Source organism: Deinococcus rubellus (assembly GCF_025244745.1).
Classification (GTDB): Bacteria; Deinococcota; Deinococci; order Deinococcales; family Deinococcaceae; genus Deinococcus; species Deinococcus rubellus.
In genome coordinates this window covers 1,147,796-1,257,855 of record NZ_CP104213.1, presented here as the reverse complement: position 1 = coordinate 1,257,855, position 110,060 = coordinate 1,147,796, and the positions used below count along the sequence as shown (strand labels likewise).

General features: G+C 64.6%; 118 protein-coding genes, 1 tRNA gene and 2 pseudogenes (2 of these 121 running past the window's edge). 73 read left to right on the top strand and 48 right to left on the bottom strand.

Going from position 1 to position 110,060, the window contains the following annotated elements; translation table 11 throughout:
• The 4 genes from trmD to rpsP all read right to left on the bottom strand — a co-directional run.
• Window positions 1-155 carry the start of a tRNA (guanosine(37)-N1)-methyltransferase TrmD gene (trmD, locus tag N0D28_RS06635; RefSeq protein ID WP_260561578.1) on the bottom strand. The gene continues 658 nt to the left of window position 1, outside the view, so only the first 155 of its 813 coding nucleotides appear in the window; it begins with the start codon at window positions 153-155; its stop codon lies off the left edge, out of view.
• The gene (rimM, locus tag N0D28_RS06630; RefSeq protein WP_260561577.1) at window positions 139-738 is read right to left on the bottom strand and encodes a ribosome maturation factor RimM; all 600 of its coding nucleotides are present in this window, start codon (window positions 736-738) and stop codon (window positions 139-141) included. The genes trmD and rimM overlap by 17 nt, the downstream gene beginning before the upstream one ends.
• Window positions 735-971 carry a KH domain-containing protein gene (locus N0D28_RS06625; RefSeq protein ID WP_161880342.1) on the bottom strand — a complete coding sequence of 79 codons (237 nt, stop codon included), beginning with the start codon at window positions 969-971 and terminating at the stop codon, window positions 735-737. Before N0D28_RS06625 ends, rimM begins: the two co-directional genes overlap by 4 nt.
• Before the next feature lie 122 nt (window positions 972-1,093).
• Window positions 1,094-1,339: a 30S ribosomal protein S16 gene (gene rpsP / locus N0D28_RS06620; RefSeq protein ID WP_260561576.1), complete on the bottom strand. Its 246-nt coding sequence runs from the start codon at window positions 1,337-1,339 to the stop codon at window positions 1,094-1,096.
• 212 nt (window positions 1,340-1,551) lie between these two features.
• Here rpsP and N0D28_RS06615 point away from each other — a divergent pair, with 212 nt between their 5' ends.
• From N0D28_RS06615 to N0D28_RS06575, 9 genes are all read left to right on the top strand, one after another.
• The gene (locus N0D28_RS06615) at window positions 1,552-2,052 is read left to right on the top strand and encodes a DUF456 domain-containing protein (RefSeq protein ID WP_260561575.1); all 501 of its coding nucleotides are present in this window, start codon (window positions 1,552-1,554) and stop codon (window positions 2,050-2,052) included.
• A gap of 13 nt (window positions 2,053-2,065) precedes the next feature.
• The gene (locus tag N0D28_RS06610) at window positions 2,066-2,302 is read left to right on the top strand and encodes a glutaredoxin family protein (protein WP_260561574.1); all 237 of its coding nucleotides are present in this window, start codon (window positions 2,066-2,068) and stop codon (window positions 2,300-2,302) included.
• Between the two features lie 47 nt (window positions 2,303-2,349).
• Window positions 2,350-3,294: a prolipoprotein diacylglyceryl transferase gene (locus N0D28_RS06605; protein WP_260561573.1), complete on the top strand. Its 945-nt coding sequence runs from the start codon at window positions 2,350-2,352 to the stop codon at window positions 3,292-3,294.
• Between the two features lie 136 nt (window positions 3,295-3,430).
• Window positions 3,431-4,930 (top strand): bifunctional UDP-N-acetylglucosamine diphosphorylase/glucosamine-1-phosphate N-acetyltransferase GlmU, encoded by a 1,500-nt coding sequence (gene glmU / locus N0D28_RS06600; RefSeq protein ID WP_260561572.1) that lies wholly within the window; start codon window positions 3,431-3,433, stop codon window positions 4,928-4,930.
• A 185-nt stretch (window positions 4,931-5,115) separates the two neighbouring features.
• Complete coding sequence (gene tatA / locus N0D28_RS06595) at window positions 5,116-5,280, top strand: twin-arginine translocase TatA/TatE family subunit (protein WP_344983705.1); 165 nt, start codon at window positions 5,116-5,118, stop codon at window positions 5,278-5,280.
• Between the two features lie 14 nt (window positions 5,281-5,294).
• Window positions 5,295-6,068, top strand: coding sequence for a twin-arginine translocase subunit TatC (tatC, locus tag N0D28_RS06590; protein ID WP_260561570.1), 774 nt, complete (start codon window positions 5,295-5,297; stop codon window positions 6,066-6,068).
• A gap of 95 nt (window positions 6,069-6,163) precedes the next feature.
• Entirely contained in the window at window positions 6,164-7,297 is a 1,134-nt protein-coding gene (locus tag N0D28_RS06585; protein WP_260561569.1) for a bifunctional 3-deoxy-7-phosphoheptulonate synthase/chorismate mutase, read from the top strand.
• A gap of 102 nt (window positions 7,298-7,399) precedes the next feature.
• Window positions 7,400-7,747 (top strand): PadR family transcriptional regulator, encoded by a 348-nt coding sequence (locus tag N0D28_RS06580; protein WP_260561568.1) that lies wholly within the window; start codon window positions 7,400-7,402, stop codon window positions 7,745-7,747.
• Between the two features lie 5 nt (window positions 7,748-7,752).
• The gene (locus tag N0D28_RS06575; protein WP_260561567.1) at window positions 7,753-8,385 is read left to right on the top strand and encodes a permease prefix domain 1-containing protein; all 633 of its coding nucleotides are present in this window, start codon (window positions 7,753-7,755) and stop codon (window positions 8,383-8,385) included.
• A gap of 545 nt (window positions 8,386-8,930) precedes the next feature.
• Here the strand turns inward: N0D28_RS06575 and N0D28_RS06570 are convergent.
• The 4 genes from N0D28_RS06570 to N0D28_RS06555 form a co-directional block, all read right to left on the bottom strand.
• Window positions 8,931-10,022, bottom strand: coding sequence for a 3-deoxy-7-phosphoheptulonate synthase (locus N0D28_RS06570; RefSeq protein ID WP_260561566.1), 1,092 nt, complete (start codon window positions 10,020-10,022; stop codon window positions 8,931-8,933).
• 187 nt (window positions 10,023-10,209) lie between these two features.
• Window positions 10,210-10,884, bottom strand: coding sequence for an HAD family hydrolase (locus N0D28_RS06565; protein ID WP_260561565.1), 675 nt, complete (start codon window positions 10,882-10,884; stop codon window positions 10,210-10,212).
• Between the two features lie 269 nt (window positions 10,885-11,153).
• Window positions 11,154-11,345, bottom strand: a complete 192-nt coding sequence (locus N0D28_RS06560) for a hypothetical protein (RefSeq protein ID WP_260561564.1) — start codon at window positions 11,343-11,345, stop codon at window positions 11,154-11,156.
• A gap of 17 nt (window positions 11,346-11,362) precedes the next feature.
• The gene (locus N0D28_RS06555) at window positions 11,363-11,569 is read right to left on the bottom strand and encodes a hypothetical protein (RefSeq protein ID WP_260561563.1); all 207 of its coding nucleotides are present in this window, start codon (window positions 11,567-11,569) and stop codon (window positions 11,363-11,365) included.
• 687 nt (window positions 11,570-12,256) lie between these two features.
• On the opposite strand from N0D28_RS06555, the gene N0D28_RS06550 reads away from it, so the two are divergent.
• The 4 genes from N0D28_RS06550 to ribF all read left to right on the top strand — a co-directional run bounded on the left by N0D28_RS06550 (window position 12,257) and on the right by ribF (window position 15,696).
• The gene (locus N0D28_RS06550; protein WP_260561562.1) at window positions 12,257-12,874 is read left to right on the top strand and encodes a C40 family peptidase; all 618 of its coding nucleotides are present in this window, start codon (window positions 12,257-12,259) and stop codon (window positions 12,872-12,874) included.
• Window positions 12,875-13,059: 185 nt separating this feature from the next.
• Window positions 13,060-14,124 (top strand): cell division protein FtsZ, encoded by a 1,065-nt coding sequence (ftsZ, locus tag N0D28_RS06545; RefSeq protein ID WP_260561561.1) that lies wholly within the window; start codon window positions 13,060-13,062, stop codon window positions 14,122-14,124.
• 89 nt (window positions 14,125-14,213) lie between these two features.
• On the top strand, window positions 14,214-14,789 hold the full coding sequence (locus N0D28_RS06540; RefSeq protein WP_260561560.1) for an NUDIX domain-containing protein: 576 nt from the start codon (window positions 14,214-14,216) through the stop codon (window positions 14,787-14,789).
• A 1-nt stretch (window position 14,790) separates the two neighbouring features.
• Window positions 14,791-15,696, top strand: coding sequence for a riboflavin biosynthesis protein RibF (gene ribF / locus N0D28_RS06535; protein ID WP_260561559.1), 906 nt, complete (start codon window positions 14,791-14,793; stop codon window positions 15,694-15,696).
• Between the two features lie 49 nt (window positions 15,697-15,745).
• Here ribF and hpf read toward each other — a convergent pair whose 3' ends face one another.
• Window positions 15,746-16,300, bottom strand: coding sequence for a ribosome hibernation-promoting factor, HPF/YfiA family (gene hpf / locus N0D28_RS06530; RefSeq protein WP_260561558.1), 555 nt, complete (start codon window positions 16,298-16,300; stop codon window positions 15,746-15,748).
• Window positions 16,301-16,471: 171 nt separating this feature from the next.
• On the opposite strand from hpf, the gene N0D28_RS06525 reads away from it, so the two are divergent.
• Complete coding sequence (locus N0D28_RS06525; protein WP_260561557.1) at window positions 16,472-17,053, top strand: MOSC domain-containing protein; 582 nt, start codon at window positions 16,472-16,474, stop codon at window positions 17,051-17,053.
• 53 nt (window positions 17,054-17,106) lie between these two features.
• On the opposite strand, the gene meaB is transcribed toward N0D28_RS06525, so the two are convergent.
• Window positions 17,107-18,081 carry a methylmalonyl Co-A mutase-associated GTPase MeaB gene (gene meaB, locus N0D28_RS06520; RefSeq protein ID WP_260561556.1) on the bottom strand — a complete coding sequence of 325 codons (975 nt, stop codon included), beginning with the start codon at window positions 18,079-18,081 and terminating at the stop codon, window positions 17,107-17,109.
• 89 nt (window positions 18,082-18,170) lie between these two features.
• Here meaB and N0D28_RS06515 point away from each other — a divergent pair.
• Together N0D28_RS06515 and N0D28_RS06510 are read left to right on the top strand one after the other, a co-directional pair.
• A pseudogene (locus N0D28_RS06515) lies at window positions 18,171-18,392 on the top strand (transposase); the annotation flags it as partial.
• Entirely contained in the window at window positions 18,362-19,051 is a 690-nt protein-coding gene (locus N0D28_RS06510) for an IS5 family transposase (RefSeq protein ID WP_260560479.1), read from the top strand. The pseudogene N0D28_RS06515 and the gene N0D28_RS06510, both read left to right, overlap by 31 nt.
• Before the next feature lie 149 nt (window positions 19,052-19,200).
• Here the strand turns inward: N0D28_RS06510 and N0D28_RS06505 are convergent, their stop codons facing one another.
• Window positions 19,201-20,028, bottom strand: a complete 828-nt coding sequence (locus N0D28_RS06505; RefSeq protein WP_260561555.1) for a hypothetical protein — start codon at window positions 20,026-20,028, stop codon at window positions 19,201-19,203.
• A gap of 112 nt (window positions 20,029-20,140) precedes the next feature.
• Here N0D28_RS06505 and N0D28_RS06500 point away from each other — a divergent pair, with 112 nt between their 5' ends.
• Genes N0D28_RS06500 through N0D28_RS06485 form a run of 4 tightly spaced genes read left to right on the top strand, consistent with a single transcriptional unit; the run spans window position 20,141 to window position 23,478 of the window.
• Window positions 20,141-20,386 (top strand): FeoA family protein, encoded by a 246-nt coding sequence (locus N0D28_RS06500; protein WP_260561554.1) that lies wholly within the window; start codon window positions 20,141-20,143, stop codon window positions 20,384-20,386.
• Complete coding sequence (gene feoB, locus N0D28_RS06495) at window positions 20,383-22,602, top strand: ferrous iron transport protein B (RefSeq protein ID WP_260561553.1); 2,220 nt, start codon at window positions 20,383-20,385, stop codon at window positions 22,600-22,602. The genes N0D28_RS06500 and feoB overlap by 4 nt, the downstream gene beginning before the upstream one ends.
• Window positions 22,599-22,898, top strand: coding sequence for a FeoC-like transcriptional regulator (locus N0D28_RS06490; protein ID WP_260561552.1), 300 nt, complete (start codon window positions 22,599-22,601; stop codon window positions 22,896-22,898). Before feoB ends, N0D28_RS06490 begins: the two co-directional genes overlap by 4 nt.
• A gap of 4 nt (window positions 22,899-22,902) precedes the next feature.
• The gene (locus tag N0D28_RS06485) at window positions 22,903-23,478 is read left to right on the top strand and encodes an NADPH-dependent FMN reductase (protein ID WP_260561551.1); all 576 of its coding nucleotides are present in this window, start codon (window positions 22,903-22,905) and stop codon (window positions 23,476-23,478) included.
• A gap of 9 nt (window positions 23,479-23,487) precedes the next feature.
• On the opposite strand, the gene N0D28_RS06480 is transcribed toward N0D28_RS06485, so the two are convergent.
• From N0D28_RS06480 to N0D28_RS06470, 3 genes are all read right to left on the bottom strand, one after another.
• A complete protein-coding gene (locus tag N0D28_RS06480) occupies window positions 23,488-25,293 on the bottom strand; it encodes an alpha-amylase family glycosyl hydrolase (RefSeq protein WP_312846436.1) in 1,806 nt (601 codons plus the stop codon).
• 165 nt (window positions 25,294-25,458) lie between these two features.
• Window positions 25,459-26,034 (bottom strand): peroxidase-related enzyme, encoded by a 576-nt coding sequence (locus N0D28_RS06475; protein ID WP_260561550.1) that lies wholly within the window; start codon window positions 26,032-26,034, stop codon window positions 25,459-25,461.
• A 192-nt stretch (window positions 26,035-26,226) separates the two neighbouring features.
• Complete coding sequence (locus N0D28_RS06470) at window positions 26,227-26,745, bottom strand: hypothetical protein (protein ID WP_260561549.1); 519 nt, start codon at window positions 26,743-26,745, stop codon at window positions 26,227-26,229.
• Window positions 26,746-26,876: 131 nt separating this feature from the next.
• Between N0D28_RS06470 and ffh the strand changes: the two genes are divergently transcribed.
• Both ffh and N0D28_RS06460 read left to right on the top strand, forming a co-directional pair.
• Window positions 26,877-28,259: a signal recognition particle protein gene (gene ffh, locus N0D28_RS06465; protein ID WP_260561548.1), complete on the top strand. Its 1,383-nt coding sequence runs from the start codon at window positions 26,877-26,879 to the stop codon at window positions 28,257-28,259.
• A 117-nt stretch (window positions 28,260-28,376) separates the two neighbouring features.
• A tRNA-Lys gene (locus tag N0D28_RS06460) sits at window positions 28,377-28,452 on the top strand.
• 59 nt (window positions 28,453-28,511) lie between these two features.
• Here the strand turns inward: N0D28_RS06460 and N0D28_RS06455 are convergent.
• The 3 genes from N0D28_RS06455 to N0D28_RS06445 are packed head-to-tail and all read right to left on the bottom strand — an operon-like array spanning window position 28,512 to window position 31,407.
• Complete coding sequence (locus tag N0D28_RS06455; RefSeq protein ID WP_260561547.1) at window positions 28,512-29,453, bottom strand: LysR family transcriptional regulator; 942 nt, start codon at window positions 29,451-29,453, stop codon at window positions 28,512-28,514.
• Between the two features lie 38 nt (window positions 29,454-29,491).
• Window positions 29,492-30,685 carry a zinc-dependent alcohol dehydrogenase gene (locus tag N0D28_RS06450; protein WP_260561546.1) on the bottom strand — a complete coding sequence of 398 codons (1,194 nt, stop codon included), beginning with the start codon at window positions 30,683-30,685 and terminating at the stop codon, window positions 29,492-29,494.
• Window positions 30,682-31,407, bottom strand: coding sequence for an SRPBCC family protein (locus N0D28_RS06445; RefSeq protein ID WP_260561545.1), 726 nt, complete (start codon window positions 31,405-31,407; stop codon window positions 30,682-30,684). The genes N0D28_RS06450 and N0D28_RS06445 overlap by 4 nt, the downstream gene beginning before the upstream one ends.
• A gap of 174 nt (window positions 31,408-31,581) precedes the next feature.
• Here N0D28_RS06445 and N0D28_RS06440 point away from each other — a divergent pair, with 174 nt between their 5' ends.
• A complete protein-coding gene (locus N0D28_RS06440) occupies window positions 31,582-31,755 on the top strand; it encodes a hypothetical protein (RefSeq protein WP_260561544.1) in 174 nt (57 codons plus the stop codon).
• A gap of 101 nt (window positions 31,756-31,856) precedes the next feature.
• On the opposite strand, the gene N0D28_RS06435 is transcribed toward N0D28_RS06440, so the two are convergent.
• Together N0D28_RS06435 and N0D28_RS06430 are read right to left on the bottom strand one after the other, a co-directional pair.
• Window positions 31,857-32,330: a methylglyoxal synthase gene (locus N0D28_RS06435; RefSeq protein ID WP_260561543.1), complete on the bottom strand. Its 474-nt coding sequence runs from the start codon at window positions 32,328-32,330 to the stop codon at window positions 31,857-31,859.
• Window positions 32,331-32,410: 80 nt separating this feature from the next.
• Window positions 32,411-32,878, bottom strand: a complete 468-nt coding sequence (locus N0D28_RS06430; RefSeq protein ID WP_260561542.1) for a hypothetical protein — start codon at window positions 32,876-32,878, stop codon at window positions 32,411-32,413.
• A 187-nt stretch (window positions 32,879-33,065) separates the two neighbouring features.
• On the opposite strand from N0D28_RS06430, the gene N0D28_RS06425 reads away from it, so the two are divergent.
• The 3 genes from N0D28_RS06425 (at window position 33,066) to N0D28_RS06415 (ending at window position 34,491) form a co-directional block, all read left to right on the top strand.
• The gene (locus N0D28_RS06425) at window positions 33,066-33,572 is read left to right on the top strand and encodes a GNAT family N-acetyltransferase (protein ID WP_260561541.1); all 507 of its coding nucleotides are present in this window, start codon (window positions 33,066-33,068) and stop codon (window positions 33,570-33,572) included.
• 197 nt (window positions 33,573-33,769) lie between these two features.
• Window positions 33,770-34,066 (top strand): hypothetical protein, encoded by a 297-nt coding sequence (locus N0D28_RS06420; protein ID WP_260561540.1) that lies wholly within the window; start codon window positions 33,770-33,772, stop codon window positions 34,064-34,066.
• 86 nt (window positions 34,067-34,152) lie between these two features.
• A complete protein-coding gene (locus tag N0D28_RS06415; RefSeq protein WP_260561539.1) occupies window positions 34,153-34,491 on the top strand; it encodes a YraN family protein in 339 nt (112 codons plus the stop codon).
• Between the two features lie 51 nt (window positions 34,492-34,542).
• Here the strand turns inward: N0D28_RS06415 and N0D28_RS06410 are convergent, their stop codons facing one another.
• Window positions 34,543-34,764 carry a hypothetical protein gene (locus tag N0D28_RS06410; protein ID WP_260561538.1) on the bottom strand — a complete coding sequence of 74 codons (222 nt, stop codon included), beginning with the start codon at window positions 34,762-34,764 and terminating at the stop codon, window positions 34,543-34,545.
• A 64-nt stretch (window positions 34,765-34,828) separates the two neighbouring features.
• The gene (gene dcd / locus N0D28_RS06405) at window positions 34,829-35,389 is read right to left on the bottom strand and encodes a dCTP deaminase (RefSeq protein ID WP_260561537.1); all 561 of its coding nucleotides are present in this window, start codon (window positions 35,387-35,389) and stop codon (window positions 34,829-34,831) included.
• Between the two features lie 76 nt (window positions 35,390-35,465).
• Between dcd and N0D28_RS06400 the strand changes: the two genes are divergently transcribed.
• The 3 genes from N0D28_RS06400 (at window position 35,466) to N0D28_RS06390 (ending at window position 38,448) form a co-directional block, all read left to right on the top strand.
• Window positions 35,466-36,206 (top strand): metallophosphoesterase family protein, encoded by a 741-nt coding sequence (locus N0D28_RS06400; RefSeq protein ID WP_260561849.1) that lies wholly within the window; start codon window positions 35,466-35,468, stop codon window positions 36,204-36,206.
• A 23-nt stretch (window positions 36,207-36,229) separates the two neighbouring features.
• Window positions 36,230-37,408 carry a hypothetical protein gene (locus N0D28_RS06395; RefSeq protein ID WP_260561536.1) on the top strand — a complete coding sequence of 393 codons (1,179 nt, stop codon included), beginning with the start codon at window positions 36,230-36,232 and terminating at the stop codon, window positions 37,406-37,408.
• Window positions 37,409-37,497: 89 nt separating this feature from the next.
• A complete protein-coding gene (locus tag N0D28_RS06390; protein WP_260561535.1) occupies window positions 37,498-38,448 on the top strand; it encodes an aldo/keto reductase in 951 nt (316 codons plus the stop codon).
• Here the strand turns inward: N0D28_RS06390 and N0D28_RS06385 are convergent.
• From N0D28_RS06385 to fba, 4 genes and pseudogenes are all read right to left on the bottom strand, one after another.
• Complete coding sequence (locus tag N0D28_RS06385; RefSeq protein ID WP_260561534.1) at window positions 38,445-40,130, bottom strand: adenine deaminase; 1,686 nt, start codon at window positions 40,128-40,130, stop codon at window positions 38,445-38,447. The genes N0D28_RS06390 and N0D28_RS06385 overlap by 4 nt on opposite strands.
• A 422-nt stretch (window positions 40,131-40,552) precedes the next feature.
• Window positions 40,553-41,722, bottom strand: a complete 1,170-nt coding sequence (locus N0D28_RS06380; RefSeq protein WP_260561533.1) for an MFS transporter — start codon at window positions 41,720-41,722, stop codon at window positions 40,553-40,555.
• A 169-nt stretch (window positions 41,723-41,891) separates the two neighbouring features.
• Window positions 41,892-42,689, bottom strand: a pseudogene (locus tag N0D28_RS06375) (IS5 family transposase).
• Between the two features lie 83 nt (window positions 42,690-42,772).
• A complete protein-coding gene (gene fba, locus N0D28_RS06370; protein WP_260561532.1) occupies window positions 42,773-43,690 on the bottom strand; it encodes a class II fructose-1,6-bisphosphate aldolase in 918 nt (305 codons plus the stop codon).
• Window positions 43,691-43,868: 178 nt separating this feature from the next.
• On the opposite strand from fba, the gene N0D28_RS06365 reads away from it, so the two are divergent.
• Window positions 43,869-45,104 (top strand): aminotransferase-like domain-containing protein, encoded by a 1,236-nt coding sequence (locus tag N0D28_RS06365; protein ID WP_260561531.1) that lies wholly within the window; start codon window positions 43,869-43,871, stop codon window positions 45,102-45,104.
• An 82-nt stretch (window positions 45,105-45,186) separates the two neighbouring features.
• On the opposite strand, the gene N0D28_RS06360 is transcribed toward N0D28_RS06365, so the two are convergent.
• On the bottom strand, window positions 45,187-46,341 hold the full coding sequence (locus N0D28_RS06360) for an N-acetylmuramoyl-L-alanine amidase family protein (RefSeq protein WP_260561530.1): 1,155 nt from the start codon (window positions 46,339-46,341) through the stop codon (window positions 45,187-45,189).
• 149 nt (window positions 46,342-46,490) lie between these two features.
• Between N0D28_RS06360 and N0D28_RS06355 the strand changes: the two genes are divergently transcribed.
• The 8 genes from N0D28_RS06355 (at window position 46,491) to N0D28_RS06320 (ending at window position 51,552) form a co-directional block, all read left to right on the top strand.
• Window positions 46,491-46,997 (top strand): hypothetical protein, encoded by a 507-nt coding sequence (locus tag N0D28_RS06355; protein WP_260561529.1) that lies wholly within the window; start codon window positions 46,491-46,493, stop codon window positions 46,995-46,997.
• A gap of 238 nt (window positions 46,998-47,235) precedes the next feature.
• Complete coding sequence (locus N0D28_RS06350; RefSeq protein WP_260561528.1) at window positions 47,236-47,736, top strand: hypothetical protein; 501 nt, start codon at window positions 47,236-47,238, stop codon at window positions 47,734-47,736.
• Between the two features lie 27 nt (window positions 47,737-47,763).
• Window positions 47,764-48,237 carry an rRNA maturation RNase YbeY gene (gene ybeY / locus N0D28_RS06345; protein ID WP_260561527.1) on the top strand — a complete coding sequence of 158 codons (474 nt, stop codon included), beginning with the start codon at window positions 47,764-47,766 and terminating at the stop codon, window positions 48,235-48,237.
• Window positions 48,234-48,644, top strand: a complete 411-nt coding sequence (locus N0D28_RS06340; RefSeq protein WP_260561526.1) for a diacylglycerol kinase — start codon at window positions 48,234-48,236, stop codon at window positions 48,642-48,644. The genes ybeY and N0D28_RS06340 overlap by 4 nt, the downstream gene beginning before the upstream one ends.
• A gap of 173 nt (window positions 48,645-48,817) precedes the next feature.
• On the top strand, window positions 48,818-50,176 hold the full coding sequence (locus tag N0D28_RS06335; RefSeq protein WP_260561525.1) for a hemolysin family protein: 1,359 nt from the start codon (window positions 48,818-48,820) through the stop codon (window positions 50,174-50,176).
• Entirely contained in the window at window positions 50,136-50,558 is a 423-nt protein-coding gene (gene cdd, locus N0D28_RS06330; RefSeq protein ID WP_260561524.1) for a cytidine deaminase, read from the top strand. Before N0D28_RS06335 ends, cdd begins: the two co-directional genes overlap by 41 nt.
• Window positions 50,559-50,719: 161 nt before the next feature.
• Window positions 50,720-51,295: an Ig-like domain-containing protein gene (locus tag N0D28_RS06325; protein WP_260561523.1), complete on the top strand. Its 576-nt coding sequence runs from the start codon at window positions 50,720-50,722 to the stop codon at window positions 51,293-51,295.
• Window positions 51,283-51,552, top strand: a complete 270-nt coding sequence (locus tag N0D28_RS06320) for a CAP domain-containing protein (RefSeq protein ID WP_260561522.1) — start codon at window positions 51,283-51,285, stop codon at window positions 51,550-51,552. The genes N0D28_RS06325 and N0D28_RS06320 overlap by 13 nt, the downstream gene beginning before the upstream one ends.
• Before the next feature lie 173 nt (window positions 51,553-51,725).
• Here the strand turns inward: N0D28_RS06320 and N0D28_RS06315 are convergent, their stop codons facing one another.
• Complete coding sequence (locus tag N0D28_RS06315; RefSeq protein ID WP_260561521.1) at window positions 51,726-52,799, bottom strand: S1C family serine protease; 1,074 nt, start codon at window positions 52,797-52,799, stop codon at window positions 51,726-51,728.
• Between the two features lie 124 nt (window positions 52,800-52,923).
• Between N0D28_RS06315 and N0D28_RS06310 the strand changes: the two genes are divergently transcribed.
• The 5 genes from N0D28_RS06310 (at window position 52,924) to wecB (ending at window position 58,385) form a co-directional block, all read left to right on the top strand.
• Complete coding sequence (locus tag N0D28_RS06310; protein WP_260561520.1) at window positions 52,924-53,967, top strand: HD domain-containing phosphohydrolase; 1,044 nt, start codon at window positions 52,924-52,926, stop codon at window positions 53,965-53,967.
• A gap of 121 nt (window positions 53,968-54,088) precedes the next feature.
• Window positions 54,089-54,907, top strand: a complete 819-nt coding sequence (locus N0D28_RS06305; protein ID WP_260561519.1) for an aminoglycoside phosphotransferase family protein — start codon at window positions 54,089-54,091, stop codon at window positions 54,905-54,907.
• Window positions 54,908-55,347: 440 nt separating this feature from the next.
• Window positions 55,348-55,998 carry a uracil phosphoribosyltransferase gene (upp, locus tag N0D28_RS06300; RefSeq protein ID WP_260561518.1) on the top strand — a complete coding sequence of 217 codons (651 nt, stop codon included), beginning with the start codon at window positions 55,348-55,350 and terminating at the stop codon, window positions 55,996-55,998.
• Between the two features lie 97 nt (window positions 55,999-56,095).
• Window positions 56,096-57,238, top strand: coding sequence for an MraY family glycosyltransferase (locus tag N0D28_RS06295; RefSeq protein WP_260561517.1), 1,143 nt, complete (start codon window positions 56,096-56,098; stop codon window positions 57,236-57,238).
• A 13-nt stretch (window positions 57,239-57,251) separates the two neighbouring features.
• Complete coding sequence (gene wecB, locus N0D28_RS06290) at window positions 57,252-58,385, top strand: non-hydrolyzing UDP-N-acetylglucosamine 2-epimerase (RefSeq protein WP_260561516.1); 1,134 nt, start codon at window positions 57,252-57,254, stop codon at window positions 58,383-58,385.
• 34 nt (window positions 58,386-58,419) lie between these two features.
• Here the strand turns inward: wecB and N0D28_RS06285 are convergent, their stop codons facing one another.
• The 3 genes from N0D28_RS06285 to N0D28_RS06275 are packed head-to-tail and all read right to left on the bottom strand — an operon-like array spanning window position 58,420 to window position 60,879.
• Window positions 58,420-59,106, bottom strand: coding sequence for a hypothetical protein (locus tag N0D28_RS06285; RefSeq protein WP_260561515.1), 687 nt, complete (start codon window positions 59,104-59,106; stop codon window positions 58,420-58,422).
• A gap of 31 nt (window positions 59,107-59,137) precedes the next feature.
• Complete coding sequence (locus tag N0D28_RS06280; protein WP_260561514.1) at window positions 59,138-60,121, bottom strand: NAD(P)H-dependent glycerol-3-phosphate dehydrogenase; 984 nt, start codon at window positions 60,119-60,121, stop codon at window positions 59,138-59,140.
• On the bottom strand, window positions 60,118-60,879 hold the full coding sequence (locus N0D28_RS06275) for a class I SAM-dependent DNA methyltransferase (RefSeq protein WP_260561513.1): 762 nt from the start codon (window positions 60,877-60,879) through the stop codon (window positions 60,118-60,120). The genes N0D28_RS06280 and N0D28_RS06275 overlap by 4 nt, the downstream gene beginning before the upstream one ends.
• A gap of 70 nt (window positions 60,880-60,949) precedes the next feature.
• Between N0D28_RS06275 and N0D28_RS06270 the strand changes: the two genes are divergently transcribed.
• The 5 genes from N0D28_RS06270 (at window position 60,950) to N0D28_RS06250 (ending at window position 63,953) form a co-directional block, all read left to right on the top strand.
• Entirely contained in the window at window positions 60,950-61,495 is a 546-nt protein-coding gene (locus tag N0D28_RS06270; protein WP_260561512.1) for a hypothetical protein, read from the top strand.
• Between the two features lie 19 nt (window positions 61,496-61,514).
• Window positions 61,515-62,066 carry a GNAT family N-acetyltransferase gene (locus tag N0D28_RS06265; RefSeq protein ID WP_260561511.1) on the top strand — a complete coding sequence of 184 codons (552 nt, stop codon included), beginning with the start codon at window positions 61,515-61,517 and terminating at the stop codon, window positions 62,064-62,066.
• Window positions 62,067-62,124: 58 nt separating this feature from the next.
• Window positions 62,125-63,252 carry an aminofutalosine synthase MqnE gene (gene mqnE / locus N0D28_RS06260; protein WP_260561510.1) on the top strand — a complete coding sequence of 376 codons (1,128 nt, stop codon included), beginning with the start codon at window positions 62,125-62,127 and terminating at the stop codon, window positions 63,250-63,252.
• Window positions 63,253-63,280: 28 nt separating this feature from the next.
• Entirely contained in the window at window positions 63,281-63,676 is a 396-nt protein-coding gene (locus tag N0D28_RS06255; protein ID WP_260561509.1) for a nuclear transport factor 2 family protein, read from the top strand.
• Between the two features lie 73 nt (window positions 63,677-63,749).
• Entirely contained in the window at window positions 63,750-63,953 is a 204-nt protein-coding gene (locus tag N0D28_RS06250) for a hypothetical protein (protein WP_260561508.1), read from the top strand.
• 66 nt (window positions 63,954-64,019) lie between these two features.
• Here N0D28_RS06250 and N0D28_RS06245 read toward each other — a convergent pair whose 3' ends face one another.
• The 7 genes from N0D28_RS06245 to lon form a co-directional block, all read right to left on the bottom strand.
• Window positions 64,020-64,697, bottom strand: coding sequence for a trimeric intracellular cation channel family protein (locus N0D28_RS06245; RefSeq protein ID WP_260561507.1), 678 nt, complete (start codon window positions 64,695-64,697; stop codon window positions 64,020-64,022).
• Between the two features lie 298 nt (window positions 64,698-64,995).
• Window positions 64,996-66,225 carry a toxic anion resistance protein gene (locus N0D28_RS06240; RefSeq protein ID WP_260561506.1) on the bottom strand — a complete coding sequence of 410 codons (1,230 nt, stop codon included), beginning with the start codon at window positions 66,223-66,225 and terminating at the stop codon, window positions 64,996-64,998.
• A gap of 103 nt (window positions 66,226-66,328) precedes the next feature.
• Window positions 66,329-67,000 (bottom strand): hypothetical protein, encoded by a 672-nt coding sequence (locus N0D28_RS06235; RefSeq protein WP_260561505.1) that lies wholly within the window; start codon window positions 66,998-67,000, stop codon window positions 66,329-66,331.
• Between the two features lie 184 nt (window positions 67,001-67,184).
• Window positions 67,185-67,880, bottom strand: coding sequence for a SanA/YdcF family protein (locus N0D28_RS06230; RefSeq protein ID WP_260561504.1), 696 nt, complete (start codon window positions 67,878-67,880; stop codon window positions 67,185-67,187).
• On the bottom strand, window positions 67,865-69,910 hold the full coding sequence (locus N0D28_RS06225; RefSeq protein WP_260561848.1) for a single-stranded-DNA-specific exonuclease RecJ: 2,046 nt from the start codon (window positions 69,908-69,910) through the stop codon (window positions 67,865-67,867). The genes N0D28_RS06230 and N0D28_RS06225 overlap by 16 nt, the downstream gene beginning before the upstream one ends.
• Window positions 69,911-70,005: 95 nt before the next feature.
• On the bottom strand, window positions 70,006-70,374 hold the full coding sequence (locus tag N0D28_RS06220) for a hypothetical protein (RefSeq protein WP_260561503.1): 369 nt from the start codon (window positions 70,372-70,374) through the stop codon (window positions 70,006-70,008).
• 75 nt (window positions 70,375-70,449) lie between these two features.
• Window positions 70,450-72,969, bottom strand: coding sequence for an endopeptidase La (gene lon / locus N0D28_RS06215; protein ID WP_260561502.1), 2,520 nt, complete (start codon window positions 72,967-72,969; stop codon window positions 70,450-70,452).
• Between the two features lie 345 nt (window positions 72,970-73,314).
• On the opposite strand from lon, the gene N0D28_RS06210 reads away from it, so the two are divergent.
• Window positions 73,315-73,752, top strand: coding sequence for an acyl-CoA thioesterase (locus N0D28_RS06210; protein ID WP_260561501.1), 438 nt, complete (start codon window positions 73,315-73,317; stop codon window positions 73,750-73,752).
• Window positions 73,753-73,904: 152 nt separating this feature from the next.
• On the opposite strand, the gene N0D28_RS06205 is transcribed toward N0D28_RS06210, so the two are convergent.
• Window positions 73,905-74,627, bottom strand: a complete 723-nt coding sequence (locus N0D28_RS06205; RefSeq protein ID WP_260561500.1) for an AfsR/SARP family transcriptional regulator — start codon at window positions 74,625-74,627, stop codon at window positions 73,905-73,907.
• Window positions 74,628-74,750: 123 nt separating this feature from the next.
• Between N0D28_RS06205 and hisJ the strand changes: the two genes are divergently transcribed.
• The 6 genes from hisJ to N0D28_RS06175 all read left to right on the top strand — a co-directional run bounded on the left by hisJ (window position 74,751) and on the right by N0D28_RS06175 (window position 81,799).
• Complete coding sequence (gene hisJ / locus N0D28_RS06200) at window positions 74,751-75,554, top strand: histidinol-phosphatase HisJ (protein ID WP_260561499.1); 804 nt, start codon at window positions 74,751-74,753, stop codon at window positions 75,552-75,554.
• A 421-nt stretch (window positions 75,555-75,975) separates the two neighbouring features.
• Window positions 75,976-77,682, top strand: a complete 1,707-nt coding sequence (locus N0D28_RS06195) for a DNA polymerase/3'-5' exonuclease PolX (protein WP_260561498.1) — start codon at window positions 75,976-75,978, stop codon at window positions 77,680-77,682.
• Between the two features lie 101 nt (window positions 77,683-77,783).
• Complete coding sequence (locus N0D28_RS06190; RefSeq protein WP_260561497.1) at window positions 77,784-78,953, top strand: ABC transporter substrate-binding protein; 1,170 nt, start codon at window positions 77,784-77,786, stop codon at window positions 78,951-78,953.
• Window positions 78,954-79,062: 109 nt separating this feature from the next.
• Complete coding sequence (locus N0D28_RS06185) at window positions 79,063-80,037, top strand: branched-chain amino acid ABC transporter permease (RefSeq protein ID WP_260561496.1); 975 nt, start codon at window positions 79,063-79,065, stop codon at window positions 80,035-80,037.
• Window positions 80,038-80,040: 3 nt separating this feature from the next.
• Window positions 80,041-80,988, top strand: a complete 948-nt coding sequence (locus N0D28_RS06180; protein WP_260561495.1) for a branched-chain amino acid ABC transporter permease — start codon at window positions 80,041-80,043, stop codon at window positions 80,986-80,988.
• Between the two features lie 16 nt (window positions 80,989-81,004).
• Entirely contained in the window at window positions 81,005-81,799 is a 795-nt protein-coding gene (locus tag N0D28_RS06175; protein ID WP_260561494.1) for an ABC transporter ATP-binding protein, read from the top strand.
• 177 nt (window positions 81,800-81,976) lie between these two features.
• On the opposite strand, the gene N0D28_RS06170 is transcribed toward N0D28_RS06175, so the two are convergent.
• On the bottom strand, window positions 81,977-82,624 hold the full coding sequence (locus N0D28_RS06170; protein WP_260561493.1) for a GNAT family N-acetyltransferase: 648 nt from the start codon (window positions 82,622-82,624) through the stop codon (window positions 81,977-81,979).
• 243 nt (window positions 82,625-82,867) lie between these two features.
• Between N0D28_RS06170 and N0D28_RS06165 the strand changes: the two genes are divergently transcribed.
• The 11 genes from N0D28_RS06165 (at window position 82,868) to secD (ending at window position 96,064) form a co-directional block, all read left to right on the top strand.
• The gene (locus tag N0D28_RS06165; RefSeq protein WP_260561492.1) at window positions 82,868-83,578 is read left to right on the top strand and encodes an ABC transporter ATP-binding protein; all 711 of its coding nucleotides are present in this window, start codon (window positions 82,868-82,870) and stop codon (window positions 83,576-83,578) included.
• A 943-nt stretch (window positions 83,579-84,521) separates the two neighbouring features.
• Window positions 84,522-85,619, top strand: a complete 1,098-nt coding sequence (truD, locus tag N0D28_RS06160; protein WP_260561491.1) for a tRNA pseudouridine(13) synthase TruD — start codon at window positions 84,522-84,524, stop codon at window positions 85,617-85,619.
• Complete coding sequence (locus N0D28_RS06155) at window positions 85,616-85,993, top strand: hypothetical protein (protein WP_260561490.1); 378 nt, start codon at window positions 85,616-85,618, stop codon at window positions 85,991-85,993. Before truD ends, N0D28_RS06155 begins: the two co-directional genes overlap by 4 nt.
• A gap of 19 nt (window positions 85,994-86,012) precedes the next feature.
• On the top strand, window positions 86,013-86,456 hold the full coding sequence (locus tag N0D28_RS06150; RefSeq protein WP_260561489.1) for a DUF3293 domain-containing protein: 444 nt from the start codon (window positions 86,013-86,015) through the stop codon (window positions 86,454-86,456).
• A gap of 68 nt (window positions 86,457-86,524) precedes the next feature.
• Complete coding sequence (locus N0D28_RS06145; RefSeq protein WP_376777659.1) at window positions 86,525-88,231, top strand: ATP-binding protein; 1,707 nt, start codon at window positions 86,525-86,527, stop codon at window positions 88,229-88,231.
• 316 nt (window positions 88,232-88,547) lie between these two features.
• Window positions 88,548-89,807: an ABC transporter substrate-binding protein gene (locus tag N0D28_RS06140; protein WP_260561488.1), complete on the top strand. Its 1,260-nt coding sequence runs from the start codon at window positions 88,548-88,550 to the stop codon at window positions 89,805-89,807.
• A 201-nt stretch (window positions 89,808-90,008) separates the two neighbouring features.
• Window positions 90,009-90,938 carry a carbohydrate ABC transporter permease gene (locus tag N0D28_RS06135; RefSeq protein WP_260561487.1) on the top strand — a complete coding sequence of 310 codons (930 nt, stop codon included), beginning with the start codon at window positions 90,009-90,011 and terminating at the stop codon, window positions 90,936-90,938.
• Window positions 90,939-90,954: 16 nt separating this feature from the next.
• A complete protein-coding gene (locus N0D28_RS06130; RefSeq protein WP_260561486.1) occupies window positions 90,955-91,806 on the top strand; it encodes a carbohydrate ABC transporter permease in 852 nt (283 codons plus the stop codon).
• Window positions 91,807-91,864: 58 nt separating this feature from the next.
• Complete coding sequence (locus tag N0D28_RS06125; RefSeq protein ID WP_260561485.1) at window positions 91,865-93,205, top strand: IS4 family transposase; 1,341 nt, start codon at window positions 91,865-91,867, stop codon at window positions 93,203-93,205.
• A gap of 166 nt (window positions 93,206-93,371) precedes the next feature.
• The gene (locus N0D28_RS06120) at window positions 93,372-93,716 is read left to right on the top strand and encodes a hypothetical protein (RefSeq protein WP_260561484.1); all 345 of its coding nucleotides are present in this window, start codon (window positions 93,372-93,374) and stop codon (window positions 93,714-93,716) included.
• 62 nt (window positions 93,717-93,778) lie between these two features.
• Window positions 93,779-96,064: a protein translocase subunit SecD gene (gene secD / locus N0D28_RS06115; RefSeq protein ID WP_260561483.1), complete on the top strand. Its 2,286-nt coding sequence runs from the start codon at window positions 93,779-93,781 to the stop codon at window positions 96,062-96,064.
• 156 nt (window positions 96,065-96,220) lie between these two features.
• Here secD and N0D28_RS06110 read toward each other — a convergent pair whose 3' ends face one another.
• Window positions 96,221-97,195, bottom strand: a complete 975-nt coding sequence (locus N0D28_RS06110; RefSeq protein ID WP_260561482.1) for an MBL fold metallo-hydrolase — start codon at window positions 97,193-97,195, stop codon at window positions 96,221-96,223.
• Between the two features lie 138 nt (window positions 97,196-97,333).
• On the opposite strand from N0D28_RS06110, the gene pstS reads away from it, so the two are divergent.
• From pstS to N0D28_RS06085, 5 genes are all read left to right on the top strand, one after another.
• The gene (gene pstS, locus N0D28_RS06105) at window positions 97,334-98,365 is read left to right on the top strand and encodes a phosphate ABC transporter substrate-binding protein PstS (protein ID WP_260561481.1); all 1,032 of its coding nucleotides are present in this window, start codon (window positions 97,334-97,336) and stop codon (window positions 98,363-98,365) included.
• A gap of 159 nt (window positions 98,366-98,524) precedes the next feature.
• Entirely contained in the window at window positions 98,525-99,520 is a 996-nt protein-coding gene (pstC, locus tag N0D28_RS06100) for a phosphate ABC transporter permease subunit PstC (RefSeq protein WP_260561480.1), read from the top strand.
• A 33-nt stretch (window positions 99,521-99,553) separates the two neighbouring features.
• Window positions 99,554-100,423: a phosphate ABC transporter permease PstA gene (pstA, locus tag N0D28_RS06095; protein ID WP_260561479.1), complete on the top strand. Its 870-nt coding sequence runs from the start codon at window positions 99,554-99,556 to the stop codon at window positions 100,421-100,423.
• A 19-nt stretch (window positions 100,424-100,442) separates the two neighbouring features.
• A complete protein-coding gene (gene pstB / locus N0D28_RS06090) occupies window positions 100,443-101,201 on the top strand; it encodes a phosphate ABC transporter ATP-binding protein PstB (RefSeq protein WP_260561478.1) in 759 nt (252 codons plus the stop codon).
• A 102-nt stretch (window positions 101,202-101,303) separates the two neighbouring features.
• Window positions 101,304-101,951, top strand: coding sequence for a phosphate signaling complex PhoU family protein (locus N0D28_RS06085; RefSeq protein WP_260561477.1), 648 nt, complete (start codon window positions 101,304-101,306; stop codon window positions 101,949-101,951).
• Between the two features lie 49 nt (window positions 101,952-102,000).
• Here the strand turns inward: N0D28_RS06085 and fabF are convergent, their stop codons facing one another.
• From fabF to N0D28_RS06055, 6 genes are all read right to left on the bottom strand, one after another.
• Complete coding sequence (gene fabF / locus N0D28_RS06080) at window positions 102,001-103,248, bottom strand: beta-ketoacyl-ACP synthase II (protein ID WP_260561476.1); 1,248 nt, start codon at window positions 103,246-103,248, stop codon at window positions 102,001-102,003.
• A gap of 92 nt (window positions 103,249-103,340) precedes the next feature.
• Complete coding sequence (gene acpP / locus N0D28_RS06075) at window positions 103,341-103,571, bottom strand: acyl carrier protein (RefSeq protein WP_260561475.1); 231 nt, start codon at window positions 103,569-103,571, stop codon at window positions 103,341-103,343.
• A 230-nt stretch (window positions 103,572-103,801) separates the two neighbouring features.
• Window positions 103,802-104,557, bottom strand: coding sequence for a 3-oxoacyl-[acyl-carrier-protein] reductase (fabG, locus tag N0D28_RS06070; protein ID WP_260561474.1), 756 nt, complete (start codon window positions 104,555-104,557; stop codon window positions 103,802-103,804).
• Window positions 104,554-105,009 carry a hypothetical protein gene (locus N0D28_RS06065; RefSeq protein ID WP_260561473.1) on the bottom strand — a complete coding sequence of 152 codons (456 nt, stop codon included), beginning with the start codon at window positions 105,007-105,009 and terminating at the stop codon, window positions 104,554-104,556. Before N0D28_RS06065 ends, fabG begins: the two co-directional genes overlap by 4 nt.
• Window positions 105,010-105,082: 73 nt before the next feature.
• Window positions 105,083-105,940: an ACP S-malonyltransferase gene (gene fabD / locus N0D28_RS06060; RefSeq protein WP_260561472.1), complete on the bottom strand. Its 858-nt coding sequence runs from the start codon at window positions 105,938-105,940 to the stop codon at window positions 105,083-105,085.
• Between the two features lie 44 nt (window positions 105,941-105,984).
• Entirely contained in the window at window positions 105,985-107,034 is a 1,050-nt protein-coding gene (locus tag N0D28_RS06055) for a beta-ketoacyl-ACP synthase III (RefSeq protein WP_260561471.1), read from the bottom strand.
• A gap of 133 nt (window positions 107,035-107,167) precedes the next feature.
• Here N0D28_RS06055 and N0D28_RS06050 point away from each other — a divergent pair, with 133 nt between their 5' ends.
• Window positions 107,168-108,106: a nucleoside hydrolase gene (locus tag N0D28_RS06050; protein ID WP_260561470.1), complete on the top strand. Its 939-nt coding sequence runs from the start codon at window positions 107,168-107,170 to the stop codon at window positions 108,104-108,106.
• Window positions 108,103-108,672 carry an HD domain-containing protein gene (locus tag N0D28_RS06045; RefSeq protein WP_260561469.1) on the top strand — a complete coding sequence of 190 codons (570 nt, stop codon included), beginning with the start codon at window positions 108,103-108,105 and terminating at the stop codon, window positions 108,670-108,672. The genes N0D28_RS06050 and N0D28_RS06045 overlap by 4 nt, the downstream gene beginning before the upstream one ends.
• Window positions 108,673-108,722: 50 nt before the next feature.
• Here N0D28_RS06045 and N0D28_RS06040 read toward each other — a convergent pair whose 3' ends face one another.
• Window positions 108,723-109,388, bottom strand: a complete 666-nt coding sequence (locus N0D28_RS06040) for a V-type ATP synthase subunit D (protein WP_260561846.1) — start codon at window positions 109,386-109,388, stop codon at window positions 108,723-108,725.
• 76 nt (window positions 109,389-109,464) lie between these two features.
• Window positions 109,465-110,060 carry the end of a V-type ATP synthase subunit B gene (locus N0D28_RS06035; RefSeq protein ID WP_260561468.1) on the bottom strand. 814 nt of this gene lie beyond the right edge of the window, so the window shows 596 of its 1,410 coding nt (coding positions 815-1,410); the start codon falls outside the window, past its right edge — the gene reads right to left on this strand; the stop codon is at window positions 109,465-109,467.

The window sequence follows — 110,060 nt, the reverse complement described above, 5'->3', positions numbered from 1 at the left end:
TGCTTGTTGCCCGCGTAGTCGCGCAGATCGATCAGGCGGTAGTCGAGCAGTCCCTTGCCCTGCGCCTTGCCCAGCAGCGCTTCCTGGGTAAAGGGCCGCAGCAGTTCCGGAAAGAGGGTCAGGAGGCTGAAGGTGAGCCTAGCCGCGCGCCTCACCGCCGTCTTCTTCTGCCGGGTGGCCTTCCTCTGCGTTTTCTTCCGGGTCTTCCTCGACCGGGTCGTCGGTCAGCAGACCCTCCGGCGCGTCGCCGGTCAGCACGATGGCCGCGCCGCGCTCGACCAGCACGTAGGGAGCCTGAAGCGGAATCAAACCTCCGCTGGTGTCTGAGCGCACCACCAGCAGGTCCTGATGCCCGGCGTCGGTCACGTCGACGACCTCGCCCAGCAGGGTTCCGGCCGCGTCCCTGACCGGCAGGCCGCGCAGCTCGTGGTAGTAGTACTCGCCTTCCGGCAATCCCGGCAGCTCACTGTCGTGGGCGTAGACTTCCCGCCCACGCAGGCTCTCGGCAGCATTGCGGTCATTCACGCCGACCAGCGTCAGGGCCGGGCCAGCGCCGTGAAGCTCGAACTTCGCCACCCGCGTCCAGCCCAGGCCCTGCACATAAAAGCGCTTGAGTTTGGCGAGCTGCTGCGCCGAGCCGATCACCCGCAGCTTGATGGCCCCGGCCACCCCGTGCGGCCCCAGCAACGTCCCGATCAGGGTGGTCTGATCGGGGGCCGCCCTGTCAGCGGCGCTCACCGCTCGCGGCGCGGCGCATCGAGGTCCACACCCAGCTTGCCCTGCGGATCGGCGGCGCGCACCAGCGTGCGAATGGCGCTGATGACCCGGCCCTGACGCCCGATGACCCGGCCCTCCTCGCCGCCCGCGACCCGCAGCATGATGGTGGGGCCGCGCAGGGTGGCCCGCACAGCGGCAGGCTGATCGACGACGCTCTGCGCCAGAAACAGCGCCATGTTCACGGGATCACTCATATGTCCATTCTAGCGCAGCGGGTCTTGCGGTGAAATGACGGCGGCACGCTGGCTGGCAAGGTAATGCAGGCAACAAAAAACCGCCCCCAACGGAGACGGCTTTCGTCAACAGTACTGAACTGTTAGAACTTCACGCCCTGCGACTTGAGCAGGCGGCGGGCCGTATCGGTGGCCTGGGCACCATTGGCCAGCCAGTGCTGGGTGCGCTCCACGTTCACCTTGAGGTAGTTCTCGGTGGTCTTGCGCGGGTCGTAGTGACCCAGGTTCTCGATGTAGCCGCCGTCGCGGGGGCGGCGGGCATCGGTGACCACGATGCGGTAGTGGGGGTTGTGGGTCGAACCGAAGCGGGAAAGGCGAATCTTGACCATGTTAGTTTGTTCCTTCGGAAGGTTGAGGGTAATGCTTCCGCTTTCCTCGGCGGGCCACGCTCGTGGCGTCGTTTACGCCCGTCAGCAGCCAGCCGGAGCGCACCGCAGGAGTGTATCAGAAGCGGGGGCAACGCGGCAAGGGGCAGCGGCAGTCCACTCCAGTCTGGCAACTCCAACCGGGCCGGGCGCGTACCCTGAAGCGTGATGGACCTGTGACCTGGCCTTTCGTGGTGTTTTTGCTGGCGTGGCTGATCGGGATGGTCGGCACCTTCGTGCCGGTGATTCCTGCCACCCTGATCATTTTCGCCGGGGCGCTGGCCGCCACCTTCCTCGGCGGCTTTCACCCCTGGCCCGATCTGCCGTTTCTGATGACCTTCGGCGTCATCACGCTGCTGATTTCACTGATCGACAACCTGGCCTCGGCCTGGGGCGCGCGGCGCTACGGCGGCAGCAGACAGGCCGCCTGGGGGGCCTTGATCGGCAGTCTGGCGGGCCTGTTCATTCCCTTCGGCCTGATCGTGGGGCCGCTGACGGGCGCACTGCTGGCCGAGTTGCTGGTCGTCAGGAAATCGCCGCTGGCCGCGCTCAAGTCGGCCTACGGTACGGTGCTGGGCGTGCTGGGTGGGGTGGCGGCCAAGTTCGTGCTGCACCTCTTGATCGGCCTGTGGGAACTGTGGCGGCTGTGGGACCCGGCCCGGAGCCTGTGGTTATGAAGAGACTGGAGTCATGAGCGGCCTGGACGCAAAATTAGTCCTCTACTCCCGCACCGGCTGCCATCTCTGCGAGGATGCCGAGGCCAATCTGGAAACGCTGGGTCAGCCGTTCGAGCACATCGATATCAGCGGCGACGCCGAGCTGGAGCGCCTTTACGGCTGGGACGTGCCTGTGCTGACGCGCGGCGGCGTGGTGATCGCCAAGGGGGTGCTGGGCCGGGAACGGCTGCGGCGGGCGCTGGAATTGTGAGAAAATAGGCTGTTCCTCACGCCGGGGGTTTAGAATGGCTCCGACTTATGCATCCAGTCTTCTTACAGATCGGCAACTTCTCGATTGCCTGGTACGGCGTCCTGATGACGCTGGGCATTTTCATCGGGGCCGTCATCGGCACCCGGATGGTGCGGCGGCGCGGCCTCAACGAGCAGCTCTTCTCAGACATGATCCTGTGGCCACTGGTCATCGGCTTCATCGGCGCGCGGCTGACCTTCGTGGCGACGTCCTGGGAACTGTTCAGCGGCAAGTCGGGCCTCGCGCTGCTCTACGACGTCATCAATATCCGTCAGGGCGGCATCAGCATTCACGGCGGCCTGATCGCGGGCGTGGGGATGCTCTATTACATGGCCCGGCGGCACCGCGTCAACTTCTACCAGTACGCCGACATGTTCGTGCCAGGTATCGGCTTCGCCATCGTGGGCGGGCGGCTGGGCAACATCATGAACGGCTCGGACACGGTGGGGCGCGTCACCGACTGGGCGGTGGGCTACCGCTGGCCCGACTGGGCGCGCGGCTTTCACGACGCCATGTGCAACCCCGCCACCGAAGAAAACCTGGTGCAGTACTGCAAGACCATCAACGGCCAGCTGGTCATGACCGCCCCGGTGCATTTCACCCAGCTCTACGGCATCATCATCGGCATCATGCTGATCGTCGCCTCGGCTTTCTGGATGCGCTCGCGCCACCCCGGTTGGGCCTTCTGGCAGTTCTGGCTGTGGTACAGCATCCTGCGGGCCGGTTGGGAAGAGACCTTCCGGCTCAATCCGCTCTCGCCCAACATCTACCTCAACGAGGGCCTGAGCAATCCCGGCATCGGCCTGTTGACGCTGACCCAGGTGCTGAGCATTCCGCTGATCGTGGTGTCCATCTACATGCTCTGGCGGGTGGCCCGGCAGCCGGAAATTCCGTTCGGGAAGCCTGCCCCAGCAGCCGGTCAGCCCGTCAAGTCGGAGACCGGCCAGAGCTGAGCCGAAACTGGGCACCAACCCCGAACACCACCACTCAACACAGCCGCGCCGCCAGGATCAATTCCAGCGGCGCGGCTCTCTCTTGCGCCACACCCGGCGCGCGCCCGGCACCCGGCAGGTAGACTGCCCGTATCCCATGACACAAACCCACATTTTTCATGATCTGCCCATTCCTGATCCGCCCACCACGGCGCGCCCGCTCGACGTGGTCATTCTGGCCGCCGGAGCCGGGACCCGCATGCGCTCTCAGTTGCCCAAGATGCTGCACGAGGTGTGTGGCCGTCCGATGGTCGCCTGGGCCGTCAAGACCGCCCATGACCTCGGTGCCCGCGACATCGTGGTGGTCACCGGCCACGGTGCGGCGCAGGTGGAAGCCGCCCTCGCCCGCAGCGGGGTGCGCTTTGCCCGCCAGGATCAGCAGCTCGGCACTGGACACGCTTTCCTGCTGGGGGCCGCCGAGCTGCGCGGCGACGCCGACGTGCTGGTGCTCTACGGTGACAGCCCGATGCTCAGCGCCGAGACCCTGAACGCCATGCGCCGCCTGCACACCCGCGAGGCCAACGCCCTGACGGTGCTGACCAGCGAACTGCCCGACGCCAGCGGCTACGGGCGGATCGTGCGCGGCGAGGGCGGCCAGGTCGAGCGCATCGTGGAGCAGAAGGCGGCCAGCCCGGCGCAGCTGCGCCTCACCGAGTTCAACTCGGGGGTGTACCTGATGGACGCCCGTGCCCCCGACCTCGCCGCCCACATCGGCAACGACAACGCCGCCGGCGAATACTACCTGACCGATCTGCTGGCCCTCTACCGTGGGCAGGGCAGCCGGGTGGCCGCCTTCAAGATTCCCGATCCCAGCGAGGTCATGGGGGCCAACGACCGGGTGCAACTGGCCGAACTCGCCCGGCTGATGCAGCGGCGCATCAACGAGCGCCACATGCGCGCCGGGGTGACGTTGCGAGACCCGGCCACCAGCTACATCGAGGACACCGTGACCATCGCTCCCGACGTGGTGATCGAACCCGGCGCGGTGCTGCGTGGTCACACCGAGATCGCGTCCGGCACGGTCATCGGCGCGTACAGCCACCTGACCGACAGCCGCCTGGCCGCCAACGTTCAGGTCAAACCCCACAGCGTCCTGGACGGAGCGGTGGTCGGCGAGAACAGCGACGTGGGGCCGTTCGCGCGCCTGCGGCCCGGCACAGTGCTGGAGGAAGGCGTGCACGTGGGTAACTTCGTGGAAGTCAAGAACAGCCACCTCGCCAGCGGCGTCAAAGCCGGACACCTGGCTTACCTGGGCGACGCCAGCATCGGGGCCGAGAGCAATATCGGGGCCGGAACCATCACCGCCAACTTCGACGGCCTGGGCAAGCACCGCACCGAGATCGGGGCCGGGGTCTTCGTGGGCAGCAACGCCACACTGATCGCGCCGCTGAAACTGGGTGACGCGGCTTTCGTGGCTGGTGGCAGCACGGTGAGTGCAGACGTACCGGAGGGCGCAATGGCCCTGGGACGTGGGGTGCAGCGCAACATCGAGGGCTGGAGCCTGCGCTACTGGCGCAAGCTGGCGGCGGCCAAGTCGGAGGGCCAACTGGCCCGCAAGCTGCCCTGGCTCTCCGGCTGGCTCACGCGCCAGGAATAAAGTGCCAGGGTAGAGCGCCGGAGCTGAGCGCGTCTTCAAAGCTTCTTTATGTTGGGAGATTAGATTGTTCCCCTTACATCTAGTTGGAGCCGGGGCGCGTATAACCAGTTGAAGCCTTTCCCCTGCTGTACTTGCCTTCTCTCGCTGCCGCGCTCACGGGCGCTCAAAGGAGTTTTATGGGTCCGATGGAACTGATTTTAATTGTGCTGGTCGTCGTCTTGCTGTTCGGAGCCAAGAAGATTCCTGAGATCGCCAAGGGCCTCGGCCAGGGCATCAAGGAATTCAAGTCCACCAGCAAGGACACTCCTGATACCACCGTCGTCACGCCGCGCCGCGACAGCGACGTCTAAACCGGGCGCGGGCCATGACCAAACTCAACGCCGACGCCAGCGCCCCGATCTTTGACCACCTGGAAGAACTGCGCCGCCGCATCATCTACAGCCTGCTCTTTCTGGTCGTGGGCGCGGGCATTGCCTGGACAAAAGTGCCGCAGATCATCTTGCTGCTCAAAGAGCCGCTGACCTACACCAACCTGTACAAAGCGGACAAGCTGCAACTGGTCGCCACTGGCCTTACCGAGCAACTGATCTTCAGCTTCACCATCGCCCTGTGGGCGGGGCTGGCGCTGGCGCTGCCGTTCATCCTGCATCAGATCTGGCTGTTCATCGCGCCTGGGCTGTATCCCAACGAGCGCAAATACGGCGGTCCCTTCATCGTCGGCGCGGGACTGAGCTTTGTCGCGGGCATCGCTTTTTGCTATTACATGATCCTGCCGCCGATGGTCAAGTTTCTGGTGGACTTCCTGGGCGGCACCGTCGGCGCGATCTTCTCGATCGGTCAGTACATGGGCCAGATCATCACGCTGCTGATCTCGTTCGGCCTGTGCTTCGAGATTCCGATTCTGGCCGTGATCCTGACCCGCATCGGCATCGTCAACCACGTGATGCTCAGAAAGATGTGGAAGTACGCCTTCATGGTCTGCCTGATCCTGGCAGCCATCATCACCCCCACTCCCGACCCGATCAACATGAGTATCGCCGCCGCGCCCTTATACGTTCTTTACGAACTCGGTGTGCTGCTCTCGCGGGTGTTCCGGGTTCGTCCCGAACAGACGCTGGAATCCGGCAACCCCACCTGATCCGGCTCCCCTGTCTCTGAACCTCCATTCAAAAAACCTGTCAATTGACTAGTGCGCCCCGCTTCCTGGCCGGGCGCGCTTTTTAGACTGTGCAGATGAACCACAACGATTTGCCTGTGCCGGACGACGCGGGAATCAGCTCGCCCGCCAGCATCGAAAGCCTGCGCGCCCAGATCGATTTGATCAACGACGACCTGATCCGGCTGATCTCACGCCGCGCCGCTCTGGCCGCCGAGATCGGCCACGTCAAGACCCTGGAAGGCCGCCCGCACCATTACGACCCGGCCCGCGAGGAGCGTCAGCTCAAGTACATCGAGGAGGTCAACCCCGGCCCCTTCTCGGCAGCGGCCCTCAAGAGCATCTTCAAGGAAATCTTCCGGGCCAGCCTGGACCTGGAGGAAGCCAACGACAAAAAGCAGCTGCTGGTCAGCCGCAAGGTGCAGAGCACCGACACCGTGCTGGACATCAAAGGGGTGCGGGTGGGGGGCGACGCGCCGCCGATCATCATCGCCGGGCCGTGCAGCATCGAGGGCGAGGAGATGATGGAGGCGACGGCCTCGTTCCTGGCCGCGAAAGGCGTCCGGATTCTGCGTGGCGGGGCCTACAAGCCGCGCACCAGTCCGTACGGCTTTCAGGGCATGGGGATCGATGGCCTGATTCTGGGTGCGGGCGCGGCGCGCGACCACAATATGCTGTTTGTCACCGAAGTGATGGATACCCGCGACGTGGAGGTGGTGGCCGAGTATGCCGACATCTTGCAGATCGGGGCCAGAAACATGCACAACTTCGCCCTGCTGCGCGAGGTGGGCCGCAGCGGGATGCCGGTGCTGCTCAAGCGCGGGTTTGCCGCCACCATCGAGGAGTGGCTCTACGCCGCCGAGTACATTCTGGCCGAGGGCAACAAGCAGGTGATGCTCTGCGAGCGCGGCATCCGCACCTTCGAGAAGTGGACCCGCAATACGCTCGATCTCTCGGCAGTGGCGCTGGCCAAGCAGGAAACCCACCTGCCAGTGCTGGTGGACGTGACCCACGCGGCGGGGCGGCGCGACCTCCTGATTCCGCTGGCGAAGGCGGCCCTGGCGGTGGGCGCAGACGGCCTGCACGTCGAGGTGCATCCCAACCCGGCCACGGCGCTGAGCGACAACGAGCAGCAGCTCGATTTTGCCGGATACGAGGCCTTCGACGCCGCCGTGAAGCCGATGATGGGAGCACTGAGCGTTAAGCTCTAACCCGTTTCAGCAAGCGGACCGCACTCTGAGTGGGTCGGCCCGCTTGCTGTTGAATGTTGGCACTACTTTGCAGTGCAAGCTACCTTGTTCTACACTCTAGTCATGACCCCGCTCAAATCCGGCACGCTCGATCTGGCGCTGCTCGCCTCACTGGAAAGCCAGTCGCGCTACGGCCTGGAAATCTTGCAGCACGTCAACACCCGCAGCGGCGGCGCGTTTGATCTGCGGGAGGGCAGTCTCTATCCGGCCCTGCACCGGCTGGTTAAATCCGGCTGGGTGGAGAGCGAGTGGCAGGAAAGTGACCGGGGCGGTGCGCCACGCAAGTATTACCGCCTGACCGAAAGTGGACAGGCGGCGCTGGGGGCCAAGAAAGCCGAGTGGCGCAGCCTGCGGGGAGCGCTCGACGCGCTGTTATTCACACGGCTGGGGTGGTCAGGGTGGCTGGGGTGACTGGCATGACCCGCCAGGCTGCTGGCCGATCCGGCAAAATGCTGAGCCTGAATGAGTATATTCAGCGCGCCACACTTGGCCTACCCAAAGCCGAGCGACTGGACGCCGCTGCCGAACTGCGGGCACACCTGCTGGAGCGGGTGGCTGAGCTGGAGCAAAAAGGCTTTGCGCGGGAGGAAGCCGAGTTTCTGGCGGTGCAGGCAATGGGCGACCCGGCTCCAATGAACCGGGGACTGCTGGGCTGGAGCCTCCCCCGAACCCTCGGCTGGGCGGTACTGGGCTTGATGTCGCTGGCAACCGGGAGTTGGTGGGTCTACAACAACCTGATGCCGCCAAAAGAAGGCATCAACGTGACCGGCAGCAATCTCAAGCCGGACGATATGGCGGTGCTCTGGTACAACCCCGATGCGCCGCTCGGAATCGATGCGAACTCTTACAGCGCAGTCCTGACTTACCCGAAAGCCACCCGGACCATCTACTACGCCTACATCACGCCGGACCATGTGATGATCAAGAGCAATGTCCTTTCTACCGTCAATGAGTACGCCGTGTCCAAGCGCTGGCCGGGCAGTTACCGTTATCAGGAACGCTGGCTGGTTGCTGGTCAGGAGGGCTCGAACGCCTGCCCGCAGGACTAGAACCTGTTCTCATCCGTTCTGACCATCCACTCCCCCCTCAGCTACGCTGACGGCTCAGCAGGCGATCCACCAAACCTGAATCTGGAAAAAGCTGGACCTGGAAACTCGGTCTGTAGCGGCATGAAGCACCTGCCTGTCACACCCACATCAAGCTCTGAAATCCGGGTCATCACAGGTGGCATGCTGGTGTCCAGTCAGGACGGCGCTCCCTACAGGCCGCTCTCACTGGGCCGCTGGACTCTTCTCCAGCAACTCCTGATCCCGTCTCAAAAGTCATCGATCACGTCTCGGCCAGTTATGCCTAATCTGCCGCCGAATTTCAAAGACACTGGCCTGTATTTGGCGGTGCTGCCCAGCGATCAGACTGCCCCGCTCAGTGACTCCGGTGCAGTATTCAGGCGCGGCCCAAACGGGAGCGTCACCGCGCTGAGCTACGGTGGCCAGACTCTGCCTGATTTGCCTGCGCTCGACTGGGCGACGTTCATGCGGAATCTGCGGGAGATGCCCCAGCCCTAAAACCTGAAAGCGGGCCAATCTTTGCTCGCTCAGCTCACGACTTCGGACTTCACCACTGCGCCCATTTGCTCGTAGGCCCACTTCAGCAACTCCTCGGTGCTCTCCCAGCCCACGCAGGCGTCGGTCACCGACACGCCGTATTTGAGGTCGGCGTGATCTGCCGGAATGCCCTGCTTGCCCTCATTCAGGTTGCTCTCCAGCATCAGGCCGATCAGGGCATCGTTTCCGGCCACCCGCTGTAAAATCACGTCGTGCCAGGCGTCGAGCTGCTTCTCAAACTGGTAATTGCTGTTGTGGTGCGAGCAGTCCACGACGAGGCCCGCCGTGACCTTGGCGTCGGTCATCAGGCCTAGGGTTTCCTGCACGTGTTCGGCGGCGTAGTTGGGGCCAAAACGCCCGCCGCGCAAAATCACGTGGCCGTCAGGGTTGCCGCGAGTCGAGACGACGGCGGCCTGGCCCTCGTCGGTGATGCCCAGAAAAGTGTGCGGCTTCCCGGCGCTGACAATGGCGTCCACCGCCAGCTTGATGTTGCCACCGGTGCCGTTCTTGAAGCCCACCGGAGCCGAAACGCCGCTGACCATTGCCCGGTGCGTCTGCGACTCAGTGGTGCGCGCGCCGATGGCCCCCCAACTGAGCTGATCGTCGATGTACTGCGGCACGAACGGATCGAGCAGTTCGGTCCCCACTGGCACGCCGAGTTCATTGATCTTCAGCATCAGGCGGCGGGTCATCTTGAGGCCCAGATTAAAGTCGTTCTGGCCGTTCATATGCGGGTCGTTGAGATAACCGCGCCAGCCGACGGTGGTGCGCGGCTTGTCCATGTAAACACGCATCACGATTTCCAGCCGGTCCGCGTACTGGGTGCGGAGTTTGGCGAGCCGGGCCGCGTACTCCAGCGCCTGCGCCTCGTCGTGGATGCTGCACGGTCCCACGATCAGCAGCAGCCGGGGGTCTTCCTTGTGGACGATCCGTTGCACGCTCTGGCGGGCGCGGGTCACGGTCTGCTGGGCCTTCTCGGTCAGCGGCAGTTCGGCCTTGAGGTCGCGCGGCGAGGTCAACGGATCGAAGCGGGAAACGTGGGTGTTGGCGATCACGGGTTCCGAGATGACTTTTTCTGGCATGGCTCTCCTGAATGAAACATCCCCGCGCCGGAGTGGATTCCGGGCGGGGAAGCAAACGCAGCGCGTTCTAGGCCCGGACCCTTCCGAACCAATAAAAGAACGCCGTCTGGCTGAACATGCTGTTTACTGTACGCGCCTGCGGCGGCAGCGCAGGCGGGTCGGGCTAGACTACTGACCCATGCGGAACCTACGCCAGCCAGCCCGGCCAGTTCTGAAAATCGGGGACCACCAGCCGCGCGCCCGCCGCGAGCAGGGCCGCCTCGGTCTGGGTGGTGCTCAGGGCCACCACCACGCAGCCCGCCGCCGCTGCACTCATGACGCCGCTCACCGCGTCCTCGTGGGCCAGACAGTGCCGGGGATCGAGGTTCAGCAGCGCCGCGCCGCGCTCGAACGGCTCGGAATGGGGTTTGCCACGCGTCACGTCCTCGCCCAGAATCCGCTTCGGAAAGTGCCCCGAAAATCCCAGCGCCTCCAGCCCGAACTCGACATTGACCCTGTCAGCACTGGTCACCAGGGCGTAAGGAATCTGCCGCGCCGAGAGGATATCCAGATAAGCGCTCAGCCCCGCCACTTCACGCAGTGCCCCGCGTGCCAGGGTGCGGTAGCGTTCCTCCTTGGCGGTGTGAAAGAGAAGTGCTTCCTCGGGCGTGGGCGGGCGTCCGGTGAGGCGCTGCATGATCTCGGGGTTGCGCCCGCCGTCCACCTTGGTGTCGAGGTCCAGCTCGGTCAGGCTCAGACCCATGTGCGAGAGCGCCACCTCGCGCCAGGCCTGCCGGTGAAAAACGTTGTTGCTCGTCAGCACGCCGTCCATGTCGAACAGCACGCCTGCCGGAGCGAGAGGAAAAGAAATGGGAGAAGCCATCTGCGGATTCTAGGGCCACCAAACACACCCGGTTCAGGACCAGCCAACGCTCAAGAGCATGCCGGTCGATGAGGACTCGGCCCACCATGGCGATGTCGCTGGCCGGGGAACAGCCTGTGCCGCTAGCGGGCCAAGAGCGTCGCCACCAATGTGTTGAGCGACACGCGCCGCAGTTAAACGCCCGGCATGGCGGCCCCGAAGCGCAGGGGCGGCGTACCCCCTGCTGGGCCGCGTGGCTGACCCTAGCCGGGTGGTACGGCTAGGCTGGGTCAGGTCGGTGTTGGCGACGCTTGCCAGCACCGACATGCCTGCACGTCCACTGTGGTGGCCCAGGTCAGCCAGTCCGAGCTGTTGGTGGACACACCCGGCACCAGCACGCTGCACAGATCAGGCGTCACAGTCTGCATCTGGGTAGGCGTCAAGAGCTGCACCGCCTCGGCCACCCACAGCGGCCCTGGCAAGCTGCCGATCCGGCTTCTTAGCGCGCCCAGCCCTCGCGGCCCAGGCTGCCCGGCTGGCCCAGCAGTTCAACCTGCACCGCTGTCTGGAGAGCAGCCACCCGCGTATTGAAACTCAGGATCTGCGCTGCCACGCTGCGGGACGAGGGCGCGAACTCGCAGGCTATCTGCATTCCGGCCAGCATCCGGGGCAGCACTCCTCCAGAAACGACTCTCAAGCGGCGCATGTTCTGAGTCTCGACCCAGCTTGCCGGGAGGACATCTCGATGCTTCGGGGGTAAAGACAGTCTTATACGGGTTCGGTCTGTTCCGTATGCAAACCGGAAAAGCGGGCAGGCGTCCGCTCTGCCTCAGAAAAGCCGATTCGTCTATTCCATGTCTGGAACCTGTTTCTCTCCTTCTCCTACTGTCTTGGGCAGAACGGAGGAAGGAGACCTGTACAGGTGCAGGTGCTGCTCACGACGATACGCCCGGATGGGCGCCTGCCCGCTGGTCAGATGAAACCGGTTTTGCAAATAGATTTCATCCGAGTCCGTACTTACCGTCCGGGGAAAGCCATTTCCGGCCCGAAACAGCCAGCCGAATTGGCCTGCTCTCCCCTCTTCTTGATGGACTCTGCGGGCGTTCGGCAGCGGCAATCCCCCACAAGTCAGATCGAGAGATACGAAAAATGTGAATCGTGAGTCAAATTGTATTCGGGGTCTGCGCGCTGGCTCCATCAGCCCACCCAGGCGGTCAAGTCAGAAATGTCACAAATGAGAAATAAAATGAGAATTATGGCAAACTCTCAGGGCGGCCTAAAGAATGAGGAGAGGCTTTAGTAGCGATTTTTCCTGCACCCAGCAGCAAAAAACCAATCCTAAGATGAGGGTGAATGGGGGAAAGTTAAAGGGCTGATAAACTTCAAGACGTTAATGAATGCCTTCAGAATGTTCCTGACCGTAGTTGCCCTGAGCGGCAGCCTTGGCACTGCTGCCGCCGCCACCTATACCGTCAGAGCTGGAGACACCATTTCGAGTGTGGCGCAGCGCAACAATTTGCAGCCGCAGAAGCTGATGCAGATCAATGGCCTGAACACCACCACCCTGCAAGTCGGCCAGAAACTCAACCTCGGCTCGGGGACCTCCAGCCGCCCGGCGACTGCCGTCTCTGCCCCCAGGTCCGGCGGCAGCAGCACCATCCGCACGGCGGCGCTGCGCTTTCTGGGCATCCGCTATGCATCGGGCGGCAGCAGCAACTGGGGGCTGGATTGCAGCGGCTACACCCAGGCGGTCTACCGCTCAATGGGCGTCTCACTGCCACGTACCGCCGCCTCGCAGTTTCATAGCGGCTCGGCGGTGGGACGCAGCAACCTGCAAGCGGGTGACCTGATGTTCTTCAACACCATGGGCCGGGGCGTGTCGCACGTGGCGATCTACCTGGGCAACGGCGACTTTGCCAACGCCAACAGCTACTACGGGCGCACCATGGTCGATAACCTCTCCAATCCCTACTGGTCGGCCCGCTATATCGGTGCCCGCCGGGTGATGTAACCCCGTATACTGTAAGCCAAAGCCCCCATCCAGTCGCAGGCTCCAGTCAGAACAGACCGGGGCCTGTGCTGTTGTCTATGCGGCGTCGAAGAATGACCCCGGTATGCCCGAGCGCCGCAGGCAGTATCCTGGGCTAAACTAACAAGCGCACGGAAGGCACCTTCCGGTCTTAAGGAGAAGAATTGATGCAAGCGGCTAGAATTCGCGTGATCGGCCTGGGTGGAGCAGGAAACAACGCCGTCAACCGCATGATTGAGTCGGGGCTGGAAGGCGTGGAATTTATCGCCGGAAACACCGACGCACAGGTGCTGGCCAAAAGCCACGCCGAAGTCCGGATTCAGCTCGGAGACCGCCTGACGCGCGGCCTGGGCGCGGGAGCCAACCCTGAGGTGGGCGAGAAAGCGGCGATGGAAGACCGCGAACGCATCAAGGAATACCTCGAAGGCACCGATATGCTCTTTATCACGGCGGGCATGGGCGGCGGCACTGGCACCGGCTCCGCGCCGGTGGTGGCCGAGGTTGCCCGCGAGATGAACATCCTGACGGTGGGCATCGTGACCAAGCCCTTCAAGTTCGAGGGACCGCGCCGCAGCAAGGTGGCCGAGGACGGCATCCTGAAGTTGCAGGAGCGGGTCGACGGCATGATCGTCGTCAACAACGAAAAGCTCCTGACCGCCGTCGACAAGAAAGTCTCGATCCGCGACGCCTTCCTGATCGCCGACCGGGTGCTGTACTACGGCGTCAAGGGCATCAGTGACGTGATCAACGTGGAAGGCATGATCAACGTTGATTTCGCCGACGTTCGCAACCTTCTTTCCAACGCGGGCGCAGTCCTGATGGGCATCGGCTCGGGCCGGGGCGACAAGCTGGCCGACGAGGCCGCTGCCAGCGCCATCAACAGTCCGCTGCTGGAGCGCGGCGTCGAGGGTGCCCGCCGCATTCTGGTCAACGTGACCGGCGGCTACGACCTCTCGATGAACGACGCCCACGAAATTGTCGAGAAGATCCGTGACGCCACCGGCCACGAGGACCCCGACATGCTATTCGGCGTGTCGTTCGACGAGAACGCGGGCGAGGAAGTGCGCGTCACGGTCATCGCCACCGGCTTCAACGAAACCCAGAACCCGCTGGGCGGCGGGCGGCTCGACCCGATTCCCTCCTCCACGGTGCGGACCTCGCGCGGCCAGAGCCACTATGACCCCAAGGACTACGACATCCCGGCCTTCCTGCGCCAGGTGGACCGGGGCTAGACCTCCCGCACCAGCTTTCCCGTCCCTCCCACTCCCCGGCTGCTGAGCAGAGCCGGGGAGTTTTCATGTGGCCTGCTAAACTGCCCCCCATGACCGACACCAAAACCATCTACAGCGGGCGCATCGTGAGCCTGGAAGTACAGGAAGGGAAGTGGGAGATCGTGCGCCACGCCCCGGCGGTCTCGGTCTTGCTGCTCAACGAGGCGGGTGAGCTGCTGTGCGTGCGCCAGTTTCGCCGCGCCGTGAACACCCACACCGTGGAAGTCCCAGCGGGCCTGATTGAAGAGGGCGAGACACCCGAGGCCGCCGCCCGCCGCGAACTCCAGGAGGAGGCAGGCCTGGACGCCGACATGACCCTGCTGACCCGCTTTTACTCCAGCCCCGGTTTCAGCGACGAGGAACTCTATGTCTTCCGGGCCGAGAACCCCCACGAGTCGAGACTGCCGATGGACGACGACGAGGACATCGAGGTGCTGTGGCTGAGGCCCGAAGTGCTGCTGCGCGGCCTGCGTGACGGCTCGCTGAAGGGCAGCGCAGCCACCGTAACAGCGGCGCTGCTGGCCCTCACGGGCGCGCCGCCCGACCCCAACATGGGCCGTAAGGTTGATCAGCAAGGCGGCGATCAACAGGGCGAGCAGACAGGCGGGCCACAGGGTCGGCACTGACTTGAAGACCTACCTCTCGGCCAGCCAGCGGCCCGACACCGCGACGGCAGTGGCCATCGGCTCCTTCGACGGCCTGCACCTGGGGCACCAGGCGCTGCTGGCCCGCCTGCGCGAGCGTGCCCGCTTTCACCACGTGCCGAGCGTGGTCTATACCTTCGACCCGCCCACCCGCGTGTTTACCCAGGGCGTCGAGTTTCTGTCGACCCTGCCGGAGAAGCTGGAACTGCTCTCGCGCTACGGCGTGGACGAGGTGATCGCCGTGCCGTTCACCGCCGAGTTCGCCGCCCGGCCCAAGAGCGAGTTTCTGAACGATCTGCGGAGCCTGCGCCCGCTGGCAGTGGTGGTCGGTGAGGACTTCCATTTCGGCAAGGACCGGGGCGGCAGCGTGGACGACCTGCGTCAGATCAGCCGCGACGTGACGGCGCTGCCGATGCACAGCCTGGGCGGCGAGGACATCAAGAGCACCCGCATCCGCGAATTTCTGCGCACAGGCGACGTGGACGGCGCGCGGCGTTTCCTGGGCCGCCACTACAGCGCCCAGGGCGTGGTGGTGCAGGGCGATCAGCTCGGGCGCACCCTGGGCTTCCCCACCGCCAATGTGCAAGTCGCCAGCGGCAAGGCACTGCCCAGGGGCGTCTTTGCGGTGCGGGTGCAGGTCGAGTCGGGCGGCGTTACCGAGACCCACGGTGGCATGGCCAACATCGGCACCCGGCCCACCGTAAGCGGGCTGGAAATGCGCTTCGAGGTCAACCTGCTGGGCTTCGACGGCGACCTCTACGGCAAGGAATTGCAAGTCAAGTTCTTCTCGTTCATCCGCGCTGAGCAGAGATTCGGCGGCCTGGACGAACTCAAGGCCCAGCTTGTGCGCGACCAGGAAAAAGCACGGACGCTGCTGGACAAATTGTAAAGACCCTGGGACCGAGACCGACTGGTTTCCAGGGTCTTATCTGCCGAGTTCAGCTCGGTTCGATCAGCCCGTAGTGGCCGTCTTTGCGGCGGTACACCACCCCGCACGAGTGGGTGGTCATGTTCATGAACACGTAAAAGTCGTGGCCGAGCGCTTCCATCTGGGTCACGGCGTCCTCGGCGGACATCGGGCGCATGTCGAAGCGCTTCTGACGCACAATCTCGGGTTTGAATTCGCTCACATCGTCGCCACCGTCCGCGTCTGGCATGGACGTCTGGGCGTCAATCGGCGCGTCGAAGCGCTGGCGCATGATGCGGGTCTTGAATTTGCGGAGCTGGCGCTCCAGTACGTCACCGGCCTTGTCGATGGCGGCGTACATGTCGGTGTGGTGTTCCTCGGCGCGAATAATGCCGTTGGGCACGTTGAGCTGAACCTCGACGCGGTTGCGGCGCGCGGCGTCTCTCACATCGCGTACGGTGAGGGTCACGCGGGCGTCGGTGATCTGACCGTTAAACCGGTCGAGCCGCGTCAGCTTGCTCTCCACGTAGTCGCGCAGGGCGTCGGTCACGTCAACGTTGCGTCCGCTCAGCTTGTAGATATGCACAAGGTCACCTCTTTCCCGGTCAGAAGTTGAAATGAACGTGGGTTGTGGGCTCCTGCCGGTACCCCCATGATAAGCCCCAGGTCATGAGAGCGTCAGGCAAAAAAGCATGGTGTCCGCTCAGGGAAAAGGGGATACTGGAGAGCGGCAGCAAGGCGCACAATGGAAGGCGACATGTCCGGCCCAGTCCAGCACACAACCCAGGCGACGGTGCAGGCCGTCAGCCGCGACGGGGCACACCGATTCAGCAAGGTCGCGCAGCCTGTCATCCGCTTACTGGCGGGCCTGGGTGTGGAGAATGATTCGCACCTGGGTGTCACCGTGCAACACCGCTCCAGGGTCGCCGCCGATCCCAGCCAGCCGAACCTGCGCCAGGTCCATCTGATCCACGCCGAACTGTTCGATGAGCTGGCCGCCCAGGGTTTTACTGTCGGGGCCGGGCAGCTCGGCGAGAACGTCACCACGCGGGGCACTGATCTGCTGGCCCTGCCCGTCGGCACCCGGCTACATCTTGGCCCCGATGCTGTGGTCGAGGTCACCGGGCTGCGGAATCCCTGCGCTCAGATCGAGTCATTCGGGCTGAAGCAGCACCGTAGCGGGCTGCTGGCCGCCGTGCTGGACAGGGACGCCGCCGGGCGCTTGATCCGCAGAGCAGGCATCATGGGCGTGGTGCTGATAAGCGGCGAGGTGCGGGCAGGTGACGCTCTGCGGGCCGAGTGGCCGCCCAAACCCTGGCGAGCGCTGGAGCGGGTCTAGCAAAAGCAGTGGAACAAGACGGGCAGGCCCGGGAGAAAGGGAGACTTTCGGCCCTAGGCCCTTCCCACCGCTTCCAGCAGCGCTGAGACGCCTTGCACCGGGGTCAGTCTCGCTGCGTCCACCTCAGCGCGCACGCGGCGCAACTCAGCAGCGTCAAGCCTCGAAGTCAGGGCCTGCCAGGCGGCCTCGCGCAGCAGCTCCTCGAACCAGCTTCCGAGCTGCGACTGCCGCCGCGCCCGCACCCGCGTCTCATCGGCCACGCACGCCTGAACCGCCGCCCAGAGTTCGGGCAAGCCTGCACCCGTGAGCGACGAGGCCGCCAGCACGCGCGGCTGCCAGGAGGCCGAGCGCGGGGTCAGCAGGTGCAGGGCCGAGGTGAGTTCGCTCTGGGCACGCCGGGTTGCCGCCGCGTCGAGGTCGGCCTTGTGGACCACGCAGATGTCGGCCAGTTCCATGATGCCGCGCTTGAGGCCCTGGAGTTCGTCCCCGGCATTGGGCAGGGTCAGCAGCACAAACACGTCGGTCATGGCGGCCACCTGCGTCTCGCTCTGGCCCACGCCCACCGTCTCGATCAGAATAATGTCGTGGCCCGCCGCCTCACACAGCAGCGCCGCCTCGCGGGTACGCCGGGCCACACCGCCGAGCGCGCCGCCACTGGGACTGGGCCGGATAAAGGCCCCCGGATGCACCGTCAGGCCGGGCATGCGGGTCTTGTCGCCCATGATGCTGCCGCCAGTGCGCTGGCTGCTGGGGTCCACTGCCAGCACGGCCACCTTATGGCCCTCACCGGCCAGCCGCAGACCCAGCGCCTCGATGAAGCTGGATTTGCCCACCCCCGGCACCCCGGTCAACCCGACCCGGACGCTGCGCCCGGTGTACGGCAGCAGTTCGGCGAGCAGGCGCTGGGCCTCGCGCACATGTTCAGGCCGCGACGACTCGGCCAGCGTGATGGCGCGGGCCAGGGCGCGGCGGCTGCCCGAGAGCAGCGGCGCGGCGAGTGGATGGGTGGCGGACGGCTGGGAAGTCACGGTCCTGATCCTAGAGGATGGCGGCCAAAGGTGCGCGGGCCACTTCGCCTCAGCTTAGAGTCTATTCGGAAAGTATGTAGACTAAGGGCATGACGACGACACAGCCTCACCAAGCGCAGATTGATGAGCAAGAAACCATCTGGGAAGTGCCAGATGCCCTCTGGACACGTCTTGAACCGCTCCTGATCATTGACAAACCGCGCAAGAAGTCTGGGCGTCCCTCACGGGACGCCCGTTCCATTTTCAATGGTTTAATTTGGCTCGCCCGCACCGGCAGTCAATGGAGTCAACTCCCACGGCGCTACTCTCCGGTCTCTACGGCTCACGAGCGCTTCAGCGCTTGGGTGGAACATGGCTGTCTCAGACGGGCGTGGGCGGTGATCCTCGAGGAATATGGCGAGGAACTCGGCATCGATTGGGAGTGGCAAGCCGCAGACGGGAGCATTGTCAAAGCGCCGTTGGGAAAAAGGGGGCCTCCGGTGCCGAGGAAGCCACGGGGAGCAATCCAACTGACCGAGGCAAAGCTGGTTGTAAACGCACTCTCCTGACGGATGCCAAAGGTATTCCGTTAGCGGTCGTGCTGTGTGGGGCCAACCGCCATGACAGTCAGAAACTCAAAGACGTGCTGGAGGCCGTTGTCACCGTTGTTCCTCAACCGCAGATTGAGGAACAACGCCATCTCCTTCTTGACCGTGGATACGACACGCCGACGTGTCGCACCTTAGCCTGCGATGCGGGCTTCGTCGTGCATATTCCGAAAAAAGCGTCAAAGGAAACACCGCTTCCTGCGCCAACAGACCCAGATCGCCATCCGCCAAGACGTTGGGTGGTGGAAGTTGGGCACGCTTGGTTCAATCGGTTCAGACGGCTCCAGACCCGCTGGGAAAAGCGTCAAGCGCTGTATCTGGGATTTGTCGAGTTGGCTGCCTGCCTCATCATCTGGCGAAAACTGGCCCCGCTCGTCACCTGAATAGACTTTCCGAACAGGCTCTTAGTCACAGCAGTTTTCGGAAAGGTGAAAGCTGCGGTTGAACCTGGTCTGAGCGTCGACAGGGACGAAGGGTTCAAGGCAACTGCATTCCCCTGGACTCCCGGCTCCTGCGGCATTCAGATGTCCGCTCAGCCCCGGCTGTAGCCGGTGGCCCGCCAGCCGCAGCCGTTGCGGGTGAGACTGATGGTGCCGCCGAAGGTACCGCCCACCGGCTGACCACTGCTGCGCTGGGTGGCGCTGAGCTTGACGCTGCCGCTGACCTTGGCGCTGTTGCCGCTGATGCTGACCCCGCCCACGCTGACGTTGTAGCTGATGCCGCTGTAAACCGCACCGTAGGCTCCTGAGGCGTCACTCAGGCCCGAGGAAGCCGCGCTACTGGCAGTGGCGCGCGCCGAGGCCACGTCCTGCTCCTGGGTCAGATTGCACTCGGCAGGCGCGCTACCGGCGTACTGAACGCTGGCGTCATCGGCCTGCTTGGGATCGGGCACCATGCTGCCCTGCAAGTTCTCGACGCTCAGGCGGTAGTTGACGCCCAGTGCCAGGCGCGGCCCCGGCACCGTCAGCAGCGACGAGCGGATGAACTGCGCTCCGGCCTCGACATAACCTTCGACCGGCAGCAGCGGCGTGCTGTAGCGCAGACCCGCCCCCAGGCTGGTTGCCAGCGAACCCGACGGCAGGGTGTCGATGCCGCCCAGCAGGTACACGTTGAGGTTGTTGAATTTGGCCACGTCATAGCTCACGCCCCCACCGAACGAAGCGCCAGTGGCGTTCTGGGCGTTGCAGTACGACACCTGACCGTACAAGCCGATCCGGTCAGACTGCACGCCTGCCCGCAGGCCGACGATCTGGCAGCCCAGCGCGGCGCTGGTGTTGAGGCCCAGCCGAAGATCGGCGGCGTGGGCGGACGAGGCCGCGAGGGCCGAGGCAAGCACAGTCAGGGTCAGGAGTCTACGCATGAACTTCTTTGTACCACTGCCGAATGTGTGACCTTGCGGAAGCCGCGCCGGGTCAAGCACTCGCCCAGATCACCTTGCATTCCACCGTAATCCGAGTAGACTAGTCGGGTTTATGGGAGACGTGACGCTCGATACCCTCAAGCCCGGCGCAGCGGCACATGTGGTGGCCCTTGACCCCAGGCATCCGCTGCGCCGCCGCCTGCTCGAACTCGGTTTTATTCGCGGCGCAAAAGTAGAAGTGATGCGCTTTGCACCGCTGGGCGACCCGGTGCATCTGCGGCTGGGGCGCACTGACCTGGCCCTCAGGGCCGCCGATTTGCAGGGCGTGACGGTGAGGGCCGTGAAGGGGGATCTGTGACCGCTTCCCCGCCTACCTCGCCCCGTGTCGACGTCGCCGCCTGTGCGGCCACCGTTGCCAGACTGCGTGCTCACCGCGAGCCGCGCGCGCTGGTGATCGGCAATCCCAACACCGGCAAATCTACTTTGATCAATGCGGTGGCCGGAACCCGCCTGAAGGTCGGCAACTGGTCGGGCGTGACGGTGGAAAAGCGCGAGGCGCACCTGAAACGTGGCGACCAGACGGTGCATTTGCTGGACCTGCCCGGCGCTTACTCGCTCTCGCCGCATACCCCCGAGGAGCTGATCACCCGCACCGCCCTGCTCGACGAAGCGCCAGACGTGCTGCTCAATGTCATCGATGCCGGGAACCTGGAGCGCAACCTCTATCTGACGCTGCAACTGCTGGAATTCCGGGTGCCGCTGACCATCGCCCTGAACTTGGTGGACGAGGCCAGGAACAAGGGACTGGCAGTGGATGCAGCTGTACTGAGCACAGAACTCGGCGTGCCGGTGGTGGAAACGGTGGGCGTCAAGTCCATCGGCACGGCGGGCCTGCTGGACGCCACCCTCAGCGGCGCGCAGGTGGGTGCGGTGCTGCGTTACCCCGACGCCATCGAAGCCGCCGCTGCCGATCTGGAGCAGCGCATGGCCGGGCTGCCGACGCTGCCGCCGCACGCCCACCGCTACCTGGCCTTGAGTTTGCTGGAGGGTGATCCGAGCCTGCGGGGCCGCCTGAGCGCCACCGGGCACGCCGAACTCGTTGACGCTGCCGACGCCCACCGTGCCGGGCTGGAACTCGCAGGCATTGATCCGCTGATAGAAATTGCCGAGGCCAGATACGCCCGTGCCGGGGAGATTGCCCGGCTGGCGGTGCCTCAGGCCGAACTCAAGCTGACCCTCACCGAGAAGCTGGATAGGCTGGCGCTGCACCCCTGGCTGGGCACCCCCATCTTTCTGGCGCTGGTGCTGACGGTGTTCCGACTGACCTTCACGGTGGCGGCTCCCTTCGTGGACCTGATCGGCGGGCCGCTGCAAGAGGTGGCGAGCGGCTGGGCCGTCAGTCTGCTGGGCTGGGCACCGCTCCTGAAAGACATCGTGGTGGGCGCGATCATTCCCGGCGTCGGCACGGTGCTGAGCTTCCTGCCGACCCTGCTGGTGCTGTACCTGGCCATGAGCTTTCTGGAAGACAGCGGCTACATGGCCCGCGCCGCGTTCCTGGCCGACCGCAGCATGCGCGGGCTGGGGCTGGACGGACGGGCCTTCATTCCGCTAATTCTGGGCTTCGGCTGCAACGTGCCCGCCGTCTACGCCACCCGCACTTTGGAGCGCAAATCAGACCGGGTGCTGGTCAGCATGATCCTGCCGTTCATGAGCTGCTCGGCCCGCTTGCCCGTTTACGTCATTTTCTCGGCGGCGCTGTTTCCGAAGGCGGGCGCGTGGGTGGTCTGGAGCATGTACGTGCTCGGCATGGCGGTGGCCTTCGCGTTTGCCTGGGTACTTCGCAAGACCTCCCTGCCCGCCGAGGGCAGCGGCGTGCTACTGGAGTTACCGCCGTACCGCTTCCCGGCCTGGAAAGTGATGTGGACCCACGCCGCACGCCGCACCGCCAGCTTCGCCAAGCGCGCCCGCACGACCGTTCTGGCGACGGTGGCTGTCGTGTGGGTGCTGCTGTCCATTCCTGCGGTCAGCGGGCAGAGTTTCGGCAATGTCCCTCCCGCCCAGAGCCTATTTGGCCGGGCCAGCCAGGCAGTCAGCCCGATCTTCGCGCCGCTGGGTTTCGGCAACTGGCAGGCCACCGGCGCGCTGGTGCCGGGATTTATCGCCAAGGAAGTGGTGGTGGGCACGCTGGGCCAGATTTATCTGGGTGAACAGGCCAAGCAAGCCGCACCGCTTGGCCTTGCAGACGGCCTCAAGCAGACCGTGCTGTCGACCTGGAGTGCCGTGAAGACTTCAGTGCAGGCGCTACCCACCCTGATCGCGCTGCCGAGTTTCGGGGCCGATTCCATCGCCGAGCAGAAGACGCCGCTGGCCGCCGCCCTCGCCAGAGCATTCACACCCGCTGCGGGGCTGGCGTACCTGGTGTTCGTGCTGCTCTACACGCCCTGCGTCGCGACCATTGGGGCCATGCAGGCCGAGCACGGGCGGCGGGTGGCCTGGATGACGGTGGCCTACGAAATGGGCATCGCCTGGGTCGCGGGCCTGATCGTGTATCAGATTGCCCGGTGGTTTCTGTGACCTCTCCCCTGGCGACCATTCTCGGCACGCTGGTCGGCAACCCGCGCACCCTGCCGGAACTCTCGCGTCACCTGGGCAGCTCGCCCGAGGCGCTGGAGGGCATGCTGCGAACGCTCTATGCCGGGGGCTACGTGCAGGAGGCCGTCCAGAACCAGGGCGACTGCTCGTGCAACGGCTGCAGCCTGAAAAGCATGTGCCGCAACTTCGGTGACGAGACGCCTGAGTTTCACCTGCTGCGGCTGACCGAGCGCGGGGAGAAGTACCTGAAACGCATCGCTCCCCAGCCTGTAGCCTGAGCGCATGAAGTTCACCGTCCTGTCCACCAGCCTCAGTCCCCAGAGCCGCAGCCGGATGCTGGCATATCTGGCCGCCGAGCGACTCACCACGCAGGGCCACCAAGTCACCTTGCTTGATCTGCGAAGCACGCCGCTGCCTGCCTTTGACGACGACGCCACCTACCAGCACCCCAACGTCCAGCTCTACCGGCAGGCCATCGGGCAGGCCGACGGGGTGGTTCTGGCCCTGCCGGTCTACAACTGGGCCACCGGTAGCGGCGCGAAGAATCTGATCGAACTGACCGGCTCGCACAGCACCACACGCGGCCTCAGCGCCGTCTGGTTCGACAAGGTCGTGACCTTTCTGGTGGCGGGTGGGCTGATGCACAGCTACGTCTCGCATCACCCACTGGCACTGGGCCTGATAACCGACTTCAAGTGTATTCTCAATCCGTACCACGTCTATGCCATTGGAGAAGACTGGGAAGGCGACACGCTCAGGCCGCCAGTTGATGCGCGGCTCAATAAGACGCTGGCGGTGGCGGCGGAACTCTCGGAAACATTGCAGGGCCGCGAGTACCGTTCCACCTGGGAGATGTGAAGCCCTCCGTCACTGTCCCCGGCCCAGCAGCCTCCCGCTGCTGAGGTCGAGCTGGATTTCTCCGCTTAAAATTTCTCCACTGAGCAGATCAGTCCACCCGCCGTCCGGCAGAATCAGGGGGACGGGTTCAGACGTGCGCGAGGCCAGCGCCAGCACTGCCTCGGTGTGGCCGCTGGCCGCCGTGTACTCGCGCACGAAACCGACGGCGTCTGACGTTTGCAGCACGAAGCGCAGGTTGCCCTGCTGCAAGGCCAGCGAATTGCGGCGCACCCGGATCAAGTTCTGGACCTCAGCCCGCAGGTCGGTGTTCCAGTCGGCCTCGTCCCAGGGCATACTCTCCCGGCACCAGGGCATCGCGCCCTGCTCGGTCTGCGACAGGCCGATCTCAGTGCCATAGTACAGGCAAGGCACGCCCGCGTAGGCCAGCAGCAGAGTCAGGGCGGCGCGCAGCTTGCGGGTGTCATTGCCGAGCCGGTAGAGGGCGCGGGGAATGTCGTGCGAGTCGAGCAGATTGAACATGCTCAGCGCCACCTGCGGCGGCAGGGCGTGGTAGGTGTCGGCCAGCAGGGTGCAGAGTTCCTGACCGCCCAGACGGCTGGGCGTGAAGGTGTAGCTGTGCCCCGACAGCCACTGCATCAGTGGCAGGCCGAAGCCGTGATAGTTCATCGCGCCGTCCTCGCCCTGGCCGTCCAGCGCCGCCTCGGGGTCGAAGAACCGCTCGCCGAACACGTAGGCGTCACTCTTTTCGGAACGGGCCGCCCGCTTGAGGGCGCGGTGCAGTTCGAGGTTGCCCTCGTCAGTGCCGCCTTTGCCGATCATGTGGGCCACGTCCAGCCGCCAGCCGTCGGCTCCCCGGCGCAGCCATTCGCGCACCACACTTTCCTCGCCCGCCAGAAACTCCTGCTCGGCCTCACCGCTCAGGTAGTCGAGCTTGGGCAGGGTCGGCACGTCGAAAAAGGCGTGGTAGGGCAACTCGTGATCGTCTCGCCAGGTGAACATGGCCCGCTCACGCTCCTGCCCTGCCAGCGCCGCCCGGAACAGCGCGTGCTCGTTACCGACATGGTTGAACACCCCGTCGAGTACCACCTTGAAGTCGGCGGCGTGGGCCGCCTGGGTCAACGAATCGAAGGCCGCGTCGCCACCGAGGTGCGGATCGATGTGGCGGTAATCGGAGATGTCGTAGCGGTGGTTGCTGGGCGAAACGAAGATCGGAGTCAGCCAGAGGGCATTGACGCCGAGATCGGTCAGGTACGGCAGCGCCTCCTCAATACCGAGCAGATCACCGCCGTAGTGGGCGTGAACGTCGCCCGCCTTATCGATCGGCGCGCCCCAGGGCCGGATCTCGATAGGGCGGCCCTGGTACTCATACTCACCCTCACGCACGTTGTTGCCAGGGTCGCCGTCGCGAAAGCGGTCGGGGAAAATCTGATAGAAGACACTCTGCCAGGCCCACTCAGGCGCGACGTGCCCGGCCAGATACTGAAACCAGCTGCGGAAGCCGCGCCGCCCATGCGTCAGACCTGCCGCCGTCAGGTTGAGGTGGTCGTCCGGCAGGCGCAGTTCCCAGGCGTAGCGCACCCGCGCCGCGTGAACTGGCAGCTCGGCCTCGAACCACTGGCCTTCCCCCGTGAAGGCGGGCAACGTCACAGGGTGGGCGTTCAGATACTCGATCTCGCCCACCCGCACGACTTTCAGTGACACGCCAGTAACCGGCAAATCCGTCCAGACGCGCACAGCGACGCTCTCGCTCTGTGGCAGACCCAGGGCGGCGGTGAAGGCGGGGGTGTGGTTATGGCGGGCGGTGGGGTGCATCATCGGGTCAGTCTCCTGGGGAGCACGGTTGGGGGGTACGGCGAAACGGCACGCCTCCAGCCAGGTGGGGAGGTCGTGCCGCATGAACGTTGGGGCAAGCGTTGCCTGTCATTTTGGCTCAAGCCAGAACAGGAACCGGACCAGATTCAAGCCCGCACGCTCCGGGTTTCAGCGGCCCGCACCGTAGTACTCCGCGTTCGGCACGAAACCCAGGGCGCTCGACACCCGGTTGGTCAGGTTGAACATCCCGATCACCTGCACCAGTTCCATGAGCTGATGATCGTTCAGACCCGCCGCCCTCAGCGGTTCCAGATCGGCCTCGGTCATACTGGCGGGGTCGCGGGTGAGCTGCTCGGCGTAGCGGCACAGCGCCGCCTCGCGCGCCGTCAGCGGGGCCTGCCGCCAGTTGACCGCCACCGCGTCGGCCTTGGCAGCGTCCATGCCCGAGAGCCGCAGCGCCGCGCCGTGCGACACCGCGCAGTACAGGCAGGCGTTGATCGAACTCACCACGACGGCCACCAGCTCGCGCTCCTGCCCGCTCAGGTGCCCCTCCTTGTTGAGTAGCAGATTGAAGTAACTCCACCAGGCCTGAAACTGCTCACCGTTGAGCGCCTGCGCTTTGAAGACGTTCGGCACGAAGCCGAGATTGCCCTGGGCTTTGCGCCAGAGTTTCGCGACCCCCTCAGGAACTTCCGTTTCGGTAGGCACGGGCAGAAAGGAGATTCGATCTGGGGTTGTGGTCATACCCTCAGTGTAATAGGACCGACCACCGATCATAAACAGCGTCGCCTGAGCCGAATAACCCCTTGAGAGCGTTTGTCTGTTCCATCGGTGCAGAAAGGCACTCCGTCAGTTCCAGGGTCTTGAGCAGAACCGCATCCTCATGGAGCCTGACCGCTCCCATCTGCTCAAGCTCTCCGCATCCCAAAGCGAGACTTACAGTTGCGAAATACAGGTGGACTTGACGCCTCCGCTTTGAGCATCAATCTGAATCTTGTAATTGGTATCGGACTGAAAATCCAGCGACTCGATATTGCTTGCCGTCACCAGGGTCGATGACCAGATAACGTAAGGCGTGCCTGAACTCACGACACTGGTAAATACACTGTCATCGCTGCTTGAAGCGCTGTGGGTATAGTTGAGTTTAGCGGTGTTGTACTGATAATTGCCGTCGCCAGTGATGACCAGCGTACAGCCGTCTCCGCCGACAGTCTGCCCAACAATGGTCCCCTTCAGGCAGTTGGTGGCCGCAGGATCAGAAGAACCGCTCAACACCGCACAAGTGCCCAGTTGAGCACGGGTCAGGGTGCTGCCGTTGCTGGGGGCGGTGCCGCCACCTGCTGTACCGCCTCCCGTACCAGCGCCGCCCGTGCCGCCACCTGGGTTTGGAGTACTGCTGCCGCAAGCAGTCAGGACAAGCGCAGCCGAGGTCAGAACCACTATCAGGTTTTTCATCCGTTGACCCTAGAGAGCCTTTATAAACTGAGACTGAAATACTTTTCGCGCCGCCAGCATGCACCTTGACGCTCGCCCACTTTGTAAAGCTTTGGAAGAGTTTGTCAGGCCACTTCTGCTAGCCTACAGCCATGTTTGAGAACCTCGGCAACAAATTGCAAGACATTCTGGAACGCCTCCAGCGCGAGAAGACCCTGACCGACACGCAGGTCAAAGCCGCTATGCGCGAGATCCGGATGGCCCTCTTGGAGGCTGACGTGAATTTCGGCGTTGCCAAGGAGTTCGTCGCGCGGGTCAGCGAGAAGGCGGTGGGCCAGGAAGTGCTGGGCAGCCTCGACGCCGGGCAGATGGTGGTCAAGCTGGTCCACGACGAACTGATTCAGACGCTCGGCGGGGAATCCAAGCAGCCAGTCCTCAAAACCGAGGGCAATGTGGTGTTCATGGTGGGCCTCCAGGGTGCGGGCAAAACCACCTCAACCGGAAAGCTCGCCAAGTTCTACAAGGAAAAGGGACGCCGGGTGCTGCTCATCGCCGCCGACACCCAGCGCCCCGCCGCCCGCGAGCAGCTCCGCACGCTGGGCAACCAGGTCGGCGTGCCGGTGCTCGAAGTCGCCAACGGCGAGACGCCCGCCCAGACCAGACAGCGCCTCAATGAGTTTCAGCAGACCGACTTCCGCGACCTGGTGATCGTGGACACGGCGGGGCGGCTCCAGATCGACGAGAACCTGATGGACCAGCTCGCCGACCTCCAGACTGCTCTCCAGCCCACCGAAACCCTGCTGGTGGTGGACGCCATGACCGGGCAGGAAGCGCTGAGCGTCGCCAAGACCTTCGACGAGCGGGTCAACTTGACCGGCCTGATCATCACCAAGATGGACGGCGACGCGCGCGGCGGGGCGGCGCTCTCGGCACGCTTCGTGACCGGCAAGCCGATTTATTTTGCGGGCACCTCCGAGAAGCTGACTGGCCTGGAACCCTTCTACCCCGACCGGGTGGCGGGCCGCATCCTGGGCATGGGCGACGTGCTGGGCCTGATCGAGCGCGCACAGCAAGCCGATTTGCAGAGCATGGAAACCAAGAAGGCCGAGGAATTCGACCTCGAAGACCTGCTCAACCAGTTGCGCCAGATTCGCAAGATGGGGCCACTGGGCGACCTGATCAAGCTGATCCCCGGCATGAGCCGTGCCCTGCCTGAGGGCTTCAGCATTGACGAGAAGCAGATTCACAAGATCGACTCGATGATCTCCAGCATGACCCTTAAGGAGCGGCGCAATCCCAAGATCCTGAACGCCTCGCGCCGCAAGCGCATCGCGGCAGGCGCAGGCACCCAGGTCAGCGAGATCAACAAACTGGTCAAGATGCACGAGCAGATGAAGGACATGATGAAGATGCTCCAGCGCATGAGCGGCGGCAAGGGCATGGGCGGAATGGGCAAGCTCGGCGCGGGCATGAAGGGTGGGCGCGGTCTCCAGCCCAGCCAGATGCCGCCCAAGCTGCCAAACTCGCGGCGCTGAGTGACGTCGCCTACTATCGAGCGCGCTGGTCTGACTCCATTGGTTTGACACGGCAGGCGGCAGGCCCATATACTCCCTTTCGCCCGTTATGATGGTCCTCAACGCGGCGAAGAACGTGGGATGTTAGCTCAGTTGGTAGAGCAGATGACTTTTAATCATCGGGTCGTAGGTTCGAGCCCTACACGTCCCACCACAGCAGCTCCGACAGAGAAACACCGTCCAGCACGGTGTTTTTTTTGGCTTTCCGACTGGTCACGATCCTGAGTCGGCGCTCTGACGGGCCTGGGTACGCACCGCCTCAGCGAGGGCCTGCACGTGCGGCAGGGCGGCCCGCCCCGGTCTGATGACCAGCCCGATGATCCGCTCCAGTGGCTCAGGCAAGGCCACTGCCACCAGTGCGGGCCGCAGCCCTGCCAGCCCCAGGCGCGGGAAGATGGTGATACCCAGCCCGTACTCCACCATCGAGAGAATCACGTCGTCCTCGTCGACCTCAGTGATGTTACGGCTGAGCGCTTTGTGACTTCTCAGAAATTCCAGCACCGGCTGGTTGGCCGGGTTGATCAGCGGCGGCAGCAGCAGCGGCTGCGCCTTCAGGTATGCCCAGGTCAGCGGGATAGGATGCCCGGTGCGCGTCACCACCAGGTAAGGGTCGTGCAGCAGCACCTCGAACAGCAGGCCCCCGGCAGCGTCCGGCGCTTCGATCAAACCCACGTCGGCCTCGCCGCTGCTCACAAAGCGCTGACCGCCCTGCCCGTCACGCCCGGCATCCAGCACCCGGATGTGCAACTCGGGATGTTCGGCATGCAGGCGGGCCAGTGCCGGGGCCAGCAGTTGCTGACCGATGCTGCGGTAGGTCGCCACCGTGAGCTGGCCGCTGAGGGTGCGCGCCGGGTTGGCGGCCAGTTGCAAATCCTGCACCGCCAGCAGCGCGTCGCGGGCGTAGCCGATGACCTGCAACCCGGTGGGCGTCAGGCTGACACCGCTGCGGGTACGCAGCAGCACCGCCTGACCCAGTGCTGTCTCAAGGGCGCGTACACCCTCGCTGAGGCTGCTCTGCGACATGCCCAGGCCCGCTGCCGCCGAGGAGAAACTGCCTTCATCGGCCACTGCCACGAACAGCCTAAGCTGTGCCAGCGTGATGGCTGAGCGTCCCTCGAAGAGCGGACCCGAGAAGCGCGGCCTGGGCGTGGTCACGCCCGCAGTCTAGCGGCTGATGGGCTGCCCAGTCACCTTCAGGCTGTGGCCGCCTTGCCCCAGGGATCAAGCACCACCTTGATACAGCCGTCGTGCTTGTCGCGGAAGGTCTTGTAGAGGGCCGGGGCCTCGTCGAGCGTGGCGCGGTGGGTGATGACGAAGCTGGGATCGATCTCGCCCGCCTCAATGCGCGAGAGCAGCGGCTTCAGGTAGCGGTGGGTGTGGGTCTGGCCCATTCTGAAAATGAGGCCCTTGGCGAAGGCCGCGCCCATCGGCATTTTATCGACCAGGCCGCCGTAAACGCCCGGCAAGCTGACGGTGCCGCCCTTGGCGCAGCTGAGGATGGCCCACCGCAGGGCGGTGATGCGGTCGAAGGTGAGTTTGAGCTTTTGCTCCACGCTGTCGAGCAGCGCGCCGGGGCCGTGCCCGTGCGCCTCCATGCCCACCGCGTCGATGACGTGGTCAGGGCCGCGCCCACCCGTCGCCTCGCGCAGTGCCACCAGCACGTCCACTTCCTCGTAGTTGATGGTTTCCAGGCCCGCCGCCGCCGCCATTCGCAGGCGCTCCGGTACGCGGTCCACGACGATCACCCGCGCCGCGCCGAGCATCTGGGCGCTGCGGGCAGCGAACTGACCCACCGGCCCCGCGCCGAACACCGCCACCACGTCGCGGCCCTTCACGATCTGGCAGTTTTCCGCCGCCTGATAGCCGGTGGGGAAAATGTCGGTCAGGAACAGCACCTGCTCGTCCGGCAGGTCGGGGCCGATCTTGAACGGTCCCACGTCGGCGAACGGCACCCGCACGAACTGGGCCTGCCCGCCCGCATAGCCGCCGTACATGTGCGAGTAGCCAAACAGGCCGCCGCCGCTGACCGCGCCGTAAAGAGCTTCGGCCATCCGGTGGTTGGGGTTGGAATTGTCGCAGGCGCTGTAAAAGCCGCGCTTGCACGGATCACACACCCCGCAGGCGATGTTGAACGGCACCACCACCCGGTCCCCGACCTTGAGGGTCTTGACGTCTTTGCCGACCTCCACGACCTCACCCATGAATTCGTGGCCGAGGATGTCCCCCTTTTCCATGCTGGGAATCCGGCCATCCAGGAGGTGCAGATCCGAGCCGCAGATGGCGGTGGACGACACCCGCACGATGGCGTCGGTGGGCAGCAACAGTTCCGGGTCCGGCACCTGCTCGACGCTGATGTGATTGGTCGATTGCCAGATCACTGCCTTCATTTGACACCTCCATTGGCAGGTGCTTTGGCCCGCCCACTGCTCTGACCCTGGGTGGTCGGGTGGAAACCGAGTTCCTGCTCGCGCTTGAAACGCATCAGATCGTCCCTGAGTTGCTGCGAGGGTTCCTGACCCAGCATTCGGGCGATGACCGGCCCCACTGTGCTGCCCGGCGCTCTGTACTTCAGGCGCACCACCACCTCGGTGCCGCGTTCGCCCGGCGCGGGCCGGAACAGCACCTCGCCGCTGTTCTCGATGTCGGCCCCCGGCAGGGACCGCCAGGCCAGGCGCTTGCCCGGTTCGTCGGCGGTGAGTTCAGCGTCCCAGCTCACGTCGCCCAGCGGCCCCTTGACGGTCCAGCGTGAGCGGCCCCCCTCCAACACCCTGACTTCCTGGAGGTGGCTCATTAGCGCGGGCAGGTTCTCCAGCCTTCTCCAGACGGCGTAGAGCGCTTCCGGCGGCTGGCCCACCGTCACCGCGTCGCTCACCAGCGTCTCGCCCTGGGTGTTCTCACGGATTTTCAGGGCCGTGCCGAGCGGGTTCGTGCCGCGCAGGGCCACCGCCACCAGCCCGGCCCCGGTTCCAGTCAGGGCCAGCCGCCCTATCCCCAGCTTGTGCGTCAGGCCGCCGCGCAGGCCCAGCGCCGCCAGACCCGTACCCAGGGCCACCAGCGTCCACTTTTCGGTGGGTTGGAAGACTGCTCCACGCGATTCTTGGTTGGTCATGGCGGTCACTGTGCACCGCCGCCGCGCCGCGCTGCCCGGAGTTGGCTTACTGTCTGGAGGCTGGCTGAACACTCGGTGGAGCCAGCCTCAAGGCTGCTGGCGAAATTCGTTCGGGCACATTCAACCATTCACGTCAAAGCAGAATAAAGCGCCGGGGCCGTGTAGAATGGAGGCATGACACAACCGAGTGAGGCCCCCGAGCGGGCAGGCGAAATCCTGATCAGCGGTGTGGACACTGGCCCTCTGGAGAGCGATAACGAGACGCCTACCGAGTCTCATGCCCGTTTCCAGGGCCTCACCAACCCGGAGCGCGGCAGCCAGCACGAACCGGACAACGAAGACGGCTGAAGACAGGATCACTGGAACTGCACTGCTCCGAACCTCCAGACCCACGCCAGCGAATTCCGGCGGCCGGGGCGAGGTCACCTAACACACGGCACCGAACGCCGTCAGCGCCCTTGCCCCGACAAAGATGAAACAGCGCCCGCCGCGTCCGCCTGCGCCTCCTCGCGTGCCAGCCACAGGATCAGCGCCTCAGCGCTGGCAGGGTTGGTTGCCAGCGGAATATCGTGAACGTCGCACAGCCGCACCAGGGCGCTCACGTCGGGTTCGTGCGGCTGGGCGGTCAGCGGGTCACGGAAAAAGAAGACCGCCCTCACCTGCTCCAGAGCGATTCTGGCCCCGATCTGCTGATCACCGCCCAGTGGCCCCGAGAGCACCCGCTCCACCTTGAGTCCGGTCTGCTTTTGCAGGATGCTGCCAGTGGTGCCAGTGGCGACCAGATGAAAGCGGGAGAGCAGTTCGCGGTGGCTGAGGGCAAACAGCGCCAGTTCGAGTTTCTTCTTGTCGTGGGCGATCAGTGCCACCTGATGTTTGCCGCTGCGGGTGTTGGAGGTGGACGACGGATTTTCGGGAGAAGCCATAGCGGCATTGTCGGGCACAACCACAGGCCAAAGCAAAAGCCCCGGCCATGACTCCACCGGGGCACTACGCTAAAGAGACTTTAGTTGCCGTTGTATTGCAGATCGTAATTGTTGAGGGCCAGGCTCGAAGAACCGCCGTTGCCGGTGTCGTAGACGTTCCAGCCCGCCTTGATGCCGGAATAGTACTGGTTCTCGCGCTGGGCATGAACCAACAGCTTGGTATTGGTGCGGCTTACCACCGTATCGCCGGTATCGAGGCGGTTGTTGTTGTTGGCGTCCTTGAACACCACCACCCGGTAAGTGCCGTAGCCGAGCGTCTTAGGCAAATCGAGAATAAAACCATTGGTAAGGTAGCGGTCGATGATCTGCGATTCGCTGCCGTCGGCGGTGTAGTTGCCGTTGCTGTAGCCGACCACCGCCAGCCTCAGGTTCGTGCCACTGGGGAAGCCGATCAGGTTGCCGCTGACATCTTTGGTGGTGGGGTTGCCGACCAGGGTGCAGGCCGAGAGCGAAGCGCCGAGGACGGCCAGAGCAAGGATTTTCTGCATGATAAGTAACCTCCTGTAAAGAGAAAGAGCTGACTTGAGAAAGCGGGACTTGACTCACCTTAACGGCTGCGGAGAGCATGGGCCAGCCCCAAACCATTGCTGCCCTTCTCATGAAATGTGTACACAAGCCTGATTTACCTCCCGATCGCTGACGGAGCATTACATCGGCAGGATGCAGACTGGGCCAATGTCGCCCACGATTCGCTGCTTGCAAGCCGAAGACGCCGCCCTCTACCGCCCGCTGCGGTTGCGCGCCCTCACCGAAGACCCCGCCGCTTATCTGACCAGCGCAGACGAATTTGCCGCCCGGTCCCTGGCCGACATCGCAGGGCAGTTGACCCCCTCCAAGACGGCTTTCACGCTGGGCGCTTTCGCGGGCGCAGAACTCGTCGGCATCGCCACCCTGGCAAGAGCGGAGCGGCCCAAGCAGCGTCACCGTGCCGAGGTGATGGGCGTGTACATGGCCCCAGGAGCGCGCGGGCAGGGTGCGGCGGCATCCCTGCTCGGCGAACTGATCCGGCAAGCGCGGCAGCTACCGGGACTGGACGTGCTGGGCCTGAGCGTCACCGACACCCAGCTTGCCGCCCGCACCCTCTACGGGAAGCTGGGCTTCACCGTCTGGGGGGTGCAGCCTGACGCGCTTCGGCAAGCTGGAATACCGCTAACCGAACTGCATCTGCAGCTGACGTTGTGAAGGACCACACCCCACCCTACGCCAAACCTCCACGGCGCGTGCGGCCCGTCTTCGCCAGTCAACCCCAAGCTGGTGGTCAAGGAAGGCCAGCGGCTTTCCCCACCCCAACGGAGGTTCACCATGATTCAGCCCACGACAATTCGCAAGGCCCAGCACAGGGCCAGGGCCAGATGGGTCAGCGTGGCCCGGCCAACAGAATGGCGAACCTGAAAGTCAGCTACTACAGCGGCGACCCGCTGGAGGGCGGCAAGCTGATCGGCACCGTCAAGCTGATGCCGCCCAGGCAGGCTGCGGCCCCTGGACCGGCACAGGCGGTGGGCCAGCGCCAGAACCCCCTCGCGGCCCAGGCCCCGGCGGGAGCCAGGTTCGCTGTGATCAAGGACACACGGGGCGGAGCGCGCATCATCGACCTCAGTCAGATGAATCAGCGGATGGACGGCCAGGGTGGGCGCGGCGGTTCGCGCTCCCAGGACGGCACGCCACCCCAGCGCTGAGACAGAGCCTTTTTGAGTCGTTCGGAACACCCCCCAGCTCGGAATCTGGGGGTGTTCGTCTGTCTGGCCACCTACGACTGAGCGGCATGAAAGGAGCCGACGCCGAGAACCGCGCCCTGGCCGCCTTGCTGGAACAGGGCCACACGCTGCTGGCCCGCAACTACCGCATTCCCGGCGGCGAGATCGATCTGGTCACCCGGCTGGGCGGGGTGTTCGTGTTCAGCGAGGTGAGGCAGCGCCGTAGCGCCAGATACGGCAGCGCTCTGGAAAGTGTGACATTGCGCAAGCTCGAACTCATGCAGCGGGCGGCCCTGACCTACCTCTTCCGTGAGCAGGGCCGCGATGATCTGCCGTGCCTGCTACAAGTCGTCAGCATCGAGGGTGAGGCAGCCAGCGGGGTGCTGAGCATCACGCCCATCGAGTAGCCAGCAAAAAGCGCCCCCTGAGAGGCGCTTCGCTGAATGGAAATGTTGAAATCAGCCCTGTTTGGATGCGGGGACGCTGCGGGCCTCTTCCAGGTCCTTTTTCGCCTTGACACCCTCGTGCTCGTTGTTGCGGGGCGCTTCGGCTTCGCGGTCGTTGGCCGACTTGAAAGAAGGCTTGTGGCCGTCCTCGATCTCGGCGACTTCCGTCTTGGTGCGGTCGTACTGGTCGGGCAGGCTGGTGTGACCCTTGTTCTTGTCGTCTTTGTCAGGCATACCGATCAGTCTGGGGGCCAACACCGAGGGGTCGCTGGCGCTTTGCTCAAGGTACGTTCAGAAATTAAAGCTTGGGCAAGGTGACGCCGCGCTGGCCCTGGTACTTTCCGGCCCGGTCACGGTAGGTCACCTCGGGGCGCTCACCCTCAAAAAACAGGAGTTGCACGCAGCCCTCGAAGGCGTACATCTTGGCCGGAAGCGGGGTGGTGTTGGAGAATTCGAGGGTGACGTGGCCTTCCCAGCCGGGTTCCAGCGGGGTGACGTTGGCGACGAGTCCGCACCTGGCATACGTCGATTTGCCCAGTGCCACCACCATCACATTGTCAGGAATCCGCATGTATTCGAGGCTGCGGGCCAGCGCGAACGAGTTGGGAGGAATAAGGATCTCGTTGGCCTGCACGTCCACAAAGCTGCGCTCGTCGAAATGCTTGGGATCGACAACGGCGCTGTTGACGTTGGTGAAGATCTTCCACTCGTCGGCGCAGCGCAGATCGTAACCGAAGCTGCTCAGCCCGTAGCTGATGACCTGCTGGTTCTCGGCAGTGCGGACCAGACGGTCCTCGAACGGCTCAATCATGCCGCCCAGGGCCAGCTCACGAATCCGCCAATCGGGAAGGATGCTCATTTCAGCAGTCTAGCGGGCCCCGCAAGGTAGGCTGAGCGGCGTGTCTGCCTCGCCCCCGCACCCGCCCACCACACCTCTGCGCCTGGCCCTGATCAGCGACGTTCACGGCAACGCCTTTGCTCTCGAATCGGTTCTGCAAGATGTACGTGCTACCGCACCCGACCTCATTCTCAATCTGGGCGATCAGGTGGAGGGGGCCGCCGATCCGGCACGCGCCTACGCCCTGCAAGCCGAACTGGGCGCGGTGGAGGTGCGGGGCAACAACGAGGAGAAGCTGTGGCCCGGCGGGCGGCGCAGTCCGCTGAGCCGGAAGTACGGCGCGTGGCTGGGGGCGCAGCTTGCCCCAGCAGCCCTGGCGCACCTGGCCGATTTGCCGCTGACGGTGCAGGTCGAAGGGGTGCTGGCCTGTCACGGCACGCCCGACTCGGCCTGGGAAAGCCTGCTGTGGGTCTGGCAGATCACCGGGCCGAACACCGGCTTCTACCGCAGCCGCGATCCGCGTGAGCTGCGCCGGATGCTGGAACCGCTCGCGGCGGACATGGTGGTCTGCGGCCACACCCACCGCCCCGGCAGCACGCGGGTGGGCGACACGCTGGTCATCAACGCTGGGGCGGTGTCAGATCAGGTGGACGGCGATCCCCGCGCCCGCTGGACCCTGCTGGAGCGCCGAAGCGGGCGCTGGACCGCCGACTTCCGGACCGTGACCTACGATATCGCAGCGGCGGTCCACTGGGCCGAGCAGCACAGCGACTTCGGCGAGGGTGAGGCCGAATTGCTGGAAAGCGGCGAGATGACGGTGCGCGGCGATCCGGGCTGAGGAGTGCAGGCTAAACTGGCCGCATGACACTGGTAAACGAACGGGCCGCCGTCTGGACATTCGGGCTGGCCGCTGTCGCTGGCCTGTGTTCGTCCGTGCAAGCCGCCCCGCCCACCCCAGCGCCCCTGTGCGGCGGTCAGGCAGGGCTGCCCGGCTGGTTTGCACCAGGAATCTACAGCGGCACGCTCGGCCAGCAGCGCGTCACCCTGCAACTCAAAGTCCCCGGCACGGACGACGACGCGGTGGGCGCTTACTTCTACGCCTCACGCCAGATTGACCTGGCCCTGCGCGGCAGCCACCGGGGCAGCGCCTTGGTGCTGGCCGAGGAGGTCTGGGCCGGACCGGAGAAGGGGCTGCAAACGACCGGCTGCCTGACCCTGAACCACGCCGCAGGGCAGCACCTCACGGGGGAATGGAAGAGTCTGCAAGGCAAAAATTTACAGGGCAGACGCCTGGCCGTGAGCCTCGCGCCACTGAAGGTGAAGGCGCTGCCGCTGAAGCTCCTCAACACGCCGGGCCTGCGCCAGTTACGCGCCGAGCAGCCGCTGACCTTCCTCAAACTCAACACCGCCTGGGCAAGAGTGACGGGCGGAGCAACCATGGGTGCTGTCCGCGAGCCACTGACCGGCATCGTCTATCCGCGCGTGGCGGGTGCGCCAGCGGCCCTGAGCGGCGCGCTGCAAGACCGGCAACTGCTGGCCGCCGCCGCCGCCCTCGACTGCAAGGCGCAAATCGGCGACAGTCCGTCCGACCAGGGCGACGGCTTCACGCTTGACGCCGCCGTGACCCGGCTGACGCCCCGGCTCGTGAGCCTGCACGAGAGCGCCAACTACTACTGCGGCGGAGCGCACCCCGACAACTTCGATACCGGCCTGATTCTGGACCGGCAAAGCGGGCAGATGGTCAAGTTCGCAGCGCTATGGCCGGGGCTAAACGCACAGAAACAATTCGAGCGCTACACCACGAAGTACCCCAAAGCGCAGGGGGCCGATTGCCTGGACGCTGTCAAGACTGGCGCACCCAACGCCGCCGACGGCCCCGCCTTCACCGGCTGGCTGACCCCCAGTGGGCTGACGCTCGTTCCCACCTTCCTGCCGCATGTGGTCGCCGCCTGCGCCGAGGCGGTCACACTGACTTACACCGAACTGCGCCGCCTGGCCGATCCTCACGGCCCTTACTTCGCTGACCTGGACCTCCGCTGACCCGCGCCAACAGGCCACGCCCCTTTTAGACCCTGCTCTTTTTAGATCCTGCTCACGCCCGGCGCATCCGGGCAGCCCAGCATGGGGGTATGGAACAACGCACACTCGGCAAGAACGGCCCCAAAGTCTCAGCAGTGGGCCTGGGCTGCAACAACTTCGGCGCGCGGCTCGATCAGACAGCCACCAATACGGTGGTGAGGGCCGCGCTCTCGCAGGGCATCACGCTGTTCGACACCGCCGACGTCTACGGTAACCGGGGCGGCTCGGAGGAGATGCTCGGCAGGGCGCTGGGTAAGGAGCGTGGGGCCATCATCCTGGCCAGCAAGTTCGGGCATGACATGGGCGAAGCGGGCAAGGGCGCGGCCCCGGCCTACATCCGCCGGGCGCTGGCCGCCAGTCTCAAGCGCCTGGGCACCGACTACCTCGACCTCTATCAGCTCCACACCCCCGATTCCGAGACGCCACTGGCCGATACACTCGGCACACTCGACGAGCTGGTCAGGGAAGGCGTGGTGCGGGCAGTGGGCTGCTCGAACCTCAGCGCCGCGCAGGTGCAGGAAGCCGCCCGCCTCACAAGAGAGAAGGGGCAGACACCGTTCATCTGCGCCCAGGACGAGTACAGCCTGCTGGTGCGGGACATCGAGGCCGAGCTGATTCCGGTGCTAAGCGACCTGGACATGGGCCTGCTGCCGTACTTCCCGCTGGCCAGCGGCCTCCTGAGCGGCAAGTACCAGCCGGGCCAGATTCCCGAGGGCACCCGCTTCGCCTCGTCGCAGGGCGCGCAGGACCGCTACATGACGCCGCAGAACTGGGACAGGGTGGCCGCGCTACGCTCGTTTGCCGAGCAAAAGGGGCACAATCTGCTCGAACTGGCCTTCAGCTGGCTGGCCGCGCAGCCCGTGGTCAGCAGCGTGATCGCCGGGGCCACCCGCCCGGAGCAGATCGAGCAGAACGTGGCCGCAGCCTCGTGGCAGCTCAGCGCCGAGGACCTCAGCGAGATTGACCGCATCACCGGCAAGCAAACTGAGGCCACAGTCTAAAGTCCAGCGTCCTCCTCGTTCAGCAGTGCCCAGGCCCGCACGTCCAGCAGCCCGGCAGGCGTCAATTTGAGGTCGGGAATGACACTCAGGCCCAGGAAACTGAGGGTGGTCAGCGCTTCGGGCAGCAGGCAGCCGCGCTCGTGCAGGGCCGTCTGGATGCCCTGTACCCGTGCAGCCACCTCTGCGGGCGGCAAATCGCTCATCAGGCCGCCGTAGGGCAGCGGTAGGCTGGCGATGACCTCGCCTCTGTCCACAATCACCACACCGCCCCCGAGCTGCTCGACGGCCAGCCCCGCTGCCCGGATGTCGGCGTCCCCCTCTGGTCCGGCGGCCCCGGCCATCACCAGATGGTGGGCGTCGTGCAGCACACTGAGCGCCACCGCGCCGCACTGCAGCCCGATGCCATGGGTCCAGGCGGCACTGATCAGCCCGCGCCCGTAGCGGTCCACGACGACCAGCTTGGTGTCGCCGCTGCCGGGTGCAGCTATGTAGGTCTCGATCTGGTCGGACCGCACACCGATGACCGGCCAGTGCGGCGGCACACTCAGGTCAGCTTGCTCAAGGCCTACTACATTCACCCCACCGCCAGGCAGGGGCGGGGTCAGCGCGGGCGAACTGAGCGCCGAGAGTGGTTGCCCACCGAGCCAGCACTCGGCCACCCCGAAATTCGTGAGGTCGTTGAGCAGCACCAGATCGGCGCGGAAGCCGGGGCCGATCACACCCACATCGTGCAGACCCCAGTACTCGGCAGGGTTGCAGGTGACCAGACCCAGAGCGTAGAGCGGATCGATGCCAAAGGCTACCAGTTGCCGGAGCTGATGATCGAGGTGGCCGCGCTCCAGCAGCCAGTCGGCCCCGATGTCGTCACTGACCAGTAGGGCACGGCGCGGCATGGAGCGCAGCACCGGCGTGAGTGCGGCCAGATTGCGTGCCGCCGATCCCTCACGCACCATCAGCCACAGCCCGGCACGCAGGCGATCAAGGGCCTCGGCCTGGGTGGTCGCCTCGTGATCGGAGTGGATGCCCGCCGCCGCGTAGGCTTGCAGCCGATCGCCACTCAGCCCCGCCGCGTGGCCGTCAATGCGCTTGCCGCGCGCCGCTTCCAGCGTGGCCCACACTGCCGCGTCCTGGCCCAGCACGCCGGGATAGTTCATCATCTCGGCCAGACCCAGCACCCCCGGCACCTTCAGGCCGCGCCCGATGTCGGCTGGCTCCAGCCGCACGCCGCCCTGCTCGAACACGCTGGCGGGCACACAAGACGGCTGCGAGGCCCACATCCTCACCCCGCTGCTGGCTCCAGCCTCCAGCATCCAGCGCAGGCCCGCCTCGCCCAGCACGTTCACGATCTCGTGCGGCTCGGCTATTACCCCAGTCGTGCCGCGTGGCCGCACGGCACGGGCGAAACTGGCCGGAGTCATCAGGCTCGACTCAATGTGAATGTGCGCATCGATGAAACCGGGCGAGAGATACTTGCCGTCCGCGTCGAACACCTCGGCAGCCCAGTAGTCCGGCCCCACCGCCGCGATGGAGCCGCCCGCGATGGCCACGTCGCCGCTCAGCAGTTCGCGGGTGGTCACGCTGACGATCTGGGCGTTGCGAATGACCAGATCGGCGGGTTCCTGCCTGAGGGCGACGCGCACGAGGCGTTGGCGCAGGGCCGTTTCGGGGGAAGAATCGGGCATGGGCCAATGTAATGTACTGGGCGACAGATTGTGGGAGGCTTCAGCTTATGGCACTTGCGTTCACTCCTCCCCCCACCGGGCAGGCGTCCTCAAGGGCGTCCGCTCCCTCCCCGGTGGGGAGTGGGAACAGGTCGCTCTCCTGTGGAGCTGTACCAGTCCGCTCGGGATGAAGCTTCCAGCGTTCCCAGTAACCGCTTACACCAACACTCCAGACTGTCGTGCGGTCATGGAGTGTCGCTGTGCCGAAGACTTGCCCGGCTAGCCAGGCTAGAATGCGAAATTGGTTTCAGGTTTTTCTTCCCCACTCTCTTTATGGGAACAGGTCGCGGGAGAGGCGAGGGTTGGGGAGGGGATGAATGAGTGAAGTGGTTGTCGTTTCAGTCAGTCCGCCGATCTGCCCTCACTGCAAAGAGCCAGGCCACTCACCCGAATTGCTGCTTTTGCGGCTCCGGCAGGCGGTAAGCCAGGTACACACTGGGCAGCAGCAGCAGCACGGCGCACAGGGCAGCGATGCTGGGCGAGGTCGCGTCGGCCAGGAAGCCCACCAGGAAGATCAGCATTCCAGCAAATCCCCACGAGAACCCCATCATGATGCTGCTGGCCACCGCGATGTGCCCCGGCGCGTATTCCTGGGCGGTGACGACGCCCACCGGAACGCTGGAATTGACCGCCGCGCCCACCAGAAAGGTCAGCGGATAAAACCACCACTGGCCGGGGTTGGAGTAGATCAGGGCGGCGAACAGCGGCAGGGTGGCGAGGATGGCACTCCGCAGCACCGGCACCCGCCCGATCTTGTCTGAGATGCGCCCACCCACGATGCCGCCCAGCGCCGAGGCCACCGCGAATACTGCCAGCGTGATGGCCACTTCCCTCAGGCCGTAGCCGCGCTCCACCAGAATGAACGGCAGCATGGTGTTATAGCCGATACTGGCCAGGCTCCGCAGCACCGCCATGCTCCACAGCGTCACCATCGGACCTCTGAAGATACCCAGATAAGCCTTGAGGGTCAGGCGCTTGGCCGCCGGGTGGTAGTCAGGCGTGATGAGATAACTGATGACACCGATGACCAGACCGATCAGGCCGAACCAGTGGAGGTGTTGCAGGCCCGCGCTGGCAAACACCGGTCCCAGCGCCATACCCGCCGTGCCGCCCGCGCTGAATAGGCTGGCCCACAACCCACGCTGGCTGGTCGGACTGGAACGCGCCACGTAGGCCGCGCCCGACGGGTGAAAAAATCCGCTGCCCAGCCCCGCCACTGCCACCAGCAGCATCAACGCCCCGAACCAGGGCACGAACCCAATCAGGGTCAGGCCCAGCCCGGTGAAGACCGGTCCGAAGGCGGCCATCAGTCGGCTGCCCAGGCGCTCGCCAATGACGCCCAGCAGCGGCTGCAATACGCTGCTGGTCAGCGCGAAGATGCTGGAGAGCAGTGTGATGGCCGCAATGCTGACTCCGAATTTGCTTTGCAGCGCCGGTCCCAAGGGAGTCAGCATCGCACCGTAGGCGTCATTGATCAGATGGCCCAGCGTCACTGCCGTCGCAATGGCGGCTCCACTCTGAAAAGCGCGCGTTGTCACTATTCCCGTGCTCATTCTTATTCGCCCCTGCTGCCCGACTTGGCCCGACTCTTTTCACGTCAAGCTAACACGCGGGTGGGCAGCGGCCCTAGGCATAATGCAGTATTGACAAACGGCATCCACGATCTAAAAAAACCGCCCCCATCTCGGAGACGGCCTTCTAATCTAGAGGCTGGTGGACAGCCTATCCAAGGATGGGCCTGAGTTTAGTCAGTAACAGAACGCAGGCGGCGACGAAGTGGAAGCCGATCAAGGTCGAGGACAGCCGTTCCAGATCACGCCCCAATCGACGAAAGCGCGACAACCACGCCAGCGAACGTTCCACCACCCATCGTTTCGGCAGCAAGACAAATCCCCGTGAAGCGTCCGGACGCTTCACGACGATCAACTCAATATTGCTTTTGCGCGCCGCATTCTGCGCTTGTTCTCCGGTGTAGCCCTGATCGGCAAATACGACCTCCAGCATCCCACCTGTGAGCTCCTGGGCGCTGTGACACAGCGCCTCTACCTGCGCGCGATCCTGTTCGTTGGCCGGCGACGTGGTCAAGGTCAACAGGTGACCCAGCGTATCCACCGCCAGATGGACCTTGGTACCCTTGCGCTTCTTCGCTCCATCGAACCCGGCACGGTGACCACTTTCCGGGGTGCTTTGCAACGTGCGGCTGTCGATGATGATCGCCGTCGGCTCGCCGGCACGTTGCTGTTGAACGCGACTGAGCATCCGTCAGTCGTGTACGGCGTTCTCAAAGCACCCCGCTTCGAACCACCGCTTCGCCTGACTGCGGACCACTTCTGCTGGTGGAAGATCGTGCGGCAGAAATGCCCATTGCGCCCCCGTTCGACTCATCCACAACAACGCATTCAAGACCTCTCGCAGCGGAAATTTCCGCTGCGGGGCATCCTCAGGGGTTAAGGCCAGGTACGGCAATAAAAAGTGGTACGTCTCGTCATCTACATCACTTGGGTACGCACGGCGATCCATCCGTCCAGTTTGCCAGCGACAAAATCATCCCGTCAAACTTCGATTCCCTCTCAACCAGCCTCTAGGTGTGACGGATGCGGCGTTTAAGCTTTCCCGACGCTCCCCAGCACCCGCATCTTGTGCTCGATGACCTGGGACATCACGTCGCGGGCCGGGCCGAAGATCTTGCGGGGATCGAACTCTTTGGGATTGGCGTGCAGCACCTCGCGGATGCCCACCGTGCTGGCCAGCCGCAGATCGGTATCCACGTTGACCTTGGCGATGCCGTGCTGGCAGGCCTGGCGCAGATCATCGTCGTCGATTCCCGCTGCCTCGCCAATCTCGCCGCCCGAATCGCGGAAGCGCTGCACGATGTCGGCGGGCACGCCGCTCGATCCGTGCGCCACCAGCGGAATGGAGGTCATCTCACCGATTCTGGCGATGCGGGCCTGATCGATGTAGGGGCGGCCCTTGCCCTTGTACGCGCCGTGCGAGGTGCCGATGGCAATCGCCAGGTAATCGGTACCGGTCTGCTCGATGAAGCGCACCGCCTCCTCGGGATCGGTCAGGAAGGCGTCCTTCTCGTCCACGATGATGTTCTCTTCGATGCCGCCCAGACGGCCCAGTTCCGACTCCACACTGATGCCCATGGCGTGCGCGGCCTCGACGACGCGGCGGGTCTCGGCCACATTGTCGTCAAAGGTGTGGTGCGAGGCGTCGATCATCACCGAGGTAAAGCCCATCCGGATGGCGTTGAGGGCGCTGGCATACGAGGAACCGTGATCGAGATGCAGGGCGACCGGCACAGTGGCGCGGGCGGCGATGTCCTTGACGATGTTCGCCAGGTCCTGCCCGCCGTACTTGATGGCCCCCTCGCTCATCTGCACGATGACCGGCGAGCGGAGTTTCTCGGCGGTGTGAATGATCGCCTGGGTGATTTCCATATTGTTGGTGTTGAACGCGCCGACGCCGTATTTGCCAGCGCGGGCGGGAACCAGAATGTCTGAGCCGGTGACGAGCATAGTTGTTCCTCCTGAATGAATGGGGCTTGAAGCCTTGCGCCCAACACCATAGCAAGCGCGGCGCGGCGACCCTGGAATTGACATAGGTGGGGCAATTCCAGCCACATTCCGAAATACCCGGATGACCGGGGTGGGGGGCCGCTTGGCCTTCTCAGGGGGCCGGGGAGTAGCATGCAGCATGACGATCACCGACATGCCCAGCACGACCACCTGGAATGCGGCCTACTGGAATTCGCGCCTGAGCAGCCGCGCCCAGATCATGACCGCCAGCGCCATCCGCGAGATCCTGAAGATCACCCAAGAGCCGGACGTGATCTCGTTTGCGGGCGGCCTCCCGGCTCCGGAACTGTTTCCGCTGGACGCCATGAAGCAGGCCTTCACCACCGTGATGGAGAAGTACGGTCCCGCCGCGCTGCAATACTCCACCACCGAGGGCCACCTGCCGCTGCGCGAATGGATTGGCCGTCAGAGCAATATTCCGCCCCAGAATGTACAGATCATGACCGGCAGCCAGCAGGGTCTCGATCTGCTCGGCAAGGTGCTGATCTCGGAAGGCGACGTGGTGCTGGTCGAAAGCCCCACCTATCTGGGGGCCTTGCAGAGTTTCCAGCCGTACCTGCCGCACTATGTGGAGATGCCCACCGACGAGCAGGGCATCGACGTGGACGCGCTCGAAACTCTGCTGAAAACCACCCCGGCCAAGCTGCTCTACGCCGTGCCGAACTTCCAGAATCCCACCGGGCGCACCCTCAGTTTGGAGCGCCGCAAGCGTCTGGTTGAGCTGACCGACCGCTACGGTGTGATGGTCATCGAGGACGATCCCTACGGCAAACTGCGCTTCACTGGCAGTGAACTGCCCAGCCTCTACCAGATCGCACTGGAGCGGGCAGGCGGCGACCCCGATCAGGTCAACGTTATTTATTCGTCGAGCTTTTCCAAAACCCTGGCTCCGGGGCTGCGCGACGCCTGGGTGCAGGCGGCCATGCCGATCATCCAGAAGCTGATTCAGGCCAAGCAGGGCGCGGACCTTCACACGCCCACCCTCAACCAGATGATGATCGCCGAACTGCTCGACGACACCCTGCCGCGTCAGATCGAGATCGTCAAGAAGGCCTACGGCGAGCGTGCCCAGCAGATGCTCGCCCAGATCGGTCAGCACTTCCCCGAGGGCGCGCAGCACACCGTGCCGCAGGGCGGGATGTTTCTGTGGGTCACCTTGCCGGAAGGCGTCAACACGACGGCGCTGCTGAGTAAGGCGGTGGAGCGCAAGGTCGCCTACGTGCCGGGCAGCCCCTTCTACGCGCTGGGCGGCGGCGAGAACACCCTGCGCCTGAGCTACTCCAACGCCACGCCCGAGCAAATCGAACGGGGCATGAGGGCGCTGGGCGAAACATTTACCGAAGCGCTGGGCTGAGCTTCCTTGGCTGACCGGGCTGGGGGCTGATCAGCGCGCCCAGTCCGGTTGATTTGGGTAGGCAGGGGTGCACCCAGAGCCGCTACGGCGTGTGCAGGTACGCCGCAATCGCGTCGGCAATCGCTCCGGCGATGCGGTCGCGGTAGGCGGGAAGGGCCAGCTTGGGACCTTCGGTGGGGCTACTTCCAAAACCGATCTCGGTCAGGATGGCCGGGGTGGTGGGGTTCTTGATGACGTAAAAGGCGTCGGACTTGACCCCCCGGTTGGTGGCGCTGGTGACGCTGATCAGGCTCTGCTGCACTCTGATGGCCAGATCGCGCGAAAAGGCCAGCTTGGCCTGCGCCACCAGATCGCCCAGCAGGTTCTGGGCGGTGGTGCTGGCCCGCTTGGTCAGCTCCTGGCCGAGACTGCCGCCACCGTTCTCGAACACCGCCGTGCTGCGGCTGCTGCCCGAGAGCGGCGCGCCGAAGTAGTAGGTTTCGATGCCCTGGGCGCTGTCTGGCCCTGAGTTGACGTGAATGCTGATAAAGGCCCCCACCTTGCCGTTGTTGGCCAGCCGTGAGCGGGCATCGAGGTCCTGGGTGAGGTCGGTGCTGATCTGGGTGTCGCCCGTGCGCGTCATGATGACCTTGATGCCGCGCGCCTGCAATCTGGCCCGCACCCGCAGCGCCACATCCAGGGTCACGTCCTTCTCAGTGATCCAGCGACTGGACATGCCAGGGAACACCCCGCCGTGTCCCGGATCGATGACCACCGTCACGGGCGAATTGCCCCTGGCGGGGCGGCTGAGTGGCGTGACGGGCACCGAGATTTTCTTGGGCAGCGGATTTTTGGCCGCCAGACTTTTGGTTGCCAGAACGGAACCCGCGCCACTGAGCGGCACGTCCACCACCAGCCGGGCCGGTTGCACGCCGCTGGCAGGCAGCACCTGCACCGTCGGCTGACCTGCGCCGCCCAGGGTTGGGCCGCTCAGCGTCAGGGTCAGGCGGCTGCCGCTGATCTGGTAGCGGCTCAGGCCGGGCACGTCCAAAGGGCCGGATTCGCTCTTCAGGACGCCGCCCAGTTGCACCGTGTAGGTCTGGGCGGCAAGCTGGCCGCTGGCGGTGATGACGCCAGGCAGATCGAACACCAGGCGGGTGTAGCCCAGGTGACTGCCGATCCGGGGGGCCGCTGCGACGGGCGACGAGAGCAGCGCGCCGCTGAGGATCAGGACAAGAATCAGAAACAAGCGCTTCACAAGAAGGGCCACTTTAGCGCCTTCTCATGAAAAGTGAAGCTAAAACTCGCGACGGGCACGGCCTCAGAAGCCCGGACCGCCAACAAGCGGGCCGAAAGGGGACCGGTCAGATCAACCCCCCGTCAGCCGCAGGCTTTAAGGTTGCGGACATGAAACGCGCCCTTCTCGTATCAGCCCTTGCCCTGATTCCTGCCCTGACCGCGCCCAGCCTGGCCCAGAGCAGTTCGGCCTTCGGACTGCAAATCACGCCGCGCGGCGCTCAGAACCTCAATCTCGCCACCGGCATCACCGACCTGCCGCAGGGCGGCACGATACGCGACAACAAGGCCGGGATCAAGGTGGTGGCCAACTTCATCAGCATCAAGACCGGCGAGAGCCTGAGCGCCACAAGCGCCGTGCTGACCACCCGCCAGGGCGGCACCCTGCGCGCCCAGCAGATCACCTACAACCAGAAAGCCTCGCTGGTCACGGCCACCGGCACGCTCAGCTACTCCGACAACCGGGTGAAAAACCTCAGCGCCCAGACTATTTACGTGGACACCCGCAGCGGCGCGGTGACAGCGGTGGGCAATGTCAGTGCGGCCACCCCGGCGGCCAGCGCCGCGCAGATGGTGGCCCTGCCCACCAAGGCGGCCATCCTGCTGCGGGGGGGGTAAAAGTCACGACACTCGGGCAGGCGGTCAGCGGCGAGAGCGTGCTGCTCAACCTGGTCACCGGCCAGGCCCAGACCGAGGCCAGCCCGAGCGCCCTGGCTCCCTTCGCCCCCTACCTGCGGTGAGCGGTCTGTCAGGCGGCTCGGGTGGGAACATGAACGCCCCCGCTTCCTGGCCTCAACGAGCGCTCCCATTACGAACGATACGGTCACGAACGTTGCTGGGCGGCTTACTCGCCTGTGTGGCAGGCAGCGCCCTGGCCCAGACCGCCGCTGCCAATCCGGTGATCCGCCAAGGGACATACACCGTCCGGGTGCCAACTGGAGCCAGAACCCTGGTGATGTCGCGGGGCAACGCGGCACTGTCTCTCACCGGTCTGCCCGCCAAACTCAAACAGGTGATTATCAAGTTCGACGTCTCGGCGGCGAAATACAGCGATACGCTGGTCACTGCTTACAGCAGCACCACCGGGAAGACCAGTTCCACACTCACGACCCGTTTCGTCGGACCATTTGACGTCTTGCCGGTTCGGGGCGGCCAGATCAATCCAGCACTCAACGCCTGGACAGTGCTGTGGAGCAGCATCCAGCCCGGCACCAGCAGCTTTACTTTCACGCTGAACGGCAAGGCCATGACTGGCCGTGAGGCTGCCCAGCCGTTCAAGGTGAGGATGCTGTTCAGTAAGAGGACAGCCGCCCAGCTCAAGAAACAGACCGCGCTGCGCCCGCCCCGGAATCCCTAGCCTGCAAGGTGCCCTAGACTGAGCGCCGTGATTGACCTGGTGATCCAGAAAAAGCCGCCTGCGGGCCTGCGAAGCGAGCTGCGGGCCGCGCTGACGGCGACCCTGCGGCATTTTGGGGTGGAAGACAAGGAAGTGACGGTGGTGCTGGTCTCGGACCGGGCTATTCGGGCACTGAAACTGGAGCACTGGGGCGAGAACGCCGCCACCGACGTGCTGAGTTTCCCGACCTACGAACCGGGTGATCCCTTCGTACCGCCGCACCTGGGCGACATCATCATTAGCCTGGACACCGCCCAGCACCAGGCCGACGCGCGCGGCCACAGCCTCACGCGCGAGGTGGCGCTGCTGGCCAGTCATGGCCTGACCCACCTGGTCGGCCATGACCACCCGCACGCCGACGGCCTGGGCTTCGAGGAGGGCGCGCAGGGAGCCGAGTGGCAAATCTTCCACGACGCCTGGCGAGCAGCCCAGACGGCCCTGAAGGCCAACCAGACCCCGTGAAGCCCGCGCCTGCGCCTTCCGCCTCGGCGCTGAGCTGGCGGCGTTGGTGGCGCTCGGCGGGCTTTGCCTGGGCCGGACTGCGCCGCACCTGGAGCACCCAGCCGAATTTCAGAATCGAGGTGTGGCTGGGGGTCGTCGCCAGCGGACTGTGCCTGGCACTGCGGGTCTCCCCCGCCCCGGTGCTGCTGTGCTGCGGGCTGGTGCTGGGCCTGGAACTCGTCAACACCGCCGCCGAGGCGCTCACCGACCTGATCAGCCCCGAATGGCACCCACAGGCCAAAATCGCCAAGGACGCGGCGGCAGGCGCGGTACTGGTCGCCAGCATCGTCAGCGTGCTGGTGGGCCTGGCCGTGCTACTGCCGCCACTGGCCGCGCTGATTCGTCCCGCCCTGTCATCTCAGCCCTGACAGGCCCTGGCACCCCCATGCTATGCTGATCGTTCGATGGACGAATTTCCCGGTTGTGGTCACCCGAGTGGCCGCCGATCCAGCCGGAGCATTCTTGTTCAGCAGGAAAATACAGCCACCACGCCCGGAGTCTTTGTGCCCGTGGTGGCTCAGGCGCTGGGAGCGCCGCACAGATGAATGATTGGATTGGAGTCGGTGCCCTGGTGCTTCTGGTGCTGCTCAACGGATTTTTTGTGGCCGCCGAGTATGCGCTGGTCAGCGTGCGGCGCACCCGCATCGACCAGCTGGCCGAGGACGGCTCGTCAGCAGCGCGCACCGTGCAGCAGGTGCTGGCACACCTCGAACAGTACATCGCAGCGGTGCAGCTCGGCGTCAGCATGATGAGCCTCCTCATCGGCTTTATCGCCGTACCAGCCACTGTGCACCTCTCGCAACCGCTCTTCACGGCGCTGGGCGTGCCGGAGAGGTGGCTCACGCCGTTCTCGTTCGGGCTGGCCTTCGTGCTCTCGACCACCCTGCACATCGTCTTCGGCGAACTGTTTCCCAAGTCGGCGGCCTTGCAGCGCAGCGAACGGGTGGCGATGATGTTCGCGCCGCCGCTGGTGGCCTTTACCATCGTCTTCAGGCCAGTTATTTTCGTGCTCAACGCTTTCGGGCGCGTGGTGCTGCGGACCTTCGGCTTTCAGCCGGTGGCCGGGCACCACACCAGCTATTCGGAAGAGGAGATCCGCATGATCGTCTCGGCCAGCTCGCAGGAAGGGGTGCTGGAAGACGACGAGCGCGAACTGGTCTACAACGTGTTCGATCTGTCGGATACGGCGGTTCGCAGTGTGCTGACCCCGCGCGGCGAGATGATCGTGGCCGACGGCGCGGCCCCCATCCGGCGTTTACTCGAACTCAACACTGAGCACGGCTACTCGCGGGTGCCGGTCTACCAGGACAACCCCGACAACATCGTGGGCGTGGCGCATACCAACGACGTGTTGCAGCACCTCGAAGACCTCGATCAGATGACGGTGGCCGAACTGATGCGCCCCACCTTCTACGTGCCCGAGAGCATGAGCATCAAGGACCTGCTCACCAAGATGCGCCAGAAAAAATCGCACCTGGCCATCGTGGTAGACGAGTTCGGCGGCACTTCCGGGCTGGTCACGCTGGAAGACGCCCTGGAAGAGATCGTGGGAGAAATCTACGACGAGACCGACGAGGAAGAGGAACCGCTGGTGCAGCAACTCGCCGAGAATATCTATCTGATGGACGCTTCTCTGACGGTAGACGCGGCCGAAATCTACCTCGGCGACGCCCTCGAAGACGAGGAGGGCGAGTTCGAGACGCTGGCGGGCTTCGTCACCAACCACTTCGGCGACATTCCCGAGCCGGGAGCCGAATTCGTTCATCAGGGCTGGCTCTTCACCGTCGAGGAAGCCGACGAACGCCGCGTCTCGAAAGTGCGGGTCAGCCGCGCCGAACCCACCCCCCCCGAGGAGAGTCATGACCCCACACACAAAGACGCCAGCAAATCCGCATCCTGATCCTGAACTGCTGGCCACCGCCAAGGCTGCCTTTGAGCGGGCCTACGCGCCCTACAGTCACTTCAAGGTGGGGGCAGCGCTACGGACACCCGGCGGCCAGGTGTTTGCCGGGGCCAACGTAGAAAACGCCAGCTACGGCCTGGGCCGCTGCGCCGAGCAGTCGGCCATTCAGGCGATGGCCAGCGCGGGTGAGCGTCAATTTACTGAGCTGGTGGTCTACGCCGACGCCCCCACGCCCGCCACACCCTGCGGGGCCTGCCGCCAGGTGCTGTTCGAATTCAGTCCTGCCGCCCAGGTGTACTGCATCAACACACAGGGCCAGATACTGAGCCATATGGTGGCCGACTTCCTGCCGCACGCTTTCCAGTTGGAAGAGGGCTAAAACCACGGTGTCAAGTCAGATAAATAAAAGATTAGATTTACGTGTGGAGAATTGATTCACAAAAAGCTGTTTTCTGGCGACTGAGAAGGTCTCCTCGAAAAGTGAGAGTTGATCCCATCTCAAACACTCATCTCCACATGAAGATTTGCTAAAATACCCACATGTCAAATGCCTCTGTTCAGCGCTACGTCGCCCTACTGACGCTGGCGTTCAGCTTGGCCGCCTGCAGCACCCTGCCCACACCGCATGCCCAGCTCCAGGGCAGTCAGGGGGCCGCGCCTCTATTGACCAGCGGCCCGACCAGGGTCGGCGTCCTCAGCCTGGCGACCAGCAGCACCCTGGTGGTGGGCCAGAGCAAAACCTTTAACGTCTTCGTCGGCGGACAACCGGCTGGCCCCGGCCAGCTCACCTGGACGACCAGCAACGCAGGCGTGGTCAGCGTGACCCAGGGCGGCACCATCAAGGCCGTCCGTCCGGGCAGCGCCACCGTGCGCGCTGCCGTCGCGGCGTCCCCATCCGCCTTCCTCGACTTTCCGGTGACGGTGACGGCAGCCAGCACCCCGGCCCCGACGCCGACCACCAGCACCTACGCCCAGCGGGTACTGGACCTCACCAACGCCGCCCGCGCTGTTGCGCGCACCTGCGGTAGTGTCAGCGCGCCCGCCGTGCCTGCGCTGGGCCTCAGCCTGCAGCTCACAGCAGCCTCGCGAGGCACGCCAGCGACATGGCCAACCTGAACTATTTCAGCCACACCAGCCAGGACGGGCGCACCTTCGATCAGCGCATCAGCGCCGCCGGGTACAGTTGGAGTGCCATAGGCGAGAATATCGCCGCCGGGCAGCCCACCCCAGAAGCGGTGGTGGCCGGATGGCTCAGCTCGCCGGACCACTGTACCAACATCATGGGTGCGCGCTTTACCCAGATGGGCCTGGGCTACGCGGCGGGCGGCAGTTACGGCGTGTACTGGGTACAGGACTTCGGCAGACCGCGCTGAGAAGAAAGGCAGCGGGTTGACATTCCATCAATCCGAATCGCAGTGGGTAGTCTCGTGAACGAAAGCGGGACGCCTCAAACGGTCTCCGTCTGTCTTGGGCAGAACGGCACCTACCGGGCCTGCCCGCTGGTCGGGTCAACAGTTGTTGCATCACTGATTGACCGGAATCCTTGTCACTGGTTGTAGTTGATGCTACCCTTGGCCACCAGCCCCAGATTGACCTCGCGGCTCTTGCCGTCATTGCTGAGGGTCAGCTTGATCTGGTCTCCGACCTGACGGCGGCGCAATTCGAAAATCACGTCGTTGCTGCTGCGGGTGCGGATGCCGTCCACGGCGGTGATGGTGTCGCCCAGAGCGGTGAGCTGATTCTTGGCGTCGTAGGCGGCCCCGCGCACGCCCGCCGCTGCTGCCGGGCCGCCCGGCACCACCGCAGAGACCACTCCGCCGGAAGGTGTGGTCAGGCCGTCATGCTGACTGTCGAACACCAGACCCACCGCCGGAACGTCGCGCTTCTGGCCCGCTTCCAGCGCCAGCACCAGCGGGCCAGTCCGGGTCACCGGCACCGCGTAGGAGGTGATGGTCTTTCCCGCGTCGTTGACCCGCACGTAGCTGACCACGCCCATCACCTCGCCCTGGGCGTTCAGAATCGGGCCGCCGCTGTCGCCAGGAGCCAGCGGCGCACTCATCTCCAGGGTGTTCTGAGGAAAGTCGGCCTGGCCTGCCCGCGCGCCCAGCCGCAGCAGCCTGCCGGTGCGGGCCTGGAGAAAGTCGCCGCCACTGTTGCCGATAGCCAGTATCCCCTCGCCGATGCGGGGCGAGCTGGCCGCCAGCTTGAGAAACGGCAGCGGGCGGCGGGCATCGATCTTGAGCAGTGCCACATCGGCGGCGTTGTCGAAGGCCGTGACGCGGGCGCGGTAGACCTGACCGCTGAGGGTCTTGACCCGGATGAGCTGTGCGCCGTCCACCACATGGTAAGCGGTCATCACCTCGCCGTCGCCGGAAATCAGAAAGCCGGTGCCAAGACCGCCTTCCAGGCCGCCGTTGCGCGCTGGGCTGAGCTGATCGATCTGCACGGTGGCCGGGCGCGACTGACCGAACAGGGCGCGGGTGGTCTGGGGCAACGGATCATTCAGTGGCGCGACCTGACTCGGCGGGCCGAACCCCAGCGCGCCGGGGTCCCGCTGCGGTAGAAAATACGCCGCGCCAGCGATCAGTAGCAGTACGGCGGGCCAGGGCGAGACCTTCATAGCCCCAACTCTAGCGCCGCGTGCCGCCCGCCAAGGGTGCCGGACGGCACGGTGCGGTGGTCGGGGGGTTCAGGTGTACACCCGCTGTCAGGAGTTTGAACGAGGGTCTTTTTATACTGGCGACATGTTTAGACGCCCGCGTCCCCAGACTCCGGCCCCGCCGGACACCACACCGGCCGTTGCGGTGGAGCTTGCACCCCAGGCAGTGGCCGGACTGCCCAGCGCCTACCAGGAACCCGACACCGGCAAACTGCTCGGCGAACTGCTGTCCCGGCCCAGCCCCGAGGGACTGCTGGAAAACGCTTTGTCACAGGTGGCCGAGCGGGTGGGCGGCGACGTGAAGGGCTACGCGGTGCTGCGCCGGGGCCAGGACCGGGTGGTGGCGGTGCTGCTCTACCCGCGCCGACTGGTGGGCCTGAGTCTGTCCGGTCCCTGGACGGCGGCCCGCCCGCGCCTGACCACCAACGGCACCAGCGAACTCTACGCCATGAACGACGAGATGCTCCATCCACAGTTTGACGAGGCGGGCATGAATCAGGTCAGCGCCTCGCTGGTGCTGCCGATTGCCAACAAGGGCCGCAGCCTCGGCGCGCTGGTGCTCGACCGCTTCAAGGGGGGGTTCAGTCAAGAACAGCAAGACAGTGCCCAGAAACTCGCTGGGGTGGTAGGACCACTGCTGGGCCTGATGGACGCCCGCGAGGAGGCCCGCGCCACTGCCCGCACCATCGCCTCGGCGGTGGCCGAGATGACCGAGAGCCTGGATTTCGACTCGGTGGGTCACGCCCAGTCGGTGGCCGATGTGGCGGTGCGGCTGGGACGCAGCCTGGGCCTGGCCGAGCGCGAACTCGACGAGGTGTGGTTTGCCGCCGTCCTGCACGACGTGGGAAAGCTTCACGGCGAGGAAGACCACGCCCAGGTCAGTGCCAACGTCCTGCACGGGGTGAGCAGTCTGGGACAGGCTCAACTGGCAGTGCGCCACCACCACGAGCGCTGGGACGGCCAGGGCACCCCCGACAAGCTGGTCGGCGAGGACATTCCACTCTACGCCCGGATTCTGGCTGTCGCCAACGCCTATGTACGGACCGGCGACCTCGACGTGCTGCGCGGCCAGGCAGGGAAGGCGCTTGATCCCAAACTGGTCGGGCTGCTGGAGCGCAGCGTTCACTGACCTCCCGCTGCGGCGCTGCGCCTTGCTGCGGTGCCCAGAGCGTTTGACCGACACTTGTTGCAAGCTTCACCTGTTCACCAGCGGCATCTGACCCACGCCACAGCGCGCCGCGCCCGCTATCATGTGCGCCGTGCAGCGGGCCATTCTCTTTCCGACTCTGGAGCGTCTCTACGGCCCGCTGACACCGCTCGATTCGGGCATGCAGAGCCGGGTCTACACTGACGCCTCGCGTGAGCGGGTGGTCAAGGTGTACCGCAACCATCTTGGCGAACACCGTACCGAGGCCGCCAATATGCGCCGCGCTGGCATGGGCGCGTGGGTACTGGACGTTCACGAGACCGACGGGGTCGAGGCGCTGGTGATGCGCCGCTTTGGAGGCCACCCGCTGCTCGAGGCCGACGTGCGCCGCGCCCTGCCCGCGCTGCGCCGGATTCTGTCGGCACTGCACCAGGAACGCCGGGGCCGCGTGGATTTGCCCCGGCTGCGCGAGCGGCTCAAGCGCTTTCGCAGCGCGCTGGCCCCCTATCCGCTCGACGACGTGTTCGCAGCCATCGAGGAGCCGCTCGCACTCGGGGCGCTCGACGTGCCCGCCGCCTTTTGCCACCTCGATTTGTGGCAGGACAACATCCTGATCAACGACGAAAGCGGCGAGGTGCTGGTCATCGACTGGACCAAGGCCGCCTGGGATGACCCGATGCGCGATCTGGCGCTGCTCAAGACCGGCACGCTGGATCTGCTGCCGCGTCTGGAAAGCATGCAGGCGGCGCTGGAACTGGTACCGCCGGACCAGAGTTCGCGCACCCGCTTCCGGGCGTACCTGGCCCACAGCTACCTGCACGACCTCTACTGGTTTCTGATGAACGAGCCATATGAGTTCGAGGCGCAGCGCCGCGTGAAAGTGCAGCGGGCGCGCCATGCGCTGGCGCATCTCCCGGGCTGAGTCGCAGTCAAGTCTTTCCTATCTTTTCTTTACGCGGCAAACCAGCCCTATGAAAACCGTGCAGATGACCATACACCATCGCACTTCTCTCGGCGGTTGACCGTGCAGCGGGCGAGGGGCAGGGAAACCTACACGCGTTGCAGTCCAGGCCGAACTCAAGTACCGACGCAATCCGCGTTGGAAGAAGTGCACCGCTGGAGATTGCAGGCGAGCCTGAAGCCATGTCGCAGTTGCCCTGCTGACGACCTGCGCACTCAACCGCCTCACAGGTCATTCTGGACAACATTCAGACCGCGCGCCAGAAGAGCCTGAGCAAGTCAATCTCTCCTTATCTCCTCACTTCAGCAAAGCGAAATGCAGCGGGCGGCCATGTTCACGCTTGAACTGGACCTCCTCGCCCGAGACGCCCCAGCCTTGCCTGCTGCGCTACCCTGAACGCCATGACCACACCCAAATCCATCCCCGCCAAAGTCACGGTGGCCGACCATCCGCTGATTCTGCACAAGCTCTCGCTGATGCGCGACGTGCATACCGGCGTCAAGGAATTTCGCGAACTGGCCGGGGAGATCAGTCTGCTGCTGGCCTACGAGGCCATGCGCGACCTGGAAACGATGCCGGAAACCCTCAGCACCCCACTGACAACTGCCGAGTTCCCGATGCTCAGCGGCAAGAAGCTGGCGCTGGTGGCGATCCTGCGCGCCGGGCTGATCATGGCCGACGCGATGGTGCGTCTGGTTCCGGCGGCCAAGGTCGGCCACATCGGCCTCTACCGCGACCCTCAGACCCTCAAGCCGGTGGCCTACTATTCCAAGCTGCCGCAGGACATCGCCGAGCGCCGGGTGTTCGTCACCGACCCGATGCTGGCAACAGGCGGCTCGGCGGTGGCCGCCATCCAGACCCTCAAGGACGCGGGCGCGCAGAGCATCAAGCTGATGACCATTCTCAGCGTGCCGGAAGGCATCGCCGTGGTGCAGGCCGCCCACCCCGATGTGGAGATCGTGACGGCGGCCATTGACGAGGGCCTCAACGATCACGGCTACATCATGCCGGGCCTGGGCGACGCGGGAGACCGGATCTACGGTACCAAGTAGCAGGTGGGGTGTGGGTTATCGGGCCTGGTCTTCTCCCATAGCCCACACCCGGCAACCCACAGTTCAACCTTGCCCCGCGTAGACTGACTTCTAGTTTATGGACCAACTTCGCACCTTCGCGCAGCACCTCGGAATCGCCGATCTTTTCGGGCGCGGCTTTCTGGCCGTGCTGCTCACCTTTGTCACGGCGGCCATCATCACCTGGCGCTTCATTCCGCAGGTGCGTGACTTCGCGCTCAAGGTGGGCTGGGCCGATATGCCCAATGAGCGCCGCCTCAATACCGTACCGGTGCCCAACGCGGGCGGGCTGGCGATCTTCGCAGGCTTTGTCATCAGTATCGTGGTGGGCTGGACTTTGCGGCCCATCGTCATCGAGCAGGTCAACATTCAGGTGCTGGCGATTTTGCTGGGCGCGACACTACTGGTTCTGGTGGGCTTCATTGACGATCAATACGGCCTGACCCCGCTCTTCAGACTCGGCGTGCAGGTCCTCTCAGCGGTGCTGCTTATGGTCAACGGGCTGCGAATCGACTTCAATTCCATTCCCTTCTTGCCCGTCATTAACGGCGAAGTCTCCAACATCCTCAGCGTCTTCCTGACCATCGTGTGGGTGGTGGGCCTGACCAACGCCATGAACCTGCTCGACGGTGTGGACGGTGTGGTGGGCGGCGTGGCCTTCATCGCCAGCATGGTCTTGCTGGTGACAGCGGCGCAGTTCACGGACCGGGCCGCCGCCGTCATTCTGCTGGCGGGTTTGGGCGGCGCGGCACTGGGCTACCTGCGCCACAACTTCAACCCCAGCCGCATCTTCATGGGCGACGCCGGATCGACGCTGTTCGGCTACACCCTGGCCGCTGTCAGTTTGCTCGGCACCCTCAAAATCAGTGCGGGTGCAAGCCTGCTGGTGCCGCTCCTGATCATGGCCCTGCCGATTCTGGACACCACCCAGGTTGTCGTGGGCCGCCTGGCACGCGGCATTCGCAACCCACTGGCGCACCCCGACAAGACCCACCTGCACCACCGGGTCCTGGCCCGTACCGGCAACGCCCGGCGCACCTCGGTGGCGCTGTGGGGGGTGGCCCTGGTGTGCGGCGTGGCGGGCATGTTCGCCCAGGGCATCGGCACGCTGACGGTGCTGATTACGGCGGTCTTCATCGCGGGCAGCTTGTGGTTCGTGGCCGCCCGCCGCATCCGCGCCCAGCTGATCGAGGTCGCGCAGGGCCGCAAGGAACTCAACTAAAGGAAACTTCCCCATGAAAAAGATCGTTCTCGCCTTCGGGACCCGTCCGGAAGCCACCAAGATGGCCCCCGTCTACAGCGCCCTGCAAGCCCAACCGGGCCTGACCCCGCTGATTCTCTCGACAGGGCAGCAGCGCCAGCAGCTCGACGGGGCGCTCGCCGCTTTCGGCCTGACCCCCGACGCAGACCTCAACGTGATGACCGAGCGCCAGACGCTGGCCGACCTGACCGGAAAAATCGTGCCCCAGGCAGGCAAAAAGCTGCGCGAGCTGGGGGCCGACATGGTGCTCGTTCACGGCGACACCTCCACCACCTTCTGCGTGGCGCTGAGCGCCTTTTACGAGGGCATTCCGGTGGGCCACGTGGAAGCCGGACTTCGCAGTGGCAACATGCAGGAGCCGTTTCCCGAGGAAGCCAACCGCCGTCTGACCGGGGTGCTGAGTAGCCTCGATTTCTCACCGACGAATGGGGCGGCCGACAATTTGCGGCGCGAGGGCAAAGCCGAGACGGGCCTCTTTGTCACCGGGCAGACCGCCGTGGACGCGGTGCGGATGGTGGCCGGGCGGGCGGCGCTCAGGGCCGAATGGCAGGCCAGGCGCGACGCCGGGCAAAAGCTCGTCACCATCACCATGCACCGCCGCGAGAATCTGCCGGTGATGCCCGAACTGGCCCAGGCCCTGGCCGACGTGGCCCGCGCCCATCCGGAGCTGCACTTCGTGTATCCGGTTCACCTCAACCCCGCCGTGCGCGAGGCGGTGCAGCCTGCGCTGGGCAACCTCACCAATGTGGAACTCACCGATCCGCTGGACTACCAAGACATGGCCCCACTGATGGCCGCTTCCGAGTTGCTGGCCACCGATTCTGGCGGCTTGCAGGAGGAGGGCGCGGCGCTGGGTGTGCCGGTGGCGGTCCTCAGGAACGTGACCGAGCGGCCCGAGGGACTGGTGGCAGGCGTGCTGAAACTGGCCGGAAACGACGGCGCTCAGGTCCGCCGGACGCTGCTGGAGTTGCTGGGCAGTCCCGAAACGCTGGCGCGGATGCGGGCCTCGCGCAACCCCTACGGCGATGGCCACGCCGGGGAGCGCGTCGCGCAGGCGGTGGCCTGGCACTTCGGGCTGGCCGAGCGACCTGCCAACTGGGGCGGGTAAGCGGACCTATTCAGGACGTAGCACAGCCGCGACCTCAGAACTGATTCAGGTACTCGTCCACAAAGAGGGGCGTTTGCAGCGGCAGATATCCAGCGGCGGTGGCGGCGTCATCCCGGCTGCCGAGCAGCTTCATGATCGCCGCGCCGGTCTGGGCGTAGGCAGCCACATCGGCCTGAAAGGTTTTGGGGACGTAAAAGCCCGTGGCCGCCGCGTCTTTGGGCTTCCAGGCTTTCAGCGCGCTCAAACGGTCATTGAAGGCCGTGCGCGAGAAGGTCAGGCTGCCTGCGTACTGCGGCCCCACCTGTGCGCCGAGACTGCTGGACGCCAGTACCGCCAGGCTGGAGAGCGTCTGTTCCAGCGCCGGATAGCTGCGCGGCACGGCGTGAGTGTGGATGGTGCCGCCGCCCGCCATCACGTAGGCCAGCCCACCCTCCTCGGCCCGGAGCTGCCGGTAGAGCGTCCGCAGCCGCCCCAGGCGCTCGCGCAGTTGCGGCGACTGGGCCAGTTGAGCACCGAGGCGCGCCGCCTGACACCCGGCGTACTCAAAGCTACTCTGGTCGGTGGCGGCCTCGCTGACCTGGGTACCGAGCGCCAGCAGGTTGTAGGTGTCGGCGTCCAGCCTGACGGCCACCGAACATGGAATTGGTGCGGCCTGAGCGGGCAAGGCAGTGAAGGCGAAACCGAGCAGCAGTGCGGCAACCAGCGGCAGAGGGCGTGACATACTCCATTCTTTCACGCGCCCCAGATACATCTCAGCCCTCGGCTTTGGCTTCCCGCTGCATCAGGACCGCCAGGGCTTGCTGCGGCGACAGGCGGCCTTCCGAGACGGCAGCGACCCCCTGCACGATAGGCAATTCCACGCCGCTTTCCTGCGCCCAGGCTGAGAGCAGCCGCGCCGTACGCAGCCCCTCCACCACCTTGCCGCCCTGCTCTGGTGCTTCACCGCGCGCCAGCGCTTCCCCGGCGGCACGGTTACGCGAGTGGCGGCTGGTGGCGGTGGCGACCAGATCACCCAGCCCACTCAGGCCGTAGACCGTGTCGTCCTGCGCGCCCTGGCCATCGAGGTAGCGGGCCATCTCGCGCAGGCCGCGTGTGATGACGCTGGCGCGGGCATTGTCACCGAGCTGGAGGCCGTCGCCCAGACCCGCCGCCACCGCCACCACATTTTTGAGAACGCCGCCGAGTTCGACGCCCGGCACGTCCAGGCTAGTGTAGACGCGCAGGCTGGGCGTCATCAATTCGGCCTGCACCGTCCGGGCAAAGGCCTCGTCCCGGCTGGCGACCACCGTGGCGGCGGGCAGGCCCAGACCAATCTCCTCGGCGTGGTTGGGGCCGCTCAGCACCGCCACCCGTCCGAAGCCGAGCGAGGCGGCCAGCTCGCTGAGCCGGGTGCCGCCGGGAGCCAGTCCCTTGGCGCACAGCACCACGCCCAGCGAGCGCGGCAGGGCGCTGAGCAGCCCACTCATGCCCACGCTCGGCACCACCAGGAAGGCGAAGTCGGCCCCGGCGACGGCGGCGCTCAGATCGCTGGTGACGCTGACCGATTCGGGCAACGCCACGCCCGGCAGGTAGGCGGCATTGAAGCGGCTGCGGCGCAGCTCACCAGCCAGCACTTCCCTCCTGGCCCAGAGGGTGACGTTCGGATGGGTCTGGGCCAGCGTGCGGGCCAGCGCCGTGCCCCAGCCGCCCGCACCCAGCACGGCCAGGCGGGCGGCACTCAAGGCCGGTTCGCTCACGGCTGTCCCCGGCGGGCGAACACCCAGACGCGCGGGCTGTCCGGCTCCGGCGGCGCGTAGTCGGGGTATTCCAGAATCTCCCAGGTCGCAAACCCCGCTTCCCGCAGGGCACTCTCCAGTTCAGCGGGATCGTAGCCGCGCTCATGGTGGGTCTCCACGAACTCCTCGCCGTCGTGCTCGCCGCCCAGCAGGCGGCAGAATGCCTGCACCACCCCCAGCTTCGAGGCGGCGTCGTAGCGGTGCGACCAGTGGTAATGCACCTCCGAGCCGTCCGGCAGCGGCTCCAGCCCCTCGATACTGTCACCTTCCCACAGCTCGCGCACACCCAGTCGGGTATTCACGTCGAAAGCCAGCAGGCCGCCCGGCGCGAGGTGGGCGTGGCTGCGCCCCAGGGCCGCCAGCAGATCGCCCTCGGCCACCAGGTTATTGAGGCTGTCGAAGACGCAGGTGATCAGGTCGAAGGTCTGATGCAGGTCGAAGGTTCGCAGATCGCCCGGCACGAACATCACGTCCGGCAGCCGGGCGGCGGCCACTGACAGCATCTCGGCGCTGGCGTCCAGCCCCGTGACACTCAGGCCCTGGGCGCGGAGCTGCCGGGTGAGGTTGCCGGTGCCGCAGGCCAGGTCGAGGACACTGGCGACCTTGATATCCGCGTCGGCGGCGTAGCTGAGAATGAAGTCGGCCCAGGCGTCGTATTCGATATCGGCCATGATGGCGTCGTAGACGCGGGCGAGGGCGGTGAACGGGGCGTGCTCCATAGGGCCGATGATAGACCGCCCCCAGCTCCCGGTTTGGCTCCTCACCCGGCAGTGGGCTAGCATGCACGGCATGAAGGCCACTTCCCCGCTGCTTCTCGCCGCCGTGCTGGGCGCTTCGGCGCTGGGTGAATCTGCTCAGGCCCAGACCACTCAGGCCCAGACGCAGGCTGCCGCGCTGGTCAAGGTCAGCGACGCCAAGCTGCCGTTCACGGTCAGCCTGCCCAAGGGCTGGGTGGGCCTCAACCTCAAAGACGGCCTGGGCGGCATCACCGTGGCGTCTCAGCCCAAGCCGCCCGCCGCCCTGATCCGCCTGCTGTTCATTCCAAAAAACGGCAAGAAGATCGATCTCAAGACCGAGTTCGGTAGCTTCGAGAAGGCCGTCAAGGAAAGCGGCTCGGCGCTGACCTTCAAGGGCGAGAAACCCGCCAATTACGGCGGCGTGTCGGGATTGATGCGCCAGTACGTCATCACCAGCAAGAGTGACATTCTGGTGATGCGGGTGTGGTTCGGCAACGGCGCGAAGAACTTCTACAGCTTTCAGCTCACGGTGCCGAATAGCGCCTTCGAGCGCCTGAGCAAGACCTTCGATCAGGTGCTGGCGACGGTGCAGTTTTAAGCGACTATTCTAGACAGCCATGCACCACGACCTGACTCTTTCGGACGGCCTCCACACCCTGCGCCCGCTGACCGAGGCCGACATTGCTCCGCTGAGGGCGCTGGCCGCCGAGCATCCCGGCGAGTATGTTCAGATGGGCACCTCGCCGATTCACCTCAGCTACTACATGGCTGCCCTGGACGCCCCAGATCAGAGGCCGTTCGTGTCGCTGGTCGGCGGCGAGTACGCGGGCAGCACCCGCTACATGGAGATGCGCCCGGAACACAGGCGGCTGGAAATCGGCAGCACCTGGCTGTTGCCCCGCTTCATGCGGACGGGGGCCAATCGCGCCTTCAAGTTGCTGCTGCTCGCCCACGCCTTCGAGGTGATGGAGATACGCCGGGTGGAAATCAAGACTGACCTGATCAACGAGCGCTCGCAGACGGCGATTGCAGCGCTGGGAGCGGTGCGGGAGGGCGTGCTACGAAAGCACATGGTCCGTACGGACGGCAGCGCCCGCGACACGGTGATGTTCAGCGTCACAGACGGGGAATGGCCGGAGATGAAGGCGCGGCTGGAGGCGGGGAGGTGAGGGCTGATCTGTCGCCATCAGGACGTTTCCCCCGTCCCCGCAGGCGTAAACTGGCGGCATGATCAAGACCCGTGACCCCGCGCTCGTGCCCATCGTTGCCAAGGTGGTTTCGGGCCAGCGCCTGACCTTTGCCGAGGGCATGGTGCTGTTCGACACGCCCGACGTGAACGCCCTGATGCGCCTCGCCAACCTGGTGCGCGAGCGCCAGCACGGCGACAAGACTTACTTCGTCCACTCGATGCGGCTGGAATTCACCAACATCTGCTATGTCGGCTGCACCTTCTGCGCCTTCGCCGCCCACAAGGGCGAGGAGCGCGCCTGGGACTACGACGCCGACGCGGTGGTCGAGCATGTGCGCGCCAAGTACGAACCCGGTCTCACCGAGCTGCACATGAGCAGCGGCCACCACCCCAACCGCCCCTGGAGCTTTTACCCGGAGATGGTCGGCAAGCTCAAGGCCGCGTTTCCCGAGTTGCAGGTGAAGGCCTTCACAGCCGCCGAGATCGAGCACCTCTCCAAGATCAGCAAGAAGCCTACCCTGGACGTGCTGCGCGAACTCCAGGCGGCGGGCCTGAGCGCCATGCCCGGCGGCGGCGCGGAGATTTTCGCCGACCGGGTCCGCAAGCAGGTCGCCAAGAACAAGGTCAAGGCCGAGAAGTGGATTCAGATTCACCGCGAGGCCCACTCCATCGGCATGCGGACCAACGCCACCATGCTCTACGGCCACATCGAAACGCTGGAAGAACGCCTCGATCACATGGACCGACTCAGAACCTTGCAGGACGAGACAGGCGGCTTTCACGCCTTCATTCCGCTGGCGTTTCAGCCGATGGGCAATACCCTGGCGCAGAATCTCGGCAAAACCGATTACACCACCGGGCTGGACGATCTTCGCAACCTGGCCGTGTCGCGCATCTACCTCGACAACTTTCCGCATATCAAGGGCTACTGGGTGATGATCGGCAGCGAACTCACCCAGGTGAGCCTCGACTGGGGGGTCTCAGACGTGGACGGCACCATCGTGGACGAGCACATCGCCCACGCGGCGGGCGCGACCAGCCCACTGGGACTGAGCAAGGACCGCATGATCAGGATGATCCAGCAGGCCGGGCGTTTGCCAGTGCTGCGCGACGCCTATTACAACGAGCTGGAAATTTACCCGGCCCACGTCGAGGCGGCGGATTGAAACTGCTGCACTCCGGGTCGGCCCAGCCGTGAGCGCCTCCCAGGATCAGTCAGGCCAGGACCAGTCGGGCATCGCTGGCCTGGACGAATTTCTGGCGCTCAACGCCGTGCTGATTCTGGACGATGCCTGGAACGCCGCCTATACCAGCCGCGACACGCAGGCGCTCGCGGAGCTGATCGCTGACGACTGGCTGGGCTTCTTGCCGGACGGCGCGGCGGTGGGCAAGGCGGCCCTGCTGCGCGCCCTCAGCGTCTACCCGGACGAGCTGCTGGTCTTCGAGCGCCGGGCGGCCCAGGTCTGCGGCGACACCGCCTTCACGCGTGGCCAGCTCAGCACCAATGGGGTGCATGCCCAGGGCTTCCTGCGCGTCTATGCCCGCCGCGCCGGACAATGGCAGGCGGTGGCCGTGCAGGTCGTGCCTTAGCGCCAGCCACAAAGGTAAAGACCCTTTGAAATGCCTGGGCCAGCCTTCTCACACCGACTCTCCAGTATGAGGCATGACCGACAAAACAGCGGCAAGTGATTTGAAGGACGGCTACACCGGCGAGAGCGACACCACGCCGAATGAGACCATCAGCGAGGCGATGCAGGGCGGCACCGGCGAGATGGACGCCAACGGCCTGGCCCCCGGCTTCGAGTCGGAAGGGAAGGTCGAGGAGCTGAAGGAAAATCTGGGCGCGGAGTACGGCGCAGACGAGTAGGCCGCGCTCAACTTCAGCTCACGTTTGACCTTGCTTGCGACGGCGGGGTTTTTTCTTATCTCGATTTTATAGCTCCGCCTTCTCCGATTCTGGCAAGCGCCGCACTGGCAGCCGGACCCAACCCCGGCGCGAGAGCCAGCGGGCCAGAGCGACCACCGCAGCGGCGAGTAGCTGGGTTTGCAGATCGGGAAAATAGGGGTGGATGAAATACACCGTAATGCCTCCCAGCGCGGCGGCAGTGGCGTAGAGCTGATCATTGCGGTACATCACTTCCGGCACCTGGGCGGCCAGCAGATCACGGATGACACCTCCGCCCACGCCGCTGAGCATCCCAACGAAGGTGACGCCCAGCAGTCCCAGACCCAGGCGCACCCCCAGCAGCGCGCCGCTGGCAGCGAAGAGGGCCAGGCCGATGGTGTCGAACAAGCTCAGCGTGCGCTCGAAGCGGGCCAGCCGCTCTCCGAAGGCGAAGGCCAGCAGCGCGCCGCCGAGGGCCACCCACAGATACGTCTCGTCTTTCAAAAAGAGTGGCGGGGTGTTGCCGGTGAGGGTGTCGCGGATACTGCCGCCGCCCACCGCCGTGACACTGCCCAGCACCAGAACGCCAAAAATATCGAATTGCCGCCGGATGGCAGTCAGTGCCCCCGATAGCGAGAAGGCGAAAATTCCGGCCAGATCGAGGTAATGCAGCCCGGTCTGGATGGTGGCGGGGTCAACGTAGGGAAAGGGAGAGCCGTCGGACACGGGGACAGCTTAGCTTGTGGCTTGCGGGAAAGGCAGGTTCGCTTTGCTCACCACTCGCCGTGAACGGGAGGAATGGGTCCATCCAGGTGTCGGTCCATGACGATACACCCATGAGGATGCCACTCCTTATCCACTCTGTCCCTGCGGGACATTTCCTCCCCTGAATAGAGAGGACAAAAACCTCGCCCCTCTGCTCCGCAGCTTTGCAAGTCCCCTTTGAGGGGAAAGCGGAGTGGCGGGAATGGAGTGGGGAGCAAAGAGAGCATGCCCTTTCGACACGCCACACGCCACGCGCCCCCTACAGCTTCAGTTCCCCCTCCCGCACCACCGAACCGCTTACTTTCAGTTCGCTGGCGAGTTCCTGCGAGGCCTGCTGGCGCTCCCTGTCGAGGTAAGTCTGGGCGGTGCCGACTTCCTTGGCCAGAATCTGGGTGGTCTGACGGAAGTTTTCCAGCGCCCGCACCTTGTACTCGCTGATGGCGTCGAGCGCCGCATAGACATTCTTGAAGGCAGTCTGGAGCTGCTCGACATTGACGGTGGCGCTGCCCGCACCTTCCTGAATGCGGGCCGACTGGGTTCTGAGCAGATTGGAAGTGCTCTCGATCATGTTGCCTGTGGTCGTGTTGAGCGCCGTGACCTGCTCCAACACCATCTGCTGAGTGCCGAGCGCCTGCGACACCAGCACGGCGGTTCTGAGGGCGCTGATGGTGGTCGTGGTGGCGCGGTCCACCCCCTTGACCAGTTCCAGGTTGTTCTTACGGACCAGATCGAGCGCCAGGTAACCCTGTACACTGACGGCCAACTGGGTCAGCAGATCGGTGATGCGCTGGCGAATGGCGAAGAGGAGTTCCTCGCGGACCATCCGGGCCTTGTCGGGATCGGTCTGTTCGAGCAGCGTCAGACGCTCAGTCAGGGCGTCGTCCACTGCCTGGCCCACGTAGGCGTACTGACGCAGCTTCTGCATCACAGTCCAGAGCGCCACCTTCTCAGTTTCAATCGAGGCGTTGTCCTTCCTGAGTTCGTCCTGCGAGCGGTAGAGCGTGTCCAGAATGGCGTTGAGGTGGTCCTGGGCGCTGGCGTAGCGCTCCATGTAGCTCTGCACCTTCTTGCCGCCGGGCAGCATTCCGAAGAAGCGCCGGGCCGGGGTGCCGCGCGACGGGTCGAGGTCCTCGACAGTATGGCGCAGATCGGTCAGACCCTTGATAATGCTCGATCCCTCGTCGAAGACACCCGCTTTGGTGGCGCGCAGGGGCCGCTCCAGCATCCGGTTGCTGACCTGCGCCGCGCTGCGCTGCTCCTCCATGCCCAGCGCGTGCACCGAGTCGAGCTTGCGCTTAAAGCCCTCACCGTGCGCGTCGAGCTTGGTCACGTCCTGCACGAAGGCGCGGGCCATCTCGTCGAGGCGGGTCTTGTCCTCGCCGCTCAGCGGGGTCATGTCGCGGCCCTGGTCGGGGCCGATGCTGGGCACAGCCCTGGGAGCTTTAAGGGTTTCGGGCGGCGTCAGGGTGTCCAGATCGGCGTCACTCATGGCTTAGAGTACGCGGCCAGGGTGAGGAGGGTTGCGGGGGCGGAATGAAGGCAAGGAAAAACCCGCCGAAGCGGGTAATTGGGCTTGAGATGACGAAGAGGCTTTACTGGCGCAGCGCGGCCCAGGGGTTGAAGAGATACGGGTTGAGCGCCTGCGAGGCAAGCGACTGCACATCATTCTTATTCTTCCAGGTCAGACGACCCGGCGTCTGGTTAGCGGCCAGTGCAATCGTCGTGTTCGCACCGTTAACAGTGACGTCCATCACGTTCCAACCTTGCTTGAAGACCAAGCTCTGGTTGATGCTGCCGAAGCCGATACAACCCGTGTTGTTGACGGTTACTGTACCTGCAACAGTGGCAAACCACCATGCCTTGTACGACACGGCGTTTCCACTGGGCAACGGGCTAAGGTTCTCGGCCACGAAGGTCATCCCCTTCATGCTGTCGAGCGTGGTAAAGGCGATGGACTTGAAACCGCTGGGCGCAGTTACATTATTGGTGGTACACAGCCCGAAAGTGCTGTTGGCATCATTCAGGAGATTACCGTAGGTGCCATTCATGATGGCCGTGCTCGGCAAACCCAGATCGAAGTTGCCGTTGGAGGCAATCGGCGCACTCAGCCCGGTCAACTGCTGCTGAATGGTATCGGCTGAGCCGGCCGCAAACGGCACCAGCATGCCCGAAATTGCTGTCGGCTGGGTGGCTGGCGGCGGGTTGACGGTGATACTGCCACACGCGCCGAGCAGCAGCGTCGTGCCGAGCAGGGCCAATGCCACAGCGGGCTTCTGGAGGGCAGAGGTGGACCGGACTTGAGGTTGCAGTGAGGGAGGTGTTAATTGTGTCATAGGTCCATCATGGCGTTCACACACCCTCACCAACTAGTCCAGTTTTGGTCGCATTTCTCTCACTTCGCGTCATATATGAGAAACTTAAAGTCCCGTCAGGTCACCGTATCCAGAATCACTGCCCAGCCGCACGGTCAATGACTTCGGGTGCACCCAGAAATCTCGGCTGGGTACCGCGCCACACGTCCAGCAGCGCCGAGACGCGGGCCAGCCACTCGCGGCCCTGCACCCGTCTCCCCGCCGGACCGCTCACGTCGCGGGCATCGAAGCCGATCACGTCCAGGCCGTGCGCCCGCGCCAGATAAATGGCCCGCTCGTTGTGAAAGCGCTGGGAGATGACCGTGAAGCGGCCCTGACCGAACACCTTGCTGGCCCGCACCACCGAGTCGAGGGTGCGGAACCCGGCGTAGTCGCGGTAGAGGTGCGCCGCCGGAATGCCGCCCGCGAGCAGATCGGCGCGCATGGTGGTGGGTTCGTCGTAGCTGCGGTGGGCATTGTCGCCCGACAGGATCAGGTCGCTGATTTTTCCAGCCCGGTAGAGCGAGAGCGCCGCCTCGATGCGGTAGCGGTAATACGGGTTGACGCCGCCGCCGCTGAGGTATTTGCTGGTGCCCAGCAGCACGCCCACCTGCCGAACCGGAACAGCATTCACATCGCCGTAAAGTCGCCCCTCGGCGCTGCTCAGCACCTGCTGGTTGGCGATCAGCACCAGTGCCACCGTCAGCGCGGCGACCACGCCCAGTATCAGGCCACAGGCGGTCAGCAATCTGCGCCAGCCCTTTCCCTTTGACCAGGTCAATCGGCGGCCCACATCTTCTCTTTTTCAAGGCACTGCCCCGCTGACGTGTCTTGCTGGTCCAGCCCCAGCATGGCCCGCACCGCCCGCATGAATCCCTCGTCATCGAGTGTGCGGTAAAAGTGCGCCCACTGGAGGCGGCGGTAAGTCTCGGCGGCCTGGAGGCGCTCGCCTTCCCGCGCGTAGTCCAGCCCGCTCAGCACGGCGCGGCGGCCCAGCGTCTGCCCGTCCAGCTCGGCCAGGGTCTTGGGTCCCCAGGCGAACGATACCCGGCCCTGACCAAGCCAGCGGGCCAGGGCGTCCTCGGGCGGCAGGGCGTAGAGCACCACCTCACCGCTGAGATTGGCGTCGCCGTCCAGCAGCGTCACACCGGGAATGTGGCTCTGAAGGTACCCGGCCACCTCGCCCACCGCGTAGGCCAGCGCGCCGTCCCGAAGATGCTGCATGGCCGTTTTGGGATCGAGACGTGCCAGCACGGGGCCGCCGCCCGGTTCTCCGGCGAGGCTGAGCGCCTCCGGAACGCGCAGCGCCTCGCCCAGAAACTCGGCCTTCTCGCGCCCGTTCCAGGCATTGCGCTGCAAATGCAGGGCGAAGTCGTGCGGCCCCGAACGGGTGCGGCCCTCGCGGTACTTGATCCCGCGCACCCCAAGAGCCGTGAAGCTGAGGGTGCCCCTGTCCTGGCCGATCAGCTTGGCGGCTTCTAGTGGGCCGCGCAGGTGCCACAGGGGCGCACGGTGGCCTTCCCCGAACGGCTCGAAGCGCTCAATCTCGCCGATCAAATCGAAGTCCGCGCACCCGGCGGGTAGCAGCGCGTCGAGCGCCACCGTCGGCAACGGGCGCGGAAACTGCCGGGCATAGTTGTGGATGCGGTCCCGGAAAGCGGCAAACTGGTCCATGTCAAGCGAGAAGCCCGCCGCACCGGGATGCCCGCCGAAGCGCTTGAGCAGATGTGCCGAGTCGTAGAGGCCCGCCACCGCCGAGATGCCGGGCGTGCTGCGCACCGATCCCTTGCCCTGCGCCACGATATACACCGGCCTGTAGTACGTTTCGAGCAGCTTGCTGGCAACGATCCCCATCACGCCGGGGTGCCAGTCGTCTTTGGTGATGACCAGGGCCGGGTCGGCGGGGTCGACCAGTTGCAGCGCTTCCTTGAACATCCGGTCTTGCAGCACCCGCCGCTCACTGTTCTTGATCTCCAGGTAAGTGCTGAGCTTCTCAGCCTCCAGCTTGTGGGTGGTGGTCAGCAGCTCTAAGGCCACATCGGCCTCACCCATCCGGCCCGCCGCGTTGATGCGCGGGGCCAGCACGAAGCCCACGTCGCGGGCCGTCACTTTTTTGAGGCCGTTCATCAGCGCCCGCACACCGGGCAGCTCAGTCCGCCCGAACTCCAAGAGACCGGCCACCACCAGCGCCCGGTTCTCGCCCACCAGCGGGGCCACATCGGCCACCGTGCCGAGGGTCGCCAGCGGCGTCAGGTGAATCGGTGCAGGCAAGCCGAGATGCTGATACACCGCCCACAGCAAGTGGTAGGCCACACCCGCGCCGGTCAGGTTATGGATGGCCGGGTCGTAGTCGCGCGTCAGCTTGGGATGCACCACCAGGCAGTCGGGAAAGTCCGGTCCCGGTGAGTGGTGGTCGGTGACGATGACCTCCACGCCACCGGCCAGCAGACTCCTGATCTCCTCCAGATTGGTCACGCCGCAGTCCACCGTGATCAGCAGGTCGGCGGCCTCGGCGTGCTCGGCCACCCGGTCCGGATGCACGCCGTAGCCCTCGTTGAGCCGGTGCGGAATGAACCCGTGAACGTTCGCGCCCACCTCGCGCAGCCCCCACACCAGAATGGCAGTGGCGCTCACACCGTCGGCGTCGTAGTCACCGTGAATGCGGATCCGCTTTCCGGCTTTGATGGCCCGCACAGTGCGCTCGGCGGCTTCCAGCAAGCCGGGATTGGGCGTCAGCGCCAGCTCCGGCGTCAGGTGGGCGCGGCGCAGCCCCCTGGCCGAGAGCACCTGCGCCAGCATCGGTGACACCCCGAACTCGGCCATGACCCGCAGGAGTTCGGCGCGGCTGGCCGGTGGGCTGAGCAGCCAGCGGGCCTCGGGAGGACGCTCAGTGGGGGCGGCAGTGGGCAGGGTGAGATTCAAGATCGGGCCTCGGCAGGAATGGAGACGGAGACAGAAGATGGGGGCGGCTGCACCGCCAGCGGAGCGGCCTCGCCCAGCCGCGAGCGCAGGGTCAGTTGCAGCCGCTCCTCGGCCTCACGGCGGCGGCGCAGATCGGCGCGGCGGCGCATTCGGAGCCGGGCCAGCGGGGGCAGCAGCAGGAGAGCGCAGTAGACGGCCCCCAGCAAAAGCGCCAGCCCCAGTGCCAGGCCGGTGGGCAGCAGCATCTCACCGTCAGCAAACGGCAGCGGCAAGCGCACCCGCCCCGGATTTTCCAGCGACACCAGCAGCAGGTAGCCGCCGAGCAGCAAGAGCAGCAGGACCTGGAGAAACTGCACGAAACGCATACTGGAAGTCTAGCGCCACCGGGACCAGCAAAAACCCCCGCAGTGGCGGGGGCAATGAAATGGGTGTGTGCAGAATCAGGCCGAGGCGGGGGCTTCACCGGCGTTGCGCTTGCGGCGCGGAGCCCGCTTGACCGGCTCCCCGGTTTCGCCACTGCCCTCTCCGCCGCTGGGCACAGCCTGCACGCCGCGTTCCAGGGCTGCTAGGCCGCCGACGATGGCCACGTCCAGCACCTGATCGAGGTTCTCAGCGGGGTGAAAGGCCATGCTGGAGCGCAGGTGCAGTGGGATGTCGCGCAGGTCGGGTTCGTTGGACTTGGGCATGATGATGTGCTTGATGCCCGCCCGCCGAGCGCCCAGCACCTTTTCCTTGAGGCCGCCGATGGGCAGGTAGCGGCCCGTCAGGGTGATCTCGCCGGTCATGGCCACGTCGTGCCGCGCCGGGATGCCCGACAGCGCGCTGATCAGGCTGGTGGCAATCGCGCCGCCCGCGCTGGGACCTTCCTTGGGAATCGCGCCCGCCGGGAAGTGGACGTGAATCTCCGAGTTGTCGATCTTGTCCTTGTCGATGTGAAACCGCTCGGCATTGGTCTTGATGTAGGTCAGCGCCGCTCTGGCCGACTCCTTCATCACGTCGCCGATCTGCCCGGTGAGCAGCAGGCCCTTGCCAGGGCTGACCGAGGTTTCGATGAACAGGATGTCGCCGCCGACCGGGGTGTAGAACATGCCAGTCGCCAGGCCGATGGTGTCCTCGCGGGCCTCGGTCTCGGGGGTGTAGCGGCTCTGGCCCAGGTAGCGGTCCAGCTCCTTGTCGGTCACCTTCACACGCTTGGCGTCGCCCCCGGCCAGTCGGCGGGCCACCTTGCGGGCCACCGTGCCGATCTCGCGCTCCAGGTTTCGGACCCCAGCCTCGCGGGTGTAGTTGGAGATCAGCCGCTCCAGCGCCGCGTCGGTGATCTGGATCTGGTTGCTCTTGAGGCCGTTCTGGTTGAGCTGGCGCGGCATCAGGTAGCGCTTGGCGATTTCGAGCTTCTCGGCCTCGATGTAGCTCGAAAAGTCGATGACTTCCATGCGGTCCATCAGGGCCGGGGGAATCTGCTCGGGGTAGTTGGCCGTGGCGATGAACATGACTTCAGAGAGGTCGAACGGCACACCCAGGTAATGATCGGTGAAGTTGAAGTTCTGGGCCGGGTCGAGGACTTCCAGCAGGGCCGAGCTGGGGTCGCCCTGATGGCCGTTGCCCAATTTGTCGACCTCGTCGAGCAGCACCACCGGGTTCTTGGTCCCAGCGGTCCGCAGGCCCTGAATCAGGCGTCCGGGCATCGCGCCGATGTAGGTGCGGCGGTGGCCCCGGATGTCGGATTCGTCGCGCGCGCCGCCCAGGGCAATGCGGACATACTTGCGTCCCAGCGCCTTGGCAATGCTCTGGGCGATCGAGGTCTTACCGACACCAGGAGGGCCGGTGAAAACCAGAATCGGTCCCTTGTTCACGTCTGAGGCGTCGATCTCGCCGCGCTCGGCCCGCGACTTGCGGAGCTGGCGCACGGCCAGATACTCCAGCACCCGGTCCTTGACCTTTTCCAGGCCGTAGTGGTCCTCGTCGAGAATGCGGGCGGCCTCGTTCACGTCGAGCTGATCGTCGCTGCGAACATTCCAGGGCAGCTCGGTGACCCAGGTCAGATAAGTGCGGATCACGCTGGCTTCGGCAGCGTCGGGGTGCATCCGGCTCAGGCGGTTGAGTTCGCGATCGATTTCCTTCTTGACATCCGGGTTCAGGCCCAGCGCCTCGATCTTGGTCCGCAGCTCCTCGGTCTCGTCGGTCTCGCCGTCCTCGCCACCGTGAAGTTCCTTCTGGATAACCTTCATCTGCTCGCGCAGGTAGTACTCGCGCTGGTTGCGGTCAATCTCTTCCTTAACCTGGGCGCGGATTTTTTGCTGCACCGCCATGACTTCCTGCTCGGCGTCGAGGAGGGTCAGCACCTTCTTGAGACGTCCGGTGAGGGTGGCCTCTTCCAGCACCGCTTGCTTGTCTTCCAGACGGAAATCCATGTGGAAGGCGATGAAGTCGGCCAGTTCGCTGGGATCTTCCTTGCCCTGAATGGCCTGCACGGCGTCGGGGGTCAGACCCTTGCCGCCCTGGATGACGCTCTCGAACTTCTCATTGAGTTCGCGGGTCAGGGCCTTGAGTTCCACCGGCTTTCCGGGCTTGCTGACCACTTCCTGCACGTCGGCGCGCAGGTACTCGGTCTGTGTGTAGCGGGCCACCCGCACGCGCGACAGCGCCGTGACCAGCATCTGCACCGTGCCGTCGGGGTTCTTGCGGACGCGCAGCACGTTGCAGGCGGTGCCCACGTCATAGAGGTCCTCGCCGGTCGGGTCGTCCACGTCCTTATCGCGCTGCGAGACGATCAGGATGACTTTTTCTTCCTCCATCGCGGCCTCGATGGCGGCGATGCTGATGGCGCGGCTGGCGTCGATATGCTGCACCATCGTCGGGTAGATCACGCTGCCGCGCACTGGGCAGACGGGGATGTTGAAGGGAATGATGGGTGTCTGGGGGGTCTGATTCTGGGGGGTCTGGCTCTTGTCGGTCGGCATGAAAGGCTCCTTTCTTCCGGGTGGAACACGCTATTCTGGGTCATCTCGGAACCGTTCAATCCAAAGCGGCTGCCTGTCAGACGGAGTAGCGCAGATAACTTGAGTCCCATACTATCAAGTAAGCGCAGTGATGACAAGTAGGCATTGTTGCTGAGACAGAGAGACCGGACACCCCGTGGGGACCGCTGCGGCGCAGGAAGCGAACGTTGCCTGACACGCTGTTATTTTAGCCCGGCGGGCCTGACACAACCCTCACCCCAAGCTGACGGGGCATTCACGCTTGGCGTGCGGTGCAGTCCTGAAGTCCCCCGACAGTCAGACCATCCAGCCGCTAGACTGCCCGGCATGAGCCGCGACGACTTTCCTCCGACCCTGCCCGGGCAGCCGCAGAGCGGCGCACGCATGTTAGAGCTGGTCTTTCCCAAGGACACCAATTATCACGGCACGGCCTTCGGCGGCTTTGTTCTGTCGCTAATGGACAAGACCGCTTCGGTGGCCGCTGTGCGCCACGCCAAGCATCACGTGGTGACCGCCCGCATGGACGCCGTGGATTTTCACCTACCGGTGCGGGTCGGTGACGCTCTGGCACTCGAAGCCCAGGTGATCCGGGTGGGCCGCACCTCGATGACCGTGCGGGTGGACGTCTACCGCGAGAACCTGATGAGCGGCGAGCAGCAACTGGCGACCAACGGCACCTTCGTGTTCGTGGCGGTGGACCTGGATGGCCGCCCGGTGGCGGTGCCGCCCCTGACACCCCCTGCGGACAGCACCACCCGCAACTAAGTAGAACAACGTTTATCTTCAAGTAAACCGAGCGGAACGAGAAGGCGCAAAAGTACGGCCAGACGAGAGTGTAGGGATGAAGTGTTTTTTGCAGAATCCCGAAACGGCAGTCTGACCGTACTTAGCCGTCTACCGATACGGCCAACACCGCTTCAGGCCCGCGCCGCGCCGACCATCCAACGGGCGGCAGGCTGTGCGCTCGGCAGCTCGGCCCGTAGGGTGGGCAGCGAAGCTGGGCCGAACATCTGCTCGAAGCGCTGCGCGAAGGCCGCCAGCACGTCCTGGGCGCGGCGGCGCAGCCCGGCAGCCTGGAGGGCCGAGGCCCACTGCGAGCAGGCCACCTCGCAGAGCGGATCGAGGTCGCAGCGGCGGCTGGCGAGAGCGCTGGCCTGGGCGAAGTCGCCCGATTGCATGGCCGCCGTAAACAGCCGGGCCAGGCGCTGGTCGTACTCGTCGCGCAGTGTCTCGCCGCGCCAGGTCAGATAATTGTCCCAGGTGGCGTTGCCCCGCAAGTACAGGCCTGCCAGAAACGCGCCGTGATGCCAGGCCAGCGCTTCGCCTGCATCGAGACCGCCCAGCGCCCACACGTCGAGCTGCGCGCCGCTGAGGTCGAGCGACAGCCCGCACCAGTGGGTTTCCAGCCGCCCGGCTTCCTGACCCAGCGCCTGACGGACATGCAGCGCCGCCGTTCGCAGCGAGCCGCTGTTGGGCGCGTCGGGCCACAGCAGTTCGAGCAAGGTGTCTTGCGGCTGCGGGCCTTCCAGCGCCAGATACAGCGCCAGCGCCAGCGCCTTGCGGGTCCTGAAGTGGGCGACCTGACCGCCGATTCGCACGGACGGCACTCCCATCACCCTGATCTGCACGGCACTTTGCATCGTTTTTCCTCCCTGACGGCGCGAGTTGGTACTCGGATGTTGTTCGGCTTGAAATCAGTGTGCGGCTGAGGCGTAACACCGCCGTGACGAGCGCGTGATGCGGGCGCGGGCTAGGCTATGCGGATGACCCCGCTGCTGCCCCCGCACCTCTTCGACTCGCACCTGCACACGCCGCTGTGCGGCCACGCCACAGGCCATCCCCGCGAGTACGCGCAGGCCGCGCTGGACCTCGGCCTGGCCGGACTCTGCTTCACCGACCACATGCCGATGCCCGCCTGGTACGACGCACCCTGGCGCATGAAGCGCAAGCAGCTCGGCGAGTACGTCAGAACGGTGCAGGAAGTCCAGAGGGAATTCGAGGGCCGCCTGAGCGTGCGCCTGGGCCTGGAGGCCGACTTCCACCCCGGCACCGAAGCCTACGTGCGCGAGGTGCTGGAGGCGCATCCCTGGGACTACGTGATCGGCAGCGTGCATTACATCGGCGCGTGGGGCTTTGACAACCCAGAATTCGTGGACGAGTACGAACGCCGCGACCTGACCGACCTCTACCGCGAGTATTACGCCCTGGTGGAAGGCGCGGCCCACAGCAACCTGTTCGATGCCATCGGCCACCTCGATCTGCCCAAGAAGTTCGGCCACACCGACCAGGACGGTATGGCCGCTTTGCACGCACTGGACGTGATCGCCGCGCAGGGAGTGAGTCTCGATTTCAACACGGCAGGCTGGCGCAAGCCGGTGGCCGAGGCCTATCCGGCCCCCGACCTGGTGCGGGCGGCGGCCACGCGAGGCATTCCCTTCGTGCTGGGCAGCGACGCCCACACACCCGGCGAGGTGGGCTGGCGCTTTCACGACGCCCTCAAGGAGATTCACGATGTTGGCGGCGCGGTGGTGGCCTATGCCGGGCGAGAGCGGCTGAGCGGAAACTGAGGCGACGTGTCGGCGGGCGGAAGTCGTGACGCGGCTGGTCGGCATGGGGTCTTCACCTGTGGCCCACAGTCTGCGGGCCGCGCTGTCCCGGTGTCTTGAGGCTGCCAAGTCCCAGAAGGTGGGACAAAGGAGGCAGAACTGAGGGCAGAGACCTGGAGAGCATTCGCTTCGCTTACTTACCCCCTTCCAACCTTCCCGCCAAGAAGGAGGAGAAAAAACCTGAAACGTACACCGCCTTCCAGCATTGCTGGCCGGGCAGGTCTGCGGCACCGTGTCCACGCCAGCAGCGCAGGACAGTGGGGCACGACGGTAGGGCAGGTTGGCGCAAGCAACCGCAAGAAATGCAGGAGGATCCATCCACAGCGGAGCGCCAACTCGCCCAATCATTCCAACCCAACCAAAACCCGCTACCCTGACTCCCATGTCTCCCTTCGACAAAAAGGCCGCCGCCGCTGCCCTGGAAACCACCGCCGATCTGCTCGACGTGCTGGGCGCAGAGGCGTTCCGGGCACAGGCCTACCGCTCGGCAGCCCGCAGCATCGAGACGCTGGAAGACTGGACTGCCGCTGCGCAGAGCAACTTCAAGGGCATTCCCAAAGTCGGCACGGCGCTGGCCGGGGCGCTCATAGAGGCCGTGCAGATCGGGCGCTTCGGCCCGCTCGATGAGGCCCAGGCCCAGGTGCCGCCCGGCGTGGTGGACCTGCTGCGGGTGCGCGGCCTGGGGCCCAAGAAAGTCCGGGCGCTGTGGCAGGCAGGCTTCGACTCGCTGGAAGCGCTGCGGGAAGGGCTGAATAATGGCAGCGTGACCGCGATCAAGGGCTTCGGCGCGAAGACGGCAGCGACCCTGCTGGAAGCGGTGGAATTCGTGCTGGCCTCACAGGGCCGCCAGCGGATGAACACCGCGATGGACGTGGCTGAGGAACTGATCAAGCGCTTGTCGCACCTGGACGCCCGAACCAGCGGGGACGTGCGCCGCCACTCTGAAACGGCCCGCAGCGTGCGCGTGACGGTGAGCGCCACACCGGAGCAAATTCGGGCCGCGCTGGAAGGCGTTGAGCTGGAGCAGGTGGACAAGCGCCCGGTGCTGGCCGGAAGCTGGGAAGGCGTGCCCATCGAGATTCCCTATGCCGGAGCCGAGGTGCGCGGGGCGCTCGATCTGATGATGGGCGGCAGCCGCCCGTACCGCGAGGAGCTGCGGGCCGAGGCCGCCCGGCAGGGCTTCGACCTCAACGGACGCGGTCTGCACCGGGGAAAGCAGGGCATCGGCGAAACACTGCCCACACCCACCGAACAGGACGTACTGAACGCGCTGCGTCTCCCCTACCGCCCCGCCGAGTACCGCGAGGCCGAGCACGACGACATCTGGCAGGATTTACCGACCGTTGACGAATTGATCACCGCCCAGCAGATCAAGGGGCTGATTCATACCCACTCCACCTGGAGCGACGGTGCGGCCAGCCTGCGCGAGATGGGAGAGGCGGCCCGAGGTTTAGGCGGCTACCTCGGCACGGCAGATCATTCTCAGAGCGCCTTCTACGCCAATGGCCTCACTCCGGAACGGTTAAGAGCGCAGCTGAAAGAGGTGCGCGAGTTGCAGCGGGCAGGCCTGCCCCTCATCGCGGGCAGTGAGGTGGACATCTTGGAGGACGGCTCGCTGGACTTTAACGACGACCTGCTCTCTGAACTGGATTACGTGGTGGCCTCGGTCCACAGCCACTTCACGCTGGGCGAGGCAGCGCAGACCGAGCGCCTGATCAAAGCTGCCTCACACCCGCTGATCACCGTGCTGGGCCATCCCACCGGCAGATTGCTGCTGCGTCGCCCGTCCTACCCTGTCAATCTGGATGCTGTGCTGGACGCCTGTCAGGCCCATGGCACGGTGGTGGAAATCAACGCCAGCCCCTACCGGCTGGATATAGATTGGCGCTACGCCCTGCGCTACCGGGGTCGCCTGAAATTCGCCATCAATACCGACGCGCACGCCGTTCACGGGCTGGACGATACCCGCTACGGCGCATGGGTGGCCCGAAAAGCCGGACTCCGACCAGAGAACGTGGTGAACACCCTCTCGCAGACCGAATTTCTGAATTTCGTGGCGGCGCAGCGGGCCAGCCGACTTCAAAAGTAACGGGGAAGTGAGCGGCGAAGTGGCTTGACAACGCGGCTGAGCGTGGCAAGATGAGACGACCATTTAACGAACATTGACCCCCAAACCGGTCAGGAGGCCCTATGAACCACCCCTTAAAAAATACTTTAAGCTTGATGCTGCTCAGCACCCTCTCCCTCGGCTCGGCCCAGAAAGTCGCCAGCCCGATTCCGATTGGCATTGCCGTGGCGCAGACCAGCAACGCCTCGCTGTTCGGCCAGGAACAGGTGATTGGAGCCAGGCTGGCGGAAAAGTTCCTGAACGCACGCGGCGGCGTGGGCGGCACCCCGATCAAACTGGTCTTTCAAGACACCAGCGGTGACGAGGCTGGAGCCATCAACGCCTTCCAGAACCTGATCAGCAAAGACAACGTGGTGGGCATCGTCGGGCCGACCCTGTCTCAGCAGGCTTTCAGCGCCGATCCCATCGCTGACCGCGCCAAGGTGCCGGTGCTGGGGCCGAGCAACACCGCCAAGGGCATTCCGCAGATCGGCGCGTACATCTCCCGCGTTTCTGCGCCGGTCACGGCGATTGCGCCCAACGCCCTTAAGCAGGCACTGAAGATCAATCCCAAGATCAAAAAAGTGGCGGTACTGTACGCCCAGAACGACGCCTTCTCGACCTCTGAAACAGGGATTTTTCAGCAGACCGCCAAAGACCTTGATCTCAATGTGGCCACGGTGCAGAAGTTTCAGACCACCGACAACGACTTCACCACCCAGGTGACGGCGGTGCTGGGCGAGAACGTTGATCTGGTGATTATCTCCGGCCTGGCCAATGACAGCGGTAACCTGATCAAGCAACTGCGCCAGCTCGGTTATAAAGGCCTGATTGTGGGCGGCAACGGCCTGAACAGTTCCAGTATGTTCCCCATTTGCGGTCAGTACTGCGACGGCGTGATTGTCGCGCAGGCGTATAGCCCCACCCAGTCAAGCGCCGCCAATCAGCTGTTTGCCCGGGAATACAAGGCCCAGTACAAGAAAGACCCGCCTCAATTCGCTGCCCAGGCCTATACCGGGGTGCAGGTGTTTGTGGACGCCCTCAAAGTCCTTGATCACAAAAAGAAGATTGCCGACTGGGACTTGAGCGACCTCAGAATCGCCCTGAACAAGCAACTTCTGATTGGCAAATACAAGACGCCGCTGGGCGACCTCAGCTTTGACAAAGACGGCGATATTGTGCAGCAGGCCTTCTACGTGGCGCAGATCAAGATGAAAGACACCAAGAACGGCACCTTTGTTTTTTTGAAGTAGTCCCCGAAGATAAGGGTCAGCCGTTGGCATTAGAGACACGGCTGGCCCCATCTTTTGAGTGAAGCAGACAACATATGTCGCTTACGCTGGTAAAAGAGGAGCGTCCCCATTGGAACTGAGCGGTTTTTTGCAAAATGTCCTCAACGGCCTGGCGATTGGCAGTGTCTACGCCATCTTCGCGCTGGGCTATACCCTGGTCTTTTCTATTCTGGGCATCATCAATTTTGCGCACAGCGCGGTCTTCACGCTGGGAGCGTATTTCACCTACACCCTGATCTCCGGACAGTTCGAAAACAACGGCCTGCTCAAAGGTCTCAATGTCTTTCCGAACGGCTCGCCGCTGGCTGGAAGCGCCTGGGGCTTTGCCCTCTCGGCGCTGATCGGCTCGCTGCTGGCGGGGGTGGTCGGCGTCATCATCGAGCGGCTGGCCTTCCGGCCCATGCGGTCACGCGGCGCTGATCCGCTACTGGCTTTGGTCAGTTCTCTGGGCGTGGCACTGGTCATCGTCAACCTGATCCAGATTCTGGTGGGCGCGGAGAGCTACTCGTTTCCCGACGGCATTTACGGCAACCTGCCGCCCGCGCTGCTGTTTCATCTGGGCGACAAGGTCATCATCATCCGCACCGTGCAAGTCATTATTTTTGCCGTCAGCATGGTGCTGCTACTGATTCTGGGCTTCGTGATCGGGCGCACCCGCACCGGCAAAGCGCTCCGGGCAGTGGCTGAAAACCCCGGCACCGCCTCGCTGCTGGGCATCAGTGTGGACAGGTTCATCATCATTACCTTCTTTCTGGCGGGCTTGCTGGGCGGGCTGGCCGGAACCCTGGTGGGCAGCTCGTTTGGCATCGCGGGGCCGTATTTCGGCGTGACCTTCGGCCTCAAGGGGCTGGCAGTGATTGTGCTGGGCGGCCTGGGCAGTATTCCCGGCGCGGTGGTGGGGGGCCTGGTCATCGGGCTGGCCGAGGCGTTCGTGCCTGCCGAATACAGCGCCTACAAGGAAGCCGTCGCGTTTGCACTGCTGTTTATCATCTTGCTGGTGCGTCCCCAGGGCTTGCTCGGCCAGGCCCGGATTCAGAAGGTTTAGGCTATGGAATTTCTGCAACAGTACGGCTTTCTGCTCGCCACCATGCTTCAGCAGGGTCTTTTGGGCCTGAGCCTCTATGCGCCGCTGATGGCCGGACAGCTCTCGCTGGCAAGTCCAGGGTTTTACGCGCTGGGCGGCTATATCGCGGCCATCATGCTGACCAACCCGGCCTTTTCCGGCTGGCGCGACGCGCTGGGTAACGGCATCTACCCGCTGACCTGGCTGCTCTCGGCGCTCGCCTGCGCGCTGCTCGGCGTCATCGTGGGCGTGCCCGCGCTGCGGCTGCGCGGCATTTATCTGGCGCTGGCGACAATTGCCTTCGTCGAGATCTTGCGGGTCTTGTCACTGAACCTGACCATTACTGGCGGCGCGGTGGGCCTGTTCGGCATTCCGCAGCCGTTCGGCTTTCAGGACCGCTGGCAGTACCTCTGGCTGTTTTTGCCGCTGCTGATCCTCGCACTGCTGTTCTTCCGTCAGCTCAGCAACTCGCGCACAGGCCGGGCCTTTCGGGCCATCCGCGAGGACGAGCTGGCCGCCGACGCGATGGGCGTCTCCCCCACCCGCTACAAGGTGCTGGCCTTCGTCATCGGCGCGGTGCTGGCGGGCATTGTCGGCTCGATGAGTGCGCCGTTCCTGAACACCTGGAACGCCAAGCAGGGCACGTTTGACGCCTCCGTTGCCTACCTCGCTTATGTGCTGATCGGCGGCAGCCGCAGCATATGGGGCCCGCTGGTGGGCGGAGCGCTGCTCTCCGCCTTACCGGAAGTGCTGCGGAGCCTCTCGGACTGGCGCTTGGTCATCAACGGCCTGGTACTGGTGGTGGCGAGCCTGTACCTGCCGCAGGGCATCGTCGGCCGCCTCATCCCCAAGCCAAAACCCCCCTCGCGGCCCACCCCGCCGCCCATCAACGAGGGACCATCGGGGCCACCATACACGTCGGAGACACTATGAACGTTGTGAAGACGCCATGACGGCCAGCCTGCCGAACAAGAACGCGGCCCAGGAAGCCCCGGTGCTGCTGAGCGTGCAGCACCTGACCCGGCGCTTTGGCGGCCTGGTGGCGGTCAACGACGTGTCGTTTGAAGTGCGCCGGGGAGAGATCTTCGGATTAATCGGCCCCAACGGCGCGGGCAAAACCACCCTCTTCAATCTGATGACCGGCCTGACCCCGCCTTCCAGCGGCTCCCTGAGCTTCGGCGGCCAGATGATGACCGGCCTCGCGCCGCACCAGATCGCCGCCGAGGGAATCAGCCGCACCTTCCAGAACATCCGGCTGTTCGGGCCGCTCTCGGCGCTGGAGAATGTCAAGATTGCCCAGCATACCCGCACCCGCGCTGGCCTGTGGGCCGGTATCTTTGGCCGCGACAAGGCCGAGGAGCGCCGGGTCACACTGCGGGCCTGGGAGTTGCTGGACCTGGTGGGGCTGTCTGAGCGGGCCGGGGAGCAGGCCGCCAATTTTTCCTACGGTGATCAGCGAAGGTTGGAGATCGCCCGCGCCCTGGCGACCCAGCCGCGTGCCCTACTGCTCGATGAACCGGCGGCGGGCATGAACACCGCTGAAAAGAGCGTCCTGACCAGCTTTATCCGCGAGGTCAGAGACCGCTTCGATCTGACCATCATGGTGATCGAGCATCACGTCCCGCTGGTGATGAACCTGTGTGACCGGGTGGCGGTGCTGAACTTCGGCGAGTTGATCGCCATAGGCGACCCGGCCAGCGTGCAGCGCGATCCGAAAGTGATCGAGGCCTATCTGGGAGCGTGAGGAGATGGAGACAGTAGAAGGGCAACCATTACACCCATTTACCCGCGCCCTACAGGTCCACCCGAAAGGAGCTTTCCCTGGCCTCTCCCAGAACCGACAAGCCTCAAGTATCAACTCCAGGGTGAAACTTCTGTGTCTGGTCCAGCCTGATGAGAGAGGTCAGGGTGATAACCGTGCTCACTTGATGTGCAACACGGCTTTGCATTCTTCCGCGCCAATCAACTCAATGTCACTCCGGCGATTCGGTGCCCAGTCGTCCCGCTTGAGACGCCAGCGATTCAGTACTGCTGGCTCACCGCGCCGTGTGGCCCAGTCACTGCCGTTCGGTTGGTAGCCCATGCTCTCAGACACGCGGTTAGACGCCAGATTATCAAAGAAAGCTTCACTGGCCGCTTCCGCCGCTCCAAACCCTTCAAAGGCAAGGTGAAGGATGGCGGCACGCATCTCACGTCCCAGACCTTGTTGCCGGACGCTCGGAGCCAGCCAGGAAAAACTGGTGACTGTCTGGCAAGTGTCGAAATTCACGCCGATCAAATCCTGCATTCCCACGGCCTGCTCGCCCAGTAAGATCACGAAGTATAAGCGCCAGGACTCGGGGTGAACGTTGCCCCGCCCGCGCCAGATGGCCTGAAGCCACTTCCGTTCACGCACCGGATTGTCTTCGTACAAAGACATGGGATCATCGAACGGGTAAGGTTGCCCTGCGACCACGCCACCACGAACAACGGGAAGAAGCTGGGCCAGCAGTTCATCCGTGGCCCCATGAAGTTCCAGCCTGGGCGTGATGACCTTGAGGTTCAGTGGCGGGTAGAGATTGGTAGACATGACCGCAGGAGAACACGGGGAGTCCAGAGAATCCATGCGCGAAACGGCTTATTACAGTGTTCAGTCAACGGCCCGCACCACGCGGGAGGCGGGAAGAACGCTGGGACTACTGTAAGTTGTAGAGAATGCAAAAAAGCGTTCCTCCCTTCCTCTCCAGAGGGGAGGAACGGGGAGGGAGCGCCAGCAAACCTGTTTTCCTCGCCTCCTCCCTCCCCATAAGTCCACCCGAAAGGAGCCTTTCCCTTGCCCCTCCTAGAACTCACAAACCTCAGCGTCAATTACGGCGCGATTCAGGCGGTGCGCGACCTCTCTCTCACCGTCGAGCAGGGCGAGATCGTCACCTTGATCGGCGCGAATGGGGCGGGCAAGACCACCACCCTGCGGGCCATCTCGCGGATGCTGAAGGCCAAAAGCGGCCAGATCACCTTCGAGGGCCATGACTTACTGCGCGTCACTGCCGATAAGGTGGTCACTTACGGCATTGCCCAGAGTCCCGAGGGTCGGCAGGTTCTGGCCCGGCAGAGCATTGCCGATAATCTCGAACTCGGCGCGTATATCCGCAAGGACACGGGAGGCATTCAGGCCGACATCAAGCAGATGTACGAGCGTTTTCCGCGTCTGAGCGAGCGGCGTCACCAGCTGGCCGGAACCCTGTCAGGCGGCGAACAGCAGATGTTGGCCATTGCCCGCGCCCTGATGAGCCGCCCCAAGCTGCTACTGCTTGATGAGCCGAGCCTGGGCCTCGCGCCGATCATCGTGCTGGAAATCTTCCGAATCATCAAAGAACTCAACGCCCAGGGCGTCACCATTTTGCTGGTCGAGCAAAACGCCAGGCTGGCGATGCAAACGAGCCACCGCACCTACGTCATGGAGGCTGGGCAGGTGACCTTCAGCGGCTCCTCCGCCGAGCTGGTGGGCGATGAGCGGGTGCTGCACGCCTATCTGGGCGGCTGAAACGACCAGATCTCCAACTTGATGGCGGAGGGGGACGAAGTTCACAACGAACCTGGCCTCCTCCGCTTTTCCCTCCTTCACCACCCAGGCGCTCAGCGGGTGCCGAACCCCTGGGTCCTGCCGTACTGGGTGCACTGCTGGCAAACATAGCCCGCGCCGAGTTCCCTATACCGGGGTCCATCAGGGTCTTGCAGTGCGGGGGACTGTCAATCCAGCCCTGCACGGCAGCGGCGATGGTGTAATCCGCTGCGATGTTCTCGCCGAATTCCTGCCAGCCGCGATAGCCCACCGCCCCGTTGCGCGTCACCAGGATGCGGTCGCCGCGAATGACTGATCTCCGCAGATGCAGGCATGATTGGTCTGCTCCAGCACCTTGCGCTCCCCCATCCATCATGTCCCCCGGTCCGGCGTCCCTGTTGCTGGTCATCGGTCCGCCTGTGACCTCGTTACTGCCTAGCGCGAAAGCGGAGAAGCTGAGGGCTATCAGATGCAGGGAAGCGTCATGGATGTACCTCCAGGATTGAGAAGGGGGGCGAAAAGAGGGCGGCAGGAGCATTCTTGGCCCTAGAGTCGAAATTCCCCCATGCGGCCTCCTCACGCAGCCAAGGGGCGCGTCAGCATTCATTCCCGAAGCGGGCTGAGAGTCAGCATCGACACCGTCAAGCATAGCTTCGGTGCAGTCTCAGGCCGGGCTGAACATGAAGAATCAGAGCCGAGTCTGAAGACGGTGGGCGGGAATATTCGTTTCTGGGCCGATTTGTGAGTTCTCTCTCATCAAACAAGAGGCTGCCAGAGAAATCTAAAACAAGGCCTTCGGCAGCTAAAGGTACACCCAGAGCGGATTTTTCAGTGGTATAAGAGTTCCGCCAGTCCACGCAGCCAGGCGGAACGTATGCCGCCGCATGGTGCTCCTCATGCTGACCGGGAGTATGGTAAAGATCTTGTGAATCTGATCTTTTCCTGGGCAGCCCTACGCGCCCTGACTCCCACCCCCGGCAGCGGCGGCACCCTGCGCTCGCGGCCCGAGGATTTCGTGGTCGAGGAGCGCCCCACCTACCTGCCCTCAGGCAGCGGCAATCACCTTTACCTTCACCTGGAGAAAACCGGCCACACCACCGCCCACGTCGCCCGCGAACTCAGCGCGCAGCTCGGCGTCAAGGCCAAAGACCTGGGCATCGCGGGCCTCAAGGACCGCCACGCCGTGACCCGGCAGTGGATCAGCCTCCCCGCCAAGTTCGAGGCGCGGCTGGGCGATTTCAGCTTTGAAGGCGTGCGGATTCTGGAGGTCAGCCGCCACGCCAACAAGCTGGGCCTGGGTCACCTGCGCGGCAACCGCTTCACAGTGCGGGTGCGCGCAGCGGCGGGCACAGCGGCGCAGGCACAAACCACCCTGGAGTTGCTGACCCGCCTGGGCGTGCCGAACTACTTCGGACCGCAGCGCTTCGGCCTCGGCGGACTGAATGCCGAGGAGGGGCTGAGGGTGCTGCGCGGCGAGTCGGAGCTGCGCGACCCGCAGGTGCGGCGCTTCCTGAGCAGCAGCGTGCAGAGCGCGGTGTTCAACCGCTGGGTCAGTCGGCGGCTGGAGCGGGGTCTCTTTGATGCACTGCTCAGCGGTGACATGGCCAAGAAGCACGATACCGGCGGAGTCTTTCTGGTCGAGGACGCCGAGGCCGAGTCATTGCGTGCCGAGCGAAATGAGATCAGCGCCACCGGCACCCTGTTTGGCCGAAAAACCAAACCACTGACCCTCGACGCGGGCGCGCTGGAGGCGGAGGTACTGGGCGAGTTCGGGCTGACCCCCGAGGTCTTCTCGTCGCGCAAGGGAGACCGCCGCCTGATCCGCATCTTCATGGAGGACGCCCAGGTGCAGCCCGAGGACGACGGCTATACGGTCAGCTTCGCCCTGCCCAAAGGCAGTTTCGCCACCTCGGTGCTGCGCGAACTGATGAAGACGGACGTGGACGCCCGCCAGGAGCCGGACGAGGGCAACATTGACGATGGCGGCGCAGATGAGGACGCGGGCGGCGGAGAGGCCGAGTGAAGCGCCGGGCCAGCGGCCTGCTGGCGCTGCTGATCGGTAGCTGGAGTCTGGCCGCGCCCAGCGCCGACTCGGCCATCCTGCGCCCCACCTTCGGCGGCGTGCTGCTCGAAGCCCGCCTGTCACCGGGCAGCTCAGCCAGCCTCACCGGCGTCTGGTCGGACGCGGGACACGCCAAGCTGCTGAGGTGTGCGCCGCGCTGTCAGGTGGTCAAGGAGATTCCGCTCAGCGGGCCACTTACCGTCTCGCAGAGCAGCACCTACCGGGTGGTGCTGGGCGGCACCTTCAAGCCGGGCAAGCGCGTCAAGGTGCTGCTGCGCTTCGGTCAGACCGAACTGGTCACGGTGGACGCCACGGTGGCGGCAGCGGCCCACTGAAGTCCAGCCAGACTTGACGGTGCCTGCCCACCCTGATCCCCAACTGCGCCGCGCCTTTCTGGAGACCCACTACGGCACCGCCCACGAGCGCCTGCACCTGGGCCACTCTCCGGGGCCGCCACCTTCGTGGAGCGCGCCAGGCCAGCGCTGGGCCATCCTGACCGCCTGGAATCCGCAGGGTCTTCAGCATGACCGGGCCAGCAACCTCGGAGCGCAGGAGAGGCTTCGCGCGGCGCTGTTCGGCTGGCCGCAGCTCGGGGGCGTCAATGGTGCAGGCGAGTGGACCGAACCGAGCCTGATCGTGACGGGCCTGAACTTGCGCCAGGCCACCCGGCTGGGCCAGCGCTTCGGACAGGCAGCGGTGCTGTGGGGCGTCGGTGGGCGGGCGGCGCTGGTGTGGTGCGCCGGGGGCGACGCGGGCCTACGGCTGGAGCGCTACTGGCTCACCGCGCCGCCGCTTTGATCGCTGCTGGCCTGATTCGCGAGCAGTTTGGCGGCTTCGGAGTGGCCCAGCCGCTATACTGCTCGCCCATGACCCAGCCCATCCCACCCGCTGCGGCCCCGGAGAGCATTCCAGCCCAGACCATGCCAGCGCAGATTCACCTCAGCGCCGGGGTCATGCCCGACGAACTGGCACGCTACGCGGTGGCGCTGGCCAACACGCGCGGCGGCGTCATTCAGGTGGAGGCGGGCGAGGGCAGCGCCGAGCTGCACCCCTTGCAGGTTACCCACGCCATCTTCGCCCTCAGCGGCGGGCGGCTGAGCGTCAACGTGGCGCGCTCCCAGAATGAAGGAGGCGCGGCGGCACTGAGCATCTTCGTGCCGCAGGCCCTGTACCTGCTCTCGGCCCCTGACGGCTCGGTCAGCGCCTGGGACGGTCAGACCTTCGTGCCGGTGTCGCCCGCCGACGCTCCATTGAGTGCCCAGCCGGACTACACCGCCAGCGTGCCGGTCACTGCCAGCCTGGCCGACCTCGATCCGCTGGAGGTGGCGCGTCTGCGCTCGATCTCGCACCGGGGCGCACTCTCGCAACTGGCCGACCTCGATTTCCTTCAGGAGCTGGGGCTGGTCGTGCCGGATTCAGGAGGGGAACTGCGCCCCACCATCGCCGGGATTCTGCTGGCCGGAACCGAGCGGGCGCTCAGGGCGCATCTGCCGCAGGCCGAGGTCTGCTACTACCACCACGCGGAGAGTGACGTGGAGTTTCAGTTCAGAGAAGACCTGCTTCGGCCGCTCACAGCGGCACTGGCCCGCTTGTCCGAGCTGATTCAGGCACGCAACAGTTTCACGCCGGTGCAGGTCGGCCTCTTCCGCATCGAGGTGTGGGACCACGACGAGGCCGTGTACCGCGAGGCGCTGCTCAACGCCCTGACCCACCGTGACTACCAGCTGCGCGACGTGGTGCACGTGCACCATTACCCTGACCGGCTGGAGATCATGAATCCCGGCGGCCTGAGCGGCGGCATCACGGCGGCCAACATCCTGCGCCACCAGCCCAAGCGCCGCAACCCGCTGCTGGCCGAGGCACTGGCCCGGCTTGGGCTGGTCGAGCGGGCCGGGGTGGGCGTGGACAAGATGTACGCCATGATGCTGCGCTGCGGCAAAGAGCCGCCCGAGTACCTGACCTACCCCGACGCGGTGAGCCTGAGTCTGCACAACCCCAGCTTCAACGCGCCGTTCGTGCGCTTTGTGGCCCGCAAGCAAGAAGAGATGCAGACCCTGTCACTCGACATGTTGATCGTGCTCTCACTGCTGGGGCGCGAGGGCCAGGCCAGCCGCGCCCAGCTCGCCCGCGCCCTGCAACTCCCCGAAGACCGCACGCCGAGGCTGCTGGGCATGATGGAGGAGCGCGGTTTGATCATTTCGGAGCGCGTGGGCCGTGAGCGCATCAACCGGCTGTCGGCCCAGTCGCTTGCAGCGCTGCACAGCGGGGACGCGGACCGCCGCCACGCCGCGCCGAAGCGTCCACTGCCTGCCATCCCCCGCCCAATCGCCCCGAGAAGCCCATTTCCTCCAAAGAACTCAGCCGCTCTGGAACGCGCGGCCCTGGAAGCCAGGGTGCTGGACCTGGCCCGCCGCCCGGAGGGAGTTTGCAACAGCGACGTGCGCGCCGCCTGCGACCTGAAAACCCAGAGTGCCTGGCGGGTGCTGCGCCGCCTCACCCTGGGTGGGCGACTTCGCAAGGAAGGACAGGGGCCTCGCAGCGTCCGCTATTACCTGTATCTGCCTGAACCGTGAATGCCGGACTTCGTCATATCCGCTTTCTTGATGTCGGATTTTACACACCTGCGTGGCCAGACGCAGCGGGCCCAAACCTTCAGTTGGGCTTCACCCAGCGCTGAGACATGTGCAGTCTGATGAGCGTCTGATCGCCTGCTCAGAGAGCGCTCAAGGCCGTGCCGAACGTGCCCCAGCCAGACTCATCAGATTGACAAGTGGGGACAGTGGGTGTAGTCTTCCGCTACCAAACGCTCAAACGTGGAACCGCTTCCGCACACAGGTACGACCCTTAAGGCAACACCTGACGAAGTGGCGATTTCACACGGAGGAACACATGAAGAAACCCGCCATGTTGCTCGCCCTTACCGCTGTTGCCGCTTTCGGCTCAGCGCAAGCTGTCACCCTGACGCTCGCCTGCGGCGCAGTGGGTCAGGAACTCCAACTCTGCAAAGACGGTGCCGCCCGTTGGTCCAAGCAGACCGGCAACACCGTCAAGGTCTTTGAAAGCCCCAACCTGACCAATGACCGTCTCGGTTTGTACCAGCAGCAGCTCGCCGCCAAGAGTAGCGATATCGATGTCTACCAGCTCGACGTGGTGTGGCCAGGCTTGCTTGCTCAGCACTTCGTTGACCTGAAAGGAAAAGTGACGGCTGCTGAGATCGCGGCCAACTTCAAGGGCAACATCGCTGCCGACACCGTGAACGGCAAACTGGTGGCGATGCCCTGGTACACCGACGGCGGCCTGCTCTACTACCGCACCGACCTCATGAAGAAGTACGGCTACACCGCCGCTCCCAAGACCTGGGCCGAGATGGCGACCATGGCCAAGAAAATTCAGGACGGTGAACAGAAGACCAACAAGGCGTTCGCGGGCTACGTCTTTCAGGGCAAGAACTACGAGGGCCTGACCTGCGACGCACTGGAATGGGTTTCCTCGTTCGGCGGCGGCACCATCGTCGACGACACGGGCAAGATCACCATCAACAACCCCAAAGCTGCTGCCGCGCTCAACACCGCCGCAAGCTGGGTCGGCACCATCAGCCCCAAGGGCGTCACCACCTACGACGAGGAGCCCGCGCGCGGCATCTTCCAGTCGGGCAACGCCGCCTTCATGCGGAACTGGCCCTACGCCTGGTCACTCGGCCAGAGCGCGGACAGCAAGGTCAAGGGCAAGATCGCCGTGGCCCCCTTGCCTGCTGGCCCCGGCGGCACCCCCGCTGCGGCGCTGGGCGGCTGGCAGCTCGGCGTCAGCATGTACTCCAAGAATCAGGACGCCGCGATTTCGCTGGTGCGCTACCTGACCAGCCCCGCCGAGCAGAAGATCCGTGCCATTGAAGGCTCGTTCACGCCGACCATCTCTGCTCTTTATCAGGACAAGGACGTGCTGAAGGCCAACCCCTTCTTCGGCAGCCTGCTTGACGTCTTTACCAACGCTGTGCCGCGTCCTTCCGGTCCCACCAAGGACAAGTACAACCAGGTCTCGCAGGCGTTCAGCACCGCCGTCAGCGACGTGCTGAACAAGAAGATGACCGGCACCGCCGCCGTGGCGCAGCTCCAGACCGACCTGTCGCGCGTCAAGGGTCGCGGCTGGTAAGCCCCTTCACCCAGGCTCACTGAGTCTGCCGGGGAGCGTCCATGATCAACGGGCGTTCCCCGTTTTTCAGTTCAGGAACCTGACGCTGAACTGACGCCGGGAACGCGCCGCAGGCAACGGGATTCCAAGCACCACGACGAAGACCGGAAATTTAGAAAATGCCCGCGCCGGGCCGCAGAGAACGTCCATCAGGAGGCTCACATGACCACCCTCAAGCCCAACACGCCAGCGCCTGTCCGGCATCGCGGCATCGAGGCCGCGCGTGCCCGGCAAGCCATCTGGCTACTACTACCCACCATGATCGCCATCGTGCTGGTCGCCGGGTATCCTCTGTACCGCACCATCTTCTTTTCTCTGTTTGACGCCAATCTCACCTCGCCGGATCAGCGCACGTTTCTGGGGCTGGGCAATTTCTGGTTCACCACCAGTGACGGCGTGGCGCTGGGCTTTTTGCAAGACCCCAAATGGTGGGGCGCGGTGTCGAACACACTGCTGTTCACAGTGGTGTCGGTGTTTCTGGAAACCGTCTTCGGCATGGTCATCGCGCTGGTGGTCAACAGCGCTTTTCCGGGCCGGGCCTTTCTCAGAACCGCCATGCTGGTGCCGTGGGCCATTCCCACCGTCGTCTCGGCGCAGATGTGGGCCTACATGTACAACGATTCCTTCGGACTGATCGGGCGAGGGATGCTGGGCGGCGTGGCGCTGCTGGCCAATCCCTCCAGCTCCATCTGGGCCATGATCGCGGTGGACGTCTGGAAAACCACCTCGTTCATGGCGCTGCTGATTCTGGCGGGCCTGCAAAGCCTGCCCAGCGACATGTATGAGGCCGCCGACATGGACGGCGCGAGCAAATGGACACAGTTCTGGCGCATGACCCTGCCGCTGCTGCGCCCGGCTCTGCTGGTGGCGCTGGTGTTCCGCAGCCTGGACGCCCTGCGGGTCTTCGACATCATGTCGGTGATGGTCGGCAACGTCTCGGCGGCGCGGCTCTCGATGACTGCCTACGCCCGGCAGGCTTTGATTGACAATCAGTTGCTGGGCCTGGGCAGCGCCATTTCCATCGCCATCTTCATCATCATCATGGTGATCGTGGTCGTCTACGTCACGGCCTTCCGCGTGAAGTTCGACTGAGCAGAAGGGAGCAGCCATGTACCTGAAACGCACCAATCCGGCCCTGTACTACCTTCAGCGCGTCGGCTTCTATGTTCTGGTGGTCGTGATCACCCTCTACCTGCTGGTGCCGTTCTTGTGGGCGGTGCTGACCAGCTTCCGACGGGCGGGCGATCTGTTTTTGCAGCCGATGGCTTTTGCCAGTGCGCCCTCGACGCTGAGCAACTACGCCGACGTGTTCGCCAACCCCAGCTTCCGGCTGGGCCTGCTCTACAGCCTGATCACCGCTGTCGGCGCAGTGGCGATTGCCCTGCTGTTTGGCAGTTTCGCCGCCTACGCGCTGGGCCGCTTCAAGTTCAAGTTCAAGTCGGCTGTGCTCTACATCGTGCTGGCAGTCAGCGTCTTTCCGCAGATTGCGGTGCTGGGCGGCCTTTATACCCTGATCAACTCGCTGAATCTCTACAACAACCCCGGCGGCCTGATTCTCAGCTACCTGATCTTCACCATTCCGTTCACGGTCTGGGTGCTGACTTCCTTCGTGCGCGACATCCCCGGTGAGCTGGAGGAAGCCGCGCTGGTGGACGGAGCCTCACCCTTGCAGACCCTCTTCAAGGTGCTCTTTCCGGTAATGATGCCCGCCCTGGTCACCACGGGTCTCTTGGCCTTCATCAACGCCTGGAACGAGTATCTGTTCGCCCTGACCTTCACCAGCACCAAGCGCACAGTGCCGGTGGTCATCGCCAACTATTCGGGGGCGACCCAGTTCGATCAGCCGTGGGGGCAGATCATGGCCGCCAGCATCGTGGTCACGGTGCCGCTGATCATTCTGGTGCTGGTATTCCAGCGCAACATCGTCTCGGGCCTCACGGCAGGGGCCGTCAAGGGTTAAACGCAATGCCGGTAAGTTAAGGGGTTCGGGTGGACTGGCGATGGTGTCAAGATGAAGGATGAATCTTGGCACCGCATTGCTGACCACGGCCCGCGATCAGCCACTCGATCATTTCGCCACCTTCGAGACGAGCCTCGACGCTACGTTGGTGACGCAAGCCCTTGAAGCGACGGGGACCGCTTCAGTTCGTCGCCGAAAGCTCCCGGCAGAACGGGCCGTATGGCTGATGCTTGGCATGGCGCTCTTGCGTGACCGGTCAATTCAGGCGGTGTGTGACCATTTGCATCTGATCCTCCCTGATCACACCGGGAAGACGACGATCAGTTCGGCAGGCCTGGCACAGGCACGCGACCGACTGGGAATCGCCCCCCTCAAACACCTGTTCGATGCTGTTGTCACTCGTCATGGTCGCGAGCAGCTTGACGCCAACCGTTGGCGGGGCCTGGCGGTACTCGGCATTGATGGCACGACTCTCCGGGTCCCGGACAGTGACGAGAATCGCGCGCATTTCACTCTGCCTTCGAGTGGTGCACACCGTGAGAGTGCATATCCGCAAGCGAGGGTCGTTGGTCTGATGGCGCTCGGGTCGCATTTCCTGCTGGATCTGAAGGTCGGCACATACACGGAGAGCGAGGAATCGCTCTCCAGCGGCTTCGATGAACAGCTGCCCGACCACTGTGTGCTAATGGTCGACCGGGGGCTCTTGGACGACCGACGGTTTTACCGCCATCAGCAGCGGGGCGAAGAGCGCCACTGGCTCGTACGAGCTAAAAGCAACCTGGTGTGGACGGTGTTGGAAATCCTGGGACCGAATGAGGTTATCGCTGAAGTTCCTTTTCGCAGACCTGCGCGCAGGTCTGACCCTACCTTGCCCCGCAGCATGCGGATCCGCGTCATCTGCGACCAGCTTCCAGGCTTCAAGCCACAGTGGCTGCTGACGTCGATGCTGGACGCCGAACGTTACCCGGCGGCCGAGATCATTGAGCTCTACCACCAGCGCTGGAAGCTCGAAACCGGATTTGATGAGCTCCATACGCATACCCTGGAACGATTGGAGGCATTGCGCTCTCAGACGCCAGACCGAATTCGGCAGGAACTGTTCGCGCTGGCCGTGGTGTACAACCTGGTGCGTCTGGAAATGGCCCGGGTGGCCGGTCACCTGGAGGTCAGTCCTTTACGAATTTCGTACCGGACCAGTCTGCTGCTGGTCCGGACGTTGTGGCTCAGCGCATGGGTGGTGGCAGCGGGTCGTCTTCCGCAGTATCTGGAGCAACTTACCAGTGACATCGCGTTGCTCGTACTTCCAGCGAAACGACCTCGCTCGTACCCTCGAGCCGTCAAAATCAAGATGACCCGCTATCCAAGGAAAGTGCGTGTCAGTGCCCCGCTACCTTCTTAACTTACTGGCATTGGGGTTAAACGCAGTCGAGCTTCATCTCGTGGGAGCCGGGCCAAGCGCTCGGCTCCTTTTTGCTGCGGGTCTGCTTCATCTGATTTGGTCACCTGCGCCAGACCCCCGTCAGCTCAGCGCTGCTATAGTAATCTGCTGAACGACCATTAAGAACATGAAGAAGACCCTGACGCTCTCCCCTCCGCTGGCCCGCTTCCTGAAGCTGTGGCCGGGGTTGATCGCAGCCTTCTCGCTGCTGGCGGTGTGGGGCAACCAGACGCCGCACCCGGAACAGCCGCAGCGCACCTCCTTGATGTCGGCGCTGCCTGCCGCCCCAGCGGAACTGCGCGCCCTGCCGACACCCACGCCGGGACCGGGCCTGCTGAGCGCCCCCGATCAAGCGCCAGACGTGGCCCTGCCGGTGCAGCGGCGCACTGACGTGCTGCTGGGAGCCGCACAACTGCCGCCCAGAATGCCGGACCTGACGGCGCTGGGGCGGCAACAGACCGACGGTGGCTGAGGGCGCACTCCTCCCACCGTCCCTCTCCCCTGCCCCACCTTATTCGAGTTTTCGGAGCCTGCATGACATTTAACAGTCCCAAACGACCTGTGCGCCGCAAAAAAGCCGCCCCGCAGCGGCGCAACGCCCTCACCACCACCTTCGCCATCTTCGCCGTGCTGCTGCTGAGCCTCGCTTTTATCTGGCGGCCCTGGCAGCACCGTGAGCACCCCGGTGAACTGTGGGGCAGCAACTTCAAGTTCATCACCCTGGGCCTCGACCTGGAAGGCGGGCTGCGGATGTCGCTCTCACCCGAAACTGGCACGGCCACCAAGGACCAGCTCGAACAGGTCAAGACCATCATCGAAAACCGCATCAACACGCTGGGCGTCACCGAACCCACCGTGACGGTGTCGGGCGGCAAGCGGGTGGTCGTGGAGATTCCGGGAGCCACCCCTGCCGTGCAAGACAGCGCCCGCCAGATCATCAAGCAGCAGGCCAAGCTGGAGTTCCGGGTCGTCAAGCCGGGAGCCAAGCAGGACCCGGCCGAGTTGCAGCGTAATCCGGCGTCGCTCGGTTACAAACTCTCCGATCTCGGCCCCGTCGAGGCCACCGGCGGCATCGTCTCGGGCGCGACGGCGGGCATCGATCAGCAGCGCTCCAGCGTCTGGCAGGTCAACGTCAACGTCAACCCCAAGGACGCCAAGGCTTTCGGCGACTTCACAGGCCGAAATATTCAGAAGTCGATGGCCGTGGTCCTGGACGGTCAGATCAAATCGGTGGCGACCATCCAATCGGCCCTCTACAACAACTTCCAGATCACCGGCAACTTCACTTCCGAGGACGCCACCAATCTGGCGCTGGTCCTCAAATCCGGCTCGCTGCCGATCAAGATCAAAGTGGACGAGGAGCGCGCCATCGGGCCGACGCTGGGCGCAGACGCCATCCGCAGCGGCGCAATTGCCGCGCTGGTGGGCATCGCTGCCGTCTTCTGCATGCTGTTTTTCTACTACGGCTTCTGGTTCGGGCTGGTCGGGTCGCTGGGCCTGCTGTTCAGCTCGGTGACCATCCTGGGCCTCCTCGGCGGCTTCGGAGCCACCCTGACCCTGCCGGGCATCGCCGGACTGGTGCTGACCATCGGCGCGGCGGTGGACGGCAACGTGATTTCCTTCGAGCGCATCAAGGAGGAGATGGGCCGGGGCAAAGGCCTGAAAAACGCCATCAACATGGGTTACGAGCACTCCACCCTGACCATTCTCGACGTGAACGCCTCTCACCTGCTCTCCGCCCTGGCGCTCTACAACTACGCCTCGGGGCCGGTCAAGGGCTTTGCGGTCACTTTGATCATCGGCGTATTGGCCTCGGCCTTCTCGAATCTGGTGTTTGCCAAGTGGATGCTCTACGCCCTGGCCAATAAGCGCGACTTCAAGGCTCCCTTCCGCATCGGCGTACCGAACGTGAACTTCATCAAGGCGGCCCCCATCATCACCACCGCGAGCATCCTGCTGGCCATCGCGGGCACGATCTTCGTGAGCGTCAAGGGGCTGAATTTCGGAGTGGATTTCGTCTCCGGCACCAGCATCACCGCCAAGGCCGCCCCCAGCACCACCACCGAGCAGATGCGGGACGCCGTGATCAGCGCGGGAGTCGCAGGCGTGACCGGGCAGAGCACCAGCATCCAGCGCGAACTCAGCGCCACCACCAGCGGCGTCACCTACACCATCAAGGTGCCGCAGATCAACAGTGACCAGGTCAAGGCCATCACCGCCAAGATCGACGCGCTGCCGGGCGGTGAGGTCGGGCAGACCGAAACGGTGTCGCCGTCGGTGGGCGCTGACCTGACCCAGCAGACCATCTACGCCGTGCTGGTGGGGCTGGGACTCATTCTGGTGTACGTCTGGTTCCGCTTCGACTTCGTGATGGGCTTCGGCTCGATTGTCGCCGTGCTGCACGACGTGGCCATCGTGATGGGCCTCTACGCCGTCGCGCGGCTGGAATTCAACATCGCCTCGGTGGCGGCCCTATTGACCCTGATCGGTTACTCGCTCAACGATTCGATCATCGTTTCCGACCGCATCCGCGAGAACCTGAAACTGCTGCGCGGCAGGAGCTACCGCGAGATCGTCAACATCTCAATCAACCAGACGCTCTCGCGCACCGTCATGACCTCGATCAGCACCATGCTGCCGCTGTTCAGCTTGCTGATTTTCGGCGGCCCGGTACTGCGCGACTTCTCCATCGCGCTGATCCTGGGCATTCTGATCGGCACCTATTCGAGCATCTATATCGTGGCCCCGATGGTGGTGCTGCTCGAAGAGCGCATGGGCAAGAAGGCCGTGACCGGCACGGCAACGCCGACCACGAAGTAAAGACCTTAAAGAAGAGGCGGGCAGCTGAGAAGCTGACCCGCCTTTTTCGTGGCTTTACCCCGTCGCCGCCCCCTGCAAGCAGGTCTACGACTCTCCCTCAGCTCTCCCACAGGGGCGACAGATGAAAAGATACCTTTTCGAGTCCCTGGCCCATTTCTAGCTGTGGTACACCCAGATTCCGTTCTCCAGGCTGCGGCCAATCGCGCCGCCCAGCCGCAGGTACTCGGCGTGCGCCAGCGTCTCGGCCACAGCGAAGCGGCGACCCGTGAGGGGCAACTCACGGGCAAACAGCACGAAGCTCAGGTCGTAGGCGTGGCGGGGCCGTTCCTGCACGGCGGCCAGCAGCTCGCCTAAGCGCTCCAGGTGATGCTCCCAAATCTCGCCCGCCCGCGCCGCCACCCCGTCCATCGTCGGCCCGTAGTGCCCCACCACCGCCCGTCCCGGATTCAGCGCCCTGAGCTTTTCCAGTGTGGCGAAGTAATCGCCCAGCGGATCGGGCCGCCCCCCCACATACAGGCCGATGTTGGGGGTGATGCGCGGCAAGATGGCGTCGCCCGCGATCAACATCCCGGTCTCCGGTTGCCACAGCCCCAGATGACCGTCGGCGTGACCGGGAAGCCACAGCACCTGCCACTCGACGTTGTCCAGCGGCACGCTCTGGCCCTCGCTCAGCGGCGTCAGGCGGGCAGCAGGCCGCACCCACTCGGCAGTCTGCGCCTCGCCTACGCCAAAATTCGGCGGCGCACCATGTTCGGCAAAAAACTGCTGCTGGGCGGGCAACTGGGTGTCCCAGTCTGACCAGAGCTTCTCCTGTTTTACCGAGTGATCAAGGAGTTGCACCGACGCGCCGCTGCGCTCCTCGATCAGCCCGGCCAGGCCATAGTGATCGGGGTGAATGTGGGTCACGATGACGCGCTCGATATCGGGCCAGTGCAGGCCCAGTTCGCTGAGCGCGGCCTCCAGGGCCTGCTGGGCCCCAGGTGTGTGAATGCTGGTGTCAATCAGCGTGACGGGCGAAGAGAGATCGATCAGTACCGTCACCGTTTTCATCGGCAGGGGAATCGGGATCTGGACGGCGTAAAGGGTGCCGCCCAGATGGTGCAGGGCGGGCGAGTGAGCGGTGGCGGTCATGGCTTAACCTAGCATCCGGCCTTGAACCCGGTGCAAAATTGTTGGAGCGCTCGTTTTCAGGGGTGAGCGCCCTGAAGCTGACAGATGCCTGACAAGTCAGTGACGCGGGGCTGACAAACCGCCAGCAGAGTGTGAGGCATGAAGAAGCTCCTGACCCTGGGCCTCGGCCTGGTGACCCTGACCGCCGCTGCCGCCTCTGCCGAAACCATCACCGGCGCGGGCAGCTCGTTTGTCTACCCGCTCTACACCAAGATGTTCGCCGAGTACAAGAAGACCAGCGGCACCGACGTCAACTACCAGTCGGTCGGCTCCGGCGCGGGCCAGCAGCAGATCATCGCCCGCACGGTGGACTTCGGGGCCAGCGACAACCCCATGAGCGACGAGACCATGAAGACCGCTCCCGGCAAGCTGCTGCACATTCCCACCGCCATCGGCGCAGTGGTGGCCTCCTACAATGTCCCCGGCGTGACCACCCAGCTTCAGTTCACCGGCCCGCTGCTGGCCGACATCTACCTCGGCAAAATCAAGCTGTGGAACGACCCGGCCATCAAGAAGCTCAACCCCGACGTGGCGCTGCCTGGCCTGCCGATCACGGTGGCACGCCGCTCGGACGGCTCCGGCACCACCGCCGTGTTTACCGACTACCTCAGCAAGATCAGCACCGAGTGGAAGACCAAGGTCGGCAGCGCCAACAGTGTGCAGTGGCCGGTGGGCGTGGGCGGCAAGGGCAATGACGGCGTGGCCGGAATCGTCAAGAGCACGCCCGGCGCAATCGGTTACATCGAGCTGACCTACGCCAAGCAGAACAAACTGCTGTTCGGCTCGGTGCAAAACCACGCGGGTAAGTTCATCGTGCCCGACAACGGCCCGGCCGCGCTGGCCGCCCAAGGCGTGGTCATTCCCGCCGACACCCGCGTCAGCATCACCAACAGTGCCAACGCGGGCGCATACCCGATCTCCAGCTTCACCTACGTCATCTTCTACCAGGACCAGAAGTACGGCAACCGCACCCAGGCCCAGGCCAAAGAGTTCAAGAACCTGCTGAGCTGGATGGTCGGGGCGGGCCAGCAGTACAACGAGCCGCTGGACTACGCCAAGCTGCCCGCCAACGTGGTCAACAAGACCAAGACCATTCTCAACAGCGTGACCTACGGCGGCGCGAAGCTCTGATCTCCAGACGTTGAACTCCCACGCGGGGCGCTCTGTTCGGGGCGCTCCGATTTTGATGGAGTTGCCGGGCCGTGACTTTTTGCTCAGGCTGACCTGGCCCTGACACCCGGCAGGTGAAATACTTTCACGCGCCCTTGCCACGCGCCTCAAAGGCCACGCATGAATGAAACGCTCCCCAGAAAAGTGAAGCTGCCGCGTCTCAGTTCCAGAGGTGACGGCATTTTCCGCACGGTCATCATCGGCCTGTCGCTGATCATCGTCCTGACCTTCGTGCTGAGCATCGTGCTGCTGGGCCAGCAGTCATGGCCCGCCATCCAGAAGTTCGGGCTGGGGTTTTTGACCACCAACGTCTGGAATCCGGTGACCAGCGAGTACGGAGCGCTGAGCCTGGTGATGGGCACGCTGCTGACCAGCTTTCTGGCGCTGCTGATCAGTGTGCCGCTGGCGATTGCCTCGGCCCTCTTCGTGGCTGAGTACGCGCCCAAGTGGCTGGCCAATCCGGTGGGCTACCTGGTCGAGTTGCTGGCCGCCGTGCCGAGCGTGGTATACGGACTGTGGGCGCTGTTTGCGCTCAAGCCGCTGTTTCAGCAGGTGCAGCTGTGGCTGTATACCAGCAATCCGAACCTGGCGAACCACTGCACCACCCTGTTCAACGATAACAAGACCTCATTGCCGTGTTTTTTTATGCCGCAAACCTTTACCGGGCTGGGCTTCTTGCTTGCTGTGATCATCCTGACGATCATGATTCTGCCGTTTACCGCCTCTGTCGCCCGCGACGTCATCCGGCTGGTGCCCGCCGATCAGCGCGAGGCCATGTACGCGCTGGGCGCGACCAAATGGGAAGTCATCAGCCTGGCGATCCTGCCCTATGCCCGCGCGGGCATCATGGGCGGCGTGATTCTGGCGCTGGGCCGGGCGCTGGGCGAGACGCTGGCGGTGGCGATGGTCATCGGCAATACCCCCGAGGTCATCAAGAACATCTGGTCCCCGACAGCCACGATGGCCTCGATGATCGCCAACCAGTTCGGTGACGCCCGCGAAGGCCTCCAGCGTTCCAGCGTGGTGGGCCTGGGCCTGACCCTCTTTTTCGTCAGCGTGTTTGTCAACCTGATCGCCCGCACGATCATTCTGCGGATGACGCCGAAGGGGCTGTGATGCCCGTGAAGCCTGCCAAAAGGAGTCTGTGAGATGGCCGTGTCACAACTGACCCCGCGCTTGACCAGGAGCGGCCTGAGCAGTGGCCGCAAATCCAAGAATGCCCTGATGGGCGTGATGATCGGCCTCGGCACCGCTCTGGTGGTGGCCCCGCTGATCCTGATCTTCGGCTTTTTGCTGATCAAAGGCGTCGGGGCGCTCAACCTGGATTTCTTTCTCAAGAACCCGGCCCCCGAGGGCGAAACGGGCGGCGGCTGGGCCAACGCCATCACCGGCTCGCTGCTGATTCTGGCGATGGCCGCCGTGCTGGGCGTGGTGGTGGGCGTGGCGGGCGGCATCTTTCTGGCCGAGTTCCCGCGCCACCGCCTGATGCCCACCATCCGGATGCTCAGTGACGTGCTCAGCGGGATTCCTGCCATCGTGATGGGCCTGGTGGTCTACGCGCTGGTGGTTAAACCGATGGGCCACTTCAGCGCTCTGGCGGGCGGCATCGCGCTGGGCCTGCTGATGGTGCCGATTGTCGTGCGAACCACCGAGGAAGTGCTGAAGCTGGTGCCGCTCTCGGTGCGCGAGGCGGGGCTGGCACTGGGGCTGCCGCAGTGGAAAGTCATTCTGAGCATCGTGCTGCCCGCCGCCAGCGGCGGCATCATCACCGGGCTGATGCTGGCCCTGGCCCGCGTGGCTGGCGAGGCTGCGCCGCTGCTGTTCACCGCTTTCGGCAGCAACCTGGTCAACCTCAATCCGCTGCAACCCACCAGCGCCCTGCCGCTGCAAATCTACATTGGGGCCACCAGCGCCTACGACGAGAACCAGCGGCTGGCCCAGGCCGGAGCGCTGCTGCTGATCAGCATCATTTTCGTGACCTCGCTACTGGCCCGCTTCGCCAACAGGCCGCGCCACTGACTCCCCCAAAGGAATTCCCATGACCCAGCTTCTCACCGCCAGCAACGTGGACATCTATTACGGCAGCAAGCAGGCCGTCAAACAGGTCAACCTGAAGGTCGAAAAGGGTACGGTCAACGCACTGATCGGCCCCAGCGGCTGCGGCAAGACCACCTTCCTGCGGGCCATCAACCGGATGCACGACCTGACCCCCGGCGCGCGGGTGGAGGGCCAGATTCTGCTCGACGGTCAGGACATCTATTCCAGCGACATTGACCCGGTGGAGGTGCGCCGCCGGGTGGGCATGGTGTTTCAAAAACCCAACCCTTTCCCCACCATGAGCGTGTTCGACAACGTGGTGAGCGGCCTCAAGCTGGCCGGGATGCGCGACCACAAGGCGCTGATGGAGATCGCCGAGCGCTCGCTGCGCGGCGGAGCGCTGTGGGACGAGGTCAAGGACCGCCTCAAGTCGCCCGCCACCGGACTCTCGGGCGGGCAGCAGCAGCGGCTGTGCATTGCCCGCGCCCTGGCCGTCGAGCCGGAAATCCTGCTGATGGACGAGCCGACCTCGGCGCTTGACCCGGCCAGCACCGCCAGGATCGAAGATCTGATGACCGAGCTGAAAAAAGTCACGACCATCATCATCGTGACCCACAACATGCACCAGGCGGCCCGCGTCTCGGACACCACCAGCTTTTTTCTCAACGGCGACTTGGTTGAGCATGGCCAGACCGATCAGATTTTCACCTCGCCGCGCGACGAGCGCACCGAGGCGTATGTCACGGGCCGTTTCGGCTAAACTGGGTTCCAGCATGGTATCGGGGCGGGGCCGCTTTGGCCCGCTCTTTTTGCTGGCCCGTCCATGACACCCCGCTCACCCAGGCAAGGCAGACTGACTTCTATGACCACCAGCCCCCACACTCCCACCAGGGCGCAGCTCACCGCCCGCTTTCTGCGGATGCTCAGCATCACGCTCGAGCAGGTCTCCCTCTTGCAGAGCGCAGTGGGCCGGGGCGCGTTCGCGGGCCTGGCCATTCGCACCGCTGAGCTGGAGCGCGAGACCGACGTGCTAGAAGACGAACTCGAGGAACTGTGCCTGAGCGCCCTGGCACGGCCCCTGACCGACACCGATCTGCACTTCTACGTGATGGTATTTCGCAGCCTGGCCGATCTGGAGCGGGTCGGCGACTATGGACGGCAGGTCGGACGCGATCTGGAGGCGCTGGAACCGCTGGCCCAGACGGCGGCGCTGCAAGACGTGCTGCCGATGGCCCGCTTGCTGAGCAGCATGCTGGAGCGGCTGGCCTACGCCTTCGCCGAGCGCGACCTCAGCGGGGCTCGGGACGTGATGCGGCTCGACTCCGAGCAGGTTGATGCCCTCTATGAGCAGCTTCAGCGCGCTTCTCTCACCCGCATTCTGGAAAACCCCGAGGACATCGGCGCAGCGCTGACTGCCACCCGCATGGCCCGCAGCCTGGAGCGGCTGGGCGACCATGTGGTCAACGTGGCCGAGCGGCTGGAAGCCAATATGTTGCAGGCCGGGGACTGAGTAGCGGACAGGGCCTCTCCCCTGCCCGCTGCTCTGCCCCAGCCTGCTGTTACTCCGTCCAGCGCTTGAACACCAGCACCGCGTTCTGGCCGCCGAAAGCAAAGGAATTGCTCATGGCGTACTCGACCTGCTGCTCACGCGCGCCCTCGGGGATGTAATCGAGGTCGAGTTCAGGGTCAGGATCGTCCGCCAGGTTGATGGTCGGCGGCAAGATGCCCTCGTGCAGCGCCTGGGCCACCGCAATGGCCTCCATCGCCCCTGCCGCGCCGAGCAAATGGCCGGTCATGGACTTGGTGCTGCTGACGGCCAGCTTGTGGGCGTGGTCGCCGTAGACAGCTTTAATCGCCAGGGTCTCGTTGAGGTCGTTGGCCGGGGTGGACGTGCCGTGCGCGTTGATATAGCCGACCTGCTCGGGGTTGACACCGCCCGCCTTGAGCGCCTGACGCATCGCCACCTGCGCGCCCCGGCCTTCCGGCGCAGGCATGGTGATATGGTAGGCGTCGGCGGAGGTGCCGTAGCCGACCACCTCGGCGTAAATGGTCGCGCCGCGCTTCCTGGCGTGCTCCAGTTCTTCCAGCACCACCACCGCGCCGCCCTCGCCCAGCACGAACCCGTCGCGGCTGGCGGCGAAGGGACGGCTGGCCCGCTCGGGGTCGGCATTGTGCGAGGCAGTCAGGGCATGCATGTTGCCGAAGCCGCCGATGGTCAGGCCGGTGATGGCCGCTTCCGCGCCACCTGCCAGCATCACATCGGCCAGGCCGAGCTGAATGATCCGGGCGGCGTCGCCAATCGCGCCCGAGCCGGTGGCGCAGGCGGTGACCACGGTGCTGCTCGGGCCGGTTGCGCCGAAGCGCATGGCAATGTGCCCGGTGGCCATGTTGGCGATCATCATCGGAATGAACAGCGGGCTGATCCTTGAGGGACCGCGCTCCACCATCAGCTTGGCCTGATCCTCGAAGGTCTTCATACCGCCGATGCCGCTGCCGACCAGCGTGCCCGTGCGCTCGCCCGCCAGGTCTTCTTTGCTGATGCCGCTATCCTTCACCGCCAGCTCGGCGGCGGCCAGGGCAAGCTGTACATAGCGGTCGAGCTTCTTGGCTTCCCGCGCCTCGATAAACGGGCTGAGGTCGTCATGAACCTCCCCGGCAATCTGCGCCCGGCACATGCTGGCGTCAAAGTGGGTGATCGGGCCGACCCCACTCTTGCCCGCCCGCTGCGCCTCGGCAAAGACTTTTGCCCCCATGCCAATCGGGCTGACCGGCCCCAGTCCGGTGACGACCACTCGTTTGATGTCCATCGTTGTGTCCTCCAGCCTCGCGGCCTGGGCCTTCATGGTGAGGGGCGAACACGGCTTTTCCGCATCCGCCCCCGGCCCGACCTTGCGCGGCGTTACTGCTGGCTGCTGATGTAGTCCACGGCGGCCTGCACCGTACGGATGTTCTCGGCGGCCTCGTCACTGATGGTCACGCCGAACTGGTCTTCCAGGCCCATGATCAGCTCGACGGTCTCCAGGCTGTCCGCGCCGAGGTCCTCGACGAAACGGGACTCGGGCGTCACCTTGTCGGCTTCGACGCCGAGCTTGTCCACGATCACATTCTTGACTTGTTCGTAAGTATCCATAATGGTTCCTCCTGAGCAGTGATGTGCTTTGGCTTGCGACAGTCTACACGGGGCGGGCAACCGGAGGAAGCCGGGGGAACTGAGTCTAAATTAGAGCCGAAGCCCGGTTTGCCGATCACGCGGGCCTCTAAAGCTTGCAGTATGCGGCTTCGCAGCACGCCGCAGGCACGACCCTCAGCGGCGGCTACGAGATCGTCAAGAAGCTGGCGGCCTGCAAATAAACTGCCCCCTCAGTGCGGATACAGCCCGCCGTCCACCCCGATGACCTGCCCGGTGATATAGCCCGCCGCATCGGAGGCGAGGAAGCCCACCAACGCGGCCACATCCTCTGGCTGGCCCAGGCGACCCAGCGGAATGGCGGCCACGTAGCCCGCCTTCTGGGTTTCGCTCAGGGCGTCGGTCATGTCGGAGGCGATAAATCCGGGGGCCAGTGCGTTCACGGTGATGTTGCGGCCTCCGTACTCCTTGGCGAGCGCCTTGGTCAGCCCGATCAGGCCCGCCTTGCTGGCGACGTAATTGGCCTGACCGGGGTTGCCCATCAGACCCACCACGCTGGACACATTGATGATTCGTCCGCTTTTCGCCCGCATCATGATCTTGATGGCGGCCCGGCAGGCGGCGAAAGCACTGCTCAGGTTGGTCTGAATGACGGCGTCCCAGTCCTCGTCCTTCATGCGGATGGCGAGGCCATCGCGGGTGATTCCGGCGTTGTTGACCAGCACATGCAGGCCGCCCATCTGGACCGCCACGTCCTCCACCAGTTTGCCCGCGTTGGCAGGCACCGAGAGGTCAGCCTTGAAGGTCTGGGCGACGCCGCCCGCCGCGCGAATCTGCTCGGCCAGCGCCTCGGCTTCCTGGCTGCTGCGCCCGTAGTGAACGGCCACCGCAAAGCCGTCAGCGGCCAGTTTGAGGGCCATCGCTCTACCGAGGCCACGCCCAGCTCCGGTGATGAGAGCGACGCGTTGGGGGATGGTTGGGTTGGTCATGGAGTTCCTTTCGTCAGCTCGAATAAAGTCGTCTCGCCTGGCAGGGAACATTGCCAGAACCAGTAGACAAGCGTCGCGTCCCTGCTGTCGGCAGAGCAGGTCAGTTTCAGATCGGTCTTGCCCGAGCGCTTCAAAGTCAGATCAGCAAATTCTGGAGCAGGTGAATTCTGGGCTTTCAAGTAGCTGTGCAGCGAACCGCCGTTCACCGTACCCGCCACCGTCAGCGCCTCACTGTCCAGACTGCCCGTTCCAGATACCTGATACTGGCGGGTCGTGTCGTAAGTGGCGGTCAGTTGCAGGCCCAATGCCTGGCTGGTGGTGCTACCATTCCACGTTCCGCGCAGCACGCTGGGATGGGTGGCCAGGGAAATGGGGAGTGGTTTGAATCCCACGTCCCGGTTACAGGCCGTGACCGCCGCCATCATGAGTAAGGCAGGAGCAAGCAATTTCATAATAAGTCATTGTCTATGCTGCTGAACTGCGACGCAAGCCAGAAGGCCTTTTCGGCACGTGTGAAGCCGCGCCCTACAGCGAAAACTCCTGCACCTGGCTCAAGTTCCCCACATTCATGACCCGCGCTTCGGGCAAAATTCGCTTCACGAGTCCAGTCAGCACAGTGCCCGGCCCGAACTCCACGAACACGTCCACGCCCATGTCGGCCAGTCGGCGAACGCTCTGCACCCACCTGACGCTGCCGGTGATCTGGTCGATGAGCAGCTCCGGCACCTGCACAGCCTCGCTGATGGCCTGGGCGTTCACATTTGCCACCACCGGAAAGGCCATCTGGCCGAGTGGCCCGGCCCGCAAATCGGGAGCCAGCGCCTCAGCAGCGGGCTGCATCAGCGCGCAATGAAAGGGGGCGCTGACTTTCAAGGGAATGGCTTTAAGGCCGCGTGCTTTGAGCTGGGCCGCTGCTGCGTCCACTGCCGCCTTCTCACCGGAAATGACGGTCTGGGTGGGCGCGTTGTAGTTGGCGGGCTGCACCCCTTCAATACCCGCGCAGACTTCCTCCACCGCGCCCGGATCGCCCATGATGGCCGCCATTGCGCCGACGCCGACCGGCACTGCTTCCTGCATCAGCTCACCGCGCCGGCGGGTCAGCCGCAGGGCCACTTCCAACTCCAGGGTTCCGGCGGCGACGTGGGCGCTGTACTCGCCCAGACTGTGGCCCGCCGCCGCGAAGGGCGTCAGGCCCGTGTGCGCCTGCCAGGCCCGGTAGGCGGCGAGGCTGGCCGTCACCAGGGCGGGCTGCTGGTTGGCGGTCAGGGTCAGGGCGTCGAGCGGCCCGGTTTCGATCAGGGCACGCAGGCCCGGCAGCGTCGCCTCGGCCGCCTCGAACACGGCGCGGGCGGCGGGAAAGTCGGCCAGCAGATCGGCGCTCATGCCGACAGCATGCGACCCCTGACCGGGGAAGAGAGCCGCGATCTTCACGCCGTGACCTCGGCGGGCACTGATCTGGCCGCCTGATGCTTGGTGCTGTCATACCACTTGAAAGTGCCCGCGCCCCAGCTCAGGCCGCCGCCGAAGGCCACCATCAGCACCTGCTGGCCGTCTTTAATGCGCCCGTCTTGAACGGCCTCTGCCAGGGCCAGCGGCACCGATCCGGCGGAAGTGTTGCCGTAGCGCTCCAGATTGACCACCGTTTTGCTGAGTGGAATGCCCAGGCGGTCGCAAGCCGGTTGAATGATGCGGATATTGGCCTGGTGGGGAATCAGCCAGTCCACGTCGCTGGCACTCAGCCCGGCCTTGTGCATGGCCGCCTTGCCACTGTCCACCATGACCCGCACCGCGAATTTGAAGACCTCGCGGCCATTCATGCCGGTGAATTCGCCCATCTGAAGGCCGCTGGGCAGCTGGGTCGCCATGCAGCGGATATACAGGCTGTCGGCACCCGAGCCGTCGGCCCCCAGCACGAACGACTCGAAGCCGTAGCCCGGCGGCACCTCGCCGATGACCACTGCACCCGCGCCGTCACCGAACAGAATGGCGGTGCCCCGGTCATCCTGATCCACGACCCGGCTGAGGGTGTCCGCGCCGATCATCAGCACTTTGGTGGCCGCGCCCGCCAGAATCAGGCCGTGCGCCACCGAGCAGCCGTAGACGAAGCCGCTGCACGCCGCCGACACGTCGAAGGCCGCCGCGCCGCGCAAGCCCAGTTGCCCGGCGATCAGCGCCGCCGTCGAGGGAAACAGCGCGTCGGGAGTGGCGGTGGCGCAGACCACCGCATCAACCCCCTCCAACGCGTCAGGGAAACGCTCCAGCAGATTCTGCACGGCCCGCACGCCCAGCACCGAGCTGTACTCGCCCTCGCTGACAAATCGGCGCTCGCGGATGCCGGTGTGCGAGACGATCCATTCGTCGTTGGTGTCGAGCCGGGCAGCGAAATCCTCGTTGGTGACAATCTTGTCGGGGGCGTACGCGCCCACGGCGGTAATGCCTATGGGCGGCGTCGATCTTGGGGCGGCAGGCTGCGACATGGTGAATCCTCCGCCAAATACCCTAGCATTCTTTGAACAGCCGTTCAATGAATTGTCACGCCGGGAAAGCAGGTCGCGCGGCGCAGTATGCGGGAACTGCCACAGCAGTCATCAACAGCCGATAATGAAACCCATGACCTCCTCCTCCTTCCCGACCTGGCATGACTGCGACCCCGGCAGCGACGACGCCATCACTTTGCTGACCCTGCTGGGCCGCTCAGACGTGCAACTGCTGGGCGTGTCCACGACGCACGGCAACGCGCCGCTGAGCGCCACCACCCACAATGCCCGTGCCCTGCTGACGCTGGCGGGCCGGGACGACGTGCCCGTCTATGCCGGGGCGCTGGCCCCGCTGGTGCGTGAGCCGGTGTACGCGCCGCAGATTCACGGCGTCGGCGGGCTGGGGAACGTGCCACTGCCAGAGCCGACCCGGCCCGTTCAGGGCGAACACGCTGCTCTGGCGCTGATCCGGCAACTCTGCGCCCAGCCCGGCGAGATCAGTGTGCTGGCCACCGGGCCGCTGACCAACCTGGCGCTGGCCGAGCGGCTCAGACCCGGCGTACTGAGGGAAGCCCGGCAGATCATCGTGATGGGCGGCAGTCTGGAGAACGGGGCACCTCGACTCGGCAACACCACCCCCCGCGCCGAATTCAACACCTACGCCGACCCGCACGCCTTCGACGTGGTGCTGAAAGCCGGGGCGAAACTCTCGCTGATCGGGCTGAACCTGACCCGCCAAGTACAGGTGACGCGGCAGCGGGCGCAGCAACTTGCCGCTGTCGGCACAGCTGCCGCCCACACCTGCGCCGCCCTCCTTGACGACTACTTGGACCGCATCGGCAAGCTGGGTCAGAGCGTGGGAGCCCTGCACGACCCCTGCACGGCGGCGCTGATGCTCGCGCCGGAGCTGTTCGGGTGGGAGGCAGCCCGCGTGGTAACCATGACCGACAGCGGCGAACGCCTGGGCGAAACGGTGCGCGTGGACGGCGAGCCAAACGTGCAACTGGTGACAAGGGCCGATGAATCGGGAGTTTACGGGCTGATCACCGAGGCGCTGAGACAGCTGCCATGAAGCTGGCGGCGGTATGGGCGTTCTGCACGCCGTTCTACTCGGAAGCCGGGCGGGCCTACCACAATCTCCACCATGTCGAACACATGCTGGTCGCCCTGAAGTCGCGAACCGACCTGCTGCTGCCGCTGGAACTGGCGGTCTGGGGCCACGATCTGATCTACGACCCGGCCAGGAATGACAACGAGGAGCGCAGCGCGCAGGTGTTTGGCGAATGGCTCACAGTGCAGGGCGCGTCCCCCGAGCTCCGGCAGGAGGTGGCGGCGCTGATCCTGGCGACCCGGCACGACACGCCGCCACAGACCCCCACCGCCGCCCTGATCGTGGACGCCGACCTGGCAGTTTTTGGCGCTGCCGATGCAGACTTCTGGGCCTATGAGCAGTCCATCCGGCAGGAATATGCTTTTGTGCCCTGGCCCGCTTACCGGAGCGGGCGGCAGGCCATCTTGCAGCACTTTCTGAGCCAGGAGCAGGTTTACAGCACGCCAGAATTTGCAGGGCTAGAAGCGGCAGCACGGGCGCATCTGGAAGCCGCCGCTCGGAAACTGGCCGACTCGCCGGAGGAATGAGAAAACCGCCGTCCCCATCAGGAAACGGCGGCTTCGGTATAAAGCAACGCTCAGTCGGCAGCTTGCGCTTCTTTTGCCGCTTTCTTATTGGCGGCAGCCTCGCGCTCCAGCTTGGCCTTGATTTTCTTGAGGCGGAAGCTCTCCTCGCGTTCGCGCTGATCGAGTACCCCGCGAATGAAACGGATCTCGTTGAGCACACCGGGAATAACCACCTGTTCCAGCGCGTTGACGCGGCGTGAGGTCTTTTTGATCTCCTCGCCGATGCGCCGCAGCTTGGTCTCGGTGGCGGCCACCTTCACCAGCGCGCTCATGACGGTCTGAAAGTCGGTGGCGGCCTGGATGGTGCGCGAACCGACGTTGATCGGACTGAATGCGGCGGCGGTGTTGCGCTCGGGAATCTGCATCTTCGGCACTTTCACGCCGTAGATGCTCTCGATTTCCATGTTGACGCTGTACTCGCTGCCCTGCGCCAGACTCAGGCTCTCGACGGCCTCGGGACTGTCCCAGGCTTTGGCCGAGAACAGCGAGACATACGCGCCCTTGCTGACGCCCGACAACTCCTCGCGGGCGGCCAGTGCGTCCTTGATCAGCGCAAAGAACTCACCGATGAGGGCGTCACGCTTGCGCTTGAGCAGGTCTGCACCGCTGGTGGCGGTCTTGAGGCTGGCTTTGGCGGCCAGCAGGGCGCTGCGGGTGGGACTGATGTCTGCCATGATTCACCTCCCTTTTGGGGTTTCAGGCGGTGGGCGACGCGGAAAGATCAACTCCTCCCCACCGCCCACTGCCCACCACCTACATCCTATTTCCCTTCCACATCTCGTCGACCTTGGTGCCGTAGTACTTGTCGATCGAGTCCTTGCCGATACGGGTCAGTTGTGACTGCGGCAGCTTGCTCAGAATGCCCCAGGCCACCGTCATCGAGTCCTCGATGCTGCGGTCCTGTCCGCCCTGGCCGATGAAGTAATTCTCGAAATCCTCGGCGAAGCGCAGGAACAGCTTGTCGTTCTCGGTCAGCGCGTCCTCGCCCGTGATGGCGACGAGTTTGCGCAAATCGAGACCGTTGGCGTAGGCGGCAAACAGCTGATCTGACACGTTCTTGTGGTCGGCGCGCGTCTTGCCCTTGCCGATGCCGTTGCCCATCAGCCGCGACAGGCTCGGCAGCGGGTTGATCGGCGGGAAGATGCCCTTGCTGTTCAGGGTGCGGTCCACCACGATCTGCCCTTCAGTGATGTAGCCGGTGAGATCAGGAATCGGGTGGGTGATGTCGTCGTCGGGCATCGAGAGAATCGGCAACTGGGTCACCGAGCCGGGCTTGCCCTGAATGACCCCCGCGCGCTCATACAGCGAGGCCAAATCGGTGTACATGTAGCCGGGGAAGCCGCGCCGTC

Excerpts from the sequence above, each read along its gene's own strand:
- N0D28_RS06355 (WP_260561529.1), top strand. The coding sequence starts at position 46,491 with ATGAAACGCGCCCTTCTCGTATCAGCCCTTGCCCTGATTCCTGCCCTG.
- N0D28_RS06315 (WP_260561521.1), bottom strand. The coding sequence starts at position 52,799 with ATGAAGGTCTCGCCCTGGCCCGCCGTACTGCTACTGATCGCTGGCGCG.
- hisJ (WP_260561499.1), top strand. The coding sequence starts at position 74,751 with ATGACCCCGCTGCTGCCCCCGCACCTCTTCGACTCGCACCTGCACACG.
- N0D28_RS06550 (WP_260561562.1), top strand. The coding sequence starts at position 12,257 with ATGAATGCCTTCAGAATGTTCCTGACCGTAGTTGCCCTGAGCGGCAGC.
- N0D28_RS06065 (WP_260561473.1), bottom strand. The coding sequence starts at position 105,009 with ATGAAATTGCTTGCTCCTGCCTTACTCATGATGGCGGCGGTCACGGCC.
- N0D28_RS06555 (WP_260561563.1), bottom strand. The coding sequence starts at position 11,569 with ATGCGCCGCTTGAGAGTCGTTTCTGGAGGAGTGCTGCCCCGGATGCTG.
- N0D28_RS06240 (WP_260561506.1), bottom strand. The coding sequence starts at position 66,225 with ATGAGTGACGCCGATCTGGACACCCTGACGCCGCCCGAAACCCTTAAA.
- acpP (WP_260561475.1), bottom strand. The coding sequence starts at position 103,571 with ATGGATACTTACGAACAAGTCAAGAATGTGATCGTGGACAAGCTCGGC.
- N0D28_RS06485 (WP_260561551.1), top strand. The coding sequence starts at position 22,903 with ATGAAGTTCACCGTCCTGTCCACCAGCCTCAGTCCCCAGAGCCGCAGC.
- N0D28_RS06320 (WP_260561522.1), top strand. The coding sequence starts at position 51,283 with ATGGCCAACCTGAACTATTTCAGCCACACCAGCCAGGACGGGCGCACC.
- ftsZ (WP_260561561.1), top strand. The coding sequence starts at position 13,060 with ATGCAAGCGGCTAGAATTCGCGTGATCGGCCTGGGTGGAGCAGGAAAC.
- N0D28_RS06295 (WP_260561517.1), top strand. The coding sequence starts at position 56,096 with ATGGACCAACTTCGCACCTTCGCGCAGCACCTCGGAATCGCCGATCTT.
- N0D28_RS06135 (WP_260561487.1), top strand. The coding sequence starts at position 90,009 with ATGACCACCCTCAAGCCCAACACGCCAGCGCCTGTCCGGCATCGCGGC.
- mqnE (WP_260561510.1), top strand. The coding sequence starts at position 62,125 with ATGATCAAGACCCGTGACCCCGCGCTCGTGCCCATCGTTGCCAAGGTG.
- N0D28_RS06510 (WP_260560479.1), top strand. The coding sequence starts at position 18,362 with ATGGAGTCAACTCCCACGGCGCTACTCTCCGGTCTCTACGGCTCACGA.
- N0D28_RS06175 (WP_260561494.1), top strand. The coding sequence starts at position 81,005 with ATGACGGCCAGCCTGCCGAACAAGAACGCGGCCCAGGAAGCCCCGGTG.
- N0D28_RS06430 (WP_260561542.1), bottom strand. The coding sequence starts at position 32,878 with ATGCAGAAAATCCTTGCTCTGGCCGTCCTCGGCGCTTCGCTCTCGGCC.
- N0D28_RS06570 (WP_260561566.1), bottom strand. The coding sequence starts at position 10,022 with ATGCCAGAAAAAGTCATCTCGGAACCCGTGATCGCCAACACCCACGTT.
- N0D28_RS06275 (WP_260561513.1), bottom strand. The coding sequence starts at position 60,879 with ATGGAGCACGCCCCGTTCACCGCCCTCGCCCGCGTCTACGACGCCATC.
- glmU (WP_260561572.1), top strand. The coding sequence starts at position 3,431 with ATGACACAAACCCACATTTTTCATGATCTGCCCATTCCTGATCCGCCC.
- N0D28_RS06575 (WP_260561567.1), top strand. The coding sequence starts at position 7,753 with ATGACCCGCCAGGCTGCTGGCCGATCCGGCAAAATGCTGAGCCTGAAT.
- N0D28_RS06305 (WP_260561519.1), top strand. The coding sequence starts at position 54,089 with ATGTGCGCCGTGCAGCGGGCCATTCTCTTTCCGACTCTGGAGCGTCTC.
- N0D28_RS06585 (WP_260561569.1), top strand. The coding sequence starts at position 6,164 with ATGAACCACAACGATTTGCCTGTGCCGGACGACGCGGGAATCAGCTCG.
- secD (WP_260561483.1), top strand. The coding sequence starts at position 93,779 with ATGACATTTAACAGTCCCAAACGACCTGTGCGCCGCAAAAAAGCCGCC.
- ffh (WP_260561548.1), top strand. The coding sequence starts at position 26,877 with ATGTTTGAGAACCTCGGCAACAAATTGCAAGACATTCTGGAACGCCTC.
- N0D28_RS06605 (WP_260561573.1), top strand. The coding sequence starts at position 2,350 with ATGCATCCAGTCTTCTTACAGATCGGCAACTTCTCGATTGCCTGGTAC.
- N0D28_RS06285 (WP_260561515.1), bottom strand. The coding sequence starts at position 59,106 with ATGTCACGCCCTCTGCCGCTGGTTGCCGCACTGCTGCTCGGTTTCGCC.
- N0D28_RS06395 (WP_260561536.1), top strand. The coding sequence starts at position 36,230 with ATGACACTGGTAAACGAACGGGCCGCCGTCTGGACATTCGGGCTGGCC.
- N0D28_RS06365 (WP_260561531.1), top strand. The coding sequence starts at position 43,869 with ATGACGATCACCGACATGCCCAGCACGACCACCTGGAATGCGGCCTAC.
- N0D28_RS06565 (WP_260561565.1), bottom strand. The coding sequence starts at position 10,884 with ATGGCTTCTCCCATTTCTTTTCCTCTCGCTCCGGCAGGCGTGCTGTTC.
- N0D28_RS06190 (WP_260561497.1), top strand. The coding sequence starts at position 77,784 with ATGAACCACCCCTTAAAAAATACTTTAAGCTTGATGCTGCTCAGCACC.
- N0D28_RS06440 (WP_260561544.1), top strand. The coding sequence starts at position 31,582 with ATGACACAACCGAGTGAGGCCCCCGAGCGGGCAGGCGAAATCCTGATC.
- N0D28_RS06050 (WP_260561470.1), top strand. The coding sequence starts at position 107,168 with ATGACCTCCTCCTCCTTCCCGACCTGGCATGACTGCGACCCCGGCAGC.
- N0D28_RS06205 (WP_260561500.1), bottom strand. The coding sequence starts at position 74,627 with ATGCAAAGTGCCGTGCAGATCAGGGTGATGGGAGTGCCGTCCGTGCGA.
- N0D28_RS06390 (WP_260561535.1), top strand. The coding sequence starts at position 37,498 with ATGGAACAACGCACACTCGGCAAGAACGGCCCCAAAGTCTCAGCAGTG.
- N0D28_RS06450 (WP_260561546.1), bottom strand. The coding sequence starts at position 30,685 with ATGAAGGCAGTGATCTGGCAATCGACCAATCACATCAGCGTCGAGCAG.
- N0D28_RS06420 (WP_260561540.1), top strand. The coding sequence starts at position 33,770 with ATGGCGAACCTGAAAGTCAGCTACTACAGCGGCGACCCGCTGGAGGGC.
- pstS (WP_260561481.1), top strand. The coding sequence starts at position 97,334 with ATGAAGAAGCTCCTGACCCTGGGCCTCGGCCTGGTGACCCTGACCGCC.
- N0D28_RS06145 (WP_376777659.1), top strand. The coding sequence starts at position 86,525 with ATGACCCAGCCCATCCCACCCGCTGCGGCCCCGGAGAGCATTCCAGCC.
- upp (WP_260561518.1), top strand. The coding sequence starts at position 55,348 with ATGACCACACCCAAATCCATCCCCGCCAAAGTCACGGTGGCCGACCAT.
- N0D28_RS06410 (WP_260561538.1), bottom strand. The coding sequence starts at position 34,764 with ATGCCTGACAAAGACGACAAGAACAAGGGTCACACCAGCCTGCCCGAC.
- fabG (WP_260561474.1), bottom strand. The coding sequence starts at position 104,557 with ATGACCAACCCAACCATCCCCCAACGCGTCGCTCTCATCACCGGAGCT.
- N0D28_RS06380 (WP_260561533.1), bottom strand. The coding sequence starts at position 41,722 with ATGAGCACGGGAATAGTGACAACGCGCGCTTTTCAGAGTGGAGCCGCC.
- wecB (WP_260561516.1), top strand. The coding sequence starts at position 57,252 with ATGAAAAAGATCGTTCTCGCCTTCGGGACCCGTCCGGAAGCCACCAAG.
- N0D28_RS06480 (WP_312846436.1), bottom strand. The coding sequence starts at position 25,293 with ATGATGCACCCCACCGCCCGCCATAACCACACCCCCGCCTTCACCGCC.
- N0D28_RS06435 (WP_260561543.1), bottom strand. The coding sequence starts at position 32,330 with ATGGCTTCTCCCGAAAATCCGTCGTCCACCTCCAACACCCGCAGCGGC.
- N0D28_RS06325 (WP_260561523.1), top strand. The coding sequence starts at position 50,720 with ATGTCAAATGCCTCTGTTCAGCGCTACGTCGCCCTACTGACGCTGGCG.
- tatA (WP_344983705.1), top strand. The coding sequence starts at position 5,116 with ATGGAACTGATTTTAATTGTGCTGGTCGTCGTCTTGCTGTTCGGAGCC.
- N0D28_RS06120 (WP_260561484.1), top strand. The coding sequence starts at position 93,372 with ATGAAGAAGACCCTGACGCTCTCCCCTCCGCTGGCCCGCTTCCTGAAG.
- N0D28_RS06220 (WP_260561503.1), bottom strand. The coding sequence starts at position 70,374 with ATGCGTTTCGTGCAGTTTCTCCAGGTCCTGCTGCTCTTGCTGCTCGGC.
- lon (WP_260561502.1), bottom strand. The coding sequence starts at position 72,969 with ATGCCGACCGACAAGAGCCAGACCCCCCAGAATCAGACCCCCCAGACA.
- N0D28_RS06045 (WP_260561469.1), top strand. The coding sequence starts at position 108,103 with ATGAAGCTGGCGGCGGTATGGGCGTTCTGCACGCCGTTCTACTCGGAA.
- N0D28_RS06310 (WP_260561520.1), top strand. The coding sequence starts at position 52,924 with ATGTTTAGACGCCCGCGTCCCCAGACTCCGGCCCCGCCGGACACCACA.
- N0D28_RS06470 (WP_260561549.1), bottom strand. The coding sequence starts at position 26,745 with ATGAAAAACCTGATAGTGGTTCTGACCTCGGCTGCGCTTGTCCTGACT.
- N0D28_RS06250 (WP_260561508.1), top strand. The coding sequence starts at position 63,750 with ATGACCGACAAAACAGCGGCAAGTGATTTGAAGGACGGCTACACCGGC.
- N0D28_RS06055 (WP_260561471.1), bottom strand. The coding sequence starts at position 107,034 with ATGTCGCAGCCTGCCGCCCCAAGATCGACGCCGCCCATAGGCATTACC.
- N0D28_RS06180 (WP_260561495.1), top strand. The coding sequence starts at position 80,041 with ATGGAATTTCTGCAACAGTACGGCTTTCTGCTCGCCACCATGCTTCAG.
- fabD (WP_260561472.1), bottom strand. The coding sequence starts at position 105,940 with ATGAGCGCCGATCTGCTGGCCGACTTTCCCGCCGCCCGCGCCGTGTTC.
- N0D28_RS06500 (WP_260561554.1), top strand. The coding sequence starts at position 20,141 with ATGGGAGACGTGACGCTCGATACCCTCAAGCCCGGCGCAGCGGCACAT.
- N0D28_RS06425 (WP_260561541.1), top strand. The coding sequence starts at position 33,066 with ATGTCGCCCACGATTCGCTGCTTGCAAGCCGAAGACGCCGCCCTCTAC.
- cdd (WP_260561524.1), top strand. The coding sequence starts at position 50,136 with ATGACCCCACACACAAAGACGCCAGCAAATCCGCATCCTGATCCTGAA.
- fba (WP_260561532.1), bottom strand. The coding sequence starts at position 43,690 with ATGCTCGTCACCGGCTCAGACATTCTGGTTCCCGCCCGCGCTGGCAAA.
- N0D28_RS06140 (WP_260561488.1), top strand. The coding sequence starts at position 88,548 with ATGAAGAAACCCGCCATGTTGCTCGCCCTTACCGCTGTTGCCGCTTTC.
- dcd (WP_260561537.1), bottom strand. The coding sequence starts at position 35,389 with ATGAGCATCCTTCCCGATTGGCGGATTCGTGAGCTGGCCCTGGGCGGC.
- N0D28_RS06525 (WP_260561557.1), top strand. The coding sequence starts at position 16,472 with ATGTCCGGCCCAGTCCAGCACACAACCCAGGCGACGGTGCAGGCCGTC.
- tatC (WP_260561570.1), top strand. The coding sequence starts at position 5,295 with ATGACCAAACTCAACGCCGACGCCAGCGCCCCGATCTTTGACCACCTG.
- N0D28_RS06210 (WP_260561501.1), top strand. The coding sequence starts at position 73,315 with ATGAGCCGCGACGACTTTCCTCCGACCCTGCCCGGGCAGCCGCAGAGC.
- N0D28_RS06130 (WP_260561486.1), top strand. The coding sequence starts at position 90,955 with ATGTACCTGAAACGCACCAATCCGGCCCTGTACTACCTTCAGCGCGTC.
- rpsP (WP_260561576.1), bottom strand. The coding sequence starts at position 1,339 with ATGGTCAAGATTCGCCTTTCCCGCTTCGGTTCGACCCACAACCCCCAC.
- pstA (WP_260561479.1), top strand. The coding sequence starts at position 99,554 with ATGGCCGTGTCACAACTGACCCCGCGCTTGACCAGGAGCGGCCTGAGC.
- N0D28_RS06540 (WP_260561560.1), top strand. The coding sequence starts at position 14,214 with ATGACCGACACCAAAACCATCTACAGCGGGCGCATCGTGAGCCTGGAA.
- N0D28_RS06580 (WP_260561568.1), top strand. The coding sequence starts at position 7,400 with ATGACCCCGCTCAAATCCGGCACGCTCGATCTGGCGCTGCTCGCCTCA.
- N0D28_RS06415 (WP_260561539.1), top strand. The coding sequence starts at position 34,153 with ATGAAAGGAGCCGACGCCGAGAACCGCGCCCTGGCCGCCTTGCTGGAA.
- fabF (WP_260561476.1), bottom strand. The coding sequence starts at position 103,248 with ATGGACATCAAACGAGTGGTCGTCACCGGACTGGGGCCGGTCAGCCCG.
- N0D28_RS06385 (WP_260561534.1), bottom strand. The coding sequence starts at position 40,130 with ATGCCCGATTCTTCCCCCGAAACGGCCCTGCGCCAACGCCTCGTGCGC.
- N0D28_RS06335 (WP_260561525.1), top strand. The coding sequence starts at position 48,818 with ATGAATGATTGGATTGGAGTCGGTGCCCTGGTGCTTCTGGTGCTGCTC.
- pstC (WP_260561480.1), top strand. The coding sequence starts at position 98,525 with ATGAATGAAACGCTCCCCAGAAAAGTGAAGCTGCCGCGTCTCAGTTCC.
- N0D28_RS06610 (WP_260561574.1), top strand. The coding sequence starts at position 2,066 with ATGAGCGGCCTGGACGCAAAATTAGTCCTCTACTCCCGCACCGGCTGC.
- N0D28_RS06475 (WP_260561550.1), bottom strand. The coding sequence starts at position 26,034 with ATGACCACAACCCCAGATCGAATCTCCTTTCTGCCCGTGCCTACCGAA.
- N0D28_RS06265 (WP_260561511.1), top strand. The coding sequence starts at position 61,515 with ATGCACCACGACCTGACTCTTTCGGACGGCCTCCACACCCTGCGCCCG.
- N0D28_RS06195 (WP_260561498.1), top strand. The coding sequence starts at position 75,976 with ATGTCTCCCTTCGACAAAAAGGCCGCCGCCGCTGCCCTGGAAACCACC.
- N0D28_RS06445 (WP_260561545.1), bottom strand. The coding sequence starts at position 31,407 with ATGACCAACCAAGAATCGCGTGGAGCAGTCTTCCAACCCACCGAAAAG.
- N0D28_RS06505 (WP_260561555.1), bottom strand. The coding sequence starts at position 20,028 with ATGCGTAGACTCCTGACCCTGACTGTGCTTGCCTCGGCCCTCGCGGCC.
- N0D28_RS06225 (WP_260561848.1), bottom strand. The coding sequence starts at position 69,910 with ATGGCCGAGTTCGGGGTGTCACCGATGCTGGCGCAGGTGCTCTCGGCC.
- N0D28_RS06170 (WP_260561493.1), bottom strand. The coding sequence starts at position 82,624 with ATGTCTACCAATCTCTACCCGCCACTGAACCTCAAGGTCATCACGCCC.
- N0D28_RS06625 (WP_161880342.1), bottom strand. The coding sequence starts at position 971 with ATGAGTGATCCCGTGAACATGGCGCTGTTTCTGGCGCAGAGCGTCGTC.
- N0D28_RS06110 (WP_260561482.1), bottom strand. The coding sequence starts at position 97,195 with ATGACCGCCACCGCTCACTCGCCCGCCCTGCACCATCTGGGCGGCACC.
- N0D28_RS06085 (WP_260561477.1), top strand. The coding sequence starts at position 101,304 with ATGACCACCAGCCCCCACACTCCCACCAGGGCGCAGCTCACCGCCCGC.
- N0D28_RS06125 (WP_260561485.1), top strand. The coding sequence starts at position 91,865 with ATGAATCTTGGCACCGCATTGCTGACCACGGCCCGCGATCAGCCACTC.
- pstB (WP_260561478.1), top strand. The coding sequence starts at position 100,443 with ATGACCCAGCTTCTCACCGCCAGCAACGTGGACATCTATTACGGCAGC.
- N0D28_RS06270 (WP_260561512.1), top strand. The coding sequence starts at position 60,950 with ATGAAGGCCACTTCCCCGCTGCTTCTCGCCGCCGTGCTGGGCGCTTCG.